Source organism: Flavobacterium marginilacus (assembly GCF_026870155.1).
Lineage (GTDB): Bacteria > Bacteroidota > Bacteroidia > Flavobacteriales > Flavobacteriaceae > Flavobacterium > Flavobacterium marginilacus.
The window spans coordinates 3344943-3460285 of record NZ_CP113975.1 but is presented as its reverse complement, the minus strand read 5'-3'; the positions used below and the strand labels follow the sequence as shown (position 1 = coordinate 3460285).

General features: G+C 37.2%; 79 protein-coding genes and 4 tRNA genes (2 of these 83 cut by a window edge). 59 read left to right on the top strand and 24 right to left on the bottom strand.

The genetic code is table 11. The features are described 5' to 3' along the window. The 24 genes from OZP07_RS14305 to OZP07_RS14195 form a co-directional block, all read left to right on the top strand. Nucleotides 1–475, top strand: partial view of a DNA ligase-like domain-containing protein gene (locus OZP07_RS14305; RefSeq protein WP_281635623.1) — the 3' portion only. Its footprint begins 710 nt before the window's first position; 475 of the gene's 1185 nt are visible here — the last part of the coding sequence; the start codon falls outside the window, past its left edge; it ends in the stop codon at nucleotides 473–475. Nucleotides 476–477: 2 nt separating this feature from the next. Further along, on the top strand, nucleotides 478–1377 hold the full coding sequence (locus tag OZP07_RS14300) for a phosphatase domain-containing protein (protein ID WP_281635622.1): 900 nt from the start codon (nucleotides 478–480) through the stop codon (nucleotides 1375–1377). 242 nt (nucleotides 1378–1619) lie between these two features. After that, a complete protein-coding gene (locus OZP07_RS14295) occupies nucleotides 1620–2420 on the top strand; it encodes a TatD family hydrolase (RefSeq protein WP_281635621.1) in 801 nt (266 codons plus the stop codon). Nucleotides 2421–2534: 114 nt separating this feature from the next. Further along, nucleotides 2535–3347, top strand: coding sequence for a hypothetical protein (locus OZP07_RS14290; RefSeq protein WP_281635620.1), 813 nt, complete (start codon nucleotides 2535–2537; stop codon nucleotides 3345–3347). 81 nt (nucleotides 3348–3428) lie between these two features. Further along, entirely contained in the window at nucleotides 3429–4178 is a 750-nt protein-coding gene (locus OZP07_RS14285) for a nucleotidyltransferase domain-containing protein (protein ID WP_281635619.1), read from the top strand. A gap of 14 nt (nucleotides 4179–4192) precedes the next feature. Further along, nucleotides 4193–4579 carry a hypothetical protein gene (locus OZP07_RS14280; RefSeq protein ID WP_281635618.1) on the top strand — a complete coding sequence of 129 codons (387 nt, stop codon included), beginning with the start codon at nucleotides 4193–4195 and terminating at the stop codon, nucleotides 4577–4579. Beyond that, nucleotides 4569–7970: a PIN domain-containing protein gene (locus OZP07_RS14275; RefSeq protein WP_281635617.1), complete on the top strand. Its 3402-nt coding sequence runs from the start codon at nucleotides 4569–4571 to the stop codon at nucleotides 7968–7970. The genes OZP07_RS14280 and OZP07_RS14275 overlap by 11 nt, the downstream gene beginning before the upstream one ends. A gap of 13 nt (nucleotides 7971–7983) precedes the next feature. Then, entirely contained in the window at nucleotides 7984–9096 is a 1113-nt protein-coding gene (locus tag OZP07_RS14270; protein ID WP_281635616.1) for a nucleotidyltransferase domain-containing protein, read from the top strand. A gap of 217 nt (nucleotides 9097–9313) precedes the next feature. Beyond that, the gene (locus OZP07_RS14265; protein ID WP_281635615.1) at nucleotides 9314–10252 is read left to right on the top strand and encodes a multicopper oxidase domain-containing protein; all 939 of its coding nucleotides are present in this window, start codon (nucleotides 9314–9316) and stop codon (nucleotides 10250–10252) included. 19 nt (nucleotides 10253–10271) lie between these two features. Further along, nucleotides 10272–10700, top strand: coding sequence for a hypothetical protein (locus OZP07_RS14260; RefSeq protein WP_281635614.1), 429 nt, complete (start codon nucleotides 10272–10274; stop codon nucleotides 10698–10700). A 40-nt stretch (nucleotides 10701–10740) separates the two neighbouring features. After that, nucleotides 10741–12213, top strand: a complete 1473-nt coding sequence (locus OZP07_RS14255; RefSeq protein WP_194639077.1) for a tyrosinase family protein — start codon at nucleotides 10741–10743, stop codon at nucleotides 12211–12213. A 161-nt stretch (nucleotides 12214–12374) separates the two neighbouring features. Further along, nucleotides 12375–12458, top strand: a complete 84-nt coding sequence (locus tag OZP07_RS22310) for a hypothetical protein (protein WP_489886140.1) — start codon at nucleotides 12375–12377, stop codon at nucleotides 12456–12458. A gap of 813 nt (nucleotides 12459–13271) precedes the next feature. Continuing rightward, nucleotides 13272–13345 (top strand) — tRNA-Arg (locus OZP07_RS14250). Nucleotides 13346–13365: 20 nt separating this feature from the next. Beyond that, nucleotides 13366–13438, top strand: a tRNA-Asp gene (locus tag OZP07_RS14245). A gap of 96 nt (nucleotides 13439–13534) precedes the next feature. Next, a complete protein-coding gene (locus tag OZP07_RS14240; RefSeq protein ID WP_281635613.1) occupies nucleotides 13535–14083 on the top strand; it encodes a 3'-5' exonuclease in 549 nt (182 codons plus the stop codon). 18 nt (nucleotides 14084–14101) lie between these two features. After that, on the top strand, nucleotides 14102–14671 hold the full coding sequence (locus tag OZP07_RS14235) for an RNA ligase 1 family protein (protein WP_281635612.1): 570 nt from the start codon (nucleotides 14102–14104) through the stop codon (nucleotides 14669–14671). A 36-nt stretch (nucleotides 14672–14707) separates the two neighbouring features. Further along, entirely contained in the window at nucleotides 14708–15493 is a 786-nt protein-coding gene (locus tag OZP07_RS14230) for an ATP-grasp domain-containing protein (protein WP_281635611.1), read from the top strand. Nucleotides 15494–15612: 119 nt separating this feature from the next. Further along, a complete protein-coding gene (locus OZP07_RS14225; protein ID WP_281635610.1) occupies nucleotides 15613–16179 on the top strand; it encodes a metallophosphoesterase family protein in 567 nt (188 codons plus the stop codon). Nucleotides 16180–16200: 21 nt separating this feature from the next. Further along, complete coding sequence (locus OZP07_RS14220) at nucleotides 16201–16746, top strand: 3'-5' exonuclease (RefSeq protein WP_281635609.1); 546 nt, start codon at nucleotides 16201–16203, stop codon at nucleotides 16744–16746. 238 nt (nucleotides 16747–16984) lie between these two features. Next, a complete protein-coding gene (locus tag OZP07_RS14215; protein ID WP_281635608.1) occupies nucleotides 16985–17611 on the top strand; it encodes a hypothetical protein in 627 nt (208 codons plus the stop codon). 34 nt (nucleotides 17612–17645) lie between these two features. After that, nucleotides 17646–18776 carry an AAA family ATPase gene (locus OZP07_RS14210; RefSeq protein WP_281635607.1) on the top strand — a complete coding sequence of 377 codons (1131 nt, stop codon included), beginning with the start codon at nucleotides 17646–17648 and terminating at the stop codon, nucleotides 18774–18776. Nucleotide 18777: 1 nt separating this feature from the next. Continuing rightward, entirely contained in the window at nucleotides 18778–19476 is a 699-nt protein-coding gene (locus OZP07_RS14205) for a hypothetical protein (protein WP_281635606.1), read from the top strand. 6 nt (nucleotides 19477–19482) lie between these two features. Then, nucleotides 19483–22020 (top strand): ribosomal protein L7/L12, encoded by a 2538-nt coding sequence (locus tag OZP07_RS14200; protein WP_281635605.1) that lies wholly within the window; start codon nucleotides 19483–19485, stop codon nucleotides 22018–22020. After that, nucleotides 22010–23794, top strand: coding sequence for a hypothetical protein (locus OZP07_RS14195; protein ID WP_194639050.1), 1785 nt, complete (start codon nucleotides 22010–22012; stop codon nucleotides 23792–23794). Before OZP07_RS14200 ends, OZP07_RS14195 begins: the two co-directional genes overlap by 11 nt. 69 nt (nucleotides 23795–23863) lie before the next feature. Here the strand turns inward: OZP07_RS14195 and OZP07_RS14190 are convergent, their stop codons facing one another. The 7 genes from OZP07_RS14190 to OZP07_RS14160 form a co-directional block, all read right to left on the bottom strand. Continuing rightward, nucleotides 23864–24718, bottom strand: a complete 855-nt coding sequence (locus OZP07_RS14190) for a hypothetical protein (RefSeq protein ID WP_194639048.1) — start codon at nucleotides 24716–24718, stop codon at nucleotides 23864–23866. 159 nt (nucleotides 24719–24877) lie between these two features. Then, entirely contained in the window at nucleotides 24878–26659 is a 1782-nt protein-coding gene (locus OZP07_RS14185) for an AMP-dependent synthetase/ligase (protein ID WP_281635604.1), read from the bottom strand. Nucleotides 26660–26812: 153 nt separating this feature from the next. Next, a complete protein-coding gene (locus tag OZP07_RS14180; RefSeq protein ID WP_281635603.1) occupies nucleotides 26813–28573 on the bottom strand; it encodes a patatin-like phospholipase family protein in 1761 nt (586 codons plus the stop codon). Between the two features lie 250 nt (nucleotides 28574–28823). Beyond that, nucleotides 28824–29267 carry a hypothetical protein gene (locus OZP07_RS14175; protein ID WP_194639037.1) on the bottom strand — a complete coding sequence of 148 codons (444 nt, stop codon included), beginning with the start codon at nucleotides 29265–29267 and terminating at the stop codon, nucleotides 28824–28826. 116 nt (nucleotides 29268–29383) lie between these two features. Then, the gene (locus tag OZP07_RS14170) at nucleotides 29384–30268 is read right to left on the bottom strand and encodes a hypothetical protein (RefSeq protein ID WP_281635602.1); all 885 of its coding nucleotides are present in this window, start codon (nucleotides 30266–30268) and stop codon (nucleotides 29384–29386) included. Nucleotides 30269–30679: 411 nt separating this feature from the next. Beyond that, nucleotides 30680–34339, bottom strand: coding sequence for a phosphoribosylformylglycinamidine synthase (purL, locus tag OZP07_RS14165; RefSeq protein ID WP_281635601.1), 3660 nt, complete (start codon nucleotides 34337–34339; stop codon nucleotides 30680–30682). Between the two features lie 412 nt (nucleotides 34340–34751). Next, the gene (locus tag OZP07_RS14160) at nucleotides 34752–36263 is read right to left on the bottom strand and encodes a hypothetical protein (RefSeq protein ID WP_281635600.1); all 1512 of its coding nucleotides are present in this window, start codon (nucleotides 36261–36263) and stop codon (nucleotides 34752–34754) included. 374 nt (nucleotides 36264–36637) lie between these two features. Here OZP07_RS14160 and OZP07_RS14155 point away from each other — a divergent pair, with 374 nt between their 5' ends. From OZP07_RS14155 to OZP07_RS14135, 5 genes are all read left to right on the top strand, one after another. Then, on the top strand, nucleotides 36638–37066 hold the full coding sequence (locus OZP07_RS14155) for a PaaI family thioesterase (RefSeq protein WP_281635599.1): 429 nt from the start codon (nucleotides 36638–36640) through the stop codon (nucleotides 37064–37066). A 1-nt stretch (nucleotide 37067) separates the two neighbouring features. Next, nucleotides 37068–38150: an isochorismate synthase gene (locus OZP07_RS14150; protein ID WP_281635598.1), complete on the top strand. Its 1083-nt coding sequence runs from the start codon at nucleotides 37068–37070 to the stop codon at nucleotides 38148–38150. Between the two features lie 71 nt (nucleotides 38151–38221). Then, nucleotides 38222–38938 carry a bacillithiol biosynthesis deacetylase BshB1 gene (bshB1, locus tag OZP07_RS14145; protein ID WP_281635597.1) on the top strand — a complete coding sequence of 239 codons (717 nt, stop codon included), beginning with the start codon at nucleotides 38222–38224 and terminating at the stop codon, nucleotides 38936–38938. Nucleotides 38939–39015: 77 nt separating this feature from the next. After that, nucleotides 39016–39089, top strand: a tRNA-His gene (locus OZP07_RS14140). A 175-nt stretch (nucleotides 39090–39264) separates the two neighbouring features. Continuing rightward, complete coding sequence (locus OZP07_RS14135; protein ID WP_194639024.1) at nucleotides 39265–39594, top strand: YegP family protein; 330 nt, start codon at nucleotides 39265–39267, stop codon at nucleotides 39592–39594. A 75-nt stretch (nucleotides 39595–39669) separates the two neighbouring features. On the opposite strand, the gene OZP07_RS14130 is transcribed toward OZP07_RS14135, so the two are convergent. The 4 genes from OZP07_RS14130 to OZP07_RS14115 form a co-directional block, all read right to left on the bottom strand. Beyond that, entirely contained in the window at nucleotides 39670–40767 is a 1098-nt protein-coding gene (locus OZP07_RS14130) for a PAS domain-containing sensor histidine kinase (RefSeq protein ID WP_281635596.1), read from the bottom strand. Between the two features lie 245 nt (nucleotides 40768–41012). Continuing rightward, on the bottom strand, nucleotides 41013–42029 hold the full coding sequence (locus OZP07_RS14125; protein WP_281635595.1) for a M28 family peptidase: 1017 nt from the start codon (nucleotides 42027–42029) through the stop codon (nucleotides 41013–41015). A gap of 28 nt (nucleotides 42030–42057) precedes the next feature. Then, complete coding sequence (locus tag OZP07_RS14120) at nucleotides 42058–42831, bottom strand: dienelactone hydrolase family protein (protein WP_281635594.1); 774 nt, start codon at nucleotides 42829–42831, stop codon at nucleotides 42058–42060. A 116-nt stretch (nucleotides 42832–42947) separates the two neighbouring features. Continuing rightward, entirely contained in the window at nucleotides 42948–43400 is a 453-nt protein-coding gene (locus tag OZP07_RS14115) for an Lrp/AsnC family transcriptional regulator (RefSeq protein WP_194639015.1), read from the bottom strand. Nucleotides 43401–43634: 234 nt separating this feature from the next. On the opposite strand from OZP07_RS14115, the gene rocD reads away from it, so the two are divergent. The 4 genes from rocD to OZP07_RS14095 all read left to right on the top strand — a co-directional run bounded on the left by rocD (nucleotide 43635) and on the right by OZP07_RS14095 (nucleotide 47637). Beyond that, nucleotides 43635–44885, top strand: a complete 1251-nt coding sequence (rocD, locus tag OZP07_RS14110) for an ornithine--oxo-acid transaminase (protein ID WP_281638479.1) — start codon at nucleotides 43635–43637, stop codon at nucleotides 44883–44885. Nucleotides 44886–45149: 264 nt separating this feature from the next. Further along, on the top strand, nucleotides 45150–45962 hold the full coding sequence (gene cobA / locus OZP07_RS14105) for a uroporphyrinogen-III C-methyltransferase (RefSeq protein WP_281635593.1): 813 nt from the start codon (nucleotides 45150–45152) through the stop codon (nucleotides 45960–45962). Beyond that, nucleotides 45959–46195 carry a MoaD/ThiS family protein gene (locus tag OZP07_RS14100; RefSeq protein WP_281635592.1) on the top strand — a complete coding sequence of 79 codons (237 nt, stop codon included), beginning with the start codon at nucleotides 45959–45961 and terminating at the stop codon, nucleotides 46193–46195. The genes cobA and OZP07_RS14100 overlap by 4 nt, the downstream gene beginning before the upstream one ends. 137 nt (nucleotides 46196–46332) lie before the next feature. Continuing rightward, nucleotides 46333–47637, top strand: a complete 1305-nt coding sequence (locus OZP07_RS14095) for a M28 family metallopeptidase (protein WP_281635591.1) — start codon at nucleotides 46333–46335, stop codon at nucleotides 47635–47637. Nucleotides 47638–47711: 74 nt separating this feature from the next. Here OZP07_RS14095 and OZP07_RS14090 read toward each other — a convergent pair whose 3' ends face one another. Beyond that, nucleotides 47712–48494, bottom strand: coding sequence for an alpha/beta hydrolase family protein (locus OZP07_RS14090; RefSeq protein ID WP_281635590.1), 783 nt, complete (start codon nucleotides 48492–48494; stop codon nucleotides 47712–47714). A gap of 6 nt (nucleotides 48495–48500) precedes the next feature. Then, on the bottom strand, nucleotides 48501–49622 hold the full coding sequence (locus OZP07_RS14085; RefSeq protein ID WP_349293639.1) for a lactonase family protein: 1122 nt from the start codon (nucleotides 49620–49622) through the stop codon (nucleotides 48501–48503). Between the two features lie 65 nt (nucleotides 49623–49687). Here OZP07_RS14085 and OZP07_RS14080 point away from each other — a divergent pair, with 65 nt between their 5' ends. Then, complete coding sequence (locus OZP07_RS14080) at nucleotides 49688–49840, top strand: hypothetical protein (RefSeq protein WP_281635589.1); 153 nt, start codon at nucleotides 49688–49690, stop codon at nucleotides 49838–49840. Nucleotides 49841–49853: 13 nt separating this feature from the next. Here OZP07_RS14080 and OZP07_RS14075 read toward each other — a convergent pair whose 3' ends face one another. The 3 genes from OZP07_RS14075 to OZP07_RS14065 form a co-directional block, all read right to left on the bottom strand. Further along, nucleotides 49854–50345, bottom strand: a complete 492-nt coding sequence (locus OZP07_RS14075; RefSeq protein ID WP_281635588.1) for a L,D-transpeptidase — start codon at nucleotides 50343–50345, stop codon at nucleotides 49854–49856. A 389-nt stretch (nucleotides 50346–50734) separates the two neighbouring features. After that, nucleotides 50735–52087, bottom strand: coding sequence for a TlpA family protein disulfide reductase (locus OZP07_RS14070; RefSeq protein ID WP_281635587.1), 1353 nt, complete (start codon nucleotides 52085–52087; stop codon nucleotides 50735–50737). Between the two features lie 259 nt (nucleotides 52088–52346). Then, the gene (locus OZP07_RS14065) at nucleotides 52347–53099 is read right to left on the bottom strand and encodes an SDR family NAD(P)-dependent oxidoreductase (RefSeq protein ID WP_281635586.1); all 753 of its coding nucleotides are present in this window, start codon (nucleotides 53097–53099) and stop codon (nucleotides 52347–52349) included. 627 nt (nucleotides 53100–53726) lie between these two features. Between OZP07_RS14065 and nirB the strand changes: the two genes are divergently transcribed. The 11 genes from nirB (at nucleotide 53727) to OZP07_RS14010 (ending at nucleotide 68794) form a co-directional block, all read left to right on the top strand. Continuing rightward, complete coding sequence (gene nirB, locus OZP07_RS14060) at nucleotides 53727–56234, top strand: nitrite reductase large subunit NirB (protein ID WP_281635585.1); 2508 nt, start codon at nucleotides 53727–53729, stop codon at nucleotides 56232–56234. 256 nt (nucleotides 56235–56490) lie between these two features. Beyond that, nucleotides 56491–56868, top strand: coding sequence for a nitrite reductase small subunit NirD (nirD, locus tag OZP07_RS14055; protein WP_194639003.1), 378 nt, complete (start codon nucleotides 56491–56493; stop codon nucleotides 56866–56868). A gap of 34 nt (nucleotides 56869–56902) precedes the next feature. Then, nucleotides 56903–57490: a DUF4202 domain-containing protein gene (locus tag OZP07_RS14050; RefSeq protein ID WP_281635584.1), complete on the top strand. Its 588-nt coding sequence runs from the start codon at nucleotides 56903–56905 to the stop codon at nucleotides 57488–57490. Nucleotides 57491–57604: 114 nt separating this feature from the next. Further along, nucleotides 57605–59413 carry a sensor histidine kinase gene (locus tag OZP07_RS14045; protein ID WP_194639000.1) on the top strand — a complete coding sequence of 603 codons (1809 nt, stop codon included), beginning with the start codon at nucleotides 57605–57607 and terminating at the stop codon, nucleotides 59411–59413. Nucleotides 59414–59574: 161 nt separating this feature from the next. Then, nucleotides 59575–60234: a response regulator transcription factor gene (locus tag OZP07_RS14040; protein ID WP_194638998.1), complete on the top strand. Its 660-nt coding sequence runs from the start codon at nucleotides 59575–59577 to the stop codon at nucleotides 60232–60234. A gap of 123 nt (nucleotides 60235–60357) precedes the next feature. Continuing rightward, a complete protein-coding gene (locus OZP07_RS22165) occupies nucleotides 60358–60588 on the top strand; it encodes a hypothetical protein (protein WP_349293638.1) in 231 nt (76 codons plus the stop codon). 346 nt (nucleotides 60589–60934) lie between these two features. Further along, a complete protein-coding gene (locus OZP07_RS14030) occupies nucleotides 60935–61153 on the top strand; it encodes a hypothetical protein (RefSeq protein WP_194639651.1) in 219 nt (72 codons plus the stop codon). A 136-nt stretch (nucleotides 61154–61289) separates the two neighbouring features. Next, on the top strand, nucleotides 61290–62705 hold the full coding sequence (locus tag OZP07_RS14025) for a CmpA/NrtA family ABC transporter substrate-binding protein (protein ID WP_281635583.1): 1416 nt from the start codon (nucleotides 61290–61292) through the stop codon (nucleotides 62703–62705). A gap of 595 nt (nucleotides 62706–63300) precedes the next feature. After that, nucleotides 63301–66816 carry a nitrate reductase gene (locus OZP07_RS14020; RefSeq protein ID WP_281635582.1) on the top strand — a complete coding sequence of 1172 codons (3516 nt, stop codon included), beginning with the start codon at nucleotides 63301–63303 and terminating at the stop codon, nucleotides 66814–66816. A gap of 74 nt (nucleotides 66817–66890) precedes the next feature. Next, the gene (locus tag OZP07_RS14015) at nucleotides 66891–68318 is read left to right on the top strand and encodes a rubredoxin (RefSeq protein WP_281635581.1); all 1428 of its coding nucleotides are present in this window, start codon (nucleotides 66891–66893) and stop codon (nucleotides 68316–68318) included. A gap of 212 nt (nucleotides 68319–68530) precedes the next feature. Beyond that, on the top strand, nucleotides 68531–68794 hold the full coding sequence (locus tag OZP07_RS14010) for a hypothetical protein (RefSeq protein ID WP_194638989.1): 264 nt from the start codon (nucleotides 68531–68533) through the stop codon (nucleotides 68792–68794). Nucleotides 68795–68842: 48 nt separating this feature from the next. On the opposite strand, the gene OZP07_RS14005 is transcribed toward OZP07_RS14010, so the two are convergent. From OZP07_RS14005 to OZP07_RS13995, 3 genes are all read right to left on the bottom strand, one after another. Beyond that, nucleotides 68843–69889, bottom strand: coding sequence for an MBL fold metallo-hydrolase (locus OZP07_RS14005; RefSeq protein WP_281635580.1), 1047 nt, complete (start codon nucleotides 69887–69889; stop codon nucleotides 68843–68845). Between the two features lie 44 nt (nucleotides 69890–69933). Then, nucleotides 69934–70296, bottom strand: a complete 363-nt coding sequence (locus OZP07_RS14000) for a VOC family protein (protein ID WP_281635579.1) — start codon at nucleotides 70294–70296, stop codon at nucleotides 69934–69936. 188 nt (nucleotides 70297–70484) lie between these two features. Next, on the bottom strand, nucleotides 70485–70865 hold the full coding sequence (locus tag OZP07_RS13995; protein ID WP_194638984.1) for an iron chaperone: 381 nt from the start codon (nucleotides 70863–70865) through the stop codon (nucleotides 70485–70487). 190 nt (nucleotides 70866–71055) lie between these two features. On the opposite strand from OZP07_RS13995, the gene katG reads away from it, so the two are divergent. Next, nucleotides 71056–73296 (top strand): catalase/peroxidase HPI, encoded by a 2241-nt coding sequence (gene katG / locus OZP07_RS13990; protein ID WP_281635578.1) that lies wholly within the window; start codon nucleotides 71056–71058, stop codon nucleotides 73294–73296. A 106-nt stretch (nucleotides 73297–73402) separates the two neighbouring features. Here katG and OZP07_RS13985 read toward each other — a convergent pair whose 3' ends face one another. Then, on the bottom strand, nucleotides 73403–73792 hold the full coding sequence (locus tag OZP07_RS13985; RefSeq protein ID WP_281635577.1) for a DUF1398 domain-containing protein: 390 nt from the start codon (nucleotides 73790–73792) through the stop codon (nucleotides 73403–73405). Between the two features lie 245 nt (nucleotides 73793–74037). Beyond that, complete coding sequence (locus OZP07_RS13980) at nucleotides 74038–74472, bottom strand: acyl-CoA thioesterase (protein WP_194638970.1); 435 nt, start codon at nucleotides 74470–74472, stop codon at nucleotides 74038–74040. A gap of 259 nt (nucleotides 74473–74731) precedes the next feature. On the opposite strand from OZP07_RS13980, the gene OZP07_RS13975 reads away from it, so the two are divergent. Then, complete coding sequence (locus tag OZP07_RS13975) at nucleotides 74732–75238, top strand: DUF6642 family protein (RefSeq protein ID WP_281638477.1); 507 nt, start codon at nucleotides 74732–74734, stop codon at nucleotides 75236–75238. Between the two features lie 26 nt (nucleotides 75239–75264). On the opposite strand, the gene OZP07_RS13970 is transcribed toward OZP07_RS13975, so the two are convergent. Together OZP07_RS13970 and OZP07_RS13965 are read right to left on the bottom strand one after the other, a co-directional pair. Then, the gene (locus tag OZP07_RS13970) at nucleotides 75265–75636 is read right to left on the bottom strand and encodes a nuclear transport factor 2 family protein (protein ID WP_281635576.1); all 372 of its coding nucleotides are present in this window, start codon (nucleotides 75634–75636) and stop codon (nucleotides 75265–75267) included. 46 nt (nucleotides 75637–75682) lie between these two features. Beyond that, nucleotides 75683–76372: a 2'-5' RNA ligase family protein gene (locus OZP07_RS13965; protein WP_281635575.1), complete on the bottom strand. Its 690-nt coding sequence runs from the start codon at nucleotides 76370–76372 to the stop codon at nucleotides 75683–75685. Between the two features lie 433 nt (nucleotides 76373–76805). On the opposite strand from OZP07_RS13965, the gene OZP07_RS13960 reads away from it, so the two are divergent. Then, nucleotides 76806–77771, top strand: a complete 966-nt coding sequence (locus tag OZP07_RS13960; protein WP_281635574.1) for a DNA cytosine methyltransferase — start codon at nucleotides 76806–76808, stop codon at nucleotides 77769–77771. Here OZP07_RS13960 and OZP07_RS13955 read toward each other — a convergent pair. After that, a complete protein-coding gene (locus OZP07_RS13955; RefSeq protein ID WP_281635573.1) occupies nucleotides 77764–78528 on the bottom strand; it encodes a hypothetical protein in 765 nt (254 codons plus the stop codon). The genes OZP07_RS13960 and OZP07_RS13955 overlap by 8 nt on opposite strands. A 276-nt stretch (nucleotides 78529–78804) precedes the next feature. On the opposite strand from OZP07_RS13955, the gene tpx reads away from it, so the two are divergent. The 11 genes from tpx to OZP07_RS13900 all read left to right on the top strand — a co-directional run. Beyond that, on the top strand, nucleotides 78805–79302 hold the full coding sequence (gene tpx, locus OZP07_RS13950; protein ID WP_194638963.1) for a thiol peroxidase: 498 nt from the start codon (nucleotides 78805–78807) through the stop codon (nucleotides 79300–79302). Between the two features lie 8 nt (nucleotides 79303–79310). Continuing rightward, entirely contained in the window at nucleotides 79311–79685 is a 375-nt protein-coding gene (locus OZP07_RS13945) for a diacylglycerol kinase family protein (RefSeq protein WP_194638962.1), read from the top strand. A gap of 18 nt (nucleotides 79686–79703) precedes the next feature. Further along, nucleotides 79704–82163, top strand: a complete 2460-nt coding sequence (locus tag OZP07_RS13940) for a DNA translocase FtsK (protein WP_281635572.1) — start codon at nucleotides 79704–79706, stop codon at nucleotides 82161–82163. A gap of 380 nt (nucleotides 82164–82543) precedes the next feature. After that, on the top strand, nucleotides 82544–83209 hold the full coding sequence (lolA1, locus tag OZP07_RS13935; RefSeq protein WP_489886136.1) for an outer membrane lipoprotein periplasmic chaperone LolA1: 666 nt from the start codon (nucleotides 82544–82546) through the stop codon (nucleotides 83207–83209). A gap of 8 nt (nucleotides 83210–83217) precedes the next feature. Continuing rightward, the gene (locus tag OZP07_RS13930) at nucleotides 83218–84669 is read left to right on the top strand and encodes an LptF/LptG family permease (protein ID WP_281635571.1); all 1452 of its coding nucleotides are present in this window, start codon (nucleotides 83218–83220) and stop codon (nucleotides 84667–84669) included. After that, nucleotides 84670–85803 (top strand): 3,4-dihydroxy-2-butanone-4-phosphate synthase, encoded by a 1134-nt coding sequence (gene ribB, locus OZP07_RS13925; RefSeq protein ID WP_281635570.1) that lies wholly within the window; start codon nucleotides 84670–84672, stop codon nucleotides 85801–85803. 157 nt (nucleotides 85804–85960) lie between these two features. Beyond that, nucleotides 85961–86048: transfer RNA gene (locus OZP07_RS13920), tRNA-Ser, on the top strand. A gap of 622 nt (nucleotides 86049–86670) precedes the next feature. Then, the gene (locus OZP07_RS13915; protein WP_281635569.1) at nucleotides 86671–87768 is read left to right on the top strand and encodes a helix-turn-helix domain-containing protein; all 1098 of its coding nucleotides are present in this window, start codon (nucleotides 86671–86673) and stop codon (nucleotides 87766–87768) included. Nucleotides 87769–88319: 551 nt separating this feature from the next. After that, entirely contained in the window at nucleotides 88320–113177 is a 24858-nt protein-coding gene (locus tag OZP07_RS13910; protein WP_281635568.1) for a cadherin-like domain-containing protein, read from the top strand. 61 nt (nucleotides 113178–113238) lie between these two features. Further along, entirely contained in the window at nucleotides 113239–114147 is a 909-nt protein-coding gene (locus OZP07_RS13905; protein WP_281635567.1) for a PorP/SprF family type IX secretion system membrane protein, read from the top strand. Nucleotides 114148–114149: 2 nt separating this feature from the next. Continuing rightward, on the top strand, nucleotides 114150–115343 hold the 5' portion of the coding sequence (locus tag OZP07_RS13900; protein WP_281635566.1) for an OmpA family protein. The gene runs 768 nt beyond the window's last position; the window shows 1194 of its 1962 coding nt (coding positions 1–1194); its start codon is at nucleotides 114150–114152; the stop codon falls past the right edge of the window.

The window sequence follows — 115343 nt, the reverse complement described above, 5'->3', positions numbered from 1 at the left end:
TTTAAAAACGGTAATGGTCTCAGGTAAGGAAACAGTGCCAAACAGTAATTTAACTTATCAACTGATAAATGAGGATCCGTTTTTACATTTAGAAATTACAGCTTCTAATAAAGAGGAAAAACTAAAAGAAATTTATTCTTTTTTTGAAAAACTAACAGAAGAAAATGAAGAAGGTATCATGATCAAACCGGTTCAGAATTACATCAAAAATTTGCCTCCATGTTTTAAAGTCAGAAATAATAATTATCTGACGATGATTTATGGTGTGAACTTCCATCAGAATTTTGATCATTATTTTGAAAAAAGAAATGTAAAGAGGAAATTGGAACAATCAATAAGCGGTTGGGAAATCAATCAAAAGATGCTCCAGATTCCGTATAATGATTTAGAAGAAGAAAACTATTTAATGCGTTTGCTTCTTTTGAAAAGAATCAATAATGAAGAAATAGAAAAAACATTAGATCCACGATTATAAAAATGAAAAAGACACCAACATTGACAATTTTAGTAGGCTGTCCTGCATCGGGAAAAAGTACGTACGCCGAATGGATCGTTCGAACCGAACATAAAACAATGCGAATAAGCCGCGATGAGATTAGGTTTTCACAATTTCAGGAAGTTATGGATGCTGGATCAGAAAGTATGATTTCGAAAATTATTAACAGACAGATAAAAACACTGCTTTCTAATGGATGGAATGTGCTTTTGGATACCTGCAATGTAAAAATGGAATACATCAAACAGCCTATAGCCGATTTCTCTGAAATGGCAAATATTGAATTCAAAGTGTTTGATTTATCGCTTGAAGAACTTTTGACTCGAAATGAAAAAAGGGATCGAAAAGTGCCAAAGAAAGTGATTGAAAATATGTATCATCAATTGCAAAAAACCAAAGAAAAATTTGATTTTAAATCAATTAAAAAAATCAATAAAAAAATAGAATACCGTGTTCAAAATCCGGAACTCCCAAAAGCAATTATCTGCGATCTTGACGGAACTTTGGCATTGATGAATGGACGAAACCCTTTTGATGCTAGTAAGTGCGATGAAGATGAAATAAATAACCCCGTAGCAAATGTGTTGAGAAATTACAAGAAATTGGGATATCAGATACTTTTGGTTTCTGGGAGAGAAGATCGTTACAAAGAACCTACTTTACGATTCCTTGAAAAGCACGAAATCGAACACGATAATCTGATTATGCGTAAGGCACAAGACAGCCGAAAAGATTCTATTATTAAAACCGAAATCTACAATGAATTTATCAAAGAAAAATACTTTGTAGAGTTTGTCCTTGATGACAGAAATCAGGTGGTTGATACGTGGAGAAATGACTTGAAATTACCTTGTTTTCAGGTGTATTACGGTGATTTTTAGCTTTGTATTTAATAGTGATGTTCTGTAATTTACGCAAAGTTTGTATAGATCCCTCCTCGTTTTGTATGATTTATCCTAACATATAAATAACAAACTTTATGCAAAAAAACTTTGCGACTCCTCGCCTTTGCAAGATTAGAAAATAACGCCTTATTGGCAAAAAATAAAAAATAATTTAAGATAACGGGGAGGGAAAACTTAGAATCTCAGCCTCTCAGAACCTTAGCAACTTAAAAAAAAACATGAATACATATATAGATATCGGAATTAATTTAACGAATAAACAATTCCAAAACGACATAGACGATGTCGTACAAAACGCTTTAGATGCTGATGTATCGCAGATGATACAGACAGGCACAAGTGTACGAAACAGTGAAGAATCAGCTAAAATTGCGAGGCAGTATCCAGGTGTGTTATATGCTACAGCAGGAATCCACCCGCATGATGCGAAAAGTTTTGATGCGCAGAGCATTTCAAAACTGCGGAATTTATTACAGCAGAAACACGTAATTTCAGTAGGCGAGTGCGGACTCGATTTTGATCGTGATTTTTCGCCCAGAAATATTCAGGAAATGTGTTACAAAGCCCAATTAGAATTGGCCATCGAAGTTCAGAAACCTTTGTTTTTGCACGAAAGAGCTGCTTTTACACGATTCATGAGTATTACAAATGAATATTTACCGCAATTACCCAAAGCTGTTGTGCATTGTTTTACAGGAAGTCTGCAGGAAGCCAAGACGTATCTCGATAATGGCTTGTATCTTGGTTTTACTGGAGCGATTTCAGACAGTAAACGTTTTGATCATTTGAAAGAAGTGATTCAATACGTTCCTCTTGACCGAATAATGATAGAAACCGATGCGCCTTTCATGCTCCCGAAAAACACACCGACTAATCTCTTAAAAAAATACCATGAACGCCGATGTGAACCTGCTTTTCTGCCTTTTGTAGCAGGAACTGTTGCGCAGTTTAAAGGGATTGCTTTGGATAAAGTGGCAGAGGAAACGACTAGGAATGCTAGGGAGTTTTTTGGACTTTAGTGTTTTTCAATTGGGTTCGCAGGATTGAAAGAAATTATAAAAAGTGTCCATTTATTTATAGCAGTATAGAGCAGGAGGTGTATATTTTTCTTACTTTGCTAAAAAAACAAATCCATGAAGTTTATATCCAACAGAACTATAATCCTAAAGTCATTTATTGCCGCATTAGCCATATTGGGAATCAAAAATTTTATTTTCAAGCATCTTTCGCTTTGCGGGCAGGATTTTCATGACTTAATCGAACTTTCGGATATTACGATTATTTTCACGGGTGCGTTTTTTGTGTTCGGGTTATTATTGGCTGCAACGATGACCGATTTTAAAGAAAGTGAAAAAATTCCGGGAGAAGTAGCTTCAAATCTGGAAGCGATCAAAGACTGGATTTACCTTGCTTTCAGAGCGCCAAGAACAGGAACTACCGATTTGTGCAAAGAAGAATTAAACAGCACTTTTCTGCGTCAGGAAATGCTTGCGATTACCGATGGTATTATTTCATGGATTTATTCCAGCGGCAAAGATTCTACAGTGATTTTTCCGCTGATTCGTAAGTCTAATGAAATTGCCTATTATTTTGCCGAAAGAGGTGTCGATAAAGAAGCCATAAAAGGCATTCAGGAAAATACCAATGCCATGCGGAAACAGCTCACACGCGCCTACTCGATTTCGAGAAACAACTTCATAAAGCCAGCTTACACCTTGCTTCAGAGTATTTTGTTTATAGTGATGTCGCTTTTGCTGATTACCAAATTCAAAAGCCCGTCTGCCGATTATCTAGTGACCTCGGCCATTACGTTTATATTTTGTTATCTGTATTTACTGATCAGAGGTTTGGATGATCCATTTGATATTTTCAATGGCGATACCAATGTCGATTTGAAACCAATTGACCGATTCAAACAGCGTTTGGTTTCAGATTTTTTGGTTTGAAAATGAAGTAAGAATAGAATTTGTTTTCCTAATAGGTTTTGAAAATCGGTTAGGTCTTATCTGGATTAATTTGAGAAGAATATGGAAAAGAAAATACTCGATAAATTAAAAGAAATAGAAATACAAAAAGATGTAGAAATACTTTTTGCTTGCGAATCGGGCAGTCGTGCGTGGGGATTTGCTTCTCCGGACAGCGACTATGATATCCGTTTTATATACAAGAACAAGCCGGAGTATTATTTGTCACTTTGGGAAAAGCCCGACGTAATCGAGTTCATGACGGAGGACGATCTTGACGGTTCCGGCTGGGATTTACGGAAAGCCGTAAAATTATTGGCAAAATCCAATGCACCTTTGCTCGAGTGGCTGTATTCACCTGTTGTATATTTTGAGAATGAAGTTTTTGCAAAGCAAATGCGGGAGCTAGCCACAGCATGTTTTTCTCCAATAGCGATTTTGCACCATTATTTGGGAACGACAAAGAATTTCATGGAAGTCTGCGAAATGGAAGAAGTAAAACTAAAAAGTTATTTCTACGCCTTGCGCACCGCATTGGCCGGAAAATGGATTTTAGAAAACAATACTTTTCCGCCCGTTGCATTTGCAGAAGTTTTACCAATTGCGCCGAAAAACATACAGGAAAAAATACTAGAATTACAACAAATAAAAGCCAGCCAAAACGAAACCTATCTGCACCCAAAAGAAACTTTGATAACTGATTTTTTATTGGAAACAGTACAATTTAATCAGGAAAATGCAAGTAAGTTGGGAAGTGGGAAGAAGTTGAATGAGGAGTTGGATTTGTTTTTTATGAATATGATTAATAACTAATAAAACTATAAAATATGGAACCAATTACAATGGCAATTATTACACCTTTTTTAATAGAATTAGGCAAAAAAGGGATTGATAAATTTAGTGAAAAAGGATTTGAAAGTGTTTCAGAAGGAGCAATTAATTGGATTAAATCATTATTTTTTAAAGATGATAAACCTAAAAAAGCATTAATTGAACTTCAAGAAAATCCTGAAAATAAAGAAAAGCAAAATATTGCAAAAGCACTTATTGAAAATTCTATCGAAGATAATCCTGAATTTGAAATTCATTTGAAGGAAATTTTAGAAAAACTTCCAAAAATTGAAAATACAATTACAAATAGTAAAAATGTAAATACAGGTAATGTAAACACAGGAGGAGGAGATTTTAGATTAGGAGATAATTATGGAGCTTAATAATGTAAATTTAGGAAGTATTAATAGTGATGGTGGAGGAGTTCATATCGGAAACAATATTACGAATGTTTTTGAAGGATTATCTCATTTGCTCATTGAGTATAAACAGCAATTAGAAGAGATTAATAATCTTATTTTATCTTTTAAGCCTAAAACGGCACTTGATTTACTTAATGCTTTAGATGATAGAATTAAAAATGGACAAGCAGAAAACGATAACAAAATAAATAGTAAGCTACTTTATTTAAAAGCTCTTTGTAAAAGTGATTTAACGGAATACTCTAAGGAAGATTCAGCGAAGGATTTTGTACAAGCATATTTGTTGAATAACCAAGATGAAACTCTTAAAGAAAGAGCCTGTGTTGAGTATATAAATTTAAAAGATAATTCAAAAGCAATAAAATTATCTGAAGAAATAATTCAAATTGACGAATATAACATAAGTGCTTGGTTTGTAAAAGTTTTAATTTCTGATGATATTAAGAATTATCTCAAGTCTGTACCTAAAATTGTATTTGATAATTATGGTTTTCAACATAGTGTCATTTATCAAATTATTCGAATTGAAAAGTTAGATTTTTTTGAAAATTTAAAAGATTATGGCTTTGAGCTGAAAATTGATTACGAAAAATACAAAGAAGTTACATTTGATAATAAAATATCTTGGTTGATAGTTATAGATTTGGCTCTTACAATAATATTCAACAAATACCAAACAAAATATATTGCTGGAGATAGATTCCTCTTGGAAGAAATACCTGAGATATCTTCTACTGTTAATTTAACTGAAATTTTTGTTAATACATTAGATAAAACAGAGATTTCAAATACTATTTCTCATCAAAAATTTTATTATCATTATTTAAGTTATATAAAAACATATAGCGATAATGATTATGAAAACATTGAAAAAGTATTTGTAAAGCTTGAAAAGCCTTTTTGGTTTTATACATACTTTATGTGCCAAATACACAATCATCAAAAGCAATATGAAAAAACAGTTTCATTACTCAATGAGTATGAAAATTTAAACGGAGAATTAAATAGCGAATTTTTTCTCTTTAAGTCTGTTGTATTTTATCTGTTAGAAAAAGATGAGGAAATTGAAAAATTGTTTGATGAATATTTAAAATCAATAGATATTTTAAATGAAAAACATTTTATAAATATTGATAAAGCTTTCTTTAATATTCCAGGCAATAATTATGATAAAGAACTCTATGAGATGAGGTTGGCAAAAGTTTTAAAAAAGGATTTTAGTTTTGATGAATTAAAAATATTTTTTGAAATTTTAATAAAGGTGAGGTATATTAGAGTATACAATAAAGAAGAAATTTATGAACAAATAATTAAAATAAAAGACTGCGGTTTCTTTGATTTGATTTGTAAAACTCAAATAGCTAATTGCATGAATTTAATTGGAAAGATTAAAGAAGCTATTAATTATATGGAATCTTTTACAGACAAATCTATTATATCAGAAACTTTAAGACTCTATATAATTCTTCTTCATAAACAATTACACGATAAAGATGATGATGAAAGAGGAAGATACAAAGAGTTACTAGAATTATTAAAATTTTGGAGAGAAAACAATTCAGACATAGATGAGCTTTTACTTGGATTTGAGCATAATTTTTATATCGAGATAGACGATTTAAATAGTCTTGAACAAATTGATGAACTTTTGCATAAAGAGTTTCCTGATAATGAACAGTACCTTTTTTTTTATTTAGCTACTCTTGAAAGAAAAAAGTCATTTGATAAAATTAATGAAGTATGTACAGATGTTAAAACTGTTTTTGATGATGAAGCTATAGGAGTAAATGTTAGTTTTATAATGATTCGTAACAATATCAATATTTCAAAAGGATTTGATATCTTATATAATTTAGCACTTGATATTAATAATACTTATGCGAGAAAAAATTATTTTACAGCTTCATTATTAATCACACCTTTTTTTGAGCAGTATGAAGAAGTGGAACTGGATTACTGGGTAGCTTATACTGTAAATGGAAAAAATGAAAAGAAAAAAATTACAAACTTAGGAGGACTAAACAAGGAATTTATAGGTAAAAGAAAAGGAGAATCTTTTTCAAGTAAATCATCAATGTCTAGTAATATTAATACAATAGTAATCGTTGAGATTTATAATGATGCTATGAAATTGTTTCGAGATATTTCCGAAGAAGCAAATAATCCAATTAATGAGTTAGGGTTTGAATCGCTTCAAATGCCCCAAGATGCTGAAGGAATGAAAAACTTCCTAATTGAGCAATTTGGAGTTTCTGGCACTCAAGAAAAGGAAAGAGTAGATAATCTTCTGAATGAATATTATGATTATAAAGTAGGTTTTACAGAAATAGTAAGAGGGGTTTTTAGAGAAAATTATCTAAATGCCTATTTGCATTTGACAAACTTTAAGGGATGTAAATATACTACAATACCGAACGCTTTTTCTCATAAAATTACGTCTAAGGATGAGGTTGGATTTATTTTAGATTTCAGTACTTTGTTGTTATTCTTTTTTTTAGAAAGAGAGTTGGATTTTAAGTTCAAACATAAATTTAAAATATCTAATTTAATTAAGAAAGAAATTGAGGAGGAATTAGTAGAACTAAAAAATTTACCAGAATCTTCAATGAGTATTCAAATCACGATGGAAGGGATAACGAGATATGATACTCCTGAAAATTATAAAGAAAAAAGAATAGAATTTATTAATTCGATACTTGTCTGGACTAATGAAAATTGTGAAATTGACCTTGTTGAAGAAAAATTAGATCTGATTCCAAAACTGAGGCAAAATGAAATAGGATTTGATTCTAATATTATGAAAATGTTAGTTGATTACATGCATTTATCAATAAGGGAGAATCAGAAATTAATAAGTAGTGATAGCACTTTATTTTTATTTAAAAGAAATCAAAACTTGTATAGTAATTTAATTAATCCTGAAAAATATCTTATAACCTTTTATCCTGAGAAATGTAACACAGATTTTTATAGATATTTATTAAAAAATAATTATTTAGGAATTGATATTAATCTAGAAACTTTAAAAAATGAATTTTTTGATTTTATAACTGGTAGGGAAAATTATTATCTTTTAGTGTTGGAAAACTTGCAATTTTATATAAATCGTAATCCTGATATAATTATTTTATGTGTTAATTTTATAAAATATCTATATCTAAGTAACACCATAAGTGTAAAAGATAAAAATAGATATTCTTCCGAATTATTTAGAAATACTTTTTATGGAATGCCTATAAGTTTGATTAATCAATATGAAAGCATTTTAAAAAAAGAGTTTAAGCTATTAGGAGATTATTATGACGAAGTTTTAAGCGAGTTTTATGCAGTAAAAAATCTTTACATAATTTAAAAGCATAGAGTAAATGACCATCCAAGACCTACGCACCCAAAACCTAATCCTTTTCGAAGTAATTTCGGGAAGCAAATCTTTTGGGTTAAATACACCAACATCGGATACTGATATCAAAGGCGTTTATTACCTGCCAAAAGAGAAATTCTTTGGGTTGGATTATATCCCGCAAATCAGTAATGAAACCAATGATGAGGTGTATTACGAGATTGGCCGTTTTGTGGAATTACTGCTCAAAAATAATCCTAATATATTGGAGATTCTGGCTTCGCCGGAAGATTGTATTTTGTACAAACATCCGTTAATGGAAAACCTTAGAATGGAAGATTTTCTATCCAAATTGTGCAAAGATTCTTTTGCCGGTTATGCCGTTACACAGATCAAAAAGGCGAGAGGTTTAAACAGGAAAATAGTAAATCCGATGCCAAAGGAAAAGAAAAGCCTTTTGGATTTTTGTTATGTATTGCCCGTAGGGACAAGTCGCGACTTGTCCGTACACATGTCCGTACACGAAGCAATTCCTGTTCAAAATTGGCTGATGTCGAATTCCTTTGATAAATCCCATATTGGATTAGCAAAAATGCCACACATGAAGGATATGTTTGCGATGTTTTATGATGAAAATAAAACCTTAGGTTACAAAGGAATCATCCAAAAAGAAAGCTCCAATGAAGTTTCGCTTTCTTCGATTCCAAAAAACGAAAAACTCGTTGGTTATTTGTCCTGCAATCAGGACGGCTATTCGAAATATTGCAAAGAATACAAAGAGTATTGGGAATGGATCGAAAAACGCAATGAAGACCGTTACAGAGATTCTGTAAAGACGTTGCATGCAACGTCTCAACCACAAAATTACGACAGCAAAAACATGATGCACACCATCCGTCTTTTGCAGACCGCTGAGCAGATTCTTTCCACCGGAAAATTAAACATCAGGGTTTCCAATCGGGAAGAATTATTGGACATAAAAGCAGGAAACAAGGAATACGATGATTTACTTAAAATGGCGGATAATTTAATCGCTTCCATCGAAAAGCAGTATCAAACTTCGACTTTGCCGGAAAAACCGGATGAGGAAAAAGCAATTCAGACTTTAATTAAAATCAGAGAAGAGTTATATTCATAAAAGCAGAATCTCCCCAAAAGGGCGATTTTTTTGTTATTGCCCAATTCAGTTTCAAGGAAATCTTAATTTTATTCAGGCGAAAACCAAAATGAGATGAATTATTTTTAGGATTTATACTGCAAAAACAGGTGTTTGTACGCAGTCTTATCATTTTTTATAGCTCTAAATTTGAATTTCAATAGCAACAAGGATATTGAACAATAATTCAGGTTTAGAAATGAAAAATCGCAATAAAATCATATGGGTCTGTTCTTTTTTACTCTTTAGGGCTTTGTTGTTTTCCCAAAACGAAAGATTAATCATCGGAAGAACAACAGGAAAACTGGAACTGGATAATACCGTTATCCGGGCTTTTGGTTTTGCCGATTCGCTTTCGGGACAAATTACTTTTCCAGGATCTTATATCGATATAAAAGAAGGCGATAGTATCCTTATTGATTTTTGGAATATCTCGCAGGGAAATCCTGTTTCATTATACTGTAAGGAAATTGAGTTTGTGCAGCATAATAAGGAAAACGAGGTCATGAAAGTAAAAGAAGCCGTTCATCATATGGAACACGGATTTTATTCCTTTCAGGCTAAAAAATCAGGAACCTATTTGTATTACAGTCCCGAAAATTATCCTTTCAATCTTCAGGCTGGGATGTTTGGTGTAATTGTTATCCGGCCTAAAGAAAATGAATATTCGTCTGTTAAACCTTCAAAAGAAGTAATGTGGTGCAGTAACGAACTAGATTCACAATGGCACACTGATACCATTATGGGAACCGAATATGATCCTTCAAACAAAGCTGTCATTCTTCCAAAATACAAGCCTGATTATTTTCTGATTAACGGAGAAACGTTCTCAAAAAATAAAGGTTTACAGTCATTGGCGCACAAAAAAGATACGCTTTTGCTCCGGTTAGTAAATGCAGGTTTGTATGAACACGAAATTGTGTTTCCGTCCCGGACCAAACTTCATTTACTGTATGGAAAAGATTTCAATATCAAAGCAGTATCAAAAGGATATCAGTTAAAACTGCATCCAGGCGAATGTTTCGAACTGCTGGCTTATTTAGGCGATACAGGAGAAACAGAAAAAATCAAATATCGTTTTATAAATCCCGCTTCAAAGAAAACAAGTTACAAAGCGGCAATTCCTGTCTTTTATTAATAATTTAAACTCATTTCTCATGAAAAAAAGACTACTTTACCTTATTCTTCTTCTTTCATTTTCTTTCGCTTTTGCACAAACCAAACCTACTTTTTCTGTTATAGGAAACGCAACAAACAAAGAAAGTGTGCAAAAAAACAAACGACTGGATATTTCTAAAATCAAAGTCGAAAATATTTCCAATCAGCCTATTTATCTGGTTTGGGAAACGGTATCGAATACTTTTCCTAAAGAATGGGATTGCTCGATGTGCCAGCACGGTGCCTGTCAGATCGGAATTCCCCAAGGTTCTGCTTTTAGAAAACTCAATGCAGATCAGCAGGGATTTATTGCTATTCATGTTATTCCATCCAATAAAACTGGAAACGGTACTGTAAAGTTTAAGATCTACGATAAAGCGAACCCTGATTATGCTCAAATTCTAACCTTTCAGGTAGAAGCTCTTTAATATCAATAAACAAATCATTATTAACCCAAAAACATACAAAATGGAAAAAAAAGTTACTTTATTCTTTATTATTTTGATTGCAGGTTTTTGCTTTGGTCAAAATAAAAACAATGTACAATATGTACGAAAAAATGCCAATACACCTGAAGCACAGGCAGATCTTGAAGCTATGAATGTTGCTTTCAAGAAAATGCGTGAAATGGGCTGCGAAAAAGGCCTGAGCTGGTACTATCAGGGAGCGATTCATAATATACCGGACGTTATTCAGGGACAGAACCAGCTTTGTTCAGCATACCAAACTTCTAAAGATAAATTGTGGGCGTGGGGAGATTGCACTCATAAAAAAACAGAAAGTGCTTCTTTGAATTTTTTGTTATGGCACAGAATGTACATTTGGTATCTGGAAAAAATTGTTCGCGATTTATCCGGTAAAAAAGATTTTGCTCTTCCATACTGGAATTATGGAAGTGTTGCAAACAAAGACAATATTATGCCTGAAAAAATAAGAGAAAAATCAGGTTCATTGTACATCGCATCGAGATACAGTATTTTGAATGATGGAAAAGAGATTCTTCCAGATCAGTTAAAACAAATTCAGTTGTCTCTGGAAGAATTAAAAACGAATCCTTCCTTTTCAGGATCTGCGGGATTCAGCAAAAATTTAGAAATCGCGCCTCACGGTTTTATGCATGATTTAATTGGCGGCGAATATGCAGATCCAGGTGAAACATTCTACAATGAAATTTACCAAAAGCAGAATTTCTCAGGTTTAATGGCCAATGTGCCTTCTGCTGGGTTTGATCCTGTTTTCTGGCTTCACCACAGTATGATTGATCGTATTTGGGAATCGTGGGATGTTTCGGCTTACGGACAGCGTCCGACTTTAGAACAGCTGAAAGCAAATCCATGGCCTTATGAGTTTATTGCGCCAAACGGAGATCATGTAACTTATACAATGGAAGAAATATATAATATTGTCTTCAATTTAGATTACAAATACGACAATTTGCTTTATGAATCAAAAGAACCTGTTTTAGCTGCGAAAAATGCAAAAACGAAAAAAGTAATTGCGTTTCAGGACTCAAAAGAAAAGATTATCTGGGAACAAAAAATTGGTAAACCGCTTGAGAGTACTAGCTTTACTCACAAAGTAACTTCAAACTTTGCTAAAAACACTAATAAAATTTTGAAAGCTGAAGTTAATTCAAAAATCGTATTGAATCTGGATGTAGTGGTTTACAAAGAACCAAAAGATTTTTACAGCGTTTATATTCGTTATCCTGGAAAAGCAGACCAATACGTGGGCACAATGACTTTCTTTGGCGTTGCCCATGATCACGGATTAGAAGGTACTCATGAAATAAGCGAAACTGGCGTAAAATTGAATTTCTCTTATTTTATTTCAGATGACTTATCGAATTCTGCTTCTGATTTTGAAATTATCATTAAAAAGACCGGAAGCGGAGATGCTAAAGTTACACTGGAAAAAATCAGCGTTGCCAAAGTAAATTAAACCCGTTTTTCTACCAATAAAAAGCCAAACCCTGCAAATCACCAATATTTGCGGGGTTTGGTTTTTTAATTTAATTTAAAATATTTATTGGTTCTGCCATTGATTCGCCGAACAGAGGACGTTTGTTCCCCCCAGATGATGATCCGAAATCAGCAGAGGTTATGTTTAAAGTTTTATTATTTGCTAAAGATGATGATATTCAGGACCCAATTATTTTAAGTCAGAATGATAAAACATATGCTTAAAAAAGGGATGGACAGAAAAAAAGAAATTTTAATTTCATAAAAATCTGTTAATTTAAGATATAAAGGACTACATTTGCGTCGAATTAAAATAAAAGAAATACATATGAGACTTTCAATAGAACAAAATTTTGACCATTTAGCAGGATATCTTCCGGCTAGGGATTCAGGATGTAATAGTATTTTTATGGAATTGAAGTGTAAAGTATAGTTTTAAACTCAACATAAATATAGAAGCGTCCTCAAAATGGGACGCTTTTTTTGTTTTACGACATTTAAATTTCGATAAATAGAATCAAAAAGCACTTAGATTTTGCTTTCTATGACACAAAAAAGGATAAAAATAAACGCTTAACTAAAAATAAACCAAAAAATAAATGATTAAATGTTTAATGCATAAACTAAATAACGAAATATAATCTTGAAAAGTAATCTAATGAGAGACAGTCATTTGATACAATTAAGGAATCTGCATCAGTATGCGGACAGGAATTTCTATTGATTTAATTAGAGTGTAAATAATTGATAATCAATAAAATAATTTAAAAAATAATTTGGATAATTGATTTTTTCGACTTTATCTTTGCCGAAGAAAATCAGAAGAAAGATTTTCAGATAAAAATGATTTTAGAATATAATACAGCATATAAAATGAACTTCAATTTAAAAATATATAACACACAACTGCTAAACCCGAGAATGGATCTTGGATGTTTAACAATACAGGTGCATAGATACAGGCAATAGGATAGTTATGTCATATTGAATTTATAAAGCACCTTTAACCGGGTGCTTTTTTTATGCCCAAAAAATAATGATTTTGTAGCTCAGCTGGATAGAGCGTCTGCCTTCTAAGCAGATGGCCGAAGGTTCGAATCCTTCCAAAATCACTTGTTCTCTAGAAGGAACTGGCTCATTGGGGTTACTGGCTAACCTTCCCGACTGTCTCTCGGGAGAAACGGGTTCGACTCCCGTATGAGCCGCTTTGTGCAAAGCTTCAAAGTATAAAAAACTTAGTGACTTAGAATATTAGCCGCTTCAAAAGAAGTTTAATTGAAAAAGATAAAAATTTAGAAATCATGGTGTTATATGATAAAATTATAGTGATTGATATTGAAGCAACTTGTTGGGAAACTAAGGAGGAAACACTTTCAAATCAGAGAGAAATTATCGAAATAGGAGTATGTAAGTTAATCTTATCGTCGGGAAAAATTGAAAATAAACAAAGTTTTTATATCAAACCGGAAGTTTCTCAAGTTTCTTCTTTTTGTAGCCAATTAACAGGAATTACAAATGAAAAACTACGGATAGAAGGAACTTCTCTTGAGAAAGCATTAAAGAAAATTAATTCCAAGTATTCGGCAAAGTATAGAACATTTGCAGGTTATGGCGATTTTGATCAAGAAATATTAGAACAAGAATGTAAAGCAAAAGCAATTGAAAACCCATTTAGAAATGACTATTTGAATATAAAGACACTTTTTAATTTAGTTTACCTTCAGGAGAAACCTCAAGGATTATTGAAAGAACTAGAGCTAATAGGAGAATCTTTTGAAGGAAAGAATCATAATGGAGCCGATGATGCTTATAATGCAGCCAAATTACTGTATAAAGTTTTACAGAGATAACAATTAAAAAAATAAACAATGAAAAAGATAAGTACATTATTTGCTAAAAACCCTGCTGATTTAGGAAGGGTAATTAATAAAATCAATATAGAAAACAATTGGGTTTTTGATGGACAAGCCATTGCGACCAGAAAATTTGACGGTACATCTGCAGCCATTATTGGCAGAGAAATATTTAAAAGATTCGATGCTAAAAAAGGAAGGACGATTCCGGCAGGAGCGATTCCGTGTCAGGAAGCAGATCCAATTTCAGGGCATCACCCGCACTGGTTAAAATGTGACCGTTCAAAATCGGAAGACAAACATTTCTTTGAAGCTTTCGATCGTTTAGAAAATAAAACAGACGGAACCTACGAATTGTGCGGCCCCAAAGTACAGGGAAATCCTGAAAAGTTTGACAAACATACTTTGGTAAAACACGGCAGTGAAATCCTTGATTTTGTAAGTCTTGAATTTGATGATTTGGAAACATTTTTATCAGAAAATGATATTGAAGGAATTGTTTTCCACCACGTTTCAGATGGAAGGATGTGTAAATTGAGAAAAACAGATTTTGGAATTAAACGCCTGAAACTTGAAGCAGTATAAAAAATAAATACAAGTAACATTTAAAATTTAATAACGATGAAACAAAAATACAACCGTATAGCCCTTGTAGGAATTGAACAGGAAGAATATGATAGCATAAAAGCGCAATATTCCGGTCATATTATCTGGCACCAGTCAATACCAAAAATTGTGGTTAAAGATGCCGTTTTGTACATGGAAAAATCGAATGGAATTGGAATGCTGCCTGTAGATAAAGTGGTTTACTACGGAATTTACGATAATGATTTTGATTTTATTTCAGGTCTTGCCATTTGGAATGGAGATTGTTATCCTAAAGCTTCTGCTATGCTGGACTGCCGATTTAAGATTCCTTGTCTGGTAAAAGCTTTATCTCTGTCAAGGTTTAGCGCACCGAGAGGTTTTGTAAGTGCCGGGGCTTCTGTAAGTACTGCGAATGATACAGTTGCAAAATGGGGCAACTGGCATTGCGGTGAAAATAAACATCGTTTTACAGGAGAGTGGGAAAGTGAGTTTACCGCTACCATTGAACCGTATTATGAAGGCGAAGCCGTTCGGATTATGATGATAGGAGATATCTACTGGCAGATTAAGTTAGAAGGAGACGATTGGCTGAAATCGATTCATCCTGATAATGCAGGTTTTATGCCTGTAGATGATGATCTGCTTACTGATACACTTCATATTAAAGAAGCTTTGAAAATGGATATGATTGGAAATGATTACATCGTGGCAAAAGACGGCTCTAAATATTTATTAGAAGTGAATCATATTCCGAACATAACAAGGTTTGAAGAAGTCAGACAAGCTTATTTGTCGGCTGTAATTGAATGGATCAATTAATTTTTTACACTGCGCAAAATAATTGCGCAGTGTAATTTGAATATTTGATTATGAATTTAAAGAAAAGAATAAGAGAAATCATTTGTGTAAAGAATGGTTTCAGTTTAAAAAATTAAAAAATGAATCAAAATATATTTTTTACGTCTGATCATCATTTTGGTCATACGAATATAATCAGGTTTAGTGAACGGCCGTTTGCTTCGGTAGAAGAAATGGATGCGGAACTCATTAAACGATGGAATGAAAAGGTGAGTCCGCGGGATATTGTCTATCACTTAGGGGATATTTCGCTGGCGAGACCAGAACGGACAAAAGAAATTTTGGACCAGTTAAATGGTTCAATTTTCCTGGTGAAAGGCAATCACGATAAATCAGCACTGAGTTATGCGAAACGATTTGAATGGATTAAGGATTACTACGAATTAAGTGTTACCGATGAAGACGCTTCAAACGGAAGACAAAAAATAATCCTATTTCACTACGCAATGAAAGCCTGGAGAAGTTCTTTTAGAGGTACTTGGCATTTATACGGCCACTCTCACGGCCATTTGTTTAATGACGAAACTTCCCGCTCTTTTGATGTTGGGGTTGACTGTCATAATTATGGACCGCTTTCTTATAATGAAGTGAAAGAACTCATTTTGAAGAAAGACTGGAAAGCTCCTTTTGGAGACAGAGAATTGTAAATTTTTTAAAAATTAGAAAAAATGAAAACTACAGATAAAATTATTATTATCGATTTAGAAGCCACATGCTGGCAGGGCACAGTTCCGCAGGGCCAGCAAAACGAAATTATTGAAATTGGCTTGGCCGTTCTGGATACAGAAACCGGCGCAATTTCTAAGAATAAAGGAATATTGATAAAACCGCAGCGTTCAGCGGTGAGTTCCTTTTGTACCGAACTGACCACAATTACCCAGGATTTACTGGATAAAAACGGAGTTAGTTTCGAAGATGCCGTCAATCAGCTGATTGATGAGTACAATCCGGATTTGTACACTTGGGCTAGTTACGGCCAGTACGATTTGAATATGCTTACAAAACAGTGTAAATTGTTTGGAGTTCCTTATCCGATGGGAGCAGAGCATATTAATGTAAAAGAGCTTTTTAAAGAAAAGTTTGGGTTAGTAAAACCAACTGGAATGAACGGTGCTCTGCATTTGCTTACTATTCCGTTAGAAGGGACTCATCATAGAGGCATTGACGATGCAAAAAACATCGCTAAAATTTTGCATTGGTGTCTGAAAAACTAGAATTTTTTAAAAGAAAATAGCTGCTGCCGATTAAGAGAGCTATAGAAGGAAACTGCAGTTATTTGGTATCTGCAGTTTCTATTTTCATTAGAGAATACAGCTTTTTTAATTATATAATTTTCAGCAAATGCCAGATTTAATGATATATTTGCTATTAAGCAGTTTAGCAGGAATATGTTTATTAAAGGGTTTTCTCTAATAAATAAATTTTTAATAGAAAGAAGCATAATTTAGAATTATGAATGAAACGAAAATACCTTTTTTAGATACCATTTATCATCTTAGAACTATCGAACAGGTTATTTTGTATGATAAATTAATTACTATTTCAAAAAAAGAAGAAACAGAAACTATTTTGTTTTTAGAAACGGAATATGACAGGGAAATTTTAGAATACCCTGGAATCGTACCGGCTTTTAATCAAGAGGCTGCTTTGTGGGCTGCCAAAACGGTATATTTAGCTGCCCAGCTATTATTGAACAGAGCACATAAAATAAGTGATTTGGAACTGCTTTTGCCAGAATGGAAAGGACAGCAGGATGCTTCGGCAATTATTTCCGCTGATCTATGTCTGCGTTTTTTGCCACAGATTACTGCTGAAATGAAAAGAATAGACCCAGAGGATTTAGTGATTCCTATTTTAGAAAAACATTTAATTCAGTTTCATTATTCCGCTATTGGATTTGATATTGATACTGAAAGTATAAACTACGATATTGTTTCGGTAAATGAATGTCTGCGGCAGCTTTATATTGATCGTATTGTACATAGAAAAGCTGTGAAATCTGCTCAATCTGATTTCATCAAAAAGCAATTAGAAATAGGATTTGGAGATTATAAAAAAATATTCTGGTCCCAGCTGTAAATTAATTAAACGAATAAAAATTAGAAGTAAATAAATGAATGCTACCGATAAATTAAATGCTGTTTTAAAGCATATAAAAGAAACTTTTGTTGGAAAAAATGAAATTATTGATCTGTTGGGGATTGGCTTATTGGCAAGAGAAAATGCTTTTTTGCTTGGGCCTCCGGGAACCGCAAAAAGTGCGATTATCAGATCATTGTCCAAAGGAATTGAAGGAGATAAGAACTTCGAATATCTTTTAACCCGTTTTACAGAACCAAATGAAATTTTTGGACCTTTTGATATTCGCAAACTTAAAGAAGGCGAACTAATAACAAATACAGAAGGTATGATGCCAGAAGCTTCAATGGTTTTCCTTGATGAGATTTTCAATGCTAACTCGGCAATTTTGAACAGTTTGCTGATGGCACTTAACGAAAAAATATTTCGTCGCGGTAAAGAAACTAAAAAATTGCCAGCACTTATGTTTGTTGGTGCAAGTAACGTTTTGCCGGAAGATGAAGCATTGAACGCATTATTAGACCGTTTCTTAATTCGTATAAAATGTGACTATGTAGAACCAGATTTACTTCATCAGGTATTATTAGCAGGATGGAAATTAGAAAGTGCGGATTCAAAAGAAACACCGACAATTTCGGCTGATGAGGTTCGTGATCTGCAGCAGCTTTGCCGTAAAATTGATTTGACTGCTGTACGAAATGAATATGTAGATATAATTCACAGTCTTAGAAATACAGGAATAAAAGTATCGGACAGACGTGCCGTAAAACTTCAGAATCTTATCGCTGCCAGTGCATTAATGTGCGGCAGAAATGAAGCGATTGTATCTGATTTTTGGGTGCTGAAATATATCTGGGACAATGAGGAACAAATTGAGATATTAGAAGGAATAATTAATAAAATTATTGAGAAAGATAATTCTGAATCAGCACATCCGCAGGCCTTGTACAATAAAACGCCTGACTCAGAAAGTGTGATGAAAGAAGTCTATTTTTTAACCGAAAAATGGCAGGATGAGAATCTTTCTTTTGAGGAACAAAATGTGATTAAAGACAAACTGAGATATATTCAAACGCGCTGTGATTGGATTAAAGACGCAGAAAAGAAAAAATACATTCAGGATCATATAGAGTCTTTGTGGCAGAGAATTCTACAAACTATTTAATATGTATTTTTTAGAAATCAATAAAGAACACAAAGAGTTTTTAGGCACAATACGTCATTGGGAAAACCTTAAAACAGCTTATGAAACTAATACAATCTGGGTTAAAGATTTTTCTTCCGAACAAATTAATTCGGCCGAAATACTGCAGATTCCGTATGCAAAAATATTTGTGTTAAAGGAGAATTTACTTTTTGAAAAAGATAAACTTTTACCAGTAAAAAAACTTCCTTCTGGATTATTGTGGACACCCATTTTGAGAGCTTTGCCTGTTTCTCTTCCAAAGTTTAATCATAACTTTTTTGGTATTGATCAAAAAATAAAAATGGTTTTAAAGCCTTCAGAAAATGTAAAAGAAGCTTATGCTTTATTGACAGATTATGAGGAAGCGAAGTCATATATTTTAACAGCACCAAAATATAGGCTGGAGCCATTGCGCTGGGTTGTAATCGATAAAAAAGTATTGATTATCGGAACTCCTTTACTGCCCTTAAAAGGTGATTCGTATTGGTTTGATAACAATTTTTTAATTCCTTCCGGATATGATTTTGAATGGAATGTTTTGACAAAAATACTTCAGAAACAATTAAATCCTTTTGAAGAGAATATCATATTCTGGAACAAGGACAGTAGCTATTCTTCCATACTTAAAAATAATATTAAAGAACTGTCAATTAGTTCATTTCGCTTAACTTTTTCATAAAATAAAATGGAATTTCAAAGATATTTTCAATCATTTGCCGACTATTTCTGGGAATGGGACAATCAAATATTTTCTTCGGACAGCGTATTTGAGACGATTACAATTCCGAATGGACCGACTATTGCTTATGAAAAATTTGTCTTTGAAATTTTAGAGCATCTTTCTCAAAATAGTATTCCGCCGTTTGGAACCTTATTGCTGGCGATAATTGCGACCAATCATGACAGTGATCAGGCTATTGCTATGATCGATACATGGGCAAAAAGCAGAGAAATAAGCAAAACTTTTCCCGTTGAACATTCCTTTAGATTAGGAGCTGCGATTGGGTTTATGAAACAGCTTTCGGCTTTGCCTGATGACTATAAAAGCGGAGAAAAAAGATTAAAACTGTTTCAGACGATTTTTGAGGAATGTCATAACCGAATTTCTTCTGATAGAGCTGAGAAAATTCTGGATGAATATAAAAATCACAGGCATCATCTGGTAAGAGCATCAGTTAAAGAAGAATTTAATGAAGCTAATTTCATAAAGGACTTCAGAACGCTGGCTATGCTGAAAGTAAGGTTTCCAAAAGTACAGTCAATTTTAAATGCGATGGAAGGTGTGCCGTATGAGGACTTGAAAGATAAACTGGAAGAGGAAATTTTAGAAGAAAAGAATCTGTCAGATTCTGCTGATTTTGTCGAAGAACTTATTCAGGATGACCGTACGTTTCAGGTTGGAAGTCTTATTAGGAGATTATGGTCGGGATTGCATATTCCGCTGCATCATAATCATCCCAGTGAACAGCCAATGGGAGGGATTTCGGATTTAACCAATAAAGGAGATTTTGATAAATTGGTTATTTCTGAATTTGCTTATGATGATGATGTGTTTATGTCCCGAATTGCAAATAATGAAGCATTGTATATTCAAAGAGAAGTTCCGCCGGAAGCAGATAAGTTTGAGCGGATTTTGTTAATCGATGTATCTCTTAAGAATTGGGGAAACCCTAAGATTTTATCTTATGCTTCGGCCATTGCTATTGCAAGACATCCTAAAACAGATATAAAATGCAGAATTTTTGTGGTTGGACAGGATTTTAAACAAGTCTCTTTAGAAAAAGTTCAGGAGGTAATTAATGCGTTGGGCGAACTTAGTATTAAACTGGATTGCTCAATAGGAATTAATTCTTTCTTTCAGCAAAATGAAATTAGCAGTAAAAATCAGGAAGTTTTTCTTTTTTCTTCAGAAGAAAGTTTAAAACTGGCTCCTATGCAAAAGGTTTTGAGTGAATATTTTTCTGAAATTAAGTACGTTTTCGAGATGGAGATGGAAAGTATCAAGATTTATAAAAATCAGAATAAAGGCAGGAAAATGCTCCAGCAGATTATAATGCCTTTGGATGAATTGTGGTACAAAGAAAAGAAGGATTTACCTCGAAAAACTCGAGATACATCAATAGATAAAATTCCGCTGCTATATCCGGTTGAAAGAAATTATAAAAATATTTTTCATGATGGTAAGGATTACTATATGTATATAAATAGAAGTTTATTTCTATTTACTGATACTGATTTTAACAAAGGATTAAAAAAAATAGCATCAAATCTTCCTTTTGGAGATGGTGTGTTGGCAATAAAAATAAATAGCAATGGACAAAAACTATTTTTATGTTTTTACCATGATCGTGAGCAGAATGTTAGTATAATGAATCTTGATACGCAAGAGTTAAAGAATGGTGTACTTTCTTATAGTGAACTGAGCGGTACAAAAATTACCGCATTTGAATTTAGCGGGGAGTTCTATTTAACTGATGATGTGTCATATTTGAAAATCCATGATGATTTAAAAACAGAGTATGCGGACAGGGATGTTGTAAAAGAAGCTTTTTTAAATTATACTCGAAAACGAACTTCCTTTATTGATAATTTTATGAAAAGTAAATTTAAATACAGTGTAATTAAAAGGATAAAAGGTTTTTCAATTGTAAACAATCGCATAGAAGTTAACGGATTCGATTTCGTTCATTTAGAATTTTCAAAGAAACATTACTATTATGCTGGCGAGTCTGGAGATGTCTCCATACGTTTTGATGAAAAGGTTAATCTTATTCTAAAAAACAGAGGAGAATCATTTTTGGATCTTGTTAAAGTAATAAAAGAAAATACGGGTCAGTCTTTGGTTAAAAGTAAAGAAATTGTTGAAGATGAACTTGGAGTTGTTTTAAATAATGTAACAAGGGAAAACGCTGAAGAACTAAAAAAAATTATAGAAAGCAAGGGAGCGGTTTGTTATATAGAAACATTGTTTTTTGAGTCTAAAGATGGAAGTAAAGTAACCAATAAAGACGGAATTCTGATTTTTGAAAGCAGCAATGACGAAATACCTAAATTTTATATTCCTTTTATAATTGACGGAAGAACCGTTATGGCGACAGAAATTGAGTATTCGGGGAATGATTATTTTATTTCTGATTCTGTTATGGAAAGCATAAAAGAAAAAGAGTTCATGGAAAAATATATAGAGCCATTTATACATAATATAAAACAGCATGGAACTTAAACTTAGAATAAATTCTAAAAATACATATCCGAAGGGAGGCATTTTAATTAAAAGTGCCTCAGCGGAAGTATGGCTTCGTGAAGTTCAAAATTTAGGGTTAACTCTTGACGCAGTAAAAATTTTCCCCGTTCCGGCTATTCGTGCTAATGAGTTATTTGGCTGTTTGATAGTATTTAATCAGGAGAAAAGTAAAATTGATGAGATTGGTAAAAATAATTTTTGTCAATTGATTGAAAATAAATTATTTATCCCTGAAAATGCAATCGTGACACCGCAATTGACAAAAACTGAATGGCATAACCTGTTTTCAGAAAACTATCATTTTTTGCATCCTGAAATTGGTTTGATTGAATTAAAAGAGGAAGTTTCGTGGATAGATATACTAGAAACACCAGTTGTAAGGAATACTGAAATACAGCAGCCATCAAAAACAATTGCCATACCTCAGTATATTTCGTCATTGCGTTATGAAGTAGATCCCGAAAAGGTTTTAGAGGTTATTGAACAGCCGTTTTCAGAAGAAGAAGCCATGAATGAGCTGCCTTTTGATCTGCGGGAGATTATGAAAGGAAACCAAGATGAGATGGATAAGTTCTTAAAATTTTTTGATGAAAATCCAGAATTAGCTTTAAAAATGGCAATTCCGCTCGATATATTAGGTTCAGCAAGAGGAGGTTATAATGGACAGTTTTCTTTTGAAGGAAATAATTCCGGCGGAGGCTCTTTTGCAGGAGGCAAAGAGAATATATTTAATAGATCAGGAAGCGAATCTTATGTAATTGTTTTTAGGATAATTTTTGTACTATTCATTCTATTTAATATCAGAGGATGTGATTTTAACAGTGTACATTTAGGTGCTAACCCAGTTGTAGTAATATTTATCGTCATTTTACTGCTCGCTTTAATTGTTGTAATGGCAATAAATAGCAGCTACTCTTCCAGTCCTTCTATAGACTATTCCCAATCTAAAAAATATTCGGGAGGAAGTTCTGCTTTAATTGATTCTGAAAGGTTTGCGACTATTCAAAGCCGGTATGAAAAACTGGCAGAGAAGTTTATTGAAAAGAAAGATTACATAAAAGCAGCACATATTTATATGAAACTGCTTAAAAATCATTCTAAGGCGGCGGAGGTACTTGAAAAAGGAGAATTGTATAGTGAAGCTGCTGCTATTTATTTAAAATACTTGAATAATAAACACAAATCTGCCGAATGTTATGAAAAAGGACATGTTTACAAACAGGCAATCGAACTATATATTGAACTTAACCAGCATGAAAAAGTAGGTGATTTGTATAGTATTTTGAAAAACAAAGAAGAGGCTGACAAGCATTATAGTATAGTTATAGAAAATTATAAAAGGAATAACCAATACGTGAAAGCTTCCTTTATTTACAAAGATAAAATCAATGATATAAACGAAGCACAGGAGATACTTTTGACAGGCTGGAAAAACAACAAAGATGCGGCCAATTGTTTAAACAACTATTTTGTAAACATCAAATCGACTGAAAAATTATCAGAATCCATAATATCAATTTACAATGCAGAGGTGTCGCCGGAGAATTCTGAAATGTTTCTGCAGGTAATGAAACATGAGTTTAAAAGGAATCAGAATTTAGAAGGAATAACTAAAAACATTGCCTATGAAATTGTAGCTGATAGAGTTAACAAAAGACCTGAAATTGTTTCTGAGTTAATTTATTTTAACAAAAAGAATAAATCTATCATCAAAGATGTAATGTATTATAAACTTAAAGTAAAAAGAAAATAAAAAAGTATTTGTTCCAAAAGTAAAAGGCTGCCTTTTTACTTTTGGTTAAATTATTTCGATTAATAAAAGTCAGACAGAAGCTGTATTCTGATCAGTTTCCGGTCTTTTTACAAGTCTGGAATAAATCAGGTATTCAATAAAGGGAAGTGATAGAAAAAACACGAAAAATAGTAATTCATGTTTCAGGATTTCTTTAAAAACAAAATCAAGGACAGACTGCAGTTTATGTCCCATTTCAGATTGTAATGAAAGTTCAATTTTTTGAGGTTCTGCCTGATCTAATTTTTTTAAAAGAGATTTGAATTGAGCGTAATCAATGTTTTTTACGTTTTTCATATCTGCCTTATCATCCGCCACTTTCATGAAACCGTATACACAGGCGCTATAAACATCTGATTCGTATTTTTTGAGCAGATAGGAGGTCGAGGAATTCTTAAGTTTATCTACAGATGCAAAGCCACTGTTATTTTGTTTGATATAAACAGCCAGAGCTTGTGCCATGGATCTGCTGACACCTTCTGAAGAATTGGATATGTTTTGGAGGGAATGCAAAAAATCTTTTTTTTCTTTCTCTGATGAAAAAGCAGTCCCAATTGTATTCGAATAAATATGTGCTGCTATATTTTTATTTTCTTTTTCCATAATGGAATGCCCTCCGTACAGCAGACCAATCATACTGAAGAAATACAGAAAAACAATTATCAAATAAGGAATCCATAGTTTTACAATCCAGTTGTAATATTTTTTGTCACGGTCAAAAAAGTTTTTTCTGTACAAAACAATATTCAAAACGATGCTCAAAATTAGTCCGAGCATAACAAACAGTACTGTCCAAAATAGAAACAACCCGATATTTGGCAAAATAAATTGTTTGGAAAATTCCCAAACTTCCATCCAGTCAATGATTTCTGTGTATTGTTTCATAGTTTTTTGTAAATAGTAATAACAAGAAGTTTATTTATCTGCGTTCTTTCAAAAATAGAATTATTTAAAGAATTTCTGTTATTTCGAATTAAAAGTTTTGTTAAAAAAAAATCCCGACAGAAAACCGTCAGGACTTTATTTTTTAGTATGTCAAACTATTTACAGTGTATGCCCGTAAATTTTTTGATAAAGATCTTTGTAAATTTCTTTGATGATTTTACGCTTTAATTTTAGAGTAGGAGTGAGATGTCCGCCGTTTATTGACCAGACATCAGCAGTTAATTCAAAACGTTTGACCTGTTCCCAGTTTCCGAATTTTTCGTTTAGAGTATCAACTTCCTGCTGGATTCTTTCTATCACTTTTGGGTTGGAAATAATCTCCTGATTGGTTGTGCCTAATTGAACCGAATGTAATTTAGCCCATTCTTTGACAAATTCAAAACTCGGCTGTATGAATGCGCCAGGCATTTTTTCACCGTCACCAATTACCATAATCTGTTCGATAAAACGAGACTGTTTCATCGTGTTTTCAATAAGCTGAGGAGCAATATATTTTCCTCCAGAGGTTTTAAACATTTCTTTTTTGCGGTCAGTAATCGATAAAAATCCGTCTTTATCAACATTTCCGATATCTCCAGTATGAAAATAACCGTCAATTATGGCTTCGGCTGTTTTTTCAGGGTCTTTGTAATAGCCCATCATTACATTTGGACCTTTGCAGAGGATTTCGCCGTCTTCGGCAATTTTTACTTCTACATTATTTATGATTTTACCGGCAGTGCCAATTTTAAAGCCTTTGTTTCTAAAATCATTTACAGATATTACAGGAGAAGTTTCAGATAATCCGTAGCCTTCCATAATGTATATTTCTGCAGCGGCAAAAACTCTTGCTAATCTTGGCTGTAATGCAGCACTTCCGTTTACTATTAAATCTAATTTTCCGCCAAGTCCTTCTTTCCATTTGCTGAAAATCAGTTTTCGGGCTAGTTTTAACTGTAGCTCATACCAGAATCCGTTTACGCCATAAGGCTCATATTTCAAACCCACTTCAACAGCCCAAAAGAAAAGTTTCTTTTTGATTCCGGTCAGGTCAGCACCTTTGGCAATAATCTTTTCGTAAACTTTCTCAATAAGTCTTGGTACGCCAGTCATTACTGATGGTCTTACTTCTTTTATATTATCGGATATTTTTTCTATGGATTCGCCAAAATAAATAGAACAGCCATAAAACTGATAAATATAAGTTACCATTCGCTCATAAATATGGCAGATAGGAAGGAAACTCAAAGCACGGCTTACTCCTGGATCAAAAGGGATTCTGTCTGCACTGTCCAAAACATTGGAAACAATATTTTTATGAGAAAGCATTACGCCTTTAGGTCTTCCGGTTGTTCCCGAAGTATAAATGATTGTGGCTAAATCTTCTGGATTTACATTGTTTTTTATATTTTCTAAAATATTCTGATTGCTTTTGTCTTCACCTGATTTCAGCAATTCATTCCAATTTTTGCATCCATCAATTTCATTAAAAGAATAAATCTCTTTTAGCGAAGGAACATTGGCTCTTATATTGTTGACTTTATTGAAAACTTCTATATCCGAAACGAATACATACACGGCCTCCGAATGATTCAGGATATATTCATAATCTTCTTCGGTAATGGTTGGATATATAGGGACATTTTGAGCGCCTGTCTGTAAAACACCAACATCCATAATATGCCATTCTGTTCTGTTATTGCTGGAAATGACTGCAATCTTATCATTTTTCTGTACGCCCATTCTTAGCAGTGCTCTCGAAACAGCATTTGCTTTATCTATATATTCCTGGGTTGAGGTTTTCTCCCAAACTCCGTTTTGCTTTGTCACCAAAGCATCTGATTTGTTGTAATTTTCTAGCTGATAGTAAGGAAAATCAAAGAGTCTGGTGATCTTTATCATTATGGCGATTATTAAATTGTATCGCAAATTAAATAAAAATTAATAATATTTTTTATTTTATGCGGATTAATTACAGCGGATATAATTACAATATTGGTAATCAGCGAAATCGTTTTCTTAAAATTACCTCAAAAAACTGTTTCTCCCTCGTTTTTAATACGTTTCCTCTCGATTTGGAGAATAATTGCTTATTAGATTCGATTTGTAAAGAGAGTTTTTAATTGAGCTGGCCACTTTTTTCCATATTATTTTATTGAGTATTGCAAAAGAACCAACTTTTAGCAGGAAAAGAGTTGCCGAACTTAGTTTTACAATATTTAATATAATTTTTTCGGCTCTGTTTTTTACTGGTTTTTCATATCCGTTGATGAAATTTTCAGAGACTTTTGGCCAATTTCCTCCACAGGAAAAAGTAGGTATCGGGAATGTATCTGGTGCTGCTTCGGGCTTGAAAATGGGGATAATCGGATAGCTTCTTTTTCCATCGGCACCTACAACTGCATATTTGCTTTTATCGACTCCGCTGTATCCTTCTGAAAATATTGGGTTTGCCAGCAGTGCATCTTCTGGAATTGTAAAATACTTTCTCAAAAACATTTCGCAATTGTATTTTCCTAAAAAGTAGTCATGAATTCTAAATTCTTTATTCAAAAAACCGCCAAATCCGCCCATTGTCCCACAAGCGATTGCTTTTTCTCCAAAAAAATCTTTGAACGTACCATCGATATCTTCTCTTTTTCGAGAAGGAGAAATTATAAATTGACTGGCATCCTCCTGTTCCATTGCGCTGCGGTAATTTATTGGTTTTGCACGCATTTGGGCTGTCATTGCCGAAAAAGTTTCGGATATAATATTCGTTAGGTTTTGACTGTAATTAAAGTCTTCTGTTTTATCCAGACTAGGGAAAGGATCAATCATTAAAACCGTATTTTCAAAATTTTTGTAAAGTGAGTTAATCTCATTAAGGAATTCTTGTTTTTCATCCTTATTCAGGGTTTTATATTCGGAATCTCTTTGCTCTATTGTAATTTCATCCAGCAGATATCTCACTTTTTCAAAAGGTTCATTGTTTATCATTCCTCCATCAACATTTAGTGTTTTTAGCGGATTTTCGGTAACTGGACTATTCTGGAAAATGTCTTTTAGCCACGGAATAGCATTTACATATGATGAGTCTCTTTCCAGAATTCTTGATTTTAGACCGACAGGAAATGCTCCAGTAGCCATTGCCGCATCTCGTGCAGTTTTTATAAAATCTCCGGTTTTGAAATTCAACGGCATCCAGCCCAATGTTTGAGGAGTTTGTGTATTTTCGTCAAAAAGTTCAAAACAAGCATAGTCATTATGGACTGCCATATTGTATTTTTCTTTTCGGATGCCTCCGTTAAAATCGGTATTGTAATTAAATCCGTTTAAGTTAGAAAGTGTAGTGAATATTTTCACAGGCATTTCAAAAAAGGGTGGTGCTGCTTTCCATTTTTTTATATCCGATTGTATCATTTTTACAGCGATATCATCTATGAAATTGGAGTTGAGAAGCGATACCACATTACCTGATGAAATGTCTGAGGGATCGAGCATTTTCAGAAACATATCTTTTTCTGTTAAGTCAACCCAGCTATGATAGAGTTTGTTTTCGGGATGTTCGTCCAGAAGATTTGATTTGTTTGGTAAAGGAACTGGTTTGATTTCATTGTTTATTGTACTGGCTGTTAATAAAGATGTCATTCCGCCAGCCGAAGCTCCTCCCATTATTGGTATGACTACTTTATGGCTGGGTACATTTGGCTGTCCTTTTCTTTTTTCCCATTCGCTCAAAGCTTCCATTATATAATCCATTACGCCTGCAGTATAGGCACCTGCAGAGACTGCTCCTGCCATACATATTCCGATTCTAAAGGTTTTATTTGTCATACTTTTTGAGTTTTAAGTGTGTTTTAAAAATAAAGGCCGTTGTAAATGTAGTAATAATGCTTCAATAAAAAAATGAATTTTAATTTTAATGTATTGATTATTAATTAGTTATTTGTAATAAGCAAAAAAGCGTTCATTTTTAGATGAACGCTTTTTTAGTACTTATTTTAACAGCTTTTATCGATCCAGATTTTATCTCAAAATGATTATTTTTTCATTTTTCAGAATAATTGATTGAGTTAAAGAATAATTATTCAATATATTCTTTTACGCGTTCGCCTGAGATGAACATTTTCTTTTTGTCATAATGAATGGAAAACTGCTGCAGTATCCATTCGTTTTTATCATTTGACTTAGAATGTGCTGAAGTGTTTTTTTTGTACCAAAAAGAATATGTAGCACTATTGAATCCTTCCTTGAAAATAGGAATTCCTGCTTCGGAACATTCAATTCCCCAAATGATATTTTCTTTGGTTAAGTCTTCGTTTTGCATAATTCCAGTTCCGTCTTCGTTAAGAATTGTTGTAGGCGCAATTTGATTCACATAGGTGTAAATGCCGGTAATCGGGTAACCAATAACATTTGCCAGATAATGATCTTTTCCTTTGTCTTTGATTTTTGTAATTTTAATTTGGGCAAAAGAATTTGAGGCACTCAGTAGAAGCGCTGTAAGCAGTAATGTAAAATTTTTCATGGCTGTAGGTTAAATTATAGAAGAATTAAAGAGTAAAGGGCATCACTTTTTAATTTTTTGTTAAGTATTTATTCTTGAGTTTTGGCTAAGATACAAAGCAGGTTTTAGATAAAAAACTATAAATAGGTGTAATTATAAAGATATAAATAGCCTTCATTAAACTTCTTGCTTCCCTGCGGTGTATAAATGTAGCTTTTTACTTTTTTCTCAACTGCATTTCCGTTGGAATCAAGTTTGTAAGAGAAAACTGTTTCTTCATTTGGGTATTTTGTTGCATTGTCCGAATTAATGGTTACTATATTGGTAAGTCTGCTGTTGCGGTCGTATTTGTAAATATTTTTAGAAAATGGCATTCCAGATTTTGTAGTCAGAGATTCATTAATTAATCCATTGCTGTCGTAGCTGTATTTGGTAACTAAATCATTAGTCTGGTAATCTACTTGGAAAATTTGGTTGTCATCATTAAAATGGTAGAAGTATTCCTTTCGGGCAGTTACTTTTTTTGGCATTCCTTCTATATAATCTTCGCCTTTAAATAAAATATTTTTCTTTTGAACGTACTTATAATCTACTGCAGAAAAAACAGGATCTTTTTCAGCTGTATTGATGGTATCGGTATTGGTTGTGTCTTTTTGGTGTAATATAAGTGTTGTCTCAATATCGATATGAGAGACAAAACCTTTGTTAGTGTAACTGAAGAAGCTCTTTTTTGATTGCTGATTTCTCAGTGTTTCTTCAATTTCTTTTGTTAAACCATTTGTGTCAAACTTATATATATTACTTACTGATGCAGAATCGTTTGCCGTATGACCTTGGACATCTGTTGCAAATTTATGTTCCTGCATTTCTTTTACGTTTCCTTTTAATTTTAACAGCTGGGTGTTTACACCTAATTCAAGCAAAGGATTTATTCTCATTAATACATCAGCAGATTGTGCAGATACAGAATTGATAACGAGCAGTAAGCTTAAAACTAAAAATGGTTTTTTTAAAAAATTCATTGGGGGCTTTTTAAAAATTATTTTGTGATTTAGAACTAAAATTATTCATAAAAAAAACGTCTCTGATATTGCAGGAGACAGGCTGTAAGGCAAATAAAATTTTAATTGCTAAAGTCTTATTTGATTGTAATGCCTTTTCTTTTTTTGGCGAATATAGTTCAAAATTTAATAGAAAAACAGAATAGAAATTATATCGCCAGACTTTTTTTGAACATTTTTTTATTCAGAATAATAAAATGAATTTTGAAGATATTGTTGTAGATTTTTTTGAGAATTTACTAAAAAGACTTATAAAAAAATACTTGGTATTAGTTAAGCATAGGCATATAAAAATAGTTAGGCAAAAAAAAACCGTCTCTAAAAAAAATAAGAGACGGTTACTGGAAAATAAGATCTTAAATATTAAGAGAATTATTTGTTTGTATTGTCAATCCATTTTTTAGCATTGACAAAAGCTTCGTGCCAAGGCGTAACCTCGTCATTTCTGTCTTTTGGATAATTGGCCCAGTTCCATTGGAAAGTCGAACGCTCGATGTGAGGCATCATCACCAAGTGACGTCCTGTTATATCACACATCATTGCAGTGTTGAAAGCTGAACCATTTGGGTTAGCAGGATATCCTTCATACCCGTATTTACCAACGATATTGTATTGGTCTTCTGCGTAAGGCAAATTGAATTTTCCTTCACCATGCGAAACCCAGACTCCAAGTGTGCTTCCTGCCAAAGTCGATAACATTACCGATTTGTTTTCCTGGATTTTTACCGAAGTAAAGATACTTTCGTGTTTATGGCTTTCATTATGAAGCATTTTTCCGTGAATTTCGTGTTCAGGATTGATTACTTCCAATTCCATGAACAATTGGCATCCATTACAGATTCCGACAGATAAAGTATCTTCTCTTTTGAAGAAGTTTTTTAATGCTGTATTTGCTTTTTCGTTGTATTTGAAAGCTCCTGCCCATCCTTTGGCAGAACCCAAAACATCCGAATTGGAGAAACCTCCAACCGCTCCGATGAACTGAATATCTTCCAGAGTTTCACGTCCCGAAATCAAATCGGTCATGTGAACGTCTTTTACATCAAATCCTGCCAAGTACATTGCATTTGCCATTTCACGCTCGGAATTACTTCCTTTTTCTCGGATAATCGCTGCTTTCGGTCTTGGTTTTGAAGCATCAATTACAGGTTTTTTTCCTGTAAAATGAGCTGGGAAAGTATAATTTAAAACTTGATTTTTATAATTGTCGAAACGTGCTTGCGCAGTTCCGTTTTTGGCTTGTTTTTGATCTAATAGGAATGAAGTTTTAAACCAGATATCTCTGTATTTTTCAATGTCTAATTTACAAGGACCAAAATCTAAAGCAGCTTCAGAAGTTGCATTTCCTAATTTGAAGAAAGAAACATTATTCGCTTTCAATTTAGCTTCAACTGCTTCATCTGAATTGGCTTGGAAAACCACAGCAATGTTTTCTGAGAAAAGATATTTGATGATGTCTTTTTCTTCAAAAACTGAGAAGTCAATTTTTGCTCCCAAGTTCACATCAGCAAAACACATTTCTAATAAAGTCGTAATCAAACCGCCGCTTCCAATATCGTGTCCAGCTAAAATTTGATTGTCTAAAATCAATTCCTGAAGTGTATTGAAGGCGTTTTTGAAAAATGCTGTATCTTTAATTGTTGGAACTTCATTTCCAATAGCGTTTAATGTCTGTGCAAAAGAAGAACCTCCTAATTTAAATTCGTCCTGAGACAAATTGATATAATAAATAGAACCGCCGTCTTTTTGTAAAACTGGTTCAACAACTTTTCTAATATCGGTACAATTTCCTCCAGCCGAAATAATAACCGTTCCTGGTGCGATTACTTCGTCGTTTGGATATTTTTGTTTCATCGAAAGTGAATCTTTTCCAGTTGGAATATTGATTCCTAGGTCAATTGCAAATTCTGAACAAGCTTCGACAGCTGCGTACAAACGGGCATCTTCACCTTCGTTTTTACAAGCCCACATCCAGTTCGCAGAAAGGGAAACACCTTTCAATCCGTCTTTTATTGGAGCCCAAACGATGTTAGATAAAGATTCAGCAATTGCAGTTCTTGTTCCTGCAACAGGATCAATCAAAGACGCGATAGGAGAGTGCCCAATAGAAGTCGCAACTCCTTCTTTTCCTTGGAAATCCAATGCCATTACACCAACATTGTTCAATGGCAATTGTAATGGTCCTGCGCATTGCTGTTTGGCTACTCTTCCGCCAACGCAGCGGTCCACTTTGTTAGTCAGCCAGTCTTTAGAAGCAACCGCTTCTAGTTGTAAAACCTGCTCTAAGTATGTTGCTATGTTTTTTACATCATAGTTTAAACCGCTGTAGTTGTAATCAATAGTTTTGTCAGTCATTACGGTTTTTGGCGAACTTCCAAAGAAATCTTCCAAAGCATAATCCATTGGTTTTAGACCAGAAGTTTTAGATTCAAATGTAAAACGGTGGTCGCCAGTAACGTCACCAACCTGATACATTGGAGAACGCTCTCTGTCAGCAATTCTTTGTAACGTATCAATATCTTTCTGGCCAATAACCAATCCCATTCTTTCCTGAGATTCGTTACCAATGATTTCTTTTGCGGAAAGGGTAGGGTCACCAACAGGCAGTTTGTCCAAATCGATTAATCCCCCTGTTTCTTCTACTAATTCAGAAAGGCAGTTCAAGTGTCCGCCCGCACCGTGATCGTGAATAGAAACGATTGGGTTGCTGTCGCTTTCTACCAAACCACGAATAGCATTCGCAGCACGTTTTTGCATTTCCGGGTTCGAACGCTGGATTGCATTCAATTCAATTCCCGAACCAAAAGCTCCTGTATCTGCAGAGGAAACTGCAGCACCGCCCATTCCAATTCTGTAGTTTTCTCCGCCAAGAATAACGATTTTGTCACCTTCCTGTGGTTTGTGTTTGATAGCTTGATCCAATTTTCCGTAACCAATTCCTCCCGCTTGCATGATTACTTTATCGTAACCAATTTTACGGTTATTTTCTTCGTGTTCGAAAGTCAAAACCGAACCGGTAATCAATGGCTGTCCAAATTTATTTCCAAAATCAGAAGCTCCGTTTGAAGCTTTGATTAAAATATCCATAGGAGTTTGGTACAGCCATTTTCTTTCGGCTACAGCATCTTCCCAAGGTCTGTTTTCTTCTAATCTTGAATATGAAGTCATATAAACTGCAGTTCCCGCCATTGGCAATGAACCTTGTCCTCCAGCCAAACGGTCACGAATTTCTCCTCCCGAACCTGTTGCAGCACCGTTGAAAGGCTCTACAGTTGTTGGAAAATTGTGCGTTTCTGCTTTTAAGGAGATAACCGAATCAAATTCTTTTATTTCGTAAAAATCAGGTTTGTCGGCAGTTTTTGGAGCAAATTGCTGTACTCTTGGGCCTTTTACAAAAGCCACGTTGTCTTTGTAAGCCGAAACAATATCGTTAGGATTTACCTGAGATGTTTTTTTGATTAATTTGAATAAAGAAGTTTCTTTTTCGATTCCGTCAATAACAAAAGTTCCGTTGAAAATTTTGTGACGGCAGTGTTCTGAATTAGCCTGTGAGAAAGCGAAAATTTCTGAATCGGTTAATTTTCGGCCTAATTTGGCAGCCAGATTATCCAAATATTCTACTTCTTCCTGGCTTAAAGCCAAACCTTCTGCTTTGTTATATGTGGCTATATCATCGATTTCCAGAATAGGTTCCGGCTGTATGTGAATCGTGAAAATATCCTGATCTAATTGATTGAATTTTTGAGAAAGCATTGGGTCAAAATCTGTGAAATCTGCTGTGGCTGGATGAAATTCCTCAATTCTGATAATACCGGAAATTCCCATGTTTTGAGTAATTTCAACCGCATTGGTGCTCCAAGGCGTAACCATAGTGGCACGAGGTCCAACAAAAAAATCCGTCAATGCGGATTTCTCTATTTTATTTGCGTCGGCAAAAAGCCAGTTAAGTTTTGAAATGTCTTGAGCCGAAATTTCGTTTTGCGTTTGTACTGCAAAAACAGTTTTGCTTTGGTTTTCAAAGAAATGGATCATTGTTGTGTAGTTTGTTGTATTTAACGGTGCAAATTTAGTTTAAATAAATAGTAAGAGCAAATGCGAAAAGCAAATAAAATTCAAACACTAATTACACGAATTTGCACTAATTTAATGATATTTGAATTACAGTAAAGGGCACGAATTTTTGGGCTTTTGTATGATTGTTGTAGTTTTTCTTTTTTTGGATATTGGCAAAAAGACAAATTTTTTCCTTTAGCCCCGATTACAGTGAAATCCTCCCTGACTGGGGTTCAGTCAGGGAGATTGAAACGAAAAGCGGGACCAATCTATCCTAAAAAGGCCTAATTTTTCTGCTCCAAAAAAAGAATAACGAGATACAAGATGAGAAGTTTATGTGATTTTTTAGACAAAGGAATTCGTGTAAATTCGTGTAATTAGTGTTTGAATTCTATTTTGGGAACGGTTTATTTTGATAAGCTCCCAAATCTGGAGGAAGTGTTCTGGTGATACCCAAAATATCAAGCGGAATTAAATAAGCAGAATTCCCTTTTGCGAAAGCGGAAGAGGTATTGTCAATATTGAAATTATTGATGTTCGGGTTAAAGAATTTTGGGTCTTTATTGAGGATAATGGCATTATAATGTACTGGATCTGTTTCAAACTGGTAATCAGAATTATTGTTTTTATTTGATTTAATCACACAATTGTTGAATTGATAATTAAAAAGTGCTTCTGGTTTTTTATCCAAAAGCATTTCATTCGAATAGGAACCGTAAATAATACAGTTGTTGAATGCTGCTTGAGTAAGATTTTTTGCTTCTGGGACAGCACCAGAAATGTAATTGCTGATGTAAACCGCTAACTGTCCCGGACTTGACCAGTTGTTGTTGAAAGTACAGTGCGTAAACTTGTAATTTCCTCCGTAAGTACAGGCAAGACTGGCTTGTCCTGTGTAGTTGATAACGATGTTTTCTCCCTCAATTATAGCATTTTTGCCTTGAATGCCGTAATGTGTACAGTTGTAAATCTGTGTGTTTTTTATAGATGCAGCCGTTCCGTTATTGCCTTCGGCCAATAGTCCGACTGTTGCATTTTTGACTGTCAGGTTTTGAATTTTATTGTTGGCACTTCCATTCTGCAGCCAGATTGTGCCCCATTGTCCCGGAATATATGCGAAATCAGGCTGCTGGCGGTCACTGCTGAAAATGACTTCATTTTCCAGTTTGTCAGTCGTGGATTTTGTTCCATTGACTTGAATAGAGGAATTTTTAGAAACAATAAGCCCTGAATTGGCATGAAAATAAACTCTTGCGCCGGGGTCAAATGTTACGGTTTCTCCTTCGGGAACTGCTGCGTATCCGTAAATAACATAGGCTTTTCTGTTGGTAAAATGAAGTTCATTACCATGAATGGGATCGTTTTTGTCTAAATAAAAGCCGTAAATTTTTTCGTTTCCGATAGGGAGTGTTTCAGTAGTTCCGTCAGTATTGCGTTTCGGGTATAACAAAACAGCGTCCTGTACCAAAGTCACTAATTCTACTTTTTGAAGATTAGCGCCACTGTCAAATTCAATTTGGTCGGTATTTAGAAATTCTTTTGGGGTCGAGGAGTCACTTTCTACAGTTGTTTCTATGAAGATATACAGGCTGTCTTTGGCTAGAAGCGTCACATTTTCGAATATTTTGCCTTGATTTCCCTGCGCACCGTCTACACTCATCCGGTATTTTGAGTTTAAGCCTTTGGCAAATTTTATCTGAGGAATATTGATGTCTTTTTTGGAATGGTTATAGACTTTTAGGGCAAAAGTGCTTGAACTCAAATTAGTGAAAACCGTATCCAGATATACCGTATCTTTTGAAAAAGTCAAATCACCTGTACTGGCAGTGGTTTCAAAATCACTCCGGCAGGAGCAGAATGAAAGCAGGATTCCGGTTAAAAGTAATAAGGTGATGCGAGGCATTTGGTTTTATTTTTTGTAAAAATAGGAATAAATTAGTTTTTTTGATTTGTTTATTGGTTTTATACTCAAAATATTTAGGGTCTGTTTAAACTTTATTTAATGTTCTCAAATAAAGTTTAAACTATGTATTTTAGTGCATTCTCTTTTAGCTTCTGAAAAAATATTCATTTTACACAGATTCACAGATTAAAATGATTTTGAAATATGTAAATCTGTGACAATTTCATGAATTTTTTGGAATCCAGCCTTGCATGCATTTAGCCTGTCACGCAAATACTATGGACTTTCAATGCAGAGTGGTTTGTTTGATTTGTATTCAATTTGTTTTTTGAATTATCAAATTAGCGTATTTTTACAATCTTTAAAATTAAGATATGACTTTTGATAAAGATAAAACCCTCGAATTTTGCAATACCTTTTCTAAAAACACTTTGATGGAAACTCTGAATATCGAGTATATTGATGCCGGGCCTGATTTTTTAACAGCAAAAATGCCTGTGAATTCTTCAGTACATCAGCCGATGGGACTGCTGCATGGCGGTGCTTCGGTGGCATTGGCAGAAAGCGTAGGAAGTGCGGCGTCGCATTTTTTTATTGATGCAAAAAGCCAGGAGGTGAGAGGAATTGAGATTTCGGCCAATCATTTAAAAAGTATCCGAGAAGGATTTGTCTTTGGAACAGCACGTATTATTCATAAAGGAAAGAGCCTGCATCTTTGGGAAATTAAAATCACGGACGAAGCTGGGAATTTGATTTCGCTATGCAAATTGACAAATATGGTTTTGACGAAAGAGAATAAATAATATGAGTGATTTTTTTGAAAGAGTACAGCAGCAGCAGGAGAAAAACCTGCCGTATGTTTTGTACTGCAAGCCCAATTCAGATACAATAATCGGGATGTTTCAGCAGAATGATACGTTGTTTAATGTAACTGATTTTACCGAGAAAGGATTTGTTTTTGCTTCATTTGACGGAAACAGGATTCATTTAATTCCTGAAAATGAATCGGAAATAATAGGTGCTGTTAGAGAAAAAACAGCTGCTGATGTCGCAGGAAGTATACAGGGAATTCTTGATGAGTCGGATAAAAATGATTTTGAAAGCATTGTTGCTAAAGGAATTCGGGCGATAAATAAACAGGAGTTTAAGAAAGTTGTTCTTTCCCGAAAAGAAATAATAAAACTGGAAGAATTTGATTTAACTGCAGTTTTCGAAAACTTGGTACAATTGTATCCGACTACTTTTGTATATTGTTTTTTTCATCCGCAAGTTGGACTTTGGATGGGAGCGACACCAGAACAATTGGTAAAAGCCAATGTAAATGTGTTTGAAACAATGGCTTTGGCAGGAACACAGAAAGATTACGGCTCGGATGAAATTGTTTGGGAAAAGAAAGAAAGAGAAGAACAGCAGTATGTGACAGATTATATTGTAGACCAGCTGCAGGAAGCTGTACTGGAAGTTTCGGTAACAGAACCATATAATCTTAAAGCCGGCAGTATCTGGCATCTGAAAACGGATATTTGGGGAGTATTGAATACAGGTTATAATTTAAAGCAGGTCGTTAATTTACTGCATCCAACCCCAGCTGTCTGCGGACTGCCAAAAGAAGCTTCGAAAGCTTTTATTCTGGAAAATGAAAATTACGATCGGACTTTCTATACTGGTTTTTTGGGAGAATTGAATACGAGTTTTGCTGTAGACTCGGTTAGTTCAAATCTGTTTGTCAATTTAAGATGCATGGAAATTGAAATGTATTCCGGGACAAAAAATGTAAAAGTAAATTTGTTTATGGGCTGCGGTATCACGAAAGACAGCGTTCCTGAAAAAGAGTGGGAGGAAAGCGTCAACAAATCAATGACAATGAAAAGAGTTTTAAACGGTTAAAAAAGTTGATAGTTTGTTTTTTAAGAACTTAACAATAAACTACAAACCAAAAATAATAAACAAAAAAAGATATGAAATTAGATATATTGGCTTTTGGGGCACATCCCGATGATGTAGAATTAGGATGTTCCGGAACAATCCTAAAAGAGATTTCTCTAGGTAAAACGGTCGGAATTATTGATTTGACCCGTGGAGAATTAGGTACACGCGGTTCTGCTGAAATTCGGGATGAAGAGGCAGCAGCAGCAGCGAAAATACTGGGGGTTTCTGTTCGGGAGAATTTGAATATGAGAGACGGTTTTTTTGTCAATGATGAAAAGCATCAGCTGGAAATTATAAAAATGATCCGTAAGTATCAGCCGGAAATCGTATTGTGTAATGCAATAGATGACAGGCATATAGATCATGGAAAAGGCAGTAAATTGGTTTCGGATGCCTGTTTTTTGTCAGGTCTGATGAAGATTGAAACAATTTTGGACGGTGAAATCCAAAAAGCATGGAGACCCAAATTAGTATATCATTATATTCAATGGAAAAATATAGAGCCGGATTTTGTTGTGGATATTACAGGCTTCACAGATAAAAAAATTGAAGCAATTCTGGCTTACAGCTCCCAGTTTTATGATCCGGATTCGAAAGAACCGGAATCTCCTATATCGAGTAAAAACTTCTTGGAAAGCCTGAATTACCGTTCCAGAGATCTTGGGAGGCTTACTGGTGTGGAACATGCCGAAGGATTTACTGCTGAAAGGTATTTGGCAGTCAATAGCTTAGGAGATTTGAAGTAAAAATGTCAATTTTTTTTTGATTTTTTGTTTGCAGAAGCAAACATTTGTTCTATATTTGCAACCGCTAAGCGCAAATGGTGGTTGTAGCTCAGCTGGTTAGAGTAGCGGTTTGTGGTGCCGCGGGTCGCCGGTTCGAACCCGGTCAGCCACCCAGAATGAAAAGCCTTGAAGAAATTCAAGGCTTTTTTTGTGGAATAAACTTTCGGCTGAAAAATGTTATTTAAGTTGTTCTAGTTTTTGAATTCAGATTTAAGTTTTGTATTTTAGAAGGCGATATAATAATTTCAGATTTTAACTATTTATAAATTAATAACACTTAAACTTCTATGGGAACATTTTTGATTACTAAAAGAAAAAATGACGAATTTCAGTTTGTTTTGAAAGCAGGTAATGGTCAGGTTATTTTGGCTAGCGAAGGTTATACAACAAAAGCTTCTTGTGATAACGGAATTGAATCTGTTAAGAAAAATTCACAGGATGATGCTCGATTTGAGAGATTGGAAGCCAAAAACGGAAAGCCTTATTTCAATCTAAAAGCTTCTAATGGCCAGATTATTGGTACTAGCGAAATGTATGAATCAGCTGCAGCAAGAGATAATGGAATTGAGTCTGTTAAGAAAAATGCCCCAGATGCAGTTATAAAAGAAGAATTATAAGTTATAGAAAAAAATTGAAAACAAAAGGCTCCAAAGAAATTGGGGCTTTTTTGTTGCGTACATTCGTTTGCGTAATTATGAGAAAACCGGTTCTTTTTTAAAAGAAATAATAAAGGTTGTTCCTTCGTTGATCTTGCTTTCTACATCAATTTTACCGCCTAGGCTTGTGACGTGGTTGTTTACTAAATAAAGCCCGATTCCTTTGCTGTCTATGTGGTTGTTGAACTTTTGGTGTAAACCAAATATTTTATCTTTTACGAGCTCCATATCGAAGCCAATACCATTGTCAGAAAAAATCAACTGATCAACTTCATCCGTTTTTCTGGAATGGATGGTAATAATTGGTGAACAGCCCGGGATAGCATATTTAATTGAATTAGTCAATAAATTTAGAAAAATGCTTTCAAGATAGGATTTGTTAAAATTAATCTTTTCGAGCAGCGAAAAGTCAATATTGATAACAGCATTTGACTTTTGTATTAAAGAATTTATAGAAAGAATGACAGTATTAAGAATTGTACCTAGGTCTATTTCTTCAATTTGTGCAATAGACTTATCCTCTAGGATTAAAATATCTACATAATTATTTAAAGTTTTCTTTAATGTTTCGGTAGCAGACTGAAGCATCTCAAGAAACTGCAGGGTTTCAGAATCTTCAATTTTGGTAACATCCAAGAGGCTGAAAATTGAAAGCAGATTGTTTACAGGAGACCGCAGATCATGTGAGCTCGTGTAACTTATTTTTTTGAGGTCGTTATTGGTTTTTGTAAATTTAGTAAGCAGTAAATTCCGTTCCTCTTCCAGTTTTTTGTTGTGTGTGATGTTTTTTGCAATTGCATAAACTAATTTTTCGTCAGCTGCAGGCATTGATGTCCAGGAGAGCCATACAATTTCACCGCTTTTTGTAACGTATCTGTTTTCGAAATTTAAGAGTGGTTTATTTTTGTATAATTCATTCCTTGCTTTTGAAGTGTATATCTGGTCATCAATATGGATAAAATCGTTTATTGGTTTTGAAAACAATTCCTCATTTGTGTAGCCTAATAATTGAGAAACCGCTGGATTAATTCTTTTGAAAAAACCATCGAACCCAGTGATACAGAGTAAATCAGCGGATAGTTCAAAAAAATGCTCAAATAAGTATTTGCTGTCTGAATTTGGATTTACTGTCATTGTTGAATATTACAATTGTTATACTTCAATTCTTTTGATGCGATAAATAGGGAAGGGATAGTATGATCTCTTTCGTTTCTTCTTAATCTGCAAAAAAAGATATAATGCATCTCGTAAGCAATCTGAATATCTTTTAACTGAATTCCAAATATATTGATATTGTTTTGATTTCCTGTATGGTTTTTTGAAATATGCGTTAAAAAAAAAGAGCTTCAAATTTCTTCGAAGCTCTTTTCTGCTAAATATTATTTTGCTTGTTTGTCAACTATAATTCTGTCAGGCCTGTTAGCTAAATCCCAGGCAATTGCAAATGCTAGCTGGGCTCTTTTTGCTAAAGCATCGAATTCAATTTTCTCTACTTCATCAGTCTTTTGGTGGTAATCGGCGTGTACACCATTAAAAAGAAATACGGCAGGAATACCAAATTTAGCAAAGTTATAATGGTCAGAACGCTCATAGAAATGATTTGGATCTTTTGGGTCATTGAATTTGAAATCCAAATCCAGTTTGGTGTATTTTTCGTTCTGTGCAACGGTAATGTTGTGTAAATCGCTGGATAACCTGTCTGCACCAATCACATATACATAATTATTAGTGTCAGGATGATCAAAATCACGGCGGCCAATCATATCGATATTAATATCTGCAATAGTATTTGCTATTGGAAATAATGGGTGTTCAGAGTAAAAACGTGAGCCGTGTAAACCGTGTTCTTCACCAGTTACATGCAGAAATAATATAGAACGTTTTGGACCATGTCCCTCTTTTTTCGCTTTTTGGAAAGCTTCGGCAATCTGCAGAATGGCTACTGTGCCGGAACCATCATCATCAGCACCGTTATAAACATCTCCGTTTTTTACCCCTACGTGGTCGTAATGTGCAGAAACGACTAAAACTTCGTCTGGTTTTTCAGACCCTTCAATGTATGCCCAAATATTCTCTGAATCAGGCAGGTTTTGATTGTACTTGGCATTTAAGTAGGAAGCAGGAATAGGCTGATAATAGCTCGCAGCTCCTTTTGGGTAGGATATTTTACTTTTTTTGTATTGCTCGATAAGGTATTTTCCAGCTTTTTTTTGTCCTTTGGATCCAGTATCGCGGCCTTCCATTTCATCGGAAGCAACAATGGTAAGTTTTGTTTTTAATTTTTCGGCGGTTATGGTATTCATAAACTTCGTCGGATCATCATTGTTAACCGCTTTCTTTTGTGCGAAACAATGAAACGCTGTTATAAATACAAATAGTGTTAGTACTTTTTTCATTTAAAATCTAGGGTGTTTATTTAATTTATTATTTTTTTAATACTTCGTTCAGGAACAGCTTGAAATGTTCGAAAGATCTTTTGGCGGCCACTTCATTGTATGCAGCTCCTTTAGAATTATCTGTTCCTGACTCAGGATTGGTAAAGGAATGTACAGCATTGGCATAATAAATCATTTGCCAGTCGGCTTTTGAGTCACGCATTTCCTGCTGAAAAGCGGTTATTTCTTCTTTTGATTCATAGGGATCATCTGCGCCATGACAAACTAATACTTTCGCCTTTATCGATTCTGTAGGTCTTGCAGCATCTTTGCCTAAACCGCCATGAAAGGAAACAATTCCTTTAACATTGAGGTGCCCCCGGGCTGCTTCAATGGCACCAGTTCCTCCAAAACAATAACCAATAATTACGATATTATCAGGATTTGCTCCAGCGTCAATAAGCTGCTGCAAGGCTAGTGAAATCCGTTTTTGATAAGCCAAAAAATCATTTTTGTAAAATCCTGCAATTTTTCCGGCTTCGGCATTGTCTTTAGGATAGTTTCCTTCTCCGTATATATCTGCTATGAAAGCATAATAACCCAATTTTGAAAGACTTTCCGCAGTATCTTTAGATAATTTGTCAATTCCTTTCCAGGCAGGTAAAATTAATATGCCGGGGTTTTGATTGCTTTTCTTCGTAGGATTGATTTTGAAACCATTCAAGACCTGATCCCCGTCTTTGTATTGTACTGGTTTTAATTGACCAAAAGCTTGGCATGTAATTAAAATCATTGCGAAAAATATAATTTTTAAGTTTTTCATGGTGCTATTTTTTGCAAATATCTAATAAATTATTGATATAAAAAAAACCTTGAAAAATGCTTCTTTCAAGGTTATTAGATCGTTAAGTTAGAATTTTATGTTTTTTTCTTAACTATTTACAAACTGATGTTCCGTTTAAAGGCACAGCCTAATTCAATTAGGGATTCTGTCTTTGAAATGCCGGGAATAGAGTCGATTTTTTCATAAAGCAGCCTTCTCATGTGTTCATGATCTTTGGCTATCATTCTTATGTAAAGCGTAAAAGTGCCCGTGATGTAATAACATTCGGTTATTTCTGGAATCAGTTTTAGGGCTTCTATAACTTTTTCAGAATCCTGATCTTTCTTCAAAGTGATTCCGGTAAAAGTTCCCCAGTCGTATCCTATCTTTTTTTCGTTTAAAACGGGTCTGATCCCAGATATGATTCCCTGTTCTATTAATCGGTTGATGCGCTGGTGCACCATAGTATTTGAAATCTTGAGATTAGTCGCTATTGCAGAAAAAGCCATTCTTCCGTCTTTTTCCAATTCTTTTATGATATTGATGTCAAATTCATCTAAAATGTCCATATTTTCCTTTTTTAAAGTTAAAATCACTTTTATTTGGGATAAAAGTAATTGTTTTTTTATTTGTTTTTCCGCCGCGGGTATCTGGATGCGTTAAAATAACAACATGACTTATTTTTGTTATAAATAAATGTTTATTTTTTAAAAATGATGTTATAAAAGTCAAATTTAGCTTTTTATTTGGTTGATAAAAAACATTTGTTACTTTTGTATGAATATTTTATAAAATTTTAGATGATGGAACATACAGCACAATCACTTTCTTTAAAAGCGGAAGTTTTAATTGAAAAAGAGAATAAATACGGCGCACATAATTATCATCCGTTACCGGTTGTTCTGGAAAAAGGGGAGGGTGTTTTTGTATGGGATGTTGACGGAAAAAAATATTTTGATTTCTTATCTGCTTATTCTGCAGTAAATCAAGGCCACTGCCATCCAAAAATAGTTGGAGCAATGGTTGAACAGGCGCAAAAACTGACATTAACTTCGCGTGCCTTTTATAATGACCAATTGGGTGTTTATGAAGAGTATGTAACCAGATATTTTGGTTTTGATAAAGTGCTTCCAATGAACACTGGAGCCGAGGCTGTAGAAACTGCTTTGAAATTGTGCAGAAAATGGTCTTATGAAGTAAAAGGAATTCCTGAAAATCAGGCTCAGGTTATTGTATGCGAAGGAAATTTTCACGGAAGAACTACTACTATTATTTCTTTTTCAAATGATGAAAGCGCAAGAAAATCTTTCGGACCTTTTACCGAAGGTTTTATAAAAATACCGTATGATGACATTGAGGCTTTAGAAAAAGCATTGAAATCTTCAGCTAATATTGCTGGTTTTTTGGTAGAGCCTATTCAGGGCGAGGCTGGAGTTTATGTTCCAAGCGAAGGTTATTTGGCGAAAGCCAAAGCACTTTGCGAAGCGCATAATGTATTGTTTATTGCAGATGAAGTTCAGACAGGAATTGCCAGAACAGGTAAATTACTGGCAGTGCATCATGAAAATGTACAGCCAGATATTTTGATTTTAGGCAAAGCTATTTCTGGCGGTGTTTATCCAGTATCGGCGGTTTTGGCCAATAATGCGATAATGGATGTAATCAAGCCGGGACAGCATGGATCTACTTTTGGAGGAAATCCAATCGCAGCTGCCGTTGCCGTTGCTGCTCTTGAAGTGGTTCGTGAAGAAAATTTATCTGAAAACGCACAAAAATTAGGTTTGATTTTAAGAAAAGGATTGAATGAAATCGCGGAGCGTAATCCATTAATAGAATTGGTTCGAGGCAAAGGACTTCTTAATGCAATTGTGATTAACAGCAGTGAGGATTCTGATCTGGCTTGGGATATTTGTCTTCGTTTCAGAGATTATGGGTTATTGGCAAAACCAACTCACGGTAATAAAATACGTTTTGCACCGCCATTAGTAATTACAGAAGATCAAATTCACGAATGTCTTGCTATCATAGAGAAAGCACTGAACGATTTTAGATAATAATCTTATTAAAAATACAAAGAGAGGCAACCGAAAATTTTGGATAGCCTCTCTTTGTATTCTACAGTATAATGAATTTTATAAATATGTAATACTTTGAAATGATTATTGTCTTTTTTGCGGGTCATTTTTTGTCAAATAGTTAAAAGTAAATGCTTTTCGGAAAATAGAGAACATATTTTGTTTAAGCGTTATTTTTAATACTTATATTTGTGTACGTATTTTTACGTAGTTAATCAGAAGTTGAACTTTATACTTTGAATCATGAAAACGGCAGATAAACCAAAATTAACAATAGTAGGAGCAGGGCCTGGAGATGTAGAACTGATTACGCTAAAGGCAGTTAAAGCATTAGAAAGTGCCGATGTTGTTTTGTATGATGCATTGGTTAATGAAGAACTGCTGCAGTATGCTCCGCAGGCTGAAATTATATTTGTTGGAAAACGTTTTGGATGCCACGCTTATAGTCAGGACCAGATTAACGATTTAATTGTGTCGATGGCAAAAAGTAAAGGGCATGTTGTTCGTTTAAAAGGCGGTGATCCTTTTGTTTTTGGAAGAGGAAGCGAGGAAATTGATTTTGCCAGTCAATTTGGAATTGATACGGCAATTGTTCCCGGAATTTCATCAGCAATGGGAGTGCCTGCTTCCAATGGAATCAGCCTGACGCAAAGAAAAGTTGCTGAAAGTTTCTGGGTAATTACCGGAACAACTTCTGAACATAAATTGTCAAAAGATGTTGCTCTGGCTTCACAATCTTCGGCTACGGTTGTCATTTTGATGGGAATGAATAAATTGGACGAGATTGTCGCTTTATACCAAAACAACAGAACCGATGATCTGCCTATTGCAATTATACAAAACGGTACCAAAACAACTCAAAAGAAAGTAGTTGGAACTATCAGTACAATTACAGCATTAGTAAAAGAGAACGAAATCGCTTCTCCGGCGATTATCGTAATTGGTGAAGTGGTTAAAAATACTTCAAAATTAACTTCGTATATCGAAGAGGAAATGGTTTTTGATTCTTTTTTGGAAGAGGAATTTATATTGCAGAATCTTGATGAAATGAAATGATTAGGATAAAGTATTTTGGTGCTCTTGCTGCGCGGACAAGACGCCGTGGTGAAAAAATTGATTTTTCGGATTTACCGTTAAGCAGATTATTGGCTGAGCTGGAAAAAAAATACCAACTCAAGCAGTTTCCTTTCAGTGTAGCAGTTAATCAAAAAATAATTCATAAATTTTCGAATCAGATCTTAAAAAACAACGATACCGTTGCTCTCCTTCCTCCTTTTATAGGAGTGTAATTCAGTTTTTTGAAGTATTCTTAAAGATTATGATTATTTAGTGTTTTTTCTATTTAAAAATTCGTATTTGAAGTATTGTTTTACAAATAAATAGCATACTTTTGGTTTAGTTAAGTTGTTATTTATAAAAGTAAAATATGAAAAAAAGTATTGCAGGTATATTTGTTTTAGGTCTGTGTTTTGGTGTTCATGGACAATCTATTGATAAGGTTATTACTTCCAATGAAGTTTCCCGTATTGAAAAAGTCTTATCTGCAGATGATATGCATGGAAGGAGAACTTTTACTCCCGGAATTGATAAAGCATCAGCCTTTATAGAATCAGAATTCAAAAAAGCAGGACTGAAACCTTTTATGGGAGTGGCTAATTTTAGACAGGAATTTTCTATGACTGAGTCTAAAGCTGTTTCTTCCAAGATAATTATCGACGGAAAAGAAATTGACAACAACCAAGTAGTTGCTTTCTCTTATCAGTCACAGGTTTCTTTGACCGAGAAAAGCGATATCACAGTTGTCAAAATCAGTAAAGGAGATAATCTAGGAAAGAAATTCAATGAATATTACAAGAGTTCCAAGAGTTATCTGGTATTAGTTGATGCTTCTTTTAATAATGTGCTGCCAAATATTCAGCATATTGACAGAATCACTTCTGAACCTGGAACCAATACAGTTTTGTTTGTTTTTGGAGTTAATGAAGCTGCTGCTTTTTCAGTTGAATTATCCAATACTATTTCCAAGAAAACATTGAATAATGTAGTTGGTATATTGCCAGGCAAAAGCAAGCCGGACGAATATGTTATTTTTTCCGGACATTATGATCATCTTGGAGTGGGCTCGCCGGAAGAAGGTGTTCCGCACCCTGCTAATGATTCTATTTATAATGGTGCCAATGATGATGCAGCGGGAAGTACAGCAGTGATTATGCTGGCTAATTATTTTAAAAAACTGAATAATAACGAACGTACTATCATTTTTAGCACATTTGTTGCCGAAGAATTAGGCGGTTTTGGGGCCAAATATTTTTCAAAACAGCTTCCTGCGGAAAAAGTAATTGCCATGTTCAATTTAGAAATGATTGGTACAGAATCTAAATGGGGAAAAAATTCAGCGTACATAACTGGATTCGAAAAATCAGATTTTGGAAAAATTCTGCAGAAAAATTTAGAAAAAACGACTTTTAAGTTTTATCCGGATCCATATCCTGAGCAGCAGTTGTTTTATCGTTCCGATAATGCTACTTTGGCGAAACTAGGAGTGCCTGCTCATACTATTTCGACTTCAAAAATGGATAATGAGCCCTTTTATCACACTGCCGATGATGAATTTGAGACATTGGACATCGCCAATATGACCGAAATTATTAAATCTATAGCTTTAAGTTCTTCGTCCATTATCAGCGGGAAAGACACGCCGTCAAGAGTTGATACTACTCAGTTAAGATAGAATTCAGAGATATACAATATTTAAAAAGCAGCTCTATTTTGGAGCTGCTTTTTGTTTATTCTATTAAAATTAATTTACTCATTCAGGAATGTAAAAGTGTAATCATTAATTTCTTTTCTCTGTTCTTTATTGGCACGATCATCCATATCATTATGAATGGTATTTGGGAGCTTAATGATTTTTATTCCAAATTTTTTCTGTTCTTCTGCAGTTGGTAAAACGCCTTCATCTGCTGTTAGGTCACTTGAGCGTAAGGAATACACTTTTGGATGATTTGTTCTTGGTAAAGCCATTCTTCGGTTATCCATAGCGATAATTTTATCAACTATATTTGGATATTTTTGAGGAAATAAAGCCGTCATATCTGCTCCATTTGAGTGTCCAATTAGTGTAATATGTTTAAAATCTAAATTTGGATTGGACTTTTTCAATTCATTTATAACAAACATTATATTATCTGCTCCACTTTTCCAAAATGGCATTCTAACAATTTGTGGAATTCCAGTTTTAGGAATTAAACTATCCGTTGGTAACTCGTGCTGAATACTGGCAACAAAATATCCCTTTGAGGCAATAAAATTTGTTAAATAGGAATATTTTGTATTCGAATTCCCTTTGTTTTGATAGTAACCGTGGCTAAAAATTATAATTTTTTGTTTCTCAATTTTCGGGTCTGATTTTGGTTTGTAAATCATTACTGGAACTTTCCTGTCTCTGGAGGTATCAAACAAATCTATACTATCCAATACAACTTCAAATGTTTTGTTTTGAGTTGTAGCTGCTGAAGATTTTTTATTAGTAAGACAGCTTGTCAGAAGCCAACAGATTAGAATTTGGATGTAAATATTGTTGTTCATTTTCTGCTAATATTTTCTGATTTTGACACAGGAAACATTTTTCATTTTTAGTTCTCTGCCTACTTTTTTAAGTAATCCAGTTTTGGCATTTCGTTTAAAGACAAATACATTTCCGCTTATAGTATTCGTTACAATCAGAAATTTTCCGGTTTCATCAATAGCAAATACTCTGGGATGATTTCCCAAAGTAGATTGGTATCCGATCAATGTGAGTTTGCCATCATTTCCGATTGAATATATGGCGATATTATTTTTTTCGCCCCGGTTGGAAGCGTATAAAAAATGCCCGTCCGGAGAAATATGAATATCAGAACTTTCAAAATTGCCTTTGTAATCTTCGGGATGTGCTGCTATTCTTTGAATGCTGTCCAATTTTCCGTTTTCATAACGGTAAGCACTTATGTGACCTGCTATTTCTTCGATACAATAGGCAAATTTACCATTTGGATGAAAGGTAAAATGTCTAGGTCCGCTTCCTAAAGCGGTTTGGGTAAATGGATTTTCAGCAGTTACTAAAGGTTCTGTTTTATCTTCTTCAAATTTGTAGCATCTGATTTTATCTGCACCTAAATCAGGTAAAAAGAGATAATCACAGCTGGGTGAAAAAACGGTGGAATGAACGTGCGAACGCTTTTGTCTTTCAGGGTCGACGCTTCCCTCAGAATATTGAAAGTTTTGAGCAATTGGATTTATCATTCCGTTATCAGCAATTGGATAAACAGAAACACTTCCTTCAGTGTAATTACCGTTTATCAGCCATTTTCCATTTTTATGAACTGTCATGTAAACTGGGTTTTCTCCGCCGCTGCTTTGGCTGTTTATAAAAGTCAGTGTTTTATTTTCGGGGCTAAACTCAAAACTGCTCACTTTTCCTCCGTTTGGAGTTTTACTTTCGGTACAGGCAAAAACAAACTTCCCATTTGGCGACAAAGTAAGATAAGACGGGCTTACAATATCTTTTACTGCTGTGATTTTTGATAATTTTCCGCTGATAGTATCTAGCTGATATACATAAATGGCATCGGTAGTTTTATCTCTGTTAAAGGAACCGAAAAAGACATAGGTATTTTGCGAATACAGATTCATGCAGGCAAAAAATAGAATCAGAAATTGTGTTGTTTTTTTCAATGTGAAGATGTGTTTTGAGTGTGCTGAAGCAGATCGTTTTAATAAAGACGAATATAGGAAATAAAATGATTTTATGGCTTACAGCAACAACAGCCATGAAGAATTTAGGAGCAGTTCTGAATGATTATTTAGGATGTTTTTCTTTTTTCCTGTTCTTTTATGATGGTGTTCAGATAAGGCATAATGATTTCTTTAATTTCAGTTTCTGGAATAGCTAAAGCTTTTGGATTTTTAATGAGCTGCAGTCAAGGTTTTATCAAAATTATAACTCCTAAAAATAACAGCCGGAGTCCCCTTGTATTTTATATTTTCATCATCGGCCAAAACCCATTGGTATAAAAATTCAGCATCTTTTTCCTGTAACCGCATGCAGGAATGTGATGCTGGATAATCGGGTAATTCGTATTGATGAAATCCAATGCCTTTTTTGTTTTCGATATTGAAATTCCATTTTAGTTCCCATTCGTCATTGAATGTGCTGGTGGTTTCTTCTGCTTTCCAATTTGTAAAGAATAATCCTGTAGGCGTTGGATCCTTTTTTTTGCCCATATTGGCTGGGTCGGCGCAGATTAAAATTCCATTTTCGTAAGTGGCAAAAGTTTGAGCAGGATAAGAGAAAAAAATAATTTTATCGACTTCCCGCAACGAAGTTACCTGTAGGGGAAAAGGCAAATAAAATACTATGTCGCCACTAAGATCGGTTGGAATAATAACAGAATCCATTTTAGTAAAATTAGCTTTGTCTGTTCGGTTTACAGCGAGAGTAATTTCTAGGTTTTCTTCACTTGTGTTTTTTTTCAGCCATTCTTTTGTGTTTCTAAAGTATAGGAAACATTTTTTGGTTCTTTTCGAACGGGCATTTTTTTAGCAAGAGCTTTATTTTCATCACCATATTTTACAGGATAAGAATGCAAGTGCAATAATTCCGAATAGTATAATTGATTTTTTCATGATGCCTTATTTAATTTTCTGTAAAAATGAATTAAATAAGGCGATATGCTGTTATATAATTATTCGGAATTATTGTGTGTTTTACACTTAGCTGACTTAATCTTATAATAATCAGTTTTTTACTTATTTGTGTAAAAAAAAACTTAAAAATGGCTTTTAAATTATATTTTTAGACTGTTGAATAAATCAATAAGTTTAGTGTCAGATGGTCTAGGGGCATGGGCGCTGATGATATTACCTTCAGGGTTAATAAGAATAAATGTTGGGACTCCATTGACTCCATAATCTTTCAAAAATTGTGATTCCCATTCTTTATCTGCCAATAATTGAATTCCACCTAATTTTTGTTCTATAACAAATTTGCTCCATTTTTCCTGATCCTCTATTGCATCTATTGAAATACTTACAAATTCAATGTTTTTTTCTCTATATTGTTCTTCCACTTTCTGAAGGAATGGGATTTCCTGGCGGCAGGGTGCGCACCATGTAGCCCAAAGATCTATGTAAATGTATTTACCTTTTAGATTTTCCAAAGAAGTTTTTCCCCCTTTTTGATTTTTATAATCAAATTTTGGAGAGGGATTTCCAGGTTTTAATACATTTGTTGCATTATAATTTTGGGTAAGTTTTTCTTTTAGTTTTAAATCAGTTACAATTGATAAAAATTCATTGTATGTTTTTTCGTAATTTGGATTTTCAATACTAATATCATTTATCGAGTTTTCAATTAAACGATTTTTTATACTTTGACTTTTAAGAGCTTTAATTTCTGGAATTGCATTTCTTGCCGAAATGAAAAAACTATAATCATCCCCTTTAATGTTTTCATAAAATTTAGTCATAACAATTTCTTTATATTCATCTGAAAATAAAAAATCATTATTATTATCCAAGTCAATTGTTTCATCAATTTGCGGGAATGTTTCTGAAACTTTAAAGTCTTTTAATTTTGCATAGTTATAATGATATTTTTTATAAGTCAATAAATATTTCTGTTCTAAATAATGAATACTTCTATCTTCTTTTTCTTTGAAATAGGTATCAGTAAACTTTGTGTTACCATATAAAATAGTTACAGAATTTTTGATTTTTTGGAGTTTATTTAAGAATACTTTTTCGTCTAGTTTATAAAGCTCTTCGGGAGCGGTTACAGTAGTTATGAGTTGTTTTTTAGCAAGATATTGATTTTCGATACTCCCTTTTCCTGTGTATTTTAATGTAGAATTGAAGTTTTTGTCGTCAGCATTTATTGCTAATTTTGATTGTTTTGATAAATAGATAGGGAAATTGTTTTTAGCTGTTCCAATCATGTACAGCCCATCATATTCTATAGATAAATTTTCTAGAAAACTGCCATCTGGTTTTAGTTTAATTTCTTTATCAAATGATTCTCCTTTAATTCTAATTTTTCCATCTTCGGTATTTGTTATTTTTCCTGAAACTGTTATTGTTTCTTTTGAAGTTGTAAAAGATGCGAAAACTAAAATTAGCAATAGACAAATAATTTTTTTCATTTTGTTATTTTTTAAAGTTATTTCAACGTTAAATCTTCATAAAAATAGTATTTAATAGTGATTAAAATATAGTTTTTTTGAGTTTTTACTTTGAACTAAACTTATTTTCTTATTGCAAATAGAATTGATAAAATATTTTGACTTTATAAAATAGGCAAAATTATTGTTTAGATCTGAGCGATCAGATTTAAACAACAATGGGGTAGAATGCAATTCATTATCGTTGCTCAGGGACATCTGTGCGGGTGAAAAAAGACTTTTATTTTTTATAGATCATAGTAGGAGCCGATTGTGCTTTAGCATATATTGTTACATCGGCAATTGTTACACGATCTGGAGCATTGACAGCATAAGCAATAAAATCGGCTATATCTTCGGCTAATAACGGGTCGTAGCCTTCATATACTTTTTGGGCTCTTTCTGTGTCACCTTTGAATCGGACTTCTGAAAACTCAGTTGCAACGGCTCCTGGTGCAATATTTGTAATTTTAATCCCGTGCTGGGTTAAGTCAAGACGCATTCCTTCGCTGATGGCTTCAACCGCTTTTTTTGAGGCGCAGTACACGGCACCGTTCGCATAGGTTTGTTTTCCTGCAACTGAACTCAAATTGATAATATGGCCCTTTTTTCTTTCTACCATCTGCGGAATTATGGCTTTGGAAACATACAATAATCCTTTTACGTTTCCGTCAATCATTACGTCCCAGTCTTCGATATCGCCATTGTCGATAGTAGAAAGTCCATGAGCATTACCAGCACTGTTTACTAGAACGTCAATATTTTTCCATTCATTTGGCAGTGAATTAAGCTGTAGTTCAACTTCTTTTCTGTCTCTGACATCAAAGATTAAACTATGAACTTTTATGTTTTCGGCCAATGTACTTTTTAATTCTTCGAGTTTTTCAGCACGGCGTCCGCAGATGATTAAATCATATCCGTTTTCGGCCAATTTGATTGCTGTGGCTTTTCCTATTCCTGAAGTTGCGCCTGTTATTAAAGCTATTTTTGTCATTTTTTTAGATGCTGTTTTATGTAAAATGTTTTTCAAATGTCAGTCACTTTCGAAACCTTTAATTTTTGCACTAAGATAATAAAAGTGTGTGAACGAGTAGCTCAATTTAACAAACAGGCAGTTGCTTTATGCTTTTTTAGGCTGTGAAATTATATCAAGCAGGCTTGTTTTTTAATTTCATTTGTTATCATTTGTAAAGACGATTATTGAAGCGAATGTTGAGCAATTTCAATTTTATTAAACTGCATCCAGCACTCAATGTTTCCTGTAAATCACTTTAAATGGTCTTGATTCAAAAAGATTTACACAGATATTTTAAAAAAAACAATAATGAAATCTATGAGAATCTTTGTAATCAGTGGCAAAAAAAAATACATGGTATTATTTGCGGACAGTCATAAAATATTAAGTGTTTTTGTTAGTTTCTCTAAGTAGTTTGTAAGTAAGTGCTTTGTAGCTATTTAATGTGCTTAAATGAGTGGACGTATGTAGTCTAAGTATGTATTTACGTATGATTCGAGCAATAGTTATTAAAAATGATTCTATTTTAGAAAAAAAATCTAAAAATAAGTATATAAATTAAGTATTTATACGTATGTTTGCGTAGTAATACTTAATTAACAGATTATGATTAATGTGATAGTAGTCGGAAACGGCATGGTAGGTTATAAATTTTGCGAGAAATTCATTTCGAAATCTGGGCAAGAGAATTATCAAATTACAGTATTTGGAGAAGAACCAAGACGCGCTTATGACAGGGTTCACCTAAGTGAATACTTTGCAGGGAAAAGCGCTGAAGACCTGTCTCTTTCAACGGGATCATGGTATAAGGAGAATAACATCATATTAAACACTTCGGAGTTAATTACAGATATCAATAGAGAACAAAAAACGATACACACACACTTAGAAAAAACATATCAGTATGATTACTTAGTTTTGGCTACTGGGTCAGCTGCATTTGTACCGCCAATTGACGGTGTGGAAAAAGAAGGGGTTTTTGTTTACAGAACCATTGAAGATCTTGATGCTATTATGGCTTACGCCAAAAAAATAAAAGCCAATGGGTCTACTGAAGCAGCGGTTCTTGGAGGAGGTTTATTAGGGCTTGAGGCAGCAAAAGCTGTTCGCGATTTAGGATTAAATCCTCATGTAGTAGAATTTGCTCCGCGATTGATGCCAAGACAATTGGATCAAGGCGCAAGTGATATGCTTCAATCTAAAATAGAAGAATTAAATATAGGTATTCATCTAAATAAAGCAACTCAATATATAGATGGAGAAGAGAGTATAAAAGGAATGATGTTTGCCAATGACGATTTGTTAAAAGTTGATATGTTGGTTATATCAGCCGGAATTAAACCCCGCGACGAACTGGGAAGAGTTTCCGGACTCGAAGTAGGCGTTAGAGGCGGTATTGTGGTAAACAATAAAATGCAGACATCAGATCCTAATATCTATGCTATAGGTGAGGCTGCTTTATACAATCAAATGATATATGGTCTTGTGGCTCCTGGCTACGAAATGGCTGATGTTGCTGCCGAACAAATCCTTAATGGGAATAAAACGATGAGAGAAACCATCGATATGTCAACTCAATTGAAACTAATTGGAGTTGAAGTTGCGAGCTTTGGTGATCCTTTTATTGAAAACGAAGATGTTACTGCAATTGTTTATGAAAACAAATTCAGCGGTATTTACAAAAGAATCAATGTTACCAAAGACGGAAAAACATTATTGGGCGGAATCCTTGTAGGAGATTCATCAGATTACAACGGTCTGTTCCAAATTTATGCCAATGCAATGGCCTTGCCTGCAAACCCGGAAGATTTAATTCTTGGTTCGCGCGGTGGAGAAGGATCTACACTTGGCAGTGCATCTGACCTGCCTGATACAGCGGTTATCTGCTCTTGCGAAAACGTGACCAAAGGTGCTATCTGCTGTTCAATAACTGACGGAACTTGTGAAACTTTTTCAGATGTTGTTAAGCTTACCAAAGCTACTTCAGGTTGCGGAGGCTGTAAACCAATGGTAGCTGACTTAGTAAAAGCAGCTCAAAAATCAATAGGAAGAGAAGTAAAAGAAAGTATCTGTGAGCACTTTAGTTATACAAGACAAGAATTATTTGACCTTGTAAAAATCAATAAATACACTAATTATTATGAAGTAATTGATCATCATGGAAAAGGTGACGGATGCGAAATCTGTAAACCGGTTGTAGCTTCAATTTTCTCCAGTATTTATAATGACACTGCTAATAAGCACGTAACTACACAGGATACCAACGATAGGTATTTAGCAAACATTCAAAGAAACGGAACTTATTCTGTTGTGCCAAGAATTGCTGGTGGTGAAATCACTCCTGAAAAATTAATAGTGATCGGTGAAGTTGCTAAACAATTTGATTTATACACTAAAATAACCGGAGCACAGCGTGTCGATTTATTCGGAGCCCACTTGGATGATCTGCCAAAAATCTGGAAAGTATTAATCGATAATGGTTTTGAAAGCGGACATGCTTATGGAAAATCATTAAGAGCCGTAAAAAGCTGTGTGGGTAATACGTGGTGCCGTTATGGAATGGATGACAGTACAACTTTTGCCATCGAATTAGAAAATCGTTACAGAGGAATTCGTTCTCCTCATAAATTAAAAGGAGGAGTTTCTGCCTGTATCAGAGAATGTGCCGAGGCGAGAGGAAAAGATTTTGGAGTAATTGCTGTTGAAGGCGGCTGGAATCTTTACATCTGTGGTAATGGCGGGGCCAATCCAAAACACGCTGTTTTATTGGCTGAACAAATAAATAAAGAAACTGTTTTCAAATATATGGATCGTTTCCTTATGTATTATATCCGTACTGCAGGACCATTAGTCAGAACATCTACTTGGTTAGAAAAACTGGAAGGCGGTTTGGATTACCTAAAAGAAGTTATTATTCATGACCGTTTAGGTATTTGCGAAACATTGGAAACTGAGATGGAATCACTAGTTGGAACTTTCGAATGTGAGTGGAAACAAGTACTTGAAAAACCAAGATTGATGAAACGTTTCAGTCACTTTGTGAATACGGATGAGAAAGATGACAACATTGAATACGTGCCGTTAAGAGATCAAAAAATGCCAAGACCTTGGTAGGTACTAATTGTTCGATAATACAAATTTAAATATAATTATTTCACAAAGATTCACAAAGAATACAAAGAGATTCGCGAAAATTTAAAATAAAAAAACAACAGCAAAGACAACTACAAACAGAAAATTATCTTCTCGTGTCTTTGGGTTCATATTGTGAATCTTTGCGAAATAGCAACTTAATAACAATACTTTTCCGCTCTCGGTTCTGCTAATCCTCATGGCGGGGCCGGGATCTGAAAACAAAAAACTAAATCCCATGGAAGATCTATTAAGCCAATACAAAACGGTAAACACAAGCGAAGTGAAAATTTGGTTCAAAGCTGGAAACATTAAAGATTTTCCAAGTAACAGAGGCGGATGCATCAAGTATAAAAACAAACAGATTGCCATTTTTAATTTCGAAAGAAGAAACGCTTGGTACGCCTGTCAAAATGCCTGTCCTCACAAAATGGAAATGGTTTTATCCAGAGGAATGACCGGTTCTGCTGATGATGTTCCAAAAATTGCATGTCCAATGCATAAAAAAACATTCTCATTGGTTGATGGTTCTAATTTAAATGGTGAAGACTATTCAATCGCAACTTATCCTGTGAAAGTAGAAGGTGATGAAGTATTCGTTGGGTTTTTAGAATAATGTATGTATCTTTGAATATATACACTATTCCAAAATGAAAACTATTCCCTTCTTAAACGCCAGTGCGTGGATTGATGCAGAAAACGAAGCCGATCCAAATAATGAAATATACCAAGAAATAACCTATCCGAAAGAATTATTGTATTCGGACAGAATGTATGAAAGGCTGATGGATTTTCAGCCCAATGCTTCAGAAGCAGTTCAGATAGCAGCTAAGGCACAGCACATCTGCCGCTGGAAAATGCCAAGAGAATCGTATCCGATGGACCGTGTCGGCTATTTGAAATGGAGAGAAGATTTAAAAAAATTCCATGCCAAAACGACTGCTGAAATATTGAAAAAAGCAGGATATGAAGATACTTTTATCGATCGTGTATCTTTCCTGATTGAAAAAAAACTGCTTAAAAAAGACGAAGAAACACAACTTCTTGAGGATGTTATCTGTTTAGTGTTTTTAGAATTTTATCTGGATCCTTTTGTCCAAAAACACGATACTGAAAAACTGAAAAACATCATTCTGAAAACCTGGAATAAAATGTCTGATAAAGGACATCAGGAAGCTTTGAAAATTAGTTACACACCAGAAAATCTTCAGTTAATAAAAGATTCTTTAGGATTGTAATTGGATTGTTGTTTAAAAGAATAAGGCTGTAGATTAAAAAGATTTTCATAGATTAGTTTATTAAAAACTATAAAAATCTTTTTAATCTTTGGCAGAAAAAAAGGTACGGTCTTCATGAAAAAAAAATCCAAAGTATCATACGACAAAATGACTTTCAAAAAATTAAGGCGAATGTATATATTCGCCTTAATTACCATTGCCGTCACTGTACTTTTGAGTCAATTGCTTATCCAATATAATCTTTACAGTCAGCTCAGCGATTCCAAAATAATAAACATTTCGGGGAAGCAGAGAATGCTGAGCCAGAAACTGACTAAAGAAATCCTGATCCTTAATTTTATAACTGATTCTTTACAGGAAAAGAAACAGATAAATACCATTTCAAATACTATTTCTCAGTGGAAATTTAATCATTATTCTCTCGTAAACGGAAATAATAAGTTAGGTTTTCCAAGGGAAAAAAATCCTATTCTCAATAAGGATTTCGAGAATCTGAAACCAAATTTTGATATCATAATTAAAGCCGGCAGTACTTTTTTGGAAAACAAAAAAGAAAACAAAAATCAGCAGGAAAATCAAAAACTGGTACAAACCATACTCGAAAACGAATCGGTTTTTCTTTCGAAAATGAACCAGATTGTAACTGAATACGATAGAGAGGCTCTTGAAAAAGTAACCCTGCAGCGCAAAACTGAATATGGTATTCTAGCTTTTACATTATTGGTTTTACTGCTGGAATTTATATTTATTTTCAAACCTACTAATAAAAGTGTAGAACTGCTTATTTCTACTTTACTGTCATCGGAAAAAAAGGCGTTAAAACTGGCGCAGAACTCCGAAATCATCAGCGAAGCCAAAGAAAACTCAGTAAAAGAACTAAAATCTCTCAATTATGCGATGGAGAATACACTGCTTTACTGCAGAATTGCGACCGACGGCACTATTATTCATATTGGAGAGAAATTTTCTAAACTACTTCAGTATAATCCTTTTCTTTCAGACAAAAAATTTGGGCAGGTACTTACTCCAATTGAAAAGGAACAGCTTTTTATAGACCGCATTATACTGGAAAACCACCGCAGAGGCTGGCAGGGAGAATTAAATATCACTACCAGAAACGAACAATCGCTTTGGCTGGATTTATCGATGGTGCCTGTTACGATAAGAAAAGACGAATCGGAGCTTTTAATTATCTGTTTTGATATTACCGAACGTAAAAAAGCGGTTCAGGAAGTTGAGCGTTTGAATACGGCAAATATTGAAAATAAGCTGAATCAGCAAAAAATAATTTCAAGTAAAATTGTCGAAAATCAAGAGAATGAGCAAAATAGAATTGCTCGGGAAATTCATGATGGAATAGGACAGATGCTTACAGGATTAAAATTCAGTCTCGAAAGTATAAATCTAGAAGATAAAGAAAAAGCGGCTGTAAAAATAGACTATCTGAAAAAACTGTCTCTTGACATCATAAAAGGAGTCCGTACGGCTACTTTCAATTTAATGCCTCCTGAATTAAGTGACCACGGAATTAATCCAGCGCTTTCAAAACTTACGGCAGAACTTTCAAAACTAACAGGAAAGAATATTTTATTTTACAACAAAACCGATTTCAACGCTCGATTGGATTCTTTAATCGAGATAAATATTTATCGATTAACCCAAGAAGCTATTAATAACGCTATAAAATACGCCGATTCAACTCATATTATCGTGCAGCTTTCACATAGTGCCACACTTTTAAGTATTACTGTTGATGATAACGGAAAAGGATTTGATATTAATGCTGTGGAGAAAAAGAGAAACAGCGAATCTGGAATGGGTATGCTTTTCATGAAAGAACGCATTCAATACATCAATGGCCGTGTTTTCTTCAATTCAATACCAAACGAAGGAACGAGGATTACTTTTAATATTCCTATTTAAATTTCAATAGCTATTTGAATTTCAATGCGATTGGTATTGCTGTTCAAATTCGATATTGCAATTGTAATTGATTTTTTTAATTAAAAACTCAAAAAATACGTATCTTAGCATGCAAATTAGATGAATCTACGTAAAAACGTAAGATGAGTAATAAGTATAGTATGAGTGATAAAATTCAAGTAGTCCTTGCAGATGATCATGTTTTTGTAAGAGACGGCATAAAATCTTTATTAGAAAACGAAGCCAATATTACTGTTATAGGCGAAGCGACAGATGGTCTCGAAGCACTGACAGCAATAGATGAACTAAAACCAGACTTGTTGATTCTTGACATCAGAATGCCTAATCTTACAGGGATAGAAGTTGTCGAACAATTAAGAAGCAAAAATAATTTTGTAAAAATCATAATGCTTTCGATGCATGAGTCCGAAGAATACGTATTAAAATCTATTCAAGCGGGAGCAGATGGTTACTTACTTAAAGGTTCAAGTAAAGAAGAATTTTTAAAAGCAGTTCATACTGTTTCCAACGGCGGAAAATATTTTAGCGGTGATATCTCTTCTATATTAATTGGGCAGCTTACCAATCCGTCACTTATTGCAGAGCCAAAACAATCATTGGGAGAAGATCAGGTAATTACCAAAAGAGAAAAAGAAATTTTAAAACTTTTGCTCAGCGGAAAAGGTAATAAGGAAATAGCCGAAGCATTAGATATCAGCAAAAGAACTGCCGAGGTACACCGTTTTAACCTAATGAAAAAATTAAAAGTAAAAAACCTGATGGAGCTTTCTAACAAAGCAACCGAATATTCGTTATTATAACGAAAAACTTAATTGTAAGGATTTCTAATCCTACTGCTTAACATCCATTTTAGGGTAACATCCAAAACCAGATTGTTAATAGAAAAGAATTAATTGCTAAAGGAATTACCCGAATCCAGTTTGATGCTAATATGTGGGGGTGTATCTTTTTTTGATAATACTCATCGGTATTATATGGGAAATAGGCACTGCAGCGAACACATTCCAGAATATTTCCCAGCTCAGATAGGCATTGTATGCGGAATGGTAGGCTATTTAGGACTTGGAGGTTTTTTTGGTTCCATCATCTTTAGTTATTTATTGACAACAACAGGAATATGGTCTAGTTCATGGCTTTTTATTCTTATATTTTAAGCATCTGCTTAATTCGGATGCATTACACCATCAGCAGAATCATGAATGAAAAACAGCCGGTTTTATATAAAACATTAGACCGCAAAAATTAAAATAATAGAAAAACCAATGTTTTAAAATCTTATAAAGCTGTTAGAATCATTTCTGACAGCTTTTTTTTGCCTGATGCATAATACTTAGCTGTTTATTATTATAAAAAATTATCCCCAGAATTCCTGATAAATAAATGAACTGCTTAATTTTTTTTGTAAAAATAAGTATAAATACTTAATTATTTTTATAAAACTGCGTTTTGGCAGGTTTCAAACTCAGTATACTACTTAGATTTGTGTAAGAAATATGTAGTATGTCAATAACAAATTCACTTTCACTTTCACACCGAATTTTATTTTTAAATGCATTAGCTTTTAGGGTGTGTTTTGCCTGCTGGATACTAAATGGAGTAATGATTACTTATTTAGTGACAGCCTGTTTAATCTGGATGCACTTGACAATGACCAAAATGATGAATGAAAAGCAGCCAGTTTTTCCAAAGAAATGGACCGAAAAAATAATGCCTATTTAGTTACTTGTGTATAGCTGCCCTGCAAAACTCTTATCTGGAGAGCAGTTTTTATTTTAAAAACCAACCAGTCTTACGAATACAAATACTGATAAAATTTTTATCTAACTCAACTATTAACTGCCAAAATCAAAAGACCATGAGAAAATCTGCCTCAAAATTAATTGCCCTTTTGGTAATAGTGTTTACTGTTACCGCTTTTAAAAGTCCAAGTTCGATCAATCCTATTTTAAAAAAGAAAACTGTACATGGACGCAAGAGTGCTGATGACGAAAATCCTCCAAAAACAAAAAAGCTGCCTGTAGAAAAAGCCATTTTAAATATTGGTTTTATTAAACTTACGGATATGGCACCTTTAGCAATTGCAAAATTCTTAGGATATTTTGAAGATGAAGGACTTACTGTAAATTTAGAAGCGCAAGCAAATTGGAAGGAAATTCTAGATAAAGTAATTGAAAATCAGCTTGACGGAGCTCAGATGCTTGCCGGACAGCCTATAGCGGCGGCAGTAGGATGCGGAAGACAGGCACAGCTGGTTACTTCTTATTCTATGGATTTAAACGGAAATGCTATTACGGTATCAAACGAGGCTTGGGCAAAAATAAAAGACAGTATCCCACAGGAATATGGAAAACCTGTTCATCCTATTCCATCGTATGCATTAAAACCAGTTTTAAATTTTTATAAAAAAACAAATAAACCTTTTACATTTGGTATTGTAGGTGCCTATTCAACACACAATTATCAGCTGCGCTACTGGCTGGCTGCAGGCGGAATAAATCCTGGATTTTATTCCAATAATAACATTCAGGGGAGTAAAGGAAACAGCGGTGCTGATGTGCAATTGAATATTACTGCGCCTCCGCAAATGCCCGAAACACTAAAAGCAGGAATCATCAACGGCTATTGTGTTGGTGAACCATGGAATCAGCAGGCAGTTGAAGAAAGTATTGGTGTTCCAATTGTTACAAGTAAGGAAATCTGGAAGAATCATCCCGAAAAAGTGTTTGTAATGACAAAAGAGTTTGTTACCAAATATCCAAATACGGCTACTGCGATTACTAAAGCATTGATTAAAGCTGGAAAATGGCTGGATAATCCTGAAAACAGAAAAGAAGCTACCCGCATTTTATCCAAATCGGCTTATGTGGACGGAAGTAAACGAGTGATTGATAATTCGATGTTAGGAACTTTTGAATTCGAAAAAGGAGACGTGCGTTTAGTGCCTGATTTTAATATTTTCTTCAAATACAATGCGACTTATCCTTATTATTCAGACGGAATTTGGTTTATGACACAAATGAAACGATGGGGACAAATAGCTGAACCTAAAACAAACGACTGGTATATCAGCAAAATCAAAGAAGTTTATAAACCTGAAATTTGGTTTCAGGCTGCAAAATTATTACTGGAAGAAGGTTTTATTATCGAATCTGATATTCCGGTTACCGATGGATTCAAGCCGGAAACAAACGAATTCATTGATGATAAGAATTACGACGGACGAAAACCTGTAGAATATATCAACAGTTTTAAAATTGGTTTAAAAAACTAGTTTAGATTTTAGAAACAAAGAGAAAATACCGCCAAAAACAGATTTCAATCCTTAAAAAACTGATGCTTCTCATTTGATGCATCAGTTTTTTTTTAGAACTAATTTATGAAAATTGATGTTCTTTAAATATTTAATGAAATGGTTATGGTTTGCGTGAATGATGGCAGTGGAGCTCTTTTTTTATTTTAATTGCCATGGTTTTAAACCTGTGGCAATTGAAATGAAAAAAAGCGGGAACGAACAGCATGACCCGAAGTTTTTCACGAAGGGGCACGCCCAAAGGAAGATTTTGGATTAAAATTTATTATTTAGGGCTGAAGATTCTGGTTGTCAATTTACTGCTTTCTGTTGCTGTTATCTGCTTTCTCTTTTTTGTCAAACTTGCAAAACATCAATTATTATTCTTCAGGAGTGGTCAATTCTTCTAATAATTCAAAATATTGAACCTATTTTTAGCATTCTAATTATATTGATTGCAAAGAGTGAAATAAAACTAGTTTAATACGTATTAATACGTAATTATTACTTATTTTTGTCTCTGTACAGTGTACAAATGATCCTAAGATGATTACTTTATAAATCAAAGATATACATAATGCAAAATACAGAAATCAAAACTACGTGTTCCTATTGTGGAGTAGGATGCGGAATTATTGTAAAAAATGATTCTAAAAATGGAGTGACGGTTACAGGCGATAAAGATCATCCGGTAAACAGAGGAATGCTTTGTTCAAAAGGGATGAACTTACATTATGTTGTCAATGATACTTCGGACAGGATTTTGTATCCCGAAATGAGATGGAGTAAATCACATCCAAAAGAAAGAGTAAGCTGGGACGCAGCTCTTGACCGTGCAGCAGCTGTTTTTTCTTCTATCATAAAAAAACACGGACCGGACAGTGTTGGTTTTTATATCTCCGGACAATGCTTGACCGAAGAATATTATCTGGTTAACAAATTAGTAAAAGGCTTTCTAAAAACTAATAATATTGACACAAACTCCAGACTCTGTATGAGTTCGGCAGTTGCTGGCTACAAAAAAACATTTGGTGAAGACTCAGTTCCAATCGCTTATGCAGATATTGAACTGGCTGATACTTTCATGATAACGGGGGCAAATCCAGCTTTTTGCCATCCAATTCTTTTTAGAAGACTGGAACAGCATAAAGAAAAAAATCCTAAAGTAAAAATAATCGTTGTCGATCCAAGAAAAACGGATTCGGCGCTGACTGCCGATTTACATTTGCAGATTCTTCCTGGTACTGATATTGTTTTATACCATGCCATTGGAAAACGATTAATCGAGAAAGGATATGTCGATTCGGATTTTGTGAAAAATCATACCGAAAACTTTCAGCTGTACAAAGACCTTGTAAATAGCAGTTCTTATGAAAATGCATCCAAAATTTGCGGCGTTACCGTAAATGATATTCACTTAGCTGCAGAAATGATTGGCAAAGCCAGAGGATTTATTTCTATGTGGGCTATGGGGCTTAATCAAAGTGCTATTGGTGTTGATAAAAATACCGCTTTATTAAACCTGTCATTACTTACTGGTCAGATAGGAAAACCGGGATCGGGGCCATTCTCATTAACAGGACAACCCAATGCAATGGGAGGGCGAGAAGTGGGAGGGATGGCTAATTTATTGGCAGTTCATAAAGAATTAGGAAACCCTGATCACCGTAAAGAAGTTGCTGATTTTTGGGGTGTAGAATCTATTTCAGAAAAACCTGGATTGACAGCAACTGAAATGTTTGATGCTTTAGAATCTGGAAAAATGAAAGCGGTTTGGATTATCTGCACCAATCCGATGGTAAGTTTGCCTGATTCCCGCAGAGTTGAAAAAGCACTGCAAAATGCTAAATTTGTTGTCGTTCAGGATATTTCTCATAGTGCAGACACGGCAAAATTTGCCGATTTATTACTGCCTGCAGCTGGCTGGCTTGAAAAAGAAGGTACGATGACCAACTCCGAGCGCCGTATATCGTATCTGCCAAAAGGAATTAACCCTCCCGGTGAAGCATTATCTGATGTTGAAATCTTGTTGAATTTTGCCAAAAAAATGAAATTCTCAGGTTTTAATTTTGAAAATACCGAAGCTGTTTACAAAGAATACTGTCTGATGACAAAAGGCACCAACATAGATGTTTCGTATTTAAATTATTCAAGGCTGAAAAACGAAGGGACTTTTCAATGGCCGGTTCCAGATTATGGACATTCGGGAACACCGCGTTTATTTTCGGATAAAAAATTCTTTACGCCTACAAAAAAAGCGATCTTCAATATTCCGGCCAGCATTAAGAATACTTCAGAAGAACCATCAGAACAATATCCGTTTATATTAACCACAGGCCGAATTCGTGATCAATGGCACACTATGACCAAAACTGGAAAAGTGTCCCGATTAATGACACATACCCCAAGTCCTGTGCTTGAAATAAATCCTATTGATGCTTACAAGTCAAGAATCAAAAACGGGGATATTGTTGTGGTTTCCAGCAAGAATGGTGAAGTACGCGTTAAAGCTAAAATAACTGATACTATAAAAGAAGGTGTTCTGTTTTTGCCAATGCACTGGGGAAAACAATTGGATAATGATTTGAACAGAACTAACAATCTGACTAATACGCTCGTTGATCCAATCTCCAAAGAACCCGATTTTAAATTCACCACGGTATGCGTAACAAAATACGTTAAGCCTTTCCAAAAGATTGCTGTAATTGGTGCTGGTGCTGCTGCTTTCCGTTTCATTCAGAATTATCGGGAAATTAATAATACCGATGAAATTATTGTTTTCTCAAACGAGGAAAACCCATTTTATAACCGCGTTTTATTACCGGAATATGTTACTGCAGAATTGTCTTGGGAAAGTCTTTTGAAAATAAAAGATGATGCTTTAGGACAATTAAACATTACAATGAAATCGGGCGTTGCTATTGAAAACGTAAACGCAGCGGATAAAATAATAACAGACAGTCAAGGCATAAAACATCAGTTTGATACCTTGATTATGGCAACGGGAAGCCGTCCTTTTATTCCCGAAAATGCACAGCTGCATCTGCCAGGCCGTTTTACCATTAGAAAGAAAAATGATGCCGACCGATTAAAAGACTACTTAGACGGAACCAGACTTCCAGCCGAAGAACAGCATGTAGTCATTGTAGGCGGCGGTCTGTTAGGGCTGGAATTAGCAGCGGCGCTTAAACATAAAAAAGTCAAAATAACAATTATACAAAGAGCTTCCAGATTAATGGAACGTCAGTTGGATCGTATTTCCAGTAAACTATTGGCTGAAGAAGTACAGTTAAGAGATATTCAGATTTATTTTGATAATGAGGTAAGCACCGTATTCGAAACCGAAAATGCGAACGAAATAGAAATCGCTCTAAAAAGCGGACGAATTCTAACCGCAAATGCTATTGTTTATACTATTGGAACTATTCCAAATATTGAATTGGCCAAAGAAACAGGTCTCGCATGCGGCCGTGGTGTAAAAGTAAATCAGTATTTACAAACTTCCAATCCTGATGTGTTTGCGATAGGCGAAATTGCCGAATTCAACAATCAATTATTCGGAATCACTTCTGCTGCCGAAGAACAAGCCGACATTTTAGCTAACTTTATTGGAGGCGACATCAGCAGTTTTTACAAAGGATCAGTACTGATGAATATTCTGAAACTAGAAGACATTAATCTGTGTTCTATTGGTGAAATTGAAGTGCCGGAAAATGATGATTCCTATGAAGAAATTGTTTTTGCCGATTTAGGAAAACGCTATTATAAAAAATGCATCGTAAAGAATGATTTACTCGTAGGTGCTATCCTGATGGGTGATAAAAACGAATTTGCCGAATTCAAAACAATGATTGAAAGCAAAATCGAATTGGCCGACAAGCGCAACACTTTATTAAGAGGAAGCGGATCAGAAGCTAAACCTGTTATAGGGAAATTAGTTTGTTCCTGCAGTCAGGTTGGACATGGTAACATTGAAGAAACCATTAAAAGCGGTGTAACCAATTTTACAGAATTATGCAAAACCACTGGTGCAGGATTAGGCTGTGGCAGCTGTAAAACTGAAGTAAAAGAGATATTAGCGAAGTGTAAATAAGTTTATTGTTTGTTGTTAATAGTTTGTTGTTGAGCAGCTATAAACAAAAAACTATAAACCATAAACAAAAAAAAATGGAATTAACGAGACTCATTGTAAAAGGCGGAGTAATATCTCCGGGGGAATTACGAGAAATTGTAAATATGGGGCTGGAGCAAGGACTTGACGCCATCTCTTTTGGATCAAGACAGGACATCATATTCCCAAAAGGATTCCAAAGTAATACTGCCGAAAAAATTGGAAAACATCATTTTGTATATCCCAATGAAAAAAGCGGTAACAATATCGTTTCGTCTTACGTAGCGACCGATATTTTGAGTAATACACCTTGGCTTACAGGAAATAAATTCCTTTATATCCTTGAGCAGTTCAAGGAAAATCCAAAACTTAAGGTCAATATAACCGATCCCAAGCAGCAAATCGTTCCGCTGTTTACAGGGCACATCAACTTTATAGCCTCACATCACGAAGACTATTGGTTTTTGTACATACGTCTCCCAAAATGGGACAAAATGGAACTTTTTCCAGTATTGATCTACAGCTGGGACATTGGAAAAGTCTACTACGAAATAGAAAAAATTCTTCAGGAAGAACCGGATACAATTGATATGATTTTCCAGCTCGTTAGTGAATTGGACACCAATAACAGAACAATTGATCAGCCGTTGAACATTTCGTTTTATCCTTTCCCGTATTACGAAGGCATGAACAGACTCGGAATCGATCAGTACTGGCTTGGACTTTACTGGCGCAACAACCTGTATGATCTGCAGTTCCTAAAAGAAATGTGTGATTTATGTTTTGACTGCAAGATTGGAAAAATATGTATTACCCCTTGGAAATCCTTTATCGTAAAAGGAATCCCAAAAGAGCGAAAACTTGACTGGGAAAAGTTCTTAGGCAAAAAAGGAATCAATGTGCGCCACTCCCTTCTTGAGCTTAACTGGCATTTGCCTGTAGCGATGGAATGGGCATTGAATCTAAAAACGTTCCTAGTACGCACACTGGATCAGTTTGACATCAGTACCTATGGTCTTACCTTCGGATTGTCTGATTATAACCGTGATGGGCATTATTTTACCTCAATAGTAATTGAAAAAAACGATCCGCCAAAAGATCTCGAATCGATTAAAATACGAGACACCTTTAATGTGCTTCATGCCAAAAATTTCGATCCTAACACCCGCGAATACGTCGTACATGCACAAGACGTCGATAAATTGGAATTACCCAATATTCTTATCGAATTGAGTAAAAAATATTTTGAAGAATTAGGCACCAGTGTATTAGAATTTCAAAATGCCAAAGCTAAAAAAGAAACCAAAGCACTAGATATTCATCAATGTCAGGAGTGTTTAACCATATATAATTCCGAATATGGCGATGTCATTCAAGGCATCGAAAAAGGAATTCTTTTCAAAGATTTACCAGAGGACTATTGCTGTTCTTTGTGTGAAGCACCAAAAAACAGTTTCATCCCTTTGATAGAAGCCAAAGTATAGCCAAAATAGTCTGCTGCATTTTATTTGGGCGTGCCATCATAAAGCAAAAGGGCCAAATCATCATTGCGCTGATTCGGCCCTTTTGCTTTATGCTGTCGGGCTGTCCGCGTTACTTCGGTAACTTGCTCCCATTCCTCACGCGTTACTGCTCAAAAGAAAGTTGAGCGGTTAAATAATCCAGAGTACTTAAATTTATCGTATCAGTTTTAAATTTGCCTCAAAATGAAGACAGAATAAATAAAGTTTTTGATCATTGGATAAGAAGATGGAGGAACTTTACAGGTACGGTTGTAAAACAAAGTGATTTAAGACAATTGTCAAAGACTGAATTGTTTTTGAAAGGGAATAATAAAATCAATATTTACAAAACAAATTCTCCTTTTAATACCGTTACCGCTTCAACCGAAATAAAAACCTTGTCATCAATTATTTCGGTACTCATTATTTTTTCATTAGTAAATGAATCAACAATATAGGTTTTTATTTTAAGTTTTTATAAGGGTTAGGTGAAAAAAAATATAGAGTTACGGAGTATTATGATTTCTCCACCAAGTGTCTATTATTGAGTGGTTAGAATCAAATAATTCACCTATTTTTGGTAAACAATAATTAAGATTTTTAGAAACTGCTTCTTGAACAAAACGCTCCGCAGGTTCAGTCCATGTATGCTGTGCCAAAGCAAAACCAGCCCAATGCACCGGCATCATGTTTTTTACATTAGCATCTATGGAGGCTTGTATGCTTTCTTCGGGATACATGTGAATCTGGTGCCAGTTTTCATTGTATTGGCCACATTCCATAAAAGCAAAATCAAATGGTCCCAAGCGAGTGCCTATTTCTTTGAAATGTCTGCCGTAACCGCTGTCACCACTGAACCAAATATTTTCTTTTTCCGTTTTTAATGCCCAGCCACCCCAAAGAGATTTTGCTCTATCAGTCAGTCCTCTTCCTGAAAAATGACGGGTCGGGGTAAAAGTTATTTGGATTTCATCAAATGAATTTTCATCCCACCAATCGAATTCAGTGATTGTATTTTCGGGTATTCCCCAGGAAACTAAATGTCTTTTGACTCCCAGAGCCGCGTAAAACTGTTTGGTTTTGCTTCTGAGTTTTTGAATGCTGTCATAATCCAAGTGGTCGTAATGGTCATGGGATAGGAGTACTAAATCTATTTCTGGAAATTCCTCTATGAGATCCAATGTGTTTTGGCTGAATCTTTGAACAGCAAAAGGAGCAATAGGTGCCGCATTGGAACCAAACATTGGGTCAATAAGAATTGTTTTGCCGGCTAACCGCATCAATACTGCCGAATGTCCATACCAAATGCTTCGCATCGACGGATGAGGTTCAAGAAACAGTTCTTTATTAAATGGGACAATGGGTAGAGCATTCTGAGGTTCTCTGCTTTCTTTTTTACAAAATTGTTTGTATAATAATTTGGGCAGCGTCTGAATGCTGATATTCATTTTGGTAATTTCTAAATTTTCGAAGATTTTTCCATTCCAGTACTTTGACTCAGCATATTTTTCAATATCAGATTTTTTAGGTTTTGCACCAAATTGTTTTCTCATCGCATTTCAATTTTGTCTTTTTTAGTATTTATAAAGGTAATTTTCTATTCATTAAACTCGCCAATATGCCAAAGAATACCAGACGGATCATGAATCAAACATTCTCTGCCCCAAGGCATTTCTCGAATGGGCACTAATTTTACATTTTCATATTTGACAGTTAAATTCAGTTCCAAAAGCTTAATCCAAAATTGTTTGACATCATCGACTTCTAAAAAAAGCATTGTATTGTCAATCCAGTCTTTGACATAGGCATCCTGCAGATAGAATCCAATTCCCTTGGTTTCAAAATAAGAAAAATTAGGTGCCAATATAATTTCATTAAAACCTAAGTCCTGATAAAAACTTCGTGAAATTTCAAAGTTTTTGGAACCTATAAACGGTCGGATTGATTTGGCATTGTGCATTTTTTTAGTTTCTAAGTTTCTGAGATGCTAAGATACTAAGTAATTGTCAGTTCCAGGAGATTTTTAGAAAATGGGAAAAGTTTTTTTGAAAATTATATTAAGAACTGACGTTAAGTAAAATAGTTTTAAAAAATCTTAGAAACTTAGCATCTCAGTAACTTAGAGTCTTTTCTCAATATCTTAGAAATTTAGCTCTTCAGCAACTTAGAATCTTTTCGAGCTTCATTCTCTTTCACCCTAAAAATAACAATTTGTTCAATCAGCCAGTAAGGAATGGGATGGTCAACAGGAAACTGAACGGAACCTTTTCCTTGTTTGTAATTAGAAAGCTCATTAGAAAATTCTTTGTGTCCCGTTGGCGTGGCATAAAATCCGATGTGGTTTTTATAGCCTGCAAAATAGACCAAGGGCTTTCCATAAATTTTATAGGCAGGCATTCCATAGGAAATGCTTTCAGCGGCTTCCGGCGCATTTTTTGTAATGGCGTTGCGAACATTTTCCAGAAGAACCTGAATGTCTTTTGGGAATGTCTGAATGTATTCGTCAACGGATTTAAAATTAATTTTCATGGTTAATTTTATTTTTAATCAATGAATATAACGCTTAACGAAGTTACAAATAAAAAAGCAGATCTGCTGAATTCAGAATTATTCTAAACTAAGATTTTGAAGTGTAACTATAATTTTTATCTATAGAAAAAATAATTAGGATAAAAATAATTTTGGTAAATTAGTCTAAGTTTTTAAAAATCATTACATTATGGAAAATAATACAAATCATGAATCCTCAAGTGTCAATCCGGTCAGCGGTGAAGGCAAATGTCCATTTTCGGGAGCAGGCACACAGCAAAATGCCACTCCAAAACCAAGAAATCATAACTGGTGGCCTGATCAGTTAAATTTAAATGTTCTGCGTCAGCACTCTTCGCATTCCAATCCGATGGGTGAAGATTTCAATTATGCTGAAGAGTTTAAAAGCCTTGATCTGGCTGCTGTAAAAAAAGATCTTTTTGCATTAATGACTGATTCGCAGGACTGGTGGCCGGCTGATTATGGTCATTATGGACCTTTCTTTATCCGTATGGCGTGGCACAGTGCGGGTACGTACCGTATTGCTGACGGACGTGGCGGAGGCGGAGCAGGAACACAGCGTTTTGCTCCGCTCAACAGCTGGCCGGATAATGTCAATCTGGATAAAGCGCGCCTGCTGTTGTGGCCGATTAAACAGAAGTATGGCAAAAAAGTTTCTTGGGCAGACCTGATGATTCTTGCCGGAAATTGTGCACTGGAATCAATGGGTTTAAAAACTTTCGGTTTTGGCGGGGGGCGTGCCGATGTTTGGGAACCAAATATTGATATTTACTGGGGTTCCGAAGGAGAGTGGCTTGGAGATAAACGTTACAGTGGTGAGCGTGAACTGGAAAATCCATTGGCCGCTGTACAAATGGGATTAATTTATGTAAATCCAGAAGGACCAAATGGAAATCCTGATCCTGTTGCGGCTGCAAAAGATATTCGGGAAACCTTCGCCCGTATGGCAATGAATGATGAGGAAACCGTGGCACTTATTGCTGGAGGACATACTTTTGGTAAAACGCATGGTGCGGCAGACCCAAATGAATATGTAGGACCGGAACCGGCGGGAGCAATCATTGAAGAGCAGGGGCTTGGATGGAAAAACAGTTTTGGATCGGGACATGGTGAGCATACGATAAGCAGCGGACTGGAAGGTGCCTGGACAACAACACCTACTAAATGGAGTAATAACTTTTTTTGGAATCTATTTGGCTACGAATGGGAATTATCCAAAAGTCCAGCCGGAGCGCACCAATGGAAGCCTAAACACGGAATGGGAGCAGACTCTGTTCCTGATGCGCATAACCCAGCATTACGCCACGCGCCAACAATGCTTACGACCGATCTTGCCTTGAGATTTGATCCTATTTACGAGCCTATTGCTAGACGTTTTCATGAAAACCCAGATGTGTTTGCGGATGCGTTTGCCCGTGCATGGTTTAAATTAACCCACCGTGATATGGGACCAATTGCCCGTTATCTAGGCCCTGAAGTGCCTGCGGAAGTACTTATTTGGCAAGACCCAATACCAACTCGTAACTACCAATTAATTGACGAAAATGACGTCACATTGTTAAAAACGAAAATAGCGGACTTAGGATTGTCTGTGTCACAACTGGTTTCCACAGCCTGGGCTTCGGCTTCAACGTTTCGAGGTTCTGACAAAAGGGGAGGAGCCAATGGTGCCCGTATTCGTCTCGCTCCGCAAAAGGATTGGAAAGTAAACAATCCTGAGCAGTTAGCAAAAGTTTTGGAAAAACTTGAAGGTCTTAAAAATGAATTCAATACTGCCCAATCTGACGGAAGACAGGTTTCGATAGCTGATTTAATCGTTCTGGCAGGTAATGTCGGAATTGAGAAAGCAATTCAAAAAGCCGGACAAAGCGTGACCGTGCCTTTTATACCAGGAAGAACAGATGCTTCACAAGATCAGACAGACGTAGAATCATTTGCGGTTTTAGAACCGGAAGCAGATGGATTCCGTAACTATTTGAAAACGCAGTATACGTTTTTGGCAGAGGAACTTTTAATTGACAAAGCACAGCTGCTGACACTAACCCCGCCTGAATTGACAGTACTTTTGGGAGGTCTTCGTGTTCTTGATATTAACTTTGATCAATCCAAAAATGGAGTATTTACAACCCGTCCGGAAACATTGACCAATGATTTCTTCGTTAACTTACTTGATTTGGGCAATATTTGGAAGAAATCTGCTGATGCAGCAGATGTATTCGAAGGTTTTGACCGCAAGTCGGGAGCTTTGAAATGGACAGGAACGCGTGCCGATCTAATATTTGGTTCCAATTCTGAGCTTCGCGCGCTTGCTGAGGTTTACGGCAGCGGGGATTCTCAGGAAAAGTTTATACAGGATTTTGTGAGTGCCTGGACCAAAGTAATGAATTTGGACCGCTTCGACTTAGTCTAATGGCTAAATTTATAAATGCTGAAAAAGGTGACCTGAAAACTGGTCACCTTTTTGTTTTTTAAAGCATTGAGATTTTTTTAAGTTCCGTCATTCGTGTACCAGCAAGCTAAACGGGTATTTTTTCAATTATAATTTCAGAGCCTGATTTATCAAAATAAGTGCAGGTCATTTCGATTATGTCCACTCTCCATTTTGCAATACCGCATTGTCCCGCGTGACTGCAAAACGTTAAATAATCGGTCTGTCCGTCTTGGTGCATCGCTAAAAATTCGATGAAACGTTCTTTATTGGCTGAGGAAGCAACTTCTATTTCATCATATTTTTCATCCGAAGTAACGTTGTAATTATTAACGCCAAAATATTGCACGTGTCCGTCATTTACATAAGTATCATATCCTTTTACCCCCAAAATAATTAAATCCTGTATGTAATTTGGGAAATCAGCACCGCTTTTTACTTTAGAATGAGCTTCTTTTATTTGTTCAATTGTAAACATATTTCGTTGGTTTTAAAATTAATCATAAACTCAAAATTTGATTGTTGTTTTTTTGGAGCAGAAGGATTTGTTATTTTTAGAAACATCGTCCCGCTATCCTTTACACACAAGCGATAGCGAACTGACGAAGTAATCTTATAAGTCAAACCCCGGCTTATAAGGATTGCTACTTTTATAGGGGCTAAAAAACAGCTTTTTTTGCTTTTTTTGCAATTATCCTAAAACCAAAAATACAAGAATTTACCTTATAAATTTACAAAATCTGCAGTTTTAGGAAAAACGCCCATAGCTTCGACAACAATCTGCGGCGTCGGACTGGCCAGTTTTCTGAGTTTTGTGTCCATCCAGGCGCCTTCTACAGTAATGACTGCACATAAAACATCCTCTCTATACAATTCGTGCACAATAGACCAGCGCGAAGCATCGGCTTTCAATTTTGCCATTTTGGTCTGCATAATAATCTCATCCGAAATATTTATTTCTTTTCGGAACACACATTCTTCTCTGAATAAGATTGGTCCAATGTGTTCCTTTTGCATCACTTTTAATGTCAGTCCCAACTGATTCAGGATTTCAACACGATGCTGTGCCCCAAAATCATAATAAGCACTGTGGCGCAGGTGAAAATTGGGATCTAAATCAGACCAGCGAAAGGAAAGCTGTTTGCTAAATGTAGCCATGTATAAGTAAATTTATGTTTTTTTATGGGCTAAGATAGTAAGGATTTTTAATGTGCAGGTATAACTTTTTCCCAAAATTATTAATAAAAATAGGCGGGTTTAGTTTTAAATTTTGGTAATTTGTATTTATAATTAGTACCTTCATTATTGTATTGAAGAACCATTAAAAGAACCAATTTTGAATCTGCAGCTCAAACATAACTCTGAGGATTATGACCAATTTATTTTTTGCCTTGAAGGTGTACCAGATGTTGAGGTAATGACTATTACTGACGCAGTCAAAAATCTTGAACAGCTGGCGCTCGAACAGGGTATTGCAAGTATCTATAAGACTTGTGATACTATTGAAGGACTGGAAGAAAGCTTAGGTACGCTGCTTTATGATGATCACAATTTCAAGGATTATGTAATTATTTATTTGGTCATGGAAGGCAGAAGAAATACGATCTGCCTCAATAATTATTACTACAGTTTTGAAGAAATTGCCGAAATTTTTGAAGGTAAAATGAAAGGTAAAATTCTGCATTTTGCCAATACCAAAATACTTGACCTGAAAGAAGAAGAAGCACAATATTTTCTGGATATTACTGGCGCGCTCGCTGTTTCGGGTTATGGTGTGGCTGATAAAAGTATGAACAGTAATTTATTAGACAAGGCATTCTTTAGTTTATGCCAGGAACTGGATGATGTTGTTGAAATAGTAGAAGAACTGCATCAAAAGCATTATGCGATGTGTAAATTACTTGATTTTAGATTGTATTATTAAATGGGATGAAATTAAAATGGGCAGTTTTACAGTCTTGCTTTTTGCGATACAACTGCTAAATTATTTATTATTTTCCATTCATTATCAGTGTCCAGGACTAAGGTATTGTATGAAATAAAATGATTTTCTGCACTTTCTAAACGAAGTTTAACCGAAGCAATTGTTTCGCTCACATCAATGTTTTCAATTGTCATTATTCTAGGCAGTCCGCCAAAAACTCCGTCTCTGACATTTGCCAGATATTTTTCTCTTTCTATTATAGTCACGCCTGGAGTTCCCATAAAATGATTACTGGTTACACGAAAATCTTTATGCAGGACTTTGTCCAACAGTTTTGTGTCGCTGTTATCGCCTCCTTTTACAAAATCGGTGATGGCTTGTTTTATTTTGTCAGTCATTGCTGTTTTTGTTTGTTTTGTAAAATGACTTATATGTTGAAGAATATTAAATTTTGAATTCAGCCAGTTTCTGAACGATTTTCTCTCTTTGGTACCAGTCATTGTAGACTAACTCTAATGTACTGATTTTTGAAGTTCGAAAATCATGATTTCTGTATTTTTCTATGCAGTTTATAAACTGGCTGGTATCGTTTATTTTTTGTCTGAATCTAAGTACCGTTATATGTGCGGTAGTTAGTGGATATCTTTTATCAATGCTTTTTTGTAAGCTCGATTTTCTAAAATTGTTTCTTAGATTTTCCCGAATTTTATTTAAGGTTTCTGTTTTTGGATACCCCTGAATCATAACAGCAGCGTCGGAAGCGGTTATTCCTTTGAATTCAATTTCAAATTCACTTAATGCCTCTAAACTTTCTGCTATGATTTCAGAATACTCATTAACATTGATAGCGGCTAAATTAAATCCCTCGTAACAAGAGATAATTGACAGCGCGGTTATATGTAAATCTGGGTTTGAATAGTAATATTGTTCTGGTTCGGTTTTCTTTAATTCGTTCAGGAAATCCTGAATCTTATTTTTGGTTTCAATTTCTGGTCTGATGACCAAAGTTATTCCGAATCTCTTGTCTGCAGGATTATCAATATTTAAATCGACGGCATAATCATCATTTAAAATTTTTTGGCAGGACTGATTGTATAAATCATCGTAGAGTTTATGTAAGTTCTTGTTATGCATGTTGAGTTTAACGGAAAATGGGTCGAAAATATGATGCTCTCAGCAGTCTGTGGAAAGGCTAAGGTTCTATTTTCAAATATAGGACGTTTTTTTGCAGATGACCAAAAGACTTCTCAATTTTATGATGCTGTTTATTTTTGAAATCAATGAGCCCAGGATGGAAGCGGTATCCTTTTTATCCCGATTTTTTTTGGGATAAAAAGATACAAGCGTACAGCTGGATAAAGCTCCTAAAAAATAAGCTGTCAGGAATCAGTGCATTTTTAATTTTTAATGTTCTCCGCATTGATTTCGCTGGTTTCATCTGTAATATTTCGTTTTGTTCAATTAGGAAAGTATTTGTTTTTATTTTTTTAAATACGCCTTTCAAGATGTATATTTGTTTCCGAAAATGTAATTTTGCAGACAAAAATTAGCGACAAAATTGAATGTAATGAGTGATAAATTTACTGTTGGCAGTTTATATGCTGGTATTGGCGGAATATGTCTTGGTTTTAAAAAATCAGGATTTGATATAAAATGGGCCAATGAATTTGATAAAAACGCCTGTATCACTTACAGAAATAATTTTCCGCACCAGCTCATTGAAGGCGATATTCTGCAGTTAGATATTGATGCTATTCCAAAAATAGATATACTCACTGCTGGTTTTCCCTGCCAGCCATTTTCTGTAGCAGGCTATAGAAAAGGCTTTGATGATAATAGAGGAAACCACTTTTTCCGAATACTGGATTTTGTGGATACCATGAGGCCTAAAGTGGTGTTTTTGGAAAATGTCAAAAACCTTTATACTCATGATCACGGCAAAACTATGAAAGTCATCGAGCAGTCCTTAAGAGACAGAAATTATTCTTTTCAGGCCAAGGTTTTGAATACTAAAGATTATGGAAATATTCCTCACAACAGAGAGCGGATATTTATGGTTGCATTTGATAAAGATGAATATCCTGATGCCGAAAATATTTTTGCATTTCCAGAGAAAGAAGAACTGACAAAGACCATAAAAGATGTTATCAGTAAAGAAAAAGTTGACGACAATTTCTATTATGGCTCAGATAAATATATGTTTAATATGCTCAAAGATACCATGAAGTCCGAAGATACTGTTTATCAGTTCAGACGCCAGTATGTGAGGGAAAACAAATCGAATGTCTGTCCGACTTTGACAGCAAATATGGGAACCGGAGGGCATAACGTACCGCTTATTAAAACAGAATTCGGTTTCAGAAAACTAACTCCACGAGAATGCCTGCGCTTTCAAGGCTTTCCGGATACGTTTAAAATACCGGAAAAAATTGCCAATTCAAGTGTTTATAAACAAGCAGGGAATTCTGTAAGCGTGCCCGTTATTCAGGCAGTTTCAAAAAATATACTGAAGGTTTTAAAAGGGACTAAATAGTTTTCAATTCCTGAACGAAATTTTTAATGGGTTTCATGTCACCGCTTTGTATGTAATAATTGCCGGCATCCATTTTGGTGTATTGGTTCAGTATTGCGTTTTGAGGTAAAACATGCTCATTTTTTATTGCTGCAATTACATCGGAATTGGTGCTGTAACCTGCAATATCAAAATACCAGGTGTTTGCAGAAAGTATATTGTCAATAGTTTTTCGGTCTATTTCATTGTTTAAAAACAATCGTTCCGTTTTAAAAAGTTTTTTGATGTCAGGCTGAATTCTGACTAAAACAAAATAATCATACGAAACTGATGCGCCATTATTGAGCAGAATATTAGGGATATACTGTGCCTGCAGATTCCAGTCTTTTGTTTCCAGCAGCAGTAAATTAGACTGAGAAGCAGCCGATTTCACATTGATTTTTTTACCCTGAATCTCTAAATCCGAATCATCCCAAATGCCTTTTGGGTAGATGCCAAAATCGGGCTCTTTTAGTTCCAGACCTTCCAATTTTAAATAATTATAAAGCTCAGCTTCTGCTAATTTTCCTTGGAATGTATTGCAGAATTTTTCGCCTCCTTTTCGGTCATACTGCCCGCCGGTTCTGCAGTCCCGATGATGTCCTGTTCCAAAACACATTTCATAGGCAAAGGCTGTAATCTTTTCTATAGTTTCTCTGGAAATTAGAGTTCCTGCAAATGCTCTTTTATTATTGATATTATAATTGTTTGAACCCGCTGGGCTGTCTAATTTTATCATCAGTTTTCTTATTGTTCTTAGTGTTAGGATTTTACTATTTATAAATGTAAGTTTAATTTTCAGATTTAAATAGGTTTTCACTATAAATCTGGTGACAATTATGTTTAATTTCTTTCTTATTTAAAATATTCAATGACAAATGAGTAAACTTCTGCTTATATTTAAAAGCGCTGGCAGTACGTTTTAAACGCGGATAACACGATTCCTCAAATAACAAATACTTTTAGATTCAAATATTAATCCTTACTTTTGAACCTCATAAAAAAAATAAATTATATGGCAACTATAACATTAGGAGGAAATCCAATACACACTTCAGGTGAATTACCAAAAGTTGGTTCGAAACTGGCTGATTTTAAATTGGTTAAAAACGATTTGTCAATAGCTGATTTAAGCTCTTTTGCAGGGAAGAAATTAGTTTTGAATATTTTTCCAAGTATTGATACTGGAACTTGTGCGACATCTGTTAGAAAATTTAATGAAAGTGCCGGCAGTTTAGCAAATACTGCTGTTTTGTGTATTTCAAGAGATCTTCCATTTGCACAAAAACGTTTTTGCGGTGCAGAAGGTCTTGAAAATGTTGTAAACTTATCTGATTTTCAGGAAGGTACTTTTGGAAAAAACAATGGTTTAGATATTGTTGACGGACCATTAGCTGGTTTACATTCCCGCGTAATCATCGTTACTGATGAAAACGGAGTGGTAACACACACAGAGCAAGTTGCCGAAATTGCAAACGAACCTAATTATGAAGCTGCTTTAGCAGTACTTTAAAAGTTTATATGGAATTTCAAAAAGACAATACCTTACTTACGGGCCGATTGAAAAGCGTGAAATACGCTTTTCTTGGTGCCGTAAAATTAATAACTACCGAGCACAGCATCATGGTTCAGTTTTCTATTGGAATCCTTATGACCATTGCAGGTTTTTATTATCATATTTCTACAACTGAGTGGCTTTTTCAGACTATGGCTGTCGGTTTAGTAATGAGTATAGAAGGATTGAATACCGCAGTTGAAAAAATTGCCGATTTTATTCATCCTAATTATCATGAAAGAATTGGTTTTATTAAAGATATTGCAGCTGGAGCCGTATTTTTTGCAGCATTAACAGCAATTGCAGTTGGTCTTATTATTTATATCCCAAAATTTTTATAGGCTCAATTAAATTCAAGAATGGCAAAATCTACAAAAAAAGAAGCTTTAGATAAAAAGAGTGAATCAGAATCTAAGGGAATAAAGTCATGGAAATTAACCAAACAGCATCGTATTGTTTTTGGGGCTCTTCTGGTTTTATTTTCAGCAGCATTATTGGCTGCGTTTGTTTCCTTTTTCATTTATGGGCAGATAGATCAAAGTGCTGTTTCTGAATTGACAGACCGTAAAGAAGAAGTTCAGAACTGGCTCGGAAAATTCGGAGCCTATCTTGCGGATTTAATTATTTACCGCGGTTTTGGTATTGCTTCTTTTCTGTTTGTACGCTTATTTTTCCTTACCGGAATGTATTTGGTTTTGGAACTTTCTGTCAAAAAACTGAAGGGAACCTGGTTTTGGGATTTATTTGCCATAATAATTATATCTGTTTTATTTGGATTTTTTGCAACCTCAGTGCCTGTATTGGGCGGAACTATCGGATATGAACTGAATTTGTTTATTCAGGATTATATTGGAAAAACGGGGACATTATTAGCTCTTATTTTCGGTCTGATTATTTATTTGATTTTTAAAATACAGGTGTCTCCCGAAAAGGTGCAGTCGTTTTTTGAAAGTACTAAGAAAGAAATCAGCGAAGACAGGGCTGAAAGTGCCATGGCAGTTACAGCCAATGAGCCTAGTTATAATCTGGAGGAATTTGCTGTAGAAGAACCTGTAGAAGAAGATGAGGAGGAACTGCTGGATAACATTCATTTAAAAACAGTTAATTCCCAGTTTGAAATTAATAAAGAAGCTTTGAAGCCTACAATTTCAAGTGCTTCTGAAATTAATCTGGAGCCGACGCTCAAACCGCTTCCAATGGATATTCTGCCTCCAAAAGAAGAATCTGTGAAAGATGAAGCTTTTGTAATAGAAAAAGCGGTTGAAGAAGATATTATCGAAGATAATCTGGCATCTCGACTCGTTTCAGATTTTGGGCTGTTTGATCCTACTTTGGATCTGTCCAATTACAAATACCCGACTATTGATTTATTAAAAGAGTATTCATCGGGCGGTATTACTATCAATCAGGAGGAATTAGAGGAAAATAAAAATAGAATTGTAGAAACGCTCCGCAATTACAAAATCGAAATTGCGCAAATCAAAGCAACCGTTGGTCCATCGGTGACTTTATATGAAATTGTTCCTGAAGCCGGTATCCGTATTTCAAAAATCAAGAGTCTGGAAGACGATATTGCCCTGTCACTTTCGGCATTGGGAATCCGCATTATCGCTCCGATTCCTGGAAAAGGAACTATTGGTATTGAGGTTCCAAACAAGAATCCGACAATGGTTTCTATGAAAAGTGTGATTGGCTCTGCCAAATTTCAGGAAGCTGAAATGGAACTGCCTATTGCTTTGGGTAAAACCATTTCGAATGAAACTTTTGTAGTTGATCTGGCGAAAATGCCTCACTTATTGATGGCGGGTGCTACAGGACAGGGAAAATCGGTTGGACTGAATGCAGTAATTACTTCGCTGCTTTATAAAAAACATCCTGCCGAGATTAAATTTGTTATGGTTGACCCTAAGAAAGTCGAGCTGACACTTTTTAATAAAATCGAAAGACATTATCTGGCCAAACTTCCGGATACTGATGATGCAATTATCACTGATAATGCAAAAGTGGTCAATACTTTGAATTCGCTTTGTGTGGAAATGGATAACCGTTACAATCTGCTGAAAGATGCGATGGTTCGAAACATAAAAGAATACAATGAAAAATTCAAGTCCCGAAAATTAAATCCTGAAAACGGACATCGCTTTCTGCCTTATATCGTTTTGGTAGTCGATGAGTTTGCCGATTTGATTATGACCGCAGGAAAAGAAGTCGAAATGCCTATTGCGAGATTGGCGCAGTTAGCCAGAGCAATTGGTATTCATTTAATTATTGCTACACAAAGACCATCTGTGAATGTAATTACAGGTCTGATAAAAGCCAACTTTCCGGCGAGAATTGCGTTTAGGGTTTCTTCTAAAATTGATTCACGGACTATTCTCGACACACAGGGAGCCGATCAGTTAATAGGACGCGGAGATTTATTGTATTCAAACGGGAATGATGTAGTAAGGGTGCAGTGTGCCTTTGTTGATACTCCGGAAGTTGAAAAAATAGTAGATTTTGTTGGTTCTCAAAAAGCGTATGCAACCGCTTATTTACTTCCTGAATTTGTTGGAGAAGACGGCGGTGTTAATCTGGAAATGGATATATCAGAAAGAGATACTCTGTTTAGAGAAGCAGCTGAAGTGATTGTAAATGCACAGCAGGGATCGGCTTCATTATTACAGCGAAAACTGAAATTAGGCTACAATAGGGCCGGCAGGTTAATTGATCAATTGGAAGCTGCAGGTATTGTAGGTCCTTTTGAAGGCAGTAAAGCCAGAAGCGTGAACATACAGGATATGGCTAGTCTGGATCAGTTTTTTAATAATGAGAATTAGATTTTTAGATTCTTGGGTTTTTGAAGTTTGGACTTTGAAATAGATCTGATAGTAGAAATTTATCTTTTTTTTAATGCTTTTAACTTTATTGCTTTTTATTTTTGCACCAAATTTCTCGTTACTTGGATCTGCGTGAGGGATAGAGAAGTCAAAGTTATTAAGTTAAGATTTCTTGATGGAGTTTCTTAAGCATAATTCTCGCAAAGGCACTAAGACGCAAAGTAATGATCTGATTTCTTTGCGTCTTAGCGCCTTTGCGATAGTGAATAAAGCTTAAAACTTAATGACATTGGGATAAGTAAGCAGCATGCTTGCAGGAGCAATAGCGGACTGACGAAGTAAATAATTAGAAAATACTAAGCACAACAAAATACATAACAATGACACTACAGAATAAAATAGGAATGAAAACAATTTTGGGACTTTTGACGTTTTTTTTGATGGGATTTTCAGCTCAGGCTCAGGATGCTAAAGCAAAAGCTTTGCTGGATAAAGTTACTGCCAAAGTAAAAAGTTATGACAATATTACGATTGATTTTAAATATTCCCTGAATAATGCCAAAGAGAATATCAATCAGGACAGTAAGGGAACGGTGGTAATGAAGGGAAATCAATATGTTCTGAATTTTATGGGAATTACCAAACTTTTTGATGGTAAAAAGATTTATACAATTGTTCCTGAAGATGAGGAAATTACGGTTTCGGGTCTTAATGACAAAGATGAATCAGCTGTTACCCCTTCAAAAATGCTGACTTTTTTTAATAAAGGCTATAAATTTTCAATGGACATTGTTCAGAATGCAGGCGGTAAAAAAATTCAGTACATCAAATTGGTTCCGACTAATGCTAAAGATCAGAGAAAAGAAATCTTGGTAGGAGTGGACTCTAAAACGAATAATGTCTACAACATAATCGAAATTGACAGAAAAGGTACAAAAACGACGTTGACTGTGAATTCTTTTAAAACAAATCAAGCATTGCCAAAAAATCAATTTACCTTTGCCGCAAGTAAATATCCCAATTATTACATCAATAAATTAGACTAATTATTTAGGTGAAGATTTTAGACAGATACTTATTAAAAACATTTCTCGGTACATTTGCTACGGTATTTGTTATCCTTTTTTTTGTATTCATACTGCAGACGGTCTGGCTTTTTATAGCGGAATTGGCGGGTAAAGATTTAGATTTAATAATGGTTATTAAGTTTTTAGCTTTTTCGATGCCTCGGATTGTGCCTCTGGTATTACCGCTTTCCATACTGCTGGCTTCGATAATGTCTTTTGGAAGTTTATCCGAGCATTATGAGTTTGCGGCAATGAAATCTTCCGGAATTTCACTGCAGAGAGCAATGAGGAGCTTGGTAATTGCTATTGCCGTATTGAGTTTTATCGCTTTTTTATTTGCAAATAATGTGATTCCGTATGCCGAATTTAAGTTTATCAATTTCCGAAAGAATATTGCACAGGCGAAACCGGCGCTGGCTATTACCGAAGGGCAGTTTAGCAATATTGGAAAATACAATATTAAGGTAAATAAAAAATCAGGACAGAACGGCAATCATCTGACAGGGATTACTATTCATGAAAAATCTCAAAACGGAGACGGCAGTAAAACGGTAATCCGTGCTACAGACGGTGAATTAGTAAGTAACGAAAAAACTAATCTTCTCCAGCTGGTTTTGAACAACGGGAACTATTATCAGGATATAGTGCCTAAAAAATTTGAGGACAGAGATAAACTGCCTTTTGCTAAAAGCTCGTTTAAAAAATACCGTATTAATATAGATTTATCCAAACTGAATAAGGTGGATACCAAAGATGAGTCGGTGTCCAATACAAACAATATGCTTAATGTTAGTGATCTGAAGTATACTTTGGATTCTTTGAATAAAAACAGAGATGCAGAGATTATTAATTTTGCAGAAAACAGTAATACTAGGGTAGCTTCGTTAAACAGTAATAATGCTCCGGTGGTGACTAAAAAGAAGCCTTTGGAGAAAAATCTGTTATCTCTTTTTGACAATAAGAAAAAAGGAGAGATTTTAGCATCAGCCAATAGTAATGTTCAGAGCATGATGTATAATATTGATGCTGCTAAAACTGAACTTGATCTTAAAAAGAAAAAAATAAACAGTCATATTTTGTCATTATACGACAAGTTTGTGATTGTATACGCCTGTTTCCTAATGTTTTTTATAGGAGCTCCGCTGGGTGCCATTATCAGAAAAGGCGGTGTTGGTTTACCAATCGTATTTGCGGTATTAATTTTCATATCTTTTCACTTTATCAATACTTTTGGTAAAAGAATTTCGCAGGAAGATGGCTTAGCTCCTTTCTTTGGTTCATGGATGTCTTCTATGATCTTGACACCATTGGCTGTTTTATTGACCTACCGAGCAACAAATGATATTGGCTTAATCAATTTAGATGTCATATTTACGCCAATTCAAAAAGTTTTTCAAAAAGTTTTTCAAAAAATAATTCCATCTCAAAATAAAGAATAAATGTCTGCTACAAAAATACAGCTCAACACTATAGAAGAAGCCATCGAAGACATTCGTCAGGGTAAAGTAATTATTGTTGTTGATGATGAAGACCGCGAAAATGAGGGTGATTTTCTAGCCGCTGCTGATAAAGTAACTCCTGAAATGATCAACTTTATGGCTACACACGGCCGTGGTTTGATATGTGCTCCATTAACAGAAAGCCGCTGCAAGGAATTAGGACTTAATGTTATGGTAAGTAATAATACCGATCCTATGGAAACTGCTTTTACCGTTTCGGTAGATTTGAGAGGTAAAGGAGTGACAACCGGTATATCAGCTGCCGATAGGGCCAAAACGGTGCTTTCATTAGTTGATCCAGTTACTAAACCGCATGATCTGGCACGTCCTGGGCATATTTTTCCATTGATTGCTAAGCAGGGCGGTGTTTTGAGAAGAACAGGCCATACAGAAGCTGCAATTGATTTTGCACGATTGGCAGGATTTAAGCCGGCCGGAGTGATTGTCGAAATAATGAATGAAGACGGTTCTATGGCCCGTCTGCCTCAATTAGCTGAAGTGGCGAAAAAGTTCAATCTAAAATTAGTTTCTATAGAAGCATTAGTTGCTTATAGAATGCAGCACGACAGCCTGATTATTAAAAAAGAAGATTTTGATATCAATACCCGTTTTGGAACTTTCCGCCTGAGAGCCTACGAGCAGATTACAAACAAGCAGATTCATATTGCATTGACTAAAGGGACATGGAATCTTGGCGAGGCTATATTGACCAGAATACATTCATCGCAGGTTAATAACGACTTATTAGGGACACTGACCAATAATGTTGATCAGCAGCTGGATGATATGTTTAAAATTATTAATGACAATGGTAAAGGCGCTGTAGTATTTATCAATCAGGATATGTCGGCTGTAAATTTACTGAACCGCATTACTGAATTGAAAGCACTTCAGGCTGACGGTACTATGAAAGCTCCGAAAGTTGTTATTGATACGAAAGATTATGGTATTGGAGCTCAGATACTGCATGATATTGATATTTCTAAAATCCGTTTGGTGTCCAATACAGAGCAGGGAAAACGCGTCGGTATGATAGGGTATGGGCTGGAAATTACAGAATATGTAAAGTATTAATAGTCTAAAAAAAATAGAATAAACCAATTAACTGTCACAAAATAAATCACTTAAAATAGTCAAAACAAAAACATCAGTTTTTTTCATAAAAATGTTTTGTCATCCAGAAAAACTCCCTATATTTGCACTCGCAATCAGGAAATGAAAGCAACATACTGGAGAAATGGCAGAGCGGTCGAATGCGGCAGTCTTGAAAACTGTTGACTGTAACAGGTCCGGGGGTTCGAATCCCTCTTTCTCCGCCAGCTGAAAAGCAAATGGTTACAAAACCCACTAAATTCAACGATTTAGTGGGTTTTTCTTTTGGGCGATATTAAATATTCATTAAATCTCAAAGTTTAGGTGTCTTTCGAGGGTCACTAAAAATTATAATTCTAAGATAAGCTAATTTTTAAATATTATAAATAGTTCTATCCAAAATTTTGAGCGTGCAAATATAGATAATTATTACTTTTTATTTGAAAGAGATTTTCAGACAAAATTCTTATTACAATTCAGATAAAAAAACTATAAAGACCATGTCCGAAAAACAAAATTTTCATAATAAAATATTTTGGAGATTTTTTGAGAAAAGATTTGAGCAGTGGTTTTTAATATTTAGGTAACTTATCCATTTTTTTTTTAAAATATTGCTTTTGAAGTTGTATATATTAACTTTGCTGCCCTTAAATAGTGTTACTTTATTACATTCTTTAAAAATACTCAATGCATCCTTATATATCTATACTTACTATTTTTTTGACAATTTTGATGACCTGTCATAATTGGAACATTAACCGTAATTCCATTTTTTTATCGGGATTCATTTACGTATTATGCTCTTATTCTTTAATGCATTATGTGTTATTTTTTGAAAAAAGTGTTTTTTTGCTCGCTATTTTTTACAATAATACCGCTCCGATTGGTTTTATGATTGGTCCCCTATTATATTTTTATGTGAGAGGTACTCTATTCGATAATAGTAAGTTTGCTAAAACTGATTATTTCCATTTCGTTCCTGCTTTTATCAATTTGGTTAGTATAACACCATATTTACTAACACCTTTTTCTTATAAATTAGCTTTAGCACAGCGAATAGTAAAGGATACTATGGTAGCAAAAACATTTACTGTAGGACTTTACCCTAATGTTGTAAATATTATCGCAAGACCTACTTTATTGTGTATTTATCTAGTATTGGTACTTGTTATGTTGTTTCGCTTTTGGACTAAAATAGGTACTAATAAACGGATTCCTAAAGTCCAGACTCGTAAGGTATTGGTATGGCTTATTAGTTTTATATTTATAATTCTATTAGTAATTGTATGTTTTGCGTTACTGTCTTATTCTTTTTTAAAAGAACCGAATCCAGACTTGACCCAATTTAAAACTAGTTTGCCAATGGATATTATTAGTTTTTGCCTGCTAGCTATCCCTGTTAGTTTGTTAGTTTTTCCTGAATTGCTTTATGGAATTCCTCAAAGAAAGAAAAAAAACAATAAAAATCATTTTTTAGAATCTGAAAAACAGATAAAACCAGATGAAACAGTACTTCTAAAAAGCAATACTGTAAATGTTTTACAAAATGAGGAGCACAATGTGATACAAGAAGATCTTCAGGACAAAGATATAGAGCCAAGATTTATTGAATTATCTCAATCCATTTTAGATTATATTAAAGAGAGTGAGATTTTTCTAAATGCTAATTTTTCAATGGAAGAACTTTCCCGATCTATGAACGTACCCAAGCATCATCTTTATTATTGCTTTAATAGTATATTGAAAGTTAAATTAACAAAAATACGTGCTGAACTCAGGGTAGAATATGCAAAAAAGTTAATAGAAGATGGACTTTTAGATTCATTAACACTTGATGCAATAGGTAATAAAGCTGGGTTTTCATCACGTTCTTCTTTTCAGAGTACTTTTAAAGATGAAGTTGGTTGTACTCCAGGAGAATATCTAAAAATAAAATCTACCCTTTAGAATAAACTAAATTGCATTTTTTGAAATTGAAATAATTACATTTCATAAAATACAGGTCTAAATAGACCTAAAACTTCTTTGATTTAAATAGCAATTTATAAAATAAACGAACTTCATTTTTGAATAGACACGCTTCTTCAGTTTTGTGCCTGTATAGATTTACCTATAGACTTGTCGTGCTTTTTTTGAATGTATTTAACAAAAAAATGCTAGTTGAAAATCATAACAAACTGAAATTTTTTTTAAAAAAGTATTTTTTTTCTTATGTTTTTAAACTTAATAGCCTTGATGATTTCAATGATAAAAGAATATTTAGAAATAAGCACAGTTCTATCTATTAAAGTCAAGTGCTTGAATTACTGAGCTAAACAAAAAATGATGTTGTTCAGAAATGTTTTTGTTTGCCAAAATCTTCGTTTTTGGACAAGGTTTGAGAGAGCAGGTAAATTACAGATTATTTCATTTTGTTTTTTTGCACGCTACAAATGGAATAATTTTTTATGAAAAAAACTCGACTCTTTAATTTTTGGGAAGTCTTTCAAAAACTTAAAATGGTATCATTACTCTTTGTAATTTTCCTTAAGCCTTTTTGGTTAAAAGTACATAGGAATGGACACATAATTTTTAGTGTGAAAATGTTATTGATTAATGAAAAAAGGAGGCTGAATCTAAATCTGTTTTTTTTCTTTTTATTATTTAGCCTGAATGGTTTTTCTCAAACCAATATTTCAGGGATAGTAAATAGCTATTTTTCGGTTACAGCTATCAATCAGCCCGTTTGTGCACCTTGTGATTTAGCATGTGTTAATACTATTACAGTTAGTAGTTCAGCCGGACTTTCGGTTGGAGATAAGGCTTTGATTATTCAGATGAAAGGTGCTACTATCGATGTCACTAATACTAGTGCAGGTGGAAATATATCGGCTATCAACAATACCGGTAATTATGAATTTTTCGAAATTAAAAGTATCGTTGGTAACGTTATAACACCAGTATATCCATTAATTAAAAGTTATACAATTAGTGGTTTGGTTCAGGTAGTACGGGTTCCAAAATACACCGGAGCAGTAAATATTAATGGCACTTTGACTGCAAAAGACTGGATTAATGCAGATAAAACAGGAGGAGTATTAGCTATTCAGGCAGATAAAGTGACTTTTAATGCCAATATAAATGTTGCAGGTAAAGGATACCAAGGAATTCAAATGTTGACAAATGGACCTAATAATGATTGTAGCATTAACCCTAATACCCAATATGTACAAAGTAGTACCTATACCGCATCTTTTACAAAAGGAGACGGGATTGTTTTAGATAATACAGGTAGCAATAGAGGACGATCACCACGAGCGAATGGAGGAGGTTCTGGAGTTTCTGGAGATTCTGGAGGCGGAGGCGGATCTAATTATGGCGCCGGAGGAGAAGGAGGAAAACGCTGGTGCGATGTTAATGGAGCCAATGCCGGCGGTATAGGCGGTGTTAGTTTAACCACTTTTTTTGCTCAGGATAAAGTTTTTCTTGGTGGTGCCGGAGGATCTGGATATGTAACAACAAGTAATCCTTCTTCGGCTGCAGATGGCGGGGGAATTGTTATCATTTTCGCTAATGAAATTATAGGAAATGGTTATTCAATTATAGCTGATGGTTTTGCACCGTTAGCGGTTAATCCTACAGGCGCACCAGATGGTGGTGGTGGTGGTGGTGCCGGAGGAACAGTTGTTTTAAAGACTCCTGTCTTTACAGGTAACCTGACAGTATCGACAAAAGGTGGTGACGGTCAGGATTTGAATACAAATACTTATCATGGTCCCGGTGGCGGTGGCGGTGGCGGTGCTTTGCTTTATTCCTTAGCAAGTCTTCCTGCGAACGTAACATTGATTTCAGCAGGAGGTATTGGAGGACAACATTTGGACGGAGAAAGAAATGGTTCACAAAATGGAGCAATTGGAGGAAGCGTTTCATTGTACATTCCTGTCGAGAATCCTAATTATGAAGGGAATCAGGATAATGACGGTCTTAATGTAGAATGTGATTTAGATGATGACAACGATGGTATTTTAGATACAGTCGAAATAGGAAGTTTGCCTGATCCTTTTGGAGATGCAGATGGAGATAGAAAATTAAATTATGCAGATAAAGATGCTGCAGGTTTTGTTGATACAAATTCTGATGGTATTGATGATAGATATGACCAAGATTTAGACGGGTTAATAAATCAGCTTGATTTAGATTCAGATAATGATGGATGTCCAGATTCTGTAGAAGCATATGGTACTTCAACAGCTGATCCAGATTCAAATGGATATTATGGAACAGGAAACCCTCCTGTAACAAATGCAGCAGATGGCAAAGTAACAGCAGCTTCTTATGCTGCTCCTGTAAATACTAACGGAACTTCTAAGGCGAATTATTTAGTTTCAAATGTTGTTGCAATTACTACTAGTCCAGCAAATATTAGCGTAAATGGAGGAGCTAATGCTACCTTTAGTGCAGTAGTTACAGGAACTCATTTAGTATATACCTGGAAGCAAAGTACTAATAACGGTTCAACTTGGACAACTGTTACTAATGGAGGAACAAATCCAGTTTTTTCGAATGCAGGAACAAATGCTCTGACTTTAACAAATATTCCAAATTCATATCATAATTACAGGTATCGATTGGATGTTACAAGTACTTCAAATGTTTGTGCGCAACCAAATTCAAACACTGCAGTTCTAAGTGTTACCAATAGAAACCCTAATGCGGTAAATGACAGTTATACTGTTGCAGAAGATAATACGATCACTTTGACCCCATTAAATTTAGATACTGATGCTGATGGGGATGCTCTGACAATCACTTCAATTAATGGGACTGCTCTAACTGGTGCAGCACAGACTATTACTGTTTCCAACGGAACAGTTAATATTTCAGCTTTGGGTGTTATTAGCTTTACTCCTACTGCTAATTTTAATTCAGCAACAGCAATCAGTTTTCCTTATATCATCAGTGATGGTTATGGAGGTACATCAACTGCCAACCAGTTGATCACCATTAGCCCGGTAAATGATGCTCCGGCGGCTAACCCTGACAGCTACTCAGCAGCCGAAGGCGGCACGCTTACTGTTCCAGCTTTAACAGGCGTACTGGTAAACGATACCGATGCCGAAGGAGATACGCTGACAGCGATTTTAGTTTCTGCTCCAGCCAATGGAACGTTGACTTTAAACGCTAACGGAACTTTCACCTACGTACATAACGGAAGCGAAACGACAGCAGACAGTTTTACCTATAAAGTAAACGACGGAACAGCAGACGGCAATACCACCACAGCCAGCATCATTATTACCCCAGTAAATGATGCGCCAGTGGCTAACCCTGACAGCTACTCAGCAGCCGAAGGCGGCACACTTACTGTTCCAGCTTTAACAGGCGTACTGGTAAACGATACCGATGCCGAAGGAGATACCTTGACAGCGATTTTAGTTTCTGCTCCAACAAACGGAACGTTGACTTTAAACGCTAACGGAACTTTCACCTACGTACATAACGGAAGCGAAACGACAGCAGACAGTTTTACCTATAAAGTAAATGACGGAACAGCAGACGGCAATACCACCACAGCAAGCATCACCATTACCCCGGTAAATGATGCGCCGGTGGCTAACCCTGACAGCTACTCAGCAGCCGAAGGCGGCACGCTTACTGTTCCTGCAGCCACAAGCGTACTGGTAAACGATACCGATGCCGAAGGAGATACCTTGACAGCGATTTTAGTTTCTGCTCCAACAAACGGAACGTTGACTTTAAACGCTAACGGAACTTTCAGCTACACACATAACGGAAGCGAAACGACAGCAGACAGTTTTACCTATAAAGTAAACGACGGAACAGCAGACGGCAATACCACCACGGCAAGCATCACCATTACCCCGGTAAATGATGCGCCGGTGGCTAACCCTGACAGCTACTCAGCAGCCGAAGGCGGCACACTTACTGTTCCAGCTTTAACAGGCGTACTGGTAAACGATACCGATGCCGAAGGAGATACGCTGACAGCGATTTTAGTTTCTGCTCCAGCCAATGGAACGTTGACTTTAAACGCTAACGGAACTTTCACCTACGTACATAACGGAAGCGAAACGACAGCAGACAGTTTTACCTATAAAGTAAACGACGGAACAGCAGACGGCAATACCACCACGGCAAGCATCATTATTACCCCAGTAAATGATGCGCCAGTGGCTAACCCTGACAGCTACTCAGCAGCCGAAGGCGGCACGCTTACTGTTCCAGCTTTAACAGGCGTACTGGTAAACGATACCGATGCCGAAGGAGATACCCTGACAGCGATTTTAGTTTCAGGACCAGCCAATGGAACGTTGACTTTAAACGCTAACGGAACTTTCACCTACGTACATAACGGAAGCGAAACGACAGCAGACAGTTTTACCTATAAAGTAAACGACGGAACAGCAGACGGCAATACCACCACAGCCAGCATCATTATTACCCCAGTAAATGATGCGCCAGTGGCTAACCCTGACAGCTACTCAGCAGCCGAAGGCGGCACACTTACTGTTCCTGCAGCCACAAGCGTACTGGTAAACGATACCGATGCCGAAGGAAATACCTTGACAGCGATTTTAGTTTCAGGACCAGCCAATGGAACGTTGACTTTAAACGCTAACGGAACTTTCACCTACGTACATAACGGAAGCGAAACGACAGCAGACAGTTTTACCTATAAAGTAAACGACGGAACAGCAGACGGCAATACCACCACGGCCAGCATCACCATTACCCCAGTAAATGATGCGCCGGTGGCTAACCCTGACAGCTACTCAGCAGCCGAAGGCGGCACACTTACTGTTCCGGCAGCCACAAGCGTACTGGTAAACGATACCGATGCCGAAGGAGATACGCTGACAGCGATTTTAGTTTCAGGACCAGCCAATGGAACGTTGACTTTAAACGCTAACGGAACTTTCACCTACGTACATAACGGAAGCGAAACGACAGCAGACAGTTTTACCTATAAAGTAAACGACGGAACAGCAGACGGCAATACCACCACGGCAAGCATCACCATTAGCCCGGTAAATGATGCGCCAGTGGCTAACCCTGACAGCTACTCAGTAGCCGAAGGCGGCACGCTTACTGTTCCAGCTTTAACAGGCGTACTGGTAAACGATACCGATGCCGAAGGAGATACCCTGACAGCGATTTTAGTTTCAGGACCAGCGAACGGAACATTGACTTTAAACGCCAACGGAACTTTCAGCTACACACATAACGGAAGCGAAACGACAGCAGACAGTTTTACTTATAAAGTAAATGACGGAACAGCAGACGGCAATACCACCACGGCCAGCATCACCATTACCCCGGTAAATGATGCGCCGGTGGCTAACCCTGACAGCTACTCAGTAGCCGAAGGCGGCACGCTTACTGTTCCAGCTTTAACAAGCGTACTGGTAAACGATACCGATGCCGAAGGAGATACCTTGACAGCGATTTTAGTTTCAGGACCAGCAAACGGAACATTGACTTTAAACGCTAACGGAACTTTCAGCTACACACATAACGGAAGCGAAACGACAGCAGACAGTTTTACCTATAAAGTAAACGACGGAACAGCAGACGGCAATACCACCACGGCAAGCATCACCATTAGCCCGGTAAATGATGCGCCAGTGGCTAACCCTGACAGCTACTCAGTAGCCGAAGGCGGCACGCTTACTGTTCCAGCTTTAACAAGCGTACTGGTAAACGATACCGATGCCGAAGGAGATACCTTGACAGCGATTTTAGTTTCAGGACCAGCAAACGGAACATTGACTTTAAACGCTAACGGAACTTTCACCTACACGCATAACGCAAGCGAAACGACAGCAGACAGTTTTACCTATAAAGTAAACGACGGAACAGCAGACGGCAATACCACAACAGCAAGCATCACCATTACCCCGGTAAATGATGCGCCGGTGGCTAACCCTGACAGCTACTCAGCAGCCGAAGGCGGCACACTTACTGTTCCAGCTTTAACAGGCGTACTGGTAAACGATACCGATGCCGAAGGAGATACGCTGACAGCGATTTTAGTTTCAGGACCAGCGAACGGAACATTGACTTTAAACGCTAACGGAACTTTCAGCTACACACATAACGGAAGCGAAACGACAGCAGACAGTTTTACCTATAAAGTAAATGACGGAACAGCAGACGGCAATACCACCACGGCAAGCATCACCATTAGCCCGGTAAATGATGCGCCAGTGGCTAACCCTGACAGCTACTCAGCAGCCGAAGGCGGCACACTTACTGTTCCTGCTTTGACAGGCGTACTGGTAAACGATACCGATGCCGAAGGAAATACCCTGACAGCGATTTTAGTTTCAGGACCAGCGAACGGAACATTGACTTTAAACGCTAACGGAACTTTCAGCTACACACATAACGGAAGCGAAACGACAGCAGACAGTTTTACTTATAAAGTAAATGACGGAACAGCAGACGGCAATACCACCACGGCCAGCATCACCATTACCCCGGTAAATGATGCGCCGGTGGCTAACCCTGACAGCTACTCAGCAGCCGAAGGCGGCACGCTTACTGTTCCTGCAGCCACAAGCGTACTGGTAAACGATACCGATGCTGAAGGAAATACGCTGACAGCGATTTTAGTTTCAGGACCAGCGAACGGAACATTGACTTTAAACGCCAACGGAACTTTTACCTACACGCATAACGGAAGCGAAACGACAGCAGACAGTTTTACCTATAAAGTAAACGACGGAACAGCAGACGGCAATACCACAACAGCAAGCATCACCATTAGCCCGGTAAATGATGCGCCGGCTGCTAACCCTGACAGCTACTCAGCAGCCGAAGGCGGCACGCTTACTGTTCCAGCAGCCACAGGTGTACTGGTAAACGATACCGATGCCGAAGGAGATACGCTGACAGCGATTTTAGTTTCAGGACCAGCAAACGGAACATTGACTTTAAACGCCAATGGAACTTTCAGCTACACACATAACGGAAGCGAAACGACAGCAGACAGTTTTACCTATAAAGTAAACGACGGAACAGCAGACGGCAATACCACCACGGCCAGCATCATTATTACCCCAGTAAATGATGCGCCAGTGGCTAACCCTGACAGCTACTCAGCAGCCGAAGGCGGCACACTTACTGTTCCTGCAGCCACAAGCGTACTGGTAAACGATACCGATGCCGAAGGAGATACGCTGACAGCGATTTTAGTTTCAGGACCAGCGAACGGAACATTGACTTTAAACGCTAACGGAACTTTCAGCTACACGCATAACGGAAGCGAAACGACAGCAGACAGTTTTACTTATAAAGTAAATGACGGAACAGCAGACGGCAATACCACCACGGCCAGCATCACCATTAGCCCGGTAAATGATGCGCCAGTGGCTAACCCTGACAGCTACTCAGCAGCCGAAGGCGGCACGCTTACTGTTCCTGCAGCCACAAGCGTACTGGTAAACGATACCGATGCCGAAGGAGATACCTTGACAGCGATTTTAGTTTCTGCTCCAACAAACGGAACGTTGACTTTAAACGCTAACGGAACTTTCAGCTACACACATAACGGAAGCGAAACGACAGCAGACAGTTTTACCTATAAAGTAAACGACGGAACAGCAGACGGCAATACCACCACGGCAAGCATCACCATTACCCCGGTAAATGATGCGCCGGTGGCTAACCCTGACAGCTACTCAGCAGCCGAAGGCGGCACACTTACTGTTCCAGCTTTAACAGGCGTACTGGTAAACGATACCGATGCCGAAGGAGATACGCTGACAGCGATTTTAGTTTCAGGACCAGCCAATGGAACATTGACTTTAAACGCCAATGGAACTTTCAGCTACACACATAACGGAAGCGAAACGACAGCAGACAGTTTTACCTATAAAGTAAACGACGGAACAGCAGACGGCAATACCACCACGGCAAGCATCACCATTAGCCCGGTAAATGATGCGCCAGTGGCTAACCCTGACAGCTACTCAGTAGCCGAAGGCGGCACACTTACTGTTCCTGCTTTGACAGGCGTACTGGTAAACGATACCGATGCCGAAGGAAATACCTTGACAGCGATTTTAGTTTCAGGACCAGCGAACGGAACGTTGACTTTAAACGCTAACGGAACTTTCACCTACGTACATAACGGAAGCGAAACGACAGCAGACAGTTTTACCTATAAAGTAAACGACGGAACAGCAGACGGCAATACCACCACGGCCAGCATCACCATTACCCCGGTAAATGATGCGCCGGTGGCTAACCCTGACAGCTACTCAGCAGCCGAAGGCGGCACGCTTACTGTTCCAGCTTTAACAGGCGTACTGGTAAACGATACCGATGCTGAAGGAAATACGCTGACAGCGATTTTAGTTTCAGGACCAGCCAATGGAACATTGACTTTAAACGCTAACGGAACTTTCAGCTACACGCATAACGGAAGCGAAACGACAGCAGACAGTTTTACCTATAAAGTAAACGACGGAACAGCAGACGGCAATACCACCACGGCCAGCATCACCATTACCCCAGTAAATGATGCGCCGGTGGCTAACCCTGACAGCTACTCAGCAGCCGAAGGCGGCACACTTACTGTTCCGGCAGCCACAAGCGTACTGGTAAACGATACCGATGCTGAAGGAAATACGCTGACAGCGATTTTAGTTTCAGGACCAGCGAACGGAACATTGACTTTAAACGCCAACGGAACTTTTACCTACACGCATAACGGAAGCGAAACGACAGCAGACAGTTTTACCTATAAAGTAAACGACGGAACAGCAGACGGCAATACCACAACAGCAAGCATCACCATTAGCCCGGTAAATGATGCGCCGGCTGCTAACCCTGACAGCTACTCAGCAGCCGAAGGCGGCACGCTTACTGTTCCAGCAGCCACAGGTGTACTGGTAAACGATACCGATGCCGAAGGAGATACGCTGACAGCGATTTTAGTTTCAGGACCAGCAAACGGAACATTGACTTTAAACGCCAATGGAACTTTCAGCTACACACATAACGGAAGCGAAACGACAGCAGACAGTTTTACCTATAAAGTAAACGACGGAACAGCAGACGGCAATACCACCACGGCCAGCATCACCATTAGCCCGGTAAATGATGCGCCAGTGGCTAACCCTGACAGCTACTCAGCAGCCGAAGGCGGCACACTTACTGTTCCTGCAGCCACAAGCGTACTGGTAAACGATACCGATGCCGAAGGAGATACGCTGACAGCGATTTTAGTTTCAGGACCAGCGAACGGAACATTGACTTTAAACGCTAACGGAACTTTCAGCTACACGCATAACGGAAGCGAAACGACAGCAGACAGTTTTACCTATAAAGTAAACGACGGAACAGCAGACGGCAATACCACCACGGCCAGCATCACCATTAGCCCGGTAAATGATGCGCCAGTGGCTAACCCTGACAGCTACTCAGCAGCCGAAGGCGGCACACTTACTGTTCCTGCAGCCACAAGCGTACTGGTAAACGATACCGATGCCGAAGGAGATACGCTGACAGCGATTTTAGTTTCAGGACCAGCAAACGGAACATTGACTTTAAACGCCAATGGAACTTTCAGCTACACGCATAACGGAAGCGAAACGACAGCAGACAGTTTTACCTATAAAGTAAACGACGGAACAGCAGACGGCAATACCACAACAGCAAGCATCACCATTAGCCCGGTAAATGATGCGCCGGCTGCTAACCCTGACAGCTACTCAGCAGCCGAAGGCGGCACGCTTACTGTTCCAGCAGCCACAGGTGTACTGGTAAACGATACTGATGCCGAAGGAGATACGCTGACAGCGATTTTAGTTTCAGGACCAGCAAACGGAACATTGACTTTAAACGCCAATGGAACTTTCAGCTACACGCATAACGGAAGCGAAACGACAGCAGACAGTTTTACCTATAAAGTAAACGACGGAACAGCAGACGGCAATACCACAACAGCAAGCATCACCATTAGCCCGGTAAATGATGCGCCGGCTGCTAACCCTGACAGCTACTCAGCAGCCGAAGGCGGCACGCTTACTGTTCCAGCAGCCACAGGTGTACTGGTAAACGATACTGATGCCGAAGGAGATACGCTGACAGCGATTTTAGTTTCAGGACCAGCGAACGGAACATTGACTTTAAACGCTAACGGAACTTTCAGCTACACGCATAACGGAAGCGAAACGACAGCAGACAGTTTTACCTATAAAGTAAACGACGGAACAGCAGACGGCAATACCACCACGGCCAGCATCACCATTAGCCCGGTAAATGATGCGCCGGCTGCTAACCCTGACAGCTACTCAGCAGCCGAAGGCGGCACGCTTACTGTTCCAGCAGCCACAAGCGTACTGGTAAACGATACTGATGCCGAAGGAGATACGCTGACAGCGATTTTAGTTTCAGGACCAGCGAACGGAACATTGACTTTAAACGCTAACGGAACTTTCAGCTACACACATAACGGAAGCGAAACGACAGCAGACAGTTTTACTTATAAAGTAAATGACGGAACAGCAGACGGCAATACCACCACGGCCAGCATCACCATTACCCCAGTAAATGATGCGCCGGTGGCTAACCCTGACAGCTACTCAGTAGCCGAAGGCGGCACGCTTACTGTTCCTGCTTTGACAGGCGTACTGGTAAACGATACCGATGCCGAAGGAAATACCTTGACAGCGATTTTAGTTTCAGGACCAGCCAATGGAACATTGACTTTAAACGCCAATGGAACTTTCAGCTACACACATAACGGAAGCGAAACGACAGCAGACAGTTTTACCTATAAAGTAAACGACGGAACAGCAGATGGCAATACCACAACAGCCAGCATCACCATTAGCCCGGTAAATGATGCGCCGGCGGCTAACCCTGACAGCTACTCAGCAGCCGAAGGCGGCACGCTTACTGTTCCTGCAGCCACAAGCGTACTGGTAAACGATACCGATGCCGAAGGAGATACCCTGACAGCGATTTTAGTTTCAGGACCAGCCAATGGAACGTTGACTTTAAACGCTAACGGAACTTTCACCTACGTACATAACGGAAGCGAAACGACAGCAGACAGTTTTACCTATAAAGTAAACGACGGAACAGCAGACGGCAATACCACAACAGCCAGCATCACCATTACCCCAGTAAATGATGCGCCGGTGGCTAACCCTGACAGCTACTCAGTAGCCGAAGGCGGCACGCTTACTGTTCCAGCTTTAACAAGCGTACTGGTAAACGATACCGATGCCGAAGGAGATACGCTGACAGCGATTTTAGTTTCAGGACCAGCAAACGGAACATTGACTTTAAACGCCAATGGAACTTTCAGCTACGTACATAACGGAAGCGAAACGACAGCAGACAGTTTTACCTATAAAGTAAACGACGGAACAGCAGACGGCAATACCACCACGGCAAGCATCATTATTACCCCAGTAAATGATGCGCCAGTGGCTAACCCTGACAGCTACTCAGCAGCCGAAGGCGGCACACTTACTGTTCCAGCAGCCACAAGCGTACTGGTAAACGATACCGATGCTGAAGGAAATACGCTGACAGCGATTTTAGTTTCAGGACCAGCGAACGGAACATTGACTTTAAACGCCAACGGAACTTTTACCTACACACATAACGGAAGCGAAACGACAGCAGACAGTTTTACTTATAAAGTAAATGACGGAACATCAGACGGCAATACCACCACGGCCAGCATCACCATTACCCCAGTAAATGATGCGCCAGTGGCTAACCCTGACAGCTACTCAGCAGCCGAAGGCGGCACGCTTACTGTTCCTGCAGCCACAAGCGTACTGGTAAACGATACCGATGCCGAAGGAGATACCTTGACAGCGATTTTAGTTTCTGCTCCAACAAACGGAACGTTGACTTTAAACGCTAACGGAACTTTCAGCTACACACATAACGGAAGCGAAACGACAGCAGACAGTTTTACCTATAAAGTAAACGACGGAACAGCAGACGGCAATACCACCACGGCAAGCATCACCATTAGCCCGGTAAATGATGCGCCGGTGGCTAACCCTGACAGCTACTCAGCAGCCGAAGGCGGCACACTTACTGTTCCAGCAGCCACAAGCGTACTGGTAAACGATACCGATGCTGAAGGAAATACGCTGACAGCGATTTTAGTTTCAGGACCAGCCAATGGAACATTGACTTTAAACGCCAATGGAACTTTCAGCTACACGCATAACGGAAGCGAAACGACAGCAGACAGTTTTACCTATAAAGTAAACGACGGAACAGCAGACGGCAATACCACCACAGCCAGCATCATTATTACCCCAGTAAATGATGCGCCAGTGGCTAACCCTGACAGCTACTCAGCAGCCGAAGGCGGCACACTTACTGTTCCAGCTTTAACAGGCGTACTGGTAAACGATACCGATGCCGAAGGAGATACGCTGACAGCGATTTTAGTTTCTGCTCCAGCCAATGGAACGTTGACTTTAAACGCTAACGGAACTTTCACCTACACACATAACGGAAGCGAAACGACAGCAGACAGTTTTACCTATAAAGTAAACGACGGAACATCAGACGGCAATACCACCACGGCAAGCATCACCATTAGCCCGGTAAATGATGCGCCGGTGGCTAACCCTGACAGCTACTCAGTAGCCGAAGGCGGCACGCTTACTGTTCCAGCTTTAACAGGCGTACTGGTAAACGATACCGATGCTGAAGGAAATACGCTGACAGCGATTTTAGTTTCAGGACCAGCCAATGGAACATTGACTTTAAACGCCAATGGAACTTTCAGCTACACACATAACGGAAGCGAAACGACAGCAGACAGTTTTACCTATAAAGTAAACGACGGAACAGCAGATGGCAATACCACCACGGCAAGCATCACCATTAGCCCGGTAAATGATGCGCCAGTGGCTAACCCTGACAGCTACTCAGCAGCCGAAGGCGGCACGCTTACTGTTCCAGCAGCCACAAGCGTACTGGTAAACGATACTGATGCCGAAGGAGATACGCTGACAGCGATTTTAGTTTCAGGACCAGCCAATGGAACATTGACTTTAAACGCCAACGGAACTTTTACGTATGTTCATAACGCAAGCGAAACGACAGCAGACAGTTTTACCTATAAAGTAAACGACGGAACAGCAGACGGCAATACCACAACAGCAAGCATCACCATTACCCCGGTAAATGATGCGCCGGCTGCTAACCCTGACAGCTACTCAGCAGCCGAAGGCGGCACGCTTACTGTTCCAGCAGCCACAGGTGTACTGGTAAACGATACTGATGCCGAAGGAGATACGCTGACAGCGATTTTAGTTTCAGGACCAGCAAACGGAACATTGACTTTAAACGCCAATGGAACTTTCAGCTACACGCATAACGGAAGCGAAACGACAGCAGACAGTTTTACCTATAAAGTAAACGACGGAACAGCAGACGGCAATACCACAACAGCAAGCATCACCATTAGCCCGGTAAATGATGCGCCGGCTGCTAACCCTGACAGCTACTCAGCAGCCGAAGGCGGCACGCTTACTGTTCCTGCAGCCACAAGCGTACTGGTAAACGATACCGATGCCGAAGGAGATACCTTGACAGCGATTTTAGTTTCAGGACCAGCCAATGGAACGTTGACTTTAAATGCTAACGGAACTTTCAGCTACACGCATAACGGAAGCGAAACGACAGCAGACAGTTTTACCTATAAAGTAAACGACGGAACAGCAGACGGCAATACCACAACAGCAAGCATCACCATTAGCCCGGTAAATGATGCGCCGGCTGCTAACCCTGACAGCTACTCAGCAGCCGAAGGCGGCACGCTTACTGTTCCAGCAGCCACAAGCGTACTGGTAAACGATACCGATGCCGAAGGAGATACGCTGACAGCGATTTTAGTTTCAGGACCAGCCAATGGAACATTGACTTTAAACGCTAACGGAACTTTCAGCTACACGCATAACGGAAGCGAAACGACAGCAGACAGTTTTACCTATAAAGTAAACGACGGAACAGCAGACGGCAATACCACCACGGCCAGCATCACCATTACCCCGGTAAATGATGCGCCGGCTGCTAACCCTGACAGCTACTCAGCAGCCGAAGGCGGCACGCTTACTGTTCCGGCAGCCACAAGCGTACTGGTAAACGATACCGATGCCGAAGGAGATACGCTGACAGCGATTTTAGTTTCTGCTCCAGCCAATGGAACGTTGACTTTAAACGCTAACGGAACTTTCACCTACGTACATAACGGAAGCGAAACGACAGCAGACAGTTTTACCTATAAAGTAAACGACGGAACAGCAGACGGCAATACCACCACGGCCAGCATCACCATTACCCCAGTAAATGATGCGCCGGTGGCTAACCCTGACAGCTACTCAGTAGCCGAAGGCGGCACGCTTACTGTTCCTGCTTTGACAGGCGTACTGGTAAACGATACCGATGCCGAAGGAAATACCTTGACAGCGATTTTAGTTTCAGGACCAGCCAATGGAACATTGACTTTAAACGCCAATGGAACTTTCAGCTACACACATAACGGAAGCGAAACGACAGCAGACAGTTTTACCTATAAAGTAAACGACGGAACAGCAGATGGCAATACCACAACAGCCAGCATCACCATTAGCCCGGTAAATGATGCGCCGGCGGCTAACCCTGACAGCTACTCAGCAGCCGAAGGCGGCACGCTTACTGTTCCTGCAGCCACAAGCGTACTGGTAAACGATACCGATGCCGAAGGAGATACCCTGACAGCGATTTTAGTTTCAGGACCAGCCAATGGAACGTTGACTTTAAACGCTAACGGAACTTTCACCTACGTACATAACGGAAGCGAAACGACAGCAGACAGTTTTACCTATAAAGTAAACGACGGAACAGCAGACGGCAATACCACAACAGCCAGCATCACCATTACCCCAGTAAATGATGCGCCGGTGGCTAACCCTGACAGCTACTCAGTAGCCGAAGGCGGCACGCTTACTGTTCCAGCTTTAACAGGCGTACTGGTAAACGATACCGATGCCGAAGGAGATACGCTGACAGCGATTTTAGTTTCAGGACCAGCAAACGGAACATTGACTTTAAACGCCAATGGAACTTTCAGCTACGTACATAACGGAAGCGAAACGACAGCAGACAGTTTTACCTATAAAGTAAACGACGGAACAGCAGACGGCAATACCACCACGGCAAGCATCATTATTACCCCAGTAAATGATGCGCCAGTGGCTAACCCTGACAGCTACTCAGCAGCCGAAGGCGGCACACTTACTGTTCCAGCAGCCACAAGCGTACTGGTAAACGATACCGATGCTGAAGGAAATACGCTGACAGCGATTTTAGTTTCAGGACCAGCGAACGGAACATTGACTTTAAACGCCAACGGAACTTTCACCTACGTACATAACGGAAGCGAAACGACAGCAGACAGTTTTACCTATAAAGTAAACGACGGAACAGCAGACGGCAATACCACAACAGCCAGCATCACCATTACCCCAGTAAATGATGCGCCGGTGGCTAACCCTGACAGCTACTCAGTAGCCGAAGGCGGCACGCTTACTGTTCCTGCAGCCACAAGCGTACTGGTAAACGATACCGATGCCGAAGGAGATACCTTGACAGCGATTTTAGTTTCTGCTCCAACAAACGGAACGTTGACTTTAAACGCTAACGGAACTTTCAGCTACACACATAACGGAAGCGAAACGACAGCAGACAGTTTTACCTATAAAGTAAACGACGGAACAGCAGACGGCAATACCACCACGGCAAGCATCACCATTAGCCCGGTAAATGATGCGCCGGTGGCTAACCCTGACAGCTACTCAGCAGCCGAAGGCGGCACACTTACTGTTCCAGCAGCCACAAGCGTACTGGTAAACGATACCGATGCTGAAGGAAATACGCTGACAGCGATTTTAGTTTCAGGACCAGCCAATGGAACATTGACTTTAAACGCCAATGGAACTTTCAGCTACACGCATAACGGAAGCGAAACGACAGCAGACAGTTTTACCTATAAAGTAAACGACGGAACAGCAGACGGCAATACCACCACAGCAAGCATCACCATTAGCCCGGTAAATGATGCGCCAGTGGCTAACCCTGACAGCTACTCAGCAGCCGAAGGCGGCACACTTACTGTTCCAGCTTTAACAGGCGTACTGGTAAACGATACCGATGCCGAAGGAGATACGCTGACAGCGATTTTAGTTTCTGCTCCAGCCAATGGAACATTGACTTTAAACGCCAACGGAACTTTCACCTACACACATAACGGAAGCGAAACGACAGCAGACAGTTTTACCTATAAAGTAAACGACGGAACATCAGACGGCAATACCACCACGGCAAGCATCACCATTACCCCGGTAAATGATGCGCCGGTGGCTAACCCTGACAGCTACTCAGTAGCCGAAGGCGGCACGCTTACTGTTCCTGCTTTGACAGGCGTACTGGTAAACGATACCGATGCTGAAGGAAATACGCTGACAGCGATTTTAGTTTCAGGACCAGCCAATGGAACATTGACTTTAAACGCCAATGGAACTTTCAGCTACACACATAACGGAAGCGAAACGACAGCAGACAGTTTTACCTATAAAGTAAACGACGGAACAGCAGATGGCAATACCACCACGGCAAGCATCACCATTAGCCCGGTAAATGATGCGCCAGTGGCTAACCCTGACAGCTACTCAGTAGCCGAAGGCGGCACGCTTACTGTTCCAGCAGCCACAAGCGTACTGGTAAACGATACTGATGCCGAAGGAGATACGCTGACAGCGATTTTAGTTTCAGGACCAGCCAATGGAACATTGACTTTAAACGCCAACGGAACTTTTACGTATGTTCATAACGCAAGCGAAACGACAGCAGACAGTTTTACCTATAAAGTAAACGACGGAACAGCAGACGGCAATACCACAACAGCAAGCATCACCATTACCCCGGTAAATGATGCGCCGGCTGCTAACCCTGACAGCTACTCAGCAGCCGAAGGCGGCACGCTTACTGTTCCAGCAGCCACAGGTGTACTGGTAAACGATACTGATGCCGAAGGAGATACGCTGACAGCGATTTTAGTTTCTGCTCCAGCCAATGGAACGTTGACTTTAAACGCCAACGGAACTTTCAGCTACACGCATAACGGAAGCGAAACGACAGCAGACAGTTTTACCTATAAAGTAAATGACGGAACAGCAGACGGCAATACCACCACGGCCAGCATCACCATTACCCCGGTAAATGATGGGCCGGCGGCTAACCCTGACAGCTACTCAGTAGCCGAAGGCGGCACGCTTACTGTTCCTGCAGCCACAAGCGTACTGGTAAACGATACCGATGCCGAAGGAGATACCTTGACAGCGATTTTAGTTTCAGGACCAGCAAACGGAACATTGACTTTAAACGCCAATGGAACTTTCAGCTACACGCATAACGGAAGCGAAACGACAGCAGACAGTTTTACCTATAAAGTAAACGACGGAACAGCAGACGGCAATACCACAACAGCAAGCATCACCATTAGCCCGGTAAATGATGCGCCGGCTGCTAACCCTGACAGCTACTCAGCAGCCGAAGGCGGCACACTTACTGTTCCAGCAGCCACAAGCGTACTGGTAAACGATACCGATGCCGAAGGAGATACGCTGACAGCGATTTTAGTTTCAGGACCAGCCAATGGAACATTGACTTTAAACGCTAACGGAACTTTCAGCTACACGCATAACGGAAGCGAAACGACAGCAGACAGTTTTACCTATAAAGTAAACGACGGAACAGCAGACGGCAATACCACAACAGCAAGCATCACCATTACCCCGGTAAATGATGCGCCGGTGGCTAACCCTGACAGCTACTCAGCAGCCGAAGGCGGCACACTTACTGTTCCGGCAGCCACAAGCGTACTGGTAAACGATACCGATGCCGAAGGAGATACGCTGACAGCGATTTTAGTTTCTGCTCCAGCCAATGGAACGTTGACTTTAAACGCTAACGGAACTTTCAGCTACACACATAACGGAAGCGAAACGACAGCAGACAGTTTTACTTATAAAGTAAATGACGGAACAGCAGACGGCAATACCACCACGGCCAGCATCACCATTACCCCAGTAAATGATGCGCCGGTGGCTAACCCTGACAGCTACTCAGTAGCCGAAGGCGGCACGCTTACTGTTCCTGCTTTGACAGGCGTACTGGTAAACGATACCGATGCCGAAGGAAATACCTTGACAGCGATTTTAGTTTCAGGACCAGCCAATGGAACATTGACTTTAAACGCCAATGGAACTTTCAGCTACACACATAACGGAAGCGAAACGACAGCAGACAGTTTTACCTATAAAGTAAACGACGGAACAGCAGATGGCAATACCACAACAGCCAGCATCACCATTAGCCCGGTAAATGATGCGCCGGCGGCTAACCCTGACAGCTACTCAGCAGCCGAAGGCGGCACGCTTACTGTTCCTGCAGCCACAAGCGTACTGGTAAACGATACCGATGCCGAAGGAGATACCCTGACAGCGATTTTAGTTTCAGGACCAGCCAATGGAACGTTGACTTTAAACGCTAACGGAACTTTCACCTACGTACATAACGGAAGCGAAACGACAGCAGACAGTTTTACCTATAAAGTAAACGACGGAACAGCAGACGGCAATACCACAACAGCCAGCATCACCATTACCCCAGTAAATGATGCGCCGGTGGCTAACCCTGACAGCTACTCAGCAGCCGAAGGCGGCACGCTTACTGTTCCAGCTTTAACAGGCGTACTGGTAAACGATACCGATGCCGAAGGAGATACGCTGACAGCGATTTTAGTTTCAGGACCAGCAAACGGAACATTGACTTTAAACGCCAATGGAACTTTCAGCTACGTACATAACGGAAGCGAAACGACAGCAGACAGTTTTACCTATAAAGTAAACGACGGAACAGCAGACGGCAATACCACCACGGCAAGCATCATTATTACCCCAGTAAATGATGCGCCAGTGGCTAACCCTGACAGCTACTCAGCAGCCGAAGGCGGCACACTTACTGTTCCAGCAGCCACAAGCGTACTGGTAAACGATACCGATGCTGAAGGAAATACGCTGACAGCGATTTTAGTTTCAGGACCAGCGAACGGAACATTGACTTTAAACGCCAACGGAACTTTTACCTACACACATAACGGAAGCGAAACGACAGCAGACAGTTTTACTTATAAAGTAAATGACGGAACATCAGACGGCAATACCACCACGGCCAGCATCACCATTACCCCAGTAAATGATGCGCCGGTGGCTAACCCTGACAGCTACTCAGTAGCCGAAGGCGGCACGCTTACTGTTCCAGCTTTAACAGGCGTACTGGTAAACGATACCGATGCCGAAGGAGATACGCTGACAGCGATTTTAGTTTCAGGACCAGCAAACGGAACATTGACTTTAAACGCCAATGGAACTTTCAGCTACGTACATAACGGAAGCGAAACGACAGCAGACAGTTTTACCTATAAAGTAAACGACGGAACAGCAGACGGCAATACCACCACGGCAAGCATCATTATTACCCCAGTAAATGATGCGCCAGTGGCTAACCCTGACAGCTACTCAGCAGCCGAAGGCGGCACACTTACTGTTCCAGCAGCCACAAGCGTACTGGTAAACGATACCGATGCTGAAGGAAATACGCTGACAGCGATTTTAGTTTCAGGACCAGCGAACGGAACATTGACTTTAAACGCCAACGGAACTTTTACCTACACGCATAACGGAAGCGAAACGACAGCAGACAGTTTTACCTATAAAGTAAACGACGGAACAGCAGACGGCAATACCACAACAGCAAGCATCACCATTAGCCCGGTAAATGATGCGCCAGTGGCTAACCCTGACAGCTACTCAGCAGCCGAAGGCGGCACACTTACTGTTCCAGCTTTAACAGGCGTACTGGTAAACGATACCGATGCCGAAGGAGATACGCTGACAGCGATTTTAGTTTCTGCTCCAGCCAATGGAACATTGACTTTAAACGCCAACGGAACTTTCAGCTACACACATAACGGAAGCGAAACGACAGCAGACAGTTTTACCTATAAAGTAAACGACGGAACAGCAGACGGCAATACCACCACGGCAAGCATCACCATTACCCCGGTAAATGATGCGCCGGTGGCTAACCCTGACAGCTACTCAGTAGCCGAAGGCGGCACGCTTACTGTTCCTGCTTTGACAGGCGTACTGGTAAACGATACCGATGCCGAAGGAAATACCTTGACAGCGATTTTAGTTTCAGGACCAGCCAATGGAACATTGACTTTAAACGCCAACGGAACTTTTACGTATGTTCATAACGCAAGCGAAACGACAGCAGACAGTTTTACCTATAAAGTAAACGACGGAACAGCAGACGGCAATACCACAACAGCAAGCATCACCATTAGCCCGGTAAATGATGCGCCGGTGGCTAACCCTGACAGCTACTCAGTAGCCGAAGGCGGCACACTTACTGTTCCGGCAGCCACAAGCGTACTGGTAAACGATACCGATGCCGAAGGAGATACGCTGACAGCGATTTTAGTTTCTGCTCCAGCCAATGGAACGTTGACTTTAAACGCCAACGGAACTTTCAGCTACACACATAACGGAAGCGAAACGACAGCAGACAGTTTTACCTATAAAGTAAACGACGGAACAGCAGACGGCAATACCACAACAGCAAGCATCACCATTAGCCCGGTAAATGATGCGCCAGTGGCTAACCCTGACAGCTACTCAGTAGCCGAAGGCGGCACACTTACTGTTCCGGCAGCCACAAGCGTACTGGTAAACGATACCGATGCCGAAGGAGATACGCTGACAGCGATTTTAGTTTCTGCTCCAGCCAATGGAACGTTGACTTTAAACGCCAACGGAACTTTCAGCTACACACATAACGGAAGCGAAACGACAGCAGACAGTTTTACCTATAAAGTAAACGACGGAACAGCAGACGGCAATACCACAACAGCAAGCATCACCATTAGCCCGGTAAATGATGCGCCAGTGGCTAACCCTGACAGCTACTCAGTAGCCGAAGGCGGCACACTTACTGTTCCAGCTTTAACAGGCGTACTGGTAAACGATACCGATGCCGAAGGAGATACGCTGACAGCGATTTTAGTTTCAGGACCAGCCAATGGAACATTGACTTTAAACGCCAACGGAACTTTCAGCTACACACATAACGGAAGCGAAACGACAGCAGACAGTTTTACCTATAAAGTAAACGACGGAACATCAGACGGCAATACCACCACGGCAAGCATCACCATTACCCCGGTAAATGATGCGCCGGTGGCTAACCCTGACAGCTACTCAGTAGCCGAAGGCGGCACGCTTACTGTTCCTGCTTTGACAGGCGTACTGGTAAACGATACCGATGCCGAAGGAAATACCTTGACAGCGATTTTAGTTTCAGGACCAGCCAATGGAACATTGACTTTAAACGCCAACGGAACTTTTACGTATGTTCATAACGCAAGCGAAACGACAGCAGACAGTTTTACCTATAAAGTAAACGACGGAACAGCAGACGGCAATACCACCACGGCCAGCATCACCATTACCCCAGTAAATGATGCGCCGGCGGCTAACCCTGACAGCTACTCAGTAGCCGAAGGCGGCACACTTACTGTTCCGGCAGCCACAGGCGTACTGGTAAACGATACCGATGCCGAAGGAGATACGCTGACAGCGATTTTAGTTTCTGCTCCAGCCAATGGAACGTTGACTTTAAACGCTAACGGAACTTTCACCTACGTACATAACGGAAGCGAAACGACAGCAGACAGTTTTACCTATAAAGTAAACGACGGAACAGCAGACGGCAATACCACCACAGCAAGCATCACCATTACCCCGGTAAATGATGCGCCGGTGGCTAACCCTGACAGCTACTCAGTAGCCGAAGGCGGCACGCTTACTGTTCCTGCTTTGACAGGCGTACTGGTAAACGATACCGATGCCGAAGGAAATACCTTGACAGCGATTTTAGTTTCAGGACCAGCCAATGGAACGTTGACTTTAAACGCCAACGGAACTTTCAGCTACACACATAACGGAAGCGAAACGACAGCAGACAGTTTTACCTATAAAGTAAACGACGGAACAGCAGACGGCAATACCACAACAGCAAGCATCACCATTAGCCCGGTAAATGATGCGCCAGTGGCTAACCCTGACAGCTACTCAGTAGCCGAAGGCGGCACACTTACTGTTCCAGCTTTAACAGGCGTACTGGTAAACGATACCGATGCCGAAGGAGATACGCTGACAGCGATTTTAGTTTCAGGACCAGCAAACGGAACATTGACTTTAAACGCCAACGGAACTTTCAGCTACACGCATAACGGAAGCGAAACGACAGCAGACAGTTTTACCTATAAAGTAAACGACGGAACAGCAGACGGCAATACCACAACAGCAAGCATCACCATTAGCCCGGTAAATGATGCGCCAGTGGCTAACCCTGACAGCTACTCAGCAGCCGAAGGCGGCACGCTTACTGTTCCAGCAGCCACAGGTGTACTGGTAAACGATACTGATGCCGAAGGAGATACGCTGACAGCGATTTTAGTTTCAGGACCAGCCAATGGAACATTGACTTTAAACGCTAACGGAACTTTCAGCTACACGCATAACGGAAGCGAAACGACAGCAGACAGTTTTACTTATAAAGTAAACGACGGAACAGCAGACGGCAATACCACCACGGCCAGCATCACCATTAGCCCGGTAAATGATGCGCCAGTGGCTAACCCTGACAGCTACTCAGCAGCCGAAGGCGGCACGCTTACTGTTCCAGCAGCCACAGGTGTACTGGTAAACGATACTGATGCCGAAGGAGATACGCTGACAGCGATTTTAGTTTCAGGACCAGCCAATGGAACGTTGACTTTAAATGCTAACGGAACTTTTACCTACACACATAATGGAAGCGAAACGACAGCAGACAGTTTTACCTATAAAGTAAATGACGGAACAGCAGACGGCAATACCACAACAGCCAGCATCACCATTACCCCGGTAAATGATGCGCCGGTTGCCAACAACGATACAAATAGAAGTATTCCATCAATTGCTAATGCGACATCAATTAACCCGCTTTCTGCAACAGATGTTGATGGAACAATCACTAGCTATACTATTGTAACGCTTCCATCAAACGGAATTCTGGCTTTAAACGGAACATCAATACTAGTTGGGCAAGTATTAACAACATCAGAAAGTGCACGCCTTACTTATGATCCAAGCGGATTATTTACAGGAAATGATGCGTTTACTTTTACTGCAACGGATAATTCTGGAGCAAATTCTGCACCAGCTATAATTACAATTCCTGTTGGAAATAATCTGCCAATAGCAAATGATCATACTAATAATGGGATTCCTTCAAGTGCGGGTGCAACAGCAATTAATGCTTTAACAGCAACAGATACAGATGGAACGATAGTAAATTATATTGTATTGACATTACCATCTAATGGAGTGTTAGCATTAAACGGAGTTCCATTAACAGCTAATCAAATAGTAACACCTGCAGAAGCATTGTTGTTGACTTATGATCCAAGCGGAGTATTTTCAGGAGATGATTCGTTCAGTTTTACAGTAACGGATAATAATGGAGCTGTAGATGCGACACCAGCAACTGTAAAAATTCCAGTTATAAAAAGAAATCTTGTTGTAACAAAAGATGAAATCGGTCCAGTTGTAGGTATCAATAAGGTTGTCCAGGTAGTAAATGTTTTAAACAATGATACTTTAGATAATAGTCCATTATTGATTACTAATGTTAATATAAATGTATTAACTCCAGATCCAGATAATAAATTAACGCTAAGATCAGATGGCATAGTTGAATTAGCTCCAAATACTCCTGCAGGAACTTACACTTTAACTTATGAAGTCTGTGAAAAAGCGAATTCAGGAAATTGTAAATCAGCTTTGGTAGTAGTTAAAGTTACAGCTCCAACAATGACTATAAACGCAGAGAGTTATTGTGCAAAAAATGCTCCGTATGTTTCATATAATGTAACTGCTGATAATTTTACACCAACAGAATTGCTGACAATAAACTGGATAGACAGCGCTAATAATATTGTAGCCACACAAACTAATATGCCCTTAAGCGGTAATGTATTGTGGCCTGGTGCTGTAGTGGACACGAACAATAATCCGATTGACTGGCCAGGATGGATTTTAGTAAACGGGCAATGGTTAGAAGGTACTGACGGATTTGAGTTGACAAGACCAGGGGTAACGATGCAGTTCACCTTAAATCCTACGCAATCAGTAACAGTAAATTATCCATCAGCAACATCGGGTTGTAATGCAAAACCTCAATTCGGAATAGAAGCCAGAAATGATGATGATATTGCAAGAGCAGACGGAATAAACGGTTCATTAAAGATTATTAATGTTTTAGACAATGATAATTTAAATGGTGTTCCAGTTAATCCTGCGAATGTTATTTTAAAAGGTGAAAATTTCCCATCAGGAATTACCTTAAATGCTGATGGAACTATTGACGTGGCTCCCGGTACAGCGAGCGGAAGCCATACTTTGACTTATCAAATTTGTGAAAAAATCAACGGCAACAATTGCAGTAGTGCAACAGTTAAGATTTTTGTTGAAGTACCGGCAATCGCACTTGTCATGAAAGTAACATCAAGTGACAATAATAACAATGGTAATAATGAAGCAGGAGAAACTCTGACGTATACTTTTACGGTAACTAACACAGGTAATGTCCCTCTTCAAAACATTCAGATTTCTGATCTTTTACCAGGAGTTATAATTACCGGAGGACCAATAAGTTTGGCGGTTGGAGAAAGTAATGACATTTCATTCACTGGAACTTATACCTTGACACAGACAGATATCAATTCAGGAGAGGTAAGTAACCAGGCAACTGTTTCAGGGATTACTCTAAGCGGAATCAGTGTTTCTGATAAATCTGATGTTGAGAATACCCAAGACGGTAATCCAACTGTTATAGAACTAAATGGCTGTAACATCAAAGTTTTCAATGCCATTTCTTTGAATGGAGATGAGAAAAATGAGAGATTTTACATTCGAGGTATCGAGTGTTATCCGGATAATACCGTTCAGATTTATAATCGTTGGGGAGTTTTAGTTTTCGAAAGAGATCATTACAATAATACTGATGTAGTATTTAAAGGTTTTTCAGAAGGAAGAACAACCGTAAAAGAATCAAACGGATTACCAGAAGGAACATATTATTACATACTGAGATATACTAAGCAATCGAAGCCTCAACAGGAATCAGGATACTTATATCTTACTAGATAATATTTCATACTAATAAAAATGGCTTAGCCATAGGTTAAGCCATTATTTTAAAAATATATAAATGAAAAAATTAGCTTTAGTTTTATTGTTTTGTTCTGTTGCTGGTTTTGCACAGCAGGATGCACAGTTTACACAGTATATGCACAATACCATCAATGTAAATCCTGCCTACGCTGGTTCCAGAGAAGTGATGAGTATTTTTGGGTTATACCGTACACAATGGGTAGGACTTGACGGAGCTCCCGAAACCAGTACAATCTCATTAAACACACCATTAAATAATAATGTAGGATTGGGATTCTCATTAATAAATGATAAAATTGGCCCTACTACCGAGAATAATATCTCGGTAGATTTCTCTTATACTATTCAGACATCAGCGACAGCTAAATTAGCATTTGGTATAAAAGGATCTGGAAATATTTTTAATCTTGATCCAAACAAACTGGAGCCTGAACATCAGGGAGATTCCCAGTTTTCAGATTTCAGAAACAAATTTTCGCCAAATGTTGGGGCTGGAGTTTATTGGCATTCAGACAATGGTTACGTAGGTCTGTCTGTTCCTAATTTTATCCAGACCAATCGTTATGATGATAATGACACCGCTATTTTTAAAGAGTTGATCAATTATTATTTCATTGCTGGTTATGTCTTTAACTTAGACCGTTATGAAATGATTAAATTCAAACCAGCTGTTTTAGCTAAAATGGTTGAAGGCTCTCCACTTCAGTTAGATGTTTCTGCAAATTTTATGTTTAATGATAAATTTACAGCAGGTGTTTCATATAGATGGAGTGCTGCTTTAAGCGCAATGGCAGGATTTCAGGTTAGTAAAAGTATGTACATTGGTTATGCTTATGATAGAGAAACAACCAAGCTGAATAATTACAATTCAGGTTCACATGAAATCTTTCTGCGTTTTGAGTTTATGAATAATTATAGCCGAATTACATCACCAAGATTTTTCTAATTATGAAATTAAAAAAAATAGTATGCACCGTATTTTTGTCTCTTTTCTTTTTTAATGCAATTGGACAAAAAGCTTTATTGCAAAAAGCAGAAAAAGAATACAATGATTTTGCTTATGCAGATGCAATAGCGATTTACGAAAAACTTGCAATAAAAGGTTATGAAGATGAAACAATGTTTCAGCGACTTGGAAATGCCTATTACTTTAATGCTGAACTGCCAAAAGCAGTAATATGGTATGATAGACTTTTTATAATTAATTCCAATCAGGAAGCGGAATATTATTATAGATATTCACAAGCACTTAAGTCAATTGGTAATTATGAAAAAGCAGATGAAATACTGAATGAATTTAGTAAAATAACTGCTGCTGACAGCAGGGGCGTTTTATTTGAAAATAATAAAAATTATCTGGAACAAATTAAATTAAATTCAGGAAGATTTGAAGTTTCTATTGTAAATGTTAATTCAGTAAGTTCAGATTTTGGAAGTGCATTCCTGAATAGTAATTTAGTGTTTAGTTCTGCTAGAAAAATTGGGAAAACGGAAGGAAAAATATTCAAATGGACAAACAAGTCATTTACCAATTTATATATAGCGGCCATTAAACCAGATGGAAAAGTTCATAATCCTGTTCTTTTAAACAAAGAAATCAATTCGAAGTTTAATGAATCGACTCCTGTATTTACAAAAGATGGTAAAACAATGTACTTCACCAGAAATAACTTTTTGGATGGAAAACGTGGAAAAGATGATAAAAATATCACATTGTTAAAACTCTACACAGCCAGTTTGATAGATGGAAAATGGGATAACATTATCGAACTGCCTTTTAACAGTGATGCATACAGTACTGCACATCCTGCGTTAAGTTTAGACGAAAAGAAGTTATATTTCGCTTCAGATATGCCGGGTACTTTAGGGCAGTCAGATTTATTTAGTGTTACAATCAATGCCGATGGAACATTTGGAAAACCTGAAAATCTTGGAGCAGGAATTAATACTGAAGGAAGAGAAACATTTCCTTTTATTTCGGGAGATAATGAATTGTACTTTGCCACTGATGGGCGACCGGGACTTGGCGGACTTGATATATTTGTTTCTAAAATCCTGGAAGATGCAACTTTTGATCAGGTGCAGAATATTGGAGAACCAATCAATACCAAATTTGATGATTTTGCTTTTATAATTAATAGC

What these genes read in the sequence shown, in the direction of transcription:
- OZP07_RS14050 (WP_281635584.1), top strand. Translation starts at nt 56,903, where the DNA reads ATGAAAACTATTCCCTTCTTAAACGCCAGTGCGTGGATTGATGCAGAA.
- OZP07_RS14225 (WP_281635610.1), top strand. Translation starts at nt 15,613, where the DNA reads ATGAATCAAAATATATTTTTTACGTCTGATCATCATTTTGGTCATACG.
- OZP07_RS14275 (WP_281635617.1), top strand. Translation starts at nt 4,569, where the DNA reads ATGGAGCTTAATAATGTAAATTTAGGAAGTATTAATAGTGATGGTGGA.
- OZP07_RS14030 (WP_194639651.1), top strand. Translation starts at nt 60,935, where the DNA reads ATGTCAATAACAAATTCACTTTCACTTTCACACCGAATTTTATTTTTA.
- OZP07_RS14255 (WP_194639077.1), top strand. Translation starts at nt 10,741, where the DNA reads ATGGAAAAAAAAGTTACTTTATTCTTTATTATTTTGATTGCAGGTTTT.
- OZP07_RS14130 (WP_281635596.1), bottom strand. Translation starts at nt 40,767, where the DNA reads ATGACAGTAAATCCAAATTCAGACAGCAAATACTTATTTGAGCATTTT.
- OZP07_RS14120 (WP_281635594.1), bottom strand. Translation starts at nt 42,831, where the DNA reads ATGAAAAACTTAAAAATTATATTTTTCGCAATGATTTTAATTACATGC.
- OZP07_RS14295 (WP_281635621.1), top strand. Translation starts at nt 1,620, where the DNA reads ATGAATACATATATAGATATCGGAATTAATTTAACGAATAAACAATTC.
- OZP07_RS13980 (WP_194638970.1), bottom strand. Translation starts at nt 74,472, where the DNA reads ATGGCTACATTTAGCAAACAGCTTTCCTTTCGCTGGTCTGATTTAGAT.
- OZP07_RS14070 (WP_281635587.1), bottom strand. Translation starts at nt 52,087, where the DNA reads ATGAAAAAAATTATTTGTCTATTGCTAATTTTAGTTTTCGCATCTTTT.
- OZP07_RS14040 (WP_194638998.1), top strand. Translation starts at nt 59,575, where the DNA reads ATGAGTGATAAAATTCAAGTAGTCCTTGCAGATGATCATGTTTTTGTA.
- OZP07_RS14135 (WP_194639024.1), top strand. Translation starts at nt 39,265, where the DNA reads ATGGGAACATTTTTGATTACTAAAAGAAAAAATGACGAATTTCAGTTT.
- OZP07_RS22310 (WP_489886140.1), top strand. Translation starts at nt 12,375, where the DNA reads ATGTTTAAAGTTTTATTATTTGCTAAAGATGATGATATTCAGGACCCA.
- OZP07_RS14170 (WP_281635602.1), bottom strand. Translation starts at nt 30,268, where the DNA reads ATGAATTTTTTAAAAAAACCATTTTTAGTTTTAAGCTTACTGCTCGTT.
- OZP07_RS14200 (WP_281635605.1), top strand. Translation starts at nt 19,483, where the DNA reads ATGGAATTTCAAAGATATTTTCAATCATTTGCCGACTATTTCTGGGAA.
- OZP07_RS14125 (WP_281635595.1), bottom strand. Translation starts at nt 42,029, where the DNA reads ATGAAAAAAGTACTAACACTATTTGTATTTATAACAGCGTTTCATTGT.
- OZP07_RS13910 (WP_281635568.1), top strand. Translation starts at nt 88,320, where the DNA reads ATGGTATCATTACTCTTTGTAATTTTCCTTAAGCCTTTTTGGTTAAAA.
- OZP07_RS14025 (WP_281635583.1), top strand. Translation starts at nt 61,290, where the DNA reads ATGAGAAAATCTGCCTCAAAATTAATTGCCCTTTTGGTAATAGTGTTT.
- OZP07_RS13970 (WP_281635576.1), bottom strand. Translation starts at nt 75,636, where the DNA reads ATGACTGACAAAATAAAACAAGCCATCACCGATTTTGTAAAAGGAGGC.
- rocD (WP_281638479.1), top strand. Translation starts at nt 43,635, where the DNA reads ATGGAACATACAGCACAATCACTTTCTTTAAAAGCGGAAGTTTTAATT.
- lolA1 (WP_489886136.1), top strand. Translation starts at nt 82,544, where the DNA reads ATGACACTACAGAATAAAATAGGAATGAAAACAATTTTGGGACTTTTG.
- OZP07_RS14075 (WP_281635588.1), bottom strand. Translation starts at nt 50,345, where the DNA reads ATGGATTCTGTTATTATTCCAACCGATCTTAGTGGCGACATAGTATTT.
- OZP07_RS13975 (WP_281638477.1), top strand. Translation starts at nt 74,732, where the DNA reads ATGACTATTACTGACGCAGTCAAAAATCTTGAACAGCTGGCGCTCGAA.
- OZP07_RS14000 (WP_281635579.1), bottom strand. Translation starts at nt 70,296, where the DNA reads ATGCACAATGCCAAATCAATCCGACCGTTTATAGGTTCCAAAAACTTT.
- OZP07_RS14285 (WP_281635619.1), top strand. Translation starts at nt 3,429, where the DNA reads ATGGAAAAGAAAATACTCGATAAATTAAAAGAAATAGAAATACAAAAA.
- OZP07_RS14210 (WP_281635607.1), top strand. Translation starts at nt 17,646, where the DNA reads ATGAATGCTACCGATAAATTAAATGCTGTTTTAAAGCATATAAAAGAA.
- OZP07_RS14260 (WP_281635614.1), top strand. Translation starts at nt 10,272, where the DNA reads ATGAAAAAAAGACTACTTTACCTTATTCTTCTTCTTTCATTTTCTTTC.
- ribB (WP_281635570.1), top strand. Translation starts at nt 84,670, where the DNA reads ATGTCTGCTACAAAAATACAGCTCAACACTATAGAAGAAGCCATCGAA.
- OZP07_RS14090 (WP_281635590.1), bottom strand. Translation starts at nt 48,494, where the DNA reads ATGAACAACAATATTTACATCCAAATTCTAATCTGTTGGCTTCTGACA.
- OZP07_RS13985 (WP_281635577.1), bottom strand. Translation starts at nt 73,792, where the DNA reads ATGTTTACAATTGAACAAATAAAAGAAGCTCATTCTAAAGTAAAAAGC.
- OZP07_RS14230 (WP_281635611.1), top strand. Translation starts at nt 14,708, where the DNA reads ATGAAACAAAAATACAACCGTATAGCCCTTGTAGGAATTGAACAGGAA.
- OZP07_RS14115 (WP_194639015.1), bottom strand. Translation starts at nt 43,400, where the DNA reads ATGGACATTTTAGATGAATTTGACATCAATATCATAAAAGAATTGGAA.
- nirB (WP_281635585.1), top strand. Translation starts at nt 53,727, where the DNA reads ATGATTAATGTGATAGTAGTCGGAAACGGCATGGTAGGTTATAAATTT.
- purL (WP_281635601.1), bottom strand. Translation starts at nt 34,339, where the DNA reads ATGATCCATTTCTTTGAAAACCAAAGCAAAACTGTTTTTGCAGTACAA.
- OZP07_RS14020 (WP_281635582.1), top strand. Translation starts at nt 63,301, where the DNA reads ATGCAAAATACAGAAATCAAAACTACGTGTTCCTATTGTGGAGTAGGA.
- cobA (WP_281635593.1), top strand. Translation starts at nt 45,150, where the DNA reads ATGAAAACGGCAGATAAACCAAAATTAACAATAGTAGGAGCAGGGCCT.
- OZP07_RS14095 (WP_281635591.1), top strand. Translation starts at nt 46,333, where the DNA reads ATGAAAAAAAGTATTGCAGGTATATTTGTTTTAGGTCTGTGTTTTGGT.
- OZP07_RS14220 (WP_281635609.1), top strand. Translation starts at nt 16,201, where the DNA reads ATGAAAACTACAGATAAAATTATTATTATCGATTTAGAAGCCACATGC.
- OZP07_RS14270 (WP_281635616.1), top strand. Translation starts at nt 7,984, where the DNA reads ATGACCATCCAAGACCTACGCACCCAAAACCTAATCCTTTTCGAAGTA.
- OZP07_RS14045 (WP_194639000.1), top strand. Translation starts at nt 57,605, where the DNA reads ATGAAAAAAAAATCCAAAGTATCATACGACAAAATGACTTTCAAAAAA.
- katG (WP_281635578.1), top strand. Translation starts at nt 71,056, where the DNA reads ATGGAAAATAATACAAATCATGAATCCTCAAGTGTCAATCCGGTCAGC.
- OZP07_RS14080 (WP_281635589.1), top strand. Translation starts at nt 49,688, where the DNA reads ATGATTTTATGGCTTACAGCAACAACAGCCATGAAGAATTTAGGAGCA.
- OZP07_RS14240 (WP_281635613.1), top strand. Translation starts at nt 13,535, where the DNA reads ATGGTGTTATATGATAAAATTATAGTGATTGATATTGAAGCAACTTGT.
- OZP07_RS14205 (WP_281635606.1), top strand. Translation starts at nt 18,778, where the DNA reads ATGTATTTTTTAGAAATCAATAAAGAACACAAAGAGTTTTTAGGCACA.
- OZP07_RS14185 (WP_281635604.1), bottom strand. Translation starts at nt 26,659, where the DNA reads ATGATAAAGATCACCAGACTCTTTGATTTTCCTTACTATCAGCTAGAA.
- OZP07_RS13905 (WP_281635567.1), top strand. Translation starts at nt 113,239, where the DNA reads ATGAAAAAATTAGCTTTAGTTTTATTGTTTTGTTCTGTTGCTGGTTTT.
- OZP07_RS14300 (WP_281635622.1), top strand. Translation starts at nt 478, where the DNA reads ATGAAAAAGACACCAACATTGACAATTTTAGTAGGCTGTCCTGCATCG.
- OZP07_RS14280 (WP_281635618.1), top strand. Translation starts at nt 4,193, where the DNA reads ATGGAACCAATTACAATGGCAATTATTACACCTTTTTTAATAGAATTA.
- bshB1 (WP_281635597.1), top strand. Translation starts at nt 38,222, where the DNA reads ATGAAATTAGATATATTGGCTTTTGGGGCACATCCCGATGATGTAGAA.
- OZP07_RS14265 (WP_281635615.1), top strand. Translation starts at nt 9,314, where the DNA reads ATGAAAAATCGCAATAAAATCATATGGGTCTGTTCTTTTTTACTCTTT.
- OZP07_RS13995 (WP_194638984.1), bottom strand. Translation starts at nt 70,865, where the DNA reads ATGAAAATTAATTTTAAATCCGTTGACGAATACATTCAGACATTCCCA.
- tpx (WP_194638963.1), top strand. Translation starts at nt 78,805, where the DNA reads ATGGCAACTATAACATTAGGAGGAAATCCAATACACACTTCAGGTGAA.
- OZP07_RS14290 (WP_281635620.1), top strand. Translation starts at nt 2,535, where the DNA reads ATGAAGTTTATATCCAACAGAACTATAATCCTAAAGTCATTTATTGCC.
- OZP07_RS14175 (WP_194639037.1), bottom strand. Translation starts at nt 29,267, where the DNA reads ATGAAAAATTTTACATTACTGCTTACAGCGCTTCTACTGAGTGCCTCA.
- OZP07_RS14180 (WP_281635603.1), bottom strand. Translation starts at nt 28,573, where the DNA reads ATGACAAATAAAACCTTTAGAATCGGAATATGTATGGCAGGAGCAGTC.
- nirD (WP_194639003.1), top strand. Translation starts at nt 56,491, where the DNA reads ATGGAAGATCTATTAAGCCAATACAAAACGGTAAACACAAGCGAAGTG.
- OZP07_RS13965 (WP_281635575.1), bottom strand. Translation starts at nt 76,372, where the DNA reads ATGCATAACAAGAACTTACATAAACTCTACGATGATTTATACAATCAG.
- OZP07_RS14160 (WP_281635600.1), bottom strand. Translation starts at nt 36,263, where the DNA reads ATGCCTCGCATCACCTTATTACTTTTAACCGGAATCCTGCTTTCATTC.
- OZP07_RS14155 (WP_281635599.1), top strand. Translation starts at nt 36,638, where the DNA reads ATGACTTTTGATAAAGATAAAACCCTCGAATTTTGCAATACCTTTTCT.
- OZP07_RS13945 (WP_194638962.1), top strand. Translation starts at nt 79,311, where the DNA reads ATGGAATTTCAAAAAGACAATACCTTACTTACGGGCCGATTGAAAAGC.
- OZP07_RS13955 (WP_281635573.1), bottom strand. Translation starts at nt 78,528, where the DNA reads ATGATAAAATTAGACAGCCCAGCGGGTTCAAACAATTATAATATCAAT.
- OZP07_RS14065 (WP_281635586.1), bottom strand. Translation starts at nt 53,099, where the DNA reads ATGACAAAAATAGCTTTAATAACAGGCGCAACTTCAGGAATAGGAAAA.
- OZP07_RS14235 (WP_281635612.1), top strand. Translation starts at nt 14,102, where the DNA reads ATGAAAAAGATAAGTACATTATTTGCTAAAAACCCTGCTGATTTAGGA.
- OZP07_RS13960 (WP_281635574.1), top strand. Translation starts at nt 76,806, where the DNA reads ATGAGTGATAAATTTACTGTTGGCAGTTTATATGCTGGTATTGGCGGA.
- OZP07_RS14190 (WP_194639048.1), bottom strand. Translation starts at nt 24,718, where the DNA reads ATGAAACAATACACAGAAATCATTGACTGGATGGAAGTTTGGGAATTT.
- OZP07_RS22165 (WP_349293638.1), top strand. Translation starts at nt 60,358, where the DNA reads ATGCTAATATGTGGGGGTGTATCTTTTTTTGATAATACTCATCGGTAT.
- OZP07_RS14195 (WP_194639050.1), top strand. Translation starts at nt 22,010, where the DNA reads ATGGAACTTAAACTTAGAATAAATTCTAAAAATACATATCCGAAGGGA.
- OZP07_RS14215 (WP_281635608.1), top strand. Translation starts at nt 16,985, where the DNA reads ATGAATGAAACGAAAATACCTTTTTTAGATACCATTTATCATCTTAGA.
- OZP07_RS14015 (WP_281635581.1), top strand. Translation starts at nt 66,891, where the DNA reads ATGGAATTAACGAGACTCATTGTAAAAGGCGGAGTAATATCTCCGGGG.
- OZP07_RS14150 (WP_281635598.1), top strand. Translation starts at nt 37,068, where the DNA reads ATGAGTGATTTTTTTGAAAGAGTACAGCAGCAGCAGGAGAAAAACCTG.
- OZP07_RS13940 (WP_281635572.1), top strand. Translation starts at nt 79,704, where the DNA reads ATGGCAAAATCTACAAAAAAAGAAGCTTTAGATAAAAAGAGTGAATCA.
- OZP07_RS14005 (WP_281635580.1), bottom strand. Translation starts at nt 69,889, where the DNA reads ATGAGAAAACAATTTGGTGCAAAACCTAAAAAATCTGATATTGAAAAA.
- OZP07_RS14100 (WP_281635592.1), top strand. Translation starts at nt 45,959, where the DNA reads ATGATTAGGATAAAGTATTTTGGTGCTCTTGCTGCGCGGACAAGACGC.